The sequence below is a fragment of the Pseudomonas sp. Tri1 genome (assembly GCF_017968885.1).
Classification (GTDB): domain Bacteria; phylum Pseudomonadota; class Gammaproteobacteria; order Pseudomonadales; family Pseudomonadaceae; genus Aquipseudomonas.
The window spans coordinates 6521494-6636836 of the sequence record NZ_CP072913.1 but is presented as its reverse complement, the minus strand read 5'-3'; the positions used below and the strand labels follow the sequence as shown (position 1 = coordinate 6636836).

Below are 115343 nucleotides of genomic sequence, written 5' to 3'. Positions count from 1 at the left end.
GCACGGTCTGGCCGAGACTGAAGCCGGTTTCCGGGATATCGCTGCCGCCGAACAGGCTGCTGGTGCTTTGTTGCTGGCCGCCGCCGAATGGACGGCTGACGCTGTTGGACAGCCGGACCTCCTGAATCAGGCCCTTCGGTACTTCGCGTACGAAGCGCGACACCTTGTTGTAGGTCTCGCTGCCGTACAAACGTCGGGTTTCGGCATAGGTCAGCACCAGATTCTGCATGGCGCGGGTGATGCCGACGTAGGCCAAGCGGCGTTCCTCTTCCAGACGCCCGGGCTCTTCCAGGCTCATTTTGTGAGGAAACAGGCCTTCCTCCATGCCCACGAGGAACACGTAGGGGAATTCCAGGCCTTTGGCGCTGTGCAGGGTCATCAGCTGGATGCTGTCTTCATGCTCGTCGGCCTGGGTGTCGCCGGCCTCCAGAGAGGCATGGCCCAGGAAGGCCGATAGCGGTGACAGATCTGCGTCTTCTTCGGTGTTCTCGAAGTTGCGCGCGGCGCTGACCAGTTCCTCAAGGTTTTCTACCCGTGCCTGGCCTTTCTCGCCCTTTTCCGCTTCGTGGTAGGCGATCAGGCCGGATTGCTCGATGACTGTCTGGGTCATCAAGTGCAGCGGCATCTCCCCGCACTTGGCGGCCAGGTCTTCAATCAGGTCCATGAACGCCTTGAGTGCACCGGCGGCGCGACCGGTCACGCCTTTGTTGGCGACTAGCTGACGCATGCCTTCCCACATGGACACGTGGCTGTGGCGGGCGTGATCGCGAATGGCTTCGACGGTTTTCTCACCAATGCCCCGAGTGGGTACGTTGATCACTCGCTCCAGGGCCGCGTCGTTGCCGCGCCCTTCGAGCAGGCGCAGATAAGCCATGGCGTTCTTGATTTCGGCACGTTCGAAGAAGCGCTGGCCGCCATAGATGCGGTACGGGATCCGTTCGCGCAACAAGGCTTCTTCCAGCACCCGCGACTGGGCGTTGGAGCGATACAGAATGGCAATGTCGCTGCGGGCCAGGCCGGTTTTCAGCGCGCTTTCGATGGTTTCCACCACGTAGCGGGCTTCATCGTGCTCGTTGAAGGCGGCATAGAGGTTGATCGCTTCGCCTTCGCCGCCATCGGTCCACAATTCCTTGCCCAGGCGCCCGGTGTTGTTAGCGATCAAGGCGTTGGCGGCCTTGAGGATGCCGGCGGTGGAGCGGTAGTTCTGTTCCAGCCGGATGACTTCTGCGTCGGGGAAGTCCGCCGAATACTGGTGAATATTCTCGATCTTGGCGCCGCGCCAGCCGTAGATCGACTGGTCGTCGTCGCCCACCACCATCAGGCTGTCGCCGCCCTTGGCCAGCAGGCGCAACCAGGCGTATTGCACGGCGTTGGTGTCCTGGAATTCGTCCACCAATACATGCCGGAAGCGCTTCTGATAATGAGCCAGCAGGCCCGGGTGATCGCGCCACAGATCCAGCGCACGCAGCAGTAGCTCGGAAAAGTCGATGACGCCTGCGCGCTGGCACGCCGCCTCGTAGGCTTCGTAGATGCTACGCATGGTCGCCAGGAACAGATCGCCACTGGCTTGGATATGTTGTGGACGCAGTCCTTCGTCTTTCTGGCCATTGATGAACCACTGGGCCTGGCGGGCCGGCCAGCGCTGTTCGTCCAGGCCCAGCTCGCGGATCACCCGCTTGACCAACCGTTGCTGGTCGTCGCTGTCCAGAATCTGGAAGGTCTGGCTCAAGCCGGCTTCCTGCCAGTGCGCCCGCAGCAGGCGGTGCGCCAGGCCGTGGAAGGTACCGACCCACATCCCAGCCGGGTTGATGCCCATCAACTGCTCGATGCGATGACGCATCTCCGCAGCGGCCTTGTTGGTGAAGGTCACCGACAGGATCGAATGGGGCGAGGCGTTTTCGACCTGGATCAACCAGGCGATACGGTGCACCAGCACTCGGGTCTTACCGGAGCCGGCACCGGCCAGGACCAACTGACGACCCACGGAGGCGGCTACGGCCTGGCGTTGGGCATCGTTGAGAGAGTTCAGCAGAAGGGAGAGATCATCGCGCATCGGAGCATTCTAGGGTGCGGCGTCACCCCGGGCAAACCGAGCTTTGCCTCAGCCGATAAAAGACCGCTTGATGATGACCGGTTGGTCATTGGCTGCAGGCCCTGGCGGGGCTCGCTTGAAGGCCGCGCGGCCCAATAAAATAGCGACTTTTTCCGCACTTTTATGAGCTGGGGCAGTGTGGGATGGCGTTTGGCTTGTGTATGCTCGGTGCTCGTTTCGGGTTCTCCACGCTCTACTGAATAAGAACAAGAACAGTGCCTATGACCCTCAATTCCGATCTGGCGGGCCCCTGTGTGGAACCGCGGGTCATCTGCAAGCAGTACGCCATGGAAATGGCGGTCGAACGCACACGTCTGCTGTACCAGGGTTCATTGCTGCCCACGCTGTTCATGCTGGTCAACGGCCTGGTCTGCGCCGTCCTGTTATGGGAACCGGCTCGCTATTTCCTGGTCAGCGTCTGGCTGGTCTGGTTGCTGTCACTGGTGGCGTTGCGGGTGATTCAGGTGGCCGCCTTCGATTCGGCGATGCCCAGCCGTCAGGCACACCCTGTCTGGTTGCGTATGTTTTTGCTCGGCTCGGCGATGACCGGCCTGACGCTGGCCGGGGCTGGCATCGCCCTGGTTCCGGCCGACAGCTTCCAGCAGCAGGCCTGGGTGTTCGGCCTGATTGGCGCGGCCACCCTGTCGGCCAGCGTTGCCTATGCCGTGAGCCTTCCGGCGTTTCTGTCCTTTACCTTGCCGTGCCTGTTACCGGCCATCGGCTATCTCTTCTGGGGCGGTGATGAGCAGCAACACGGCTGGGGCTGGCTTGGGTTGGTAGTGCTGATCTCGCTGAGTGTGGTGGCCTGGCAAGTCAACCGCTTGATCCAAAATGGCCTATTGCGCCGGTTCCAGAACCAGGCATTGATCGAGCATTTGCAGCAGGCGCAAACCCGCAGCGCACAACTCAACGAGGCGTTGGCCCGAGAGGTCGATCAACGGCGCTGCGCCGAGGAGAAACTGCGGACGGCCCAGGTAGGCCTGGAGGCGCGGGTCGCGCAGCGCAGCCTCGAACTGGACGCGGCCAGCCAAGCCCTGAGCAAGAGCGAGGCGCGCCTGGCCCTGGCCCTCAAGGCCAGTGAGCTGGGTTTGTGGGACTGGAACCTGCAGACCGACGAAGTCCATCACACCCAACTCAAGGAATTGTTCGGCCTGGAGCCTGAGTACGTCACGGCCATGCTCAGCCATCTCACGCCGCGCCTGCATCCCCAGGACCTGCCGGCGCTCAAGCGTGCACTTGTCGAGCACCTCAAAGGCCGCAGCGAGGATTACCAGATCGAATATCGTGTGCGCCACGGCGACGGTCATTGGGTGTGGATCGAGGACCGTGGACGTGCGGTGGAACGCAGCGCGAGCGGTCGGGTATTGCGCATGGTCGGCACCCGGCGAGACATCAGCACCAGTAAAGAGCTCGAACAGCAACAACAGCTGGCGGCTACGGTATTCGAGGCCGCCAGCGAAGGCATTGTGATTTTCGATCCCGGCTTCGTGCTGCTCGCCGCTAATCAGGCGTTCACCCGGGTCACCGGTTTCAATATCGAGGACATGCTCGGGCACAACGTCGTGGACCTGCCCTGCAGTCGCGACGCGCGTCGGCACTACCCCGTCATCCGCCAAGCCCTCAAGCAACACGGCACCTGGCAGGGTGAGCTGGTGGAAGCGCGGGCCAATGGCGAACTTTATCCACAGTGGCTGCAACTGAATGTGGTGCGTGACAGCCGGGGAAATGTCAGCCACATAGTAGGCTTCTTCGCCGATCTGTCGGCGCGACGCGAATCCGAAGAACGGATGCGCTACCTCACCCATTACGACGAGTTGACCGGGTTGGCCAATCGCTCGCTGTTCCGCGAGCGCCTGCACGAGGCCCACCAGCGGGTGCGCCAGGGCGGACGGCGCAGCCTGGCGTTGCTGCATATCAACCTGGATCGCTTCAAATTGCTCAACGACAGCCTCGGCCATGACATTGCCGATCAGCTGTTGCAGAAAATGGCCCGGCGCCTGATCAATGCACTGCCCGAAGCCGACACCATCGCTCGATTGTCCGGCGATGAGTTCGCCGTGCTGTTCGACGCCTACGGCAACCTTTCCAGCCTGGCGCGGGTGACGACCCGTTTGTCCGCCAAGCTGCGCTTGCCGCTGACCATCGAAGGCCATGAACTGGTGGTCAGTGCCTCCATCGGTATCAGCATGCTGCCCGATAACGCGCGAGAAATTTCTACGTTGGTCAGCCAGGCAAACATGGCCATGCAACATGCCAAGCATCTGGGCGGCAACAATTTCCAGTTCTATACCGACAGCCTCCAGGCCAGCACGCTGGAGCGCCTGCAGCTGGAGAATCAACTGCGCAAGGCCCTTGAAGAGCATCAATTGAAGGTCTTCTACCAACCCAAGTTGTGCCTGGTAACGGGCCGCCTGAACGCCGCCGAGGCGTTGGTGCGCTGGGATCATCCGGTCATGGGCCAGGTTCCGCCGGTGGACTTCATCGGCCTGGCGGAAGAGACCGGGCTGATCGGGCCGATTGGCGAGTTCGTGTTGCGCCAAGCCTGCTGGCAGGCTTGCGAATGGCAGCGTCAGGGCCTTGCGCCGATCAGGGTGTCGGTCAACCTGTCGGTGCACCAGTTGCGCCAGGGCAAGTTGGTCAGCCTCGTGCGGCAAGTGCTGGAAGAAACCGGCCTGGAGCCCCGGTACTTGGAGTTGGAGCTGACCGAAAGCCAACTACTCGACAGCGTTGAACACATCATCGCGACGTTCCAGCAACTGCGCGACCTTGGGGTCAAGCTGGCGATCGACGATTTTGGCACCGGCTACTCGTCCCTGAGTTACCTCAAGCGCATCCCGGTGGATTACGTGAAGATCGACCAGGCGTTCATTCGTGGCTTGGAGGAGGGCGGAGAGGATGCGGCGATTACCCGGGCGATCATTGCAATGGCCCATGGGTTGTCGCTCAAGGTAGTGGCCGAAGGTGTCGAGCGCCAGGAGCAGCTTGAGTTTCTGAAGGCCGAACGCTGCGACGAGGTCCAGGGCTACCTCATCAGCCGGCCGGTTGAGGCCGAGGGGCTGGCCCAACTGCTGCGAGAGCAGCGCTTGGAATGAAGCTTCCCGCCGGAGTGTCACTCCCGGTGTCGCTCCGACGGGAAGATTATTATGTATTAATGCGTGATGATGATTTCATCAATATGATGAACGAGTTCATCTTCGAAGAAGATGCTGACGCCGGTTACGTTAGAATCACCGAGAACTTTATACTCGACATGTTTGTGCGTGATCACTTGTAGCGAAACTTCTTCACTTTGTTCGAGTACCAGATCCAGGCGCAGATCGAAGGATTTATCCTGTTTTTCACTCAGTACCAGTTTAGGTGTGATGCCGCCGTTCGATACCTCTACCGTTCCATAGGCGCGGAAGGAGGCTGCGCCGGGCATCCGGTCAATTTGTGCGGTCCAGTCTTTGGTGTTAATGGTCATATTAAGTAACTCCTGTAGTTGAGGTTGAATTGCGTCCTGCGTCGCTAATATAAGTATGCGCTGCCGCTTGGGAAAGAGGTAAGTGCTGAGAATTTGAAAGAGTATGTGTGCGCGACTTGTTGTAAGTGCACATGAAAGTGAGTGGCTGTGAAAAAGTATATAGAGCGAGTTCGTATTTGGTTTTTATACCGCGTGAACTAACTAACCTGACAGCCGCTTTCGGCAAGCAAGAGGGGCGAAGGAGTCCCAGGTCCAGGGATGAATGAAATTTTCTCCCTCATCACAGCCGGCCCGAATGGCTACATGGCGCGCTCTCCGCGAAAACAAGGGGTGGCAAGCTGATTCGGTTACGTATTGGGGCGGGCAAAGAGCCGATTCTTGTAGTATAACTACAAGCTTGCTACATCCCGGCAGCTGCCAATAACAAGAGTCCAGTCCCTTGAACCTGTTGCAACACATCGCCCAGTCACGCCACCTGCTGCGCAAGTCGGAGCTGAAAGTCGCCGATCACGTACTGCTTGATCCTGCGGCCGTGATGCACAGCTCCATGGCTGATCTTGCCCACAGCGTCGGCATCAGCGAACCGACCATCGTGCGTTTCTGCCGGGCCATCGGTTGCTCGGGTTTCCAGGACCTGAAGCTCAAGTTGGCGCAAAGCCTGGCAGCCGGGGCAAGCTTCGGCCAGTTTGCGATCCATGAGGACGACTCGGTCGCGGACTACAGCCTGAAAATCTTCGACACGACCCTGCACACGCTGATGGAAGTTCGCGAGAAGCTCGATCCGGTGGCGTTGCAAAAGGCCGTCACCGCCATGTCCCAGGCCCAGCGTGTCGAGTTCTATGGCTTTGGTGCTTCGGGCGCGGTAGCGGCCGATGCCCAGCACAAGTTTTTCCGGTTGCTGCTCACGGCGGCGGCCTATTCCGACCCGCATATGCAGGCGATGTCGGCGGTGACGTTGAAACCCACCGATGTGGCGATCTGCATTTCGCAGTCGGGGCGTTCCAAGGACCTGCTGATCACCGCCAACCTGGTTCGCGAAAGCGGTGCCTCGCTGATTACCTTGTGCCCAAGCCAGACCCCATTGGCCGAGCTCTCGACGGTGAACCTGGCCATCGACGTGCATGAAGACACTGAGATCTACACGCCGTTGACCTCGCGCATCGCCCACTTGGTGGTGATCGATGTATTGGCGATGGGCGTCGCCATGGCGCGCGGACCGAGCCTGGTCAACCATCTCAAGAGCGTGAAGCGCAGCCTGCGCAGCCTGCGGCTGTCGCCCAAGTCGGTAAAAGCGCTGGACGACTGATCGGTTGCTACGAATGGGACAGGGGATTATTGGCGGCGAGGGGGCATCTGAGAATTCATCGTTCTGTAACGCATGCGCCGCCAAACGGTCATCGCGCGCCTTCATCGTAAAGCTCCCGTATACGTCTTGGGAGACTCGACATGACCCAGTCCTACGAAGAACGCAGCGCCGTCAAAACCCGTCGTCAGCAAGAAGACCAGCGTCGCATGGCGTTCCGTCGTGCGATCGAAGACCGCTATGAGCAGCGCCAGCTCCTGGCAGAGATCAGCGAATTTCCCGATGCGACAGAATTCAATTATTGGCAGGCAACACCGGCGGCTTCCCGTCGAAACGCTCAACCAGGCCAGTGATCTGAGCGCGCTCGCCGCGAACGAACGCCAGGAAGGCGTGGGCCACGGGTGACAAGCGTTTCGCCCTGGCCTGTACCAGGCACCAACTGCGGTACAGCGGCAGTTCCTCCACCGGCAACTCGATGAGTGCGCCGGACGACAGCTCCCGGCTCACGGCGTGGCGCGTCAATAGCGCCACGCCCAGCCCGGCCACCACGCATTCGCGCTGGGCTTCTGCTGACGCCACCTCCAGTGTCTGGGTGAAGTGCACCCGTTTCTCCTTGAAATACTCCTCGCAAGCCAGCCGTGTGCCTGAGCCAGGCTCGCGCAGCAACAGCGTATACGGCTCCAGATCTTGCAGGCGCAGTGGGCCCATGTGGCACAGCGGATGGTCGGGCGGTGCCACGGCGACGATCGGATTGTTGAGAAACGGCAGGAACTCGAGCCCCATGTCCTGAGGCACCATGGACATGATGACCAAGTCATCCCGGTTGTCCGAAAGCCGTCGAATGACCTGCCCGCGATTGACCACCGTGAGGTTGAGGTTGACCTCCGGGTGCTGGCGCTTGAACGCAGCGAACAGGTGCGGCACGAAATACTTGGCGCTGGACTCCACTGCAAGCTTGAGCTGCCCTTGCAGCGAACCCTGCATGTCCGAGAGCTGCATGTCGAGGTTTTCCAGGCGCCCGAAGATATCCCGGCTGGCGCGTTGCAGCGCTTCGGCGGCTTCGGTCATATAGAGTTTTTTGCCGACATACTCGAACAGCGGTTGGCCAATCAGCTCTTCAAGGGATCGAATCTGTAGGCTAACGGCCGGTTGTGTGAGAGACATTTCGTCAGCTGCACGGCTGTAGGACCTCAGGTCACACACCTCGTTGAAAATCTGCAATTGACGCAATGTCATACGCATCAACGACTTACGCATTTTCTAAGCACTCGGGAGCGAAACGGATAGCGCAACTATAAGTCTTTACTTATGCGTGACCCAATAATTATTCATTTTTGTTAATCCCCAGCCAGGACTAGTGTGGAGCTGCGACCAATTGTTACATCTGGTCACGCGTCGGCCTGGACACCAGGTCGTGGTACCACCGGCTCAAGGGAACCTCCAATTGATAACAAAGATCCTGATCGCCAACCGTGGTGAGATTGCCGTTCGAATCGTGCGCGCGTGCGCCGAGATGGGCATTCGCTCGGTCGCGGTCTATTCCGACGCTGACCGCCATGCCCTGCATGTCAAGCGTGCGGACGAGGCCCACAGCATCGGCGCCGATCCGCTGGCCGGCTATCTCAACCCGCGAAAGCTGGTGAACCTGGCGGTGGAAACCGGCTGCGATGCATTGCACCCCGGTTACGGCTTCCTTTCGGAAAACGCCGAGCTGGCAGACATCTGTGCCGAACGCGGAATCAAATTCATTGGCCCGTCGGCAGAAGTCATTCGCCGCATGGGCGACAAGACCGAAGCACGCCGCAGCATGATCAAGGCCGGTGTGCCGGTCACGCCGGGCACCGAAGGCAACGTGTCGGGCATCGAAGAAGCCCTGACCGAAGGCGACCGCATCGGTTATCCGGTGATGCTCAAGGCCACCTCCGGCGGCGGTGGTCGTGGTATCCGTCGCTGCAACAGCCGTGAAGAACTCGAACAGGCCTTCCCGCGGGTCATCTCCGAAGCCACCAAGGCGTTCGGTTCGGCGGAAGTGTTCCTGGAAAAATGCATCGTCAATCCCAAGCACATTGAGGCGCAGATCCTCGGGGACAGCTTCGGCAACGTGGTGCATCTGTTCGAGCGTGACTGCTCGATCCAGCGGCGCAACCAGAAGCTGATCGAAATCGCCCCCAGCCCGCAACTGACACCCGAGCAACGCGCCTACATCGGCGATTTGTCGGTGCGCGCCGCCAAGGCGGTGGGCTACGAGAACGCCGGCACCGTGGAGTTCCTGCTCGCCGAGGGCGAGGTGTACTTCATGGAGATGAACACCCGGGTGCAGGTGGAGCACACCATCACCGAAGAAATCACCGGTATCGACATTGTTCGCGAACAGATCCGTATCGCCTCCGGGCTGCCGCTGTCGGTCAAGCAGGAAGACATTCTGCACCGTGGTTTTGCGTTGCAATTTCGGATCAACGCCGAGGACCCGAAAAACAACTTCCTGCCCAGCTTCGGCAAGATCACCCGCTACTACGCCCCTGGCGGCCCGGGCGTGCGCACCGATACGGCGATCTACACCGGCTACACCATTCCACCGTTCTACGATTCGATGTGCCTGAAACTGGTGGTCTGGGCGTTGACTTGGGAAGAAGCGATGGACCGTGGCTTGCGAGCCCTGGACGACATGCGCCTGCAGGGGGTCAAGACCACTGCCGCGTATTACCAGGAAATCCTGCGTAACCCGGAATTCCGCAGTGGCCAGTTCAATACCAGCTTCGTCGAAAGCCACCCTGAACTGACCAACTACTCGATCAAGCGCAAACCCGAAGAGCTGGCCCTGGCTATCGCCGCCGCCATTGCCGCCCACGCAGGCCTGTAAGGAACCATCACCATGTCCAAGAAGATCTTTGTTACCGACACAATCCTGCGCGACGCCCACCAATCGCTGCTTGCCACCCGCATGCGCACCGAAGACATGCTGCCGATCTGCGACAAGCTCGACAAAGTCGGTTATTGGTCGCTGGAAGTCTGGGGCGGCGCGACGTTCGATGCCTGCGTGCGCTTCTTGAAGGAAGACCCGTGGGAACGCCTGCGCCAACTGCGCGCGGCGCTGCCTAACACCCGTCTGCAAATGCTGCTGCGCGGCCAGAACCTGCTGGGTTATCGCCATTACAGCGATGACGTGGTCAGGGCGTTCGTGGCCAAGGCCGCGGTCAACGGCATCGATGTGTTCCGTATTTTCGATGCGATGAACGACGTGCGTAACCTGCGGGTCGCCATCGAGGCGGTGAAGGCCGCCGGCAAGCACGCCCAGGGCACCATCGCCTACACCACCAGCCCGGTGCACACCATTGAAGCCTTCGTGGCCCAGGCCAAACAGATGGAAGCCATGGGTTGCGACTCGGTGGCGATCAAGGACATGGCCGGCCTGCTGACCCCGTACGCCACTGGCGAGCTGGTGAAAGCGCTGAAGGCCGAGCAATCCTTGCCGGTGTTCATCCATTCCCACGACACCGCCGGCCTGGCCGCGATGTGCCAGCTCAAGGCGATCGAGAACGGTGCCGATCACATCGACACCGCGATCTCCAGTTTCGCCTGGGGCACTAGCCATCCGGGTACTGAGTCGATGGTCGCGGCCCTTAAAGGCAGTGAGTTCGACACGGGCCTGGACCTGGAGTTGTTGCAGGAAATCGGCCTGTACTTCTACGCCGTGCGCAAAAAATACCACCAGTTCGAAAGCGAGTTCACGGCGGTGGACACCCGAGTCCAAGTCAACCAGGTACCAGGCGGAATGATTTCCAACCTGGCCAACCAGTTGAAAGAGCAGGGCGCGCTGAACCGGATGAATGAAGTACTGGCGGAAATCCCACGAGTGCGCGAAGACCTCGGCTTCCCTCCGTTGGTGACCCCGACCTCGCAGATCGTCGGTACCCAGGCGTTTTTCAACGTGTTGGCCGGCGAGCGCTACAAGACCATCACCAACGAAGTGAAACTCTACTTGCAGGGCGGCTACGGCAAGGCGCCGGGTTTGGTCAATGAGAAGCTGCGTCGTCAGGCCATCGGCAGCGAAGACGTGATCGACGTGCGTCCGGCCGACCTGCTCAAGCCGGAAATGACCAAGCTGCGTGGCGAGATCGGCGCGCTGGCCAAATCCGAAGAAGACGTACTGACCTACGCCATGTTCCCGGACATCGGGCGCAAGTTCCTCGAAGAACGTGAAGCCGGCACCCTGACGCCAGAAGTGCTGTTGCCAATTCCTGAGGCGGGCAGTGTGAGCTCGGCGGGCGGCGAAGGTGTGCCGACCGAGTTCGTCATCGACGTTCACGGCGAAACCTACCGCGTCGATATCACCGGTGTGGGCGTCAAAGCCGAAGGCAAGCGTCACTTCTACCTGTCCATCGACGGCATGCCCGAAGAGGTCGTGTTCGAACCGCTCAATGAATTTGTCAGCGGCGGCAGCAGCAAGCGCAAACAGGCCACTGCGCCAGGCCACGTGAGCACCACCATGCCGGGCAACATCGTTGATGTGCTGGTCAAGGAGGGCGACGTGGTCAAGGCCGGCCAAGCGGTGCTGATCACCGAAGCCATGAAGATGGAAACCGAAGTGCAGGCGGCCATCGCCGGTAAGGTTACCGCTATTCATGTGGCCAAGGGCGACCGGGTCAATCCGGGCGAGATCCTGATCGAGATCGAAGGCTGAGTTAACAGCCTCGATACAACCTTTTAACCTCGGGGGGGCATGTGCTCCCCTTTTTTTTTGCCCGCGAAATGCTCAGAACATCATTCGCCATTGACCCATCAATGCACTGTTTCGGTTGTCCTGACCGGTTTCACCCTTATAGCTCACCCCCAACGTATGCCGAGACGAAACAGCCAGGTCCAGCGCTGCTTCAAAGAGCAGGCTGTCACGGTCCAGTTCGACGCCTTCGACGGTATACGTGTTGCCTGTGCTCGCCAGGCGCTGGCGGGAAGTGCCCCGGGTCTCGCCGTATAAGTGTTTCCAACCGAGATTCAAGCGGGGCGTCAGTTGCATACCTTGGTCAAGGGGGAAGGATCGGGCGAGGCGAAGGCCCGCGTTGCTGTTGTAATTGTCCTGGGTTTGGCCGTTGAATCGCAGCGCCGCGTCGCCACCTTTCTCTGTGTAGCGATCACGTTGATAGCGTTGATAGCCCAGTTGCAGATAAGGCTCGACCCCGAAATACCCGACGTCCAGGTTGTAGCCGACTTGCCCAAAGACCTGCTGCGTGTTGGCGTCGTACCGCCCCTTGAGGCGATCGCTGAAACCGTTGAAGGCCACGTGGCGCTTGGTACTGCCGTCATGATTGCCGTGAACGGCGCCCAGGCGCAGCGCCAGCGGTCCGTCCTGGCGCACGGCGTAGGCGCCCACATGCCAACTGTCGAGTCGGCCATCGAAGCGGTGACTGTCCAGCCGCGTCTGGGTCTTGCTGCCGATTATCCCCAGACGCCAATCAGGGCTGACAGCCCAATCGGTCCCCAGCATCAGACCTTTGGTCGAATGCTTCAGGGCATAGCTGCCCAATTGCTTCCCGATGCGCCCGCTGTTGCCGATGGCCTGCACCCAGACTTGGCCGTCAGTATGTTCGTTCTCCGGGTTTTTCTGGCCCATGGCTGAGAGCATGCCGGTGCCGATTGGCGTGACGCTGCTCAAGGTGGCATTGCCCAGGTCCGCCGTGTTGTAGCCGCTTAGTTGGTCGATGGCGTCGGCGGCGGTCGCCATGGTGGTGCCGAGCAGGGCGTTGATGGCTTTGTTAGGCTTCGCGGCTGGCTTGGTGGCTTGCAATTGGCCTACGGGTTTTGATGTGGCACTGGGGGTTTCTGGTGGCTCGGCGGGTTTGTGTGGGGTGTCTACGACCTTCGTTTTGCTGGCGTCGGCGGCGGTAGTCATATCGCTGCCGAGCAGGGCGTTGATGGCTTTGTTGGGTTTTGCTTCTGGCTTGGCGGCGTGCAAATGGCCTACGGGTTTTGAGGCAGCACTGGTGATTTCTGGCGGTTCAGCCGGCTTGTTTGTTGGGGCCTCGGTTTTTGGGTTGGCTGCGGGTGCCTGTGCGACGGTGGGGACGTCAATGGGTTCGGCTGGTTTGACCGGTTGCGACTCTTCGATACTGGCCGCAAATGCTCGCCCTTTATCGGAAGTGGCTGCTTCCTTGAGTGGGACATCGTTGCGGGCATAAGTCAGTCTGACTTGCGTATCGGTGGGGGTCAGCGTCGCCGTCATGAATGCCAGCTTACTGGAGACTGTGCCGAACGCTCCTTCGATCGTCCGCGCGCGGATGATGGTGTGCTCGCGCGACTCAATGTATTCGCCTGGCACGCCGGCAACTGTCAGCGTCGCGTTGTTCAGGAACGCGGTGCCTTCAACGTTGATCGTGGAGCTATCGCCATCTGAATTAACCCCGTAGATCAGCTCGGCAGTCTGCGCCAACGAGAAATCCTTGGTAATGGAGGGTGCGCCCATTTCGGGGCCGACTTCCAACTGGCCCGCGACACTCAAGAATTCCACTGTTCCATTGCCGATGAAGCTGGCTTTCTCACGCACTTCCACATGACCGGCCACTCCTGAGTTGATCATGTGGGCGCCTGGCTCGACAGTCACACGATTGGCCACCACTCCCTTGTTATCGAGCTTGCCAAGCACGCCCAGTTGTCCGTCGATTCGGCCAATGTTGATCAACGTGGTGTTCGGCTCGATCACTCCCCAGCCAGCGAAACTCCCGGTGTGCTGCCATTCGCCTTTGGCAACCTGCAAAGCCATGAAGTTGCGGGTTTCAGCCAATATTGGATGTTTGGCGGCATCAAGTCGCAGAACGTTTTTTCCACCGCCGCCATCAATGATTCCGGGGAACTTTCCATTTCCGCTGATGATGACCAAGTCATTTTTGCCAGTCCATTTCGCGTCGCCTTTGCGGGAGGTGTTGGCATTTTGCTGCTTGGTGTCCGCAGCGTCGGAGAAGGCCTTGAGGCGCTCTTGTTGCTCGGCGGTTGTGGAGATCTCGGCTGGTTGCTGAGCCATCGAAACATCGACGCAACCAAGCGCCAAGGCGACGGCCAGGGCAAGGTGTTGGGGTGGGTAAAAGTGTTGAATAGACATCGAATGCGGGCTCTCTTGAAAGGAGTCCGCACTTTAAAAATTCCACCCCTGGCCACGATGCCAGCTAACGCCACGCCTTGGGCAAGACACCACAGATGAAATCTGTAGGCTGGTCGTGTTGCGATCCAGGCATCGTCGCGTTGGCTTCCACGACCTGAAGCTTCGCCCTACAACTTCTTCGGATCTGTCCTGTCAGCTGCGCTTGAGATATGCCTTCCCATAATGCCGCTCCATCCGCGCCTGAATCAGCTCCAGCGCAATGGACATCAACCAGTAGATGATCGCCGCCGTAGTCAGCATCTCGATATAGCGATAGCTGGAACGACCGTAGGATTGCGCCAGGAACATCACTTCCCAGACGCCCATCACCGAGATCAGGGAGGAGTCCTTGAGCATGGAGATGAACTGGTTGGTGGTCGGCGGGATGATGGTGCGCATGGCCTGGGGCAGGGTGACGCGCCAGAAGATCACGGTTTCGCTCAGGCCCAGTGCAAGTGAGGCTTCGCGCTGGCCGTGGGGGACGCCGAGGATGCCGGCGCGGAAGATTTCGCTCAGGTAGGCGCCGTAGTTCAGCGACAGGGCGATTATCCCGGCGGCGATGGCGCCGGGGACCACGCCCAGTTGTGGCAGGCCCAGGTAGATCAGCAAAATCTGGATCAGCAATGGCGTGCCGCGAAAGAACGACGCGTAGAAACTGGCGATGCCGAACGCCACCGCGCTGCTGGACAGCCGCGCCAGGGCGGTGATGAAGCCTAGCAATGACGAAGCGACGATTGAACACAGGCACAGAAACAGCGTCAGCACCGCGCCTTGCACAAAGCCGTTGGGTGCCAGGTGCACGCCGAGCAGGTTCGGCAGTTTGTCGAGAATGATGGAGAACTTCAGGTCGAAGCTCAGGAAAAAACTCGCGAACAGCACCAGCATCGCCGCCCAGGTCAGGTACAGCCGGGTGCGAAAGCCGAAGATTTTTTGCAGGCGCGACTCGGCCACCGGTTGCGGTGGCCGAGAAGGGGACGGAAAAGAGGTCATTGGGTGATGTCGGCGCCGATCCATTTCTGCGAGAGTTTGCTCAAGGTGCCGTCCTGTTTCAACTGGGCAAAGACTTCACGCACCTTGCTGTCCCACTGGGCGTCGCCTTTCTCGATGGCCACCGAGTTCGGTTCGGAATAAAGCGGCTCCCCAGCCAGCTTGAAGCGTTTGTCTTCGGTCAGGCGCGGCTGCGCGGTCACCAGGTTGGTCAGCACCGCGTCCAGGCGTACGCCGGTGCCCAGGCCGAGGTCCTGGAACGCCACGTTGTCGGTGTCGTACGGAGCGATCTGCACGTTCTCGAAGGGGTAGCTCAAGCGGGTGTCTTCGGCGCCTTCGATCACCAGGTTCTTGTTCAGGTAGCTCTCGTAGCTGGACGCGCTGGTGAGGCCGACTTTCTTGCCGCTCAGGTCCTTGGCGCCATGGATGCTGTTGTCCTTGGCGTTGACCACGATCACCGCTGGCGAGGCGTAATACTGCACCGGGAAATCGAACACTTCGGCGCGTGCCTTGCTCGGCGTCATGGAGCAGATGCAGATGTCATAACGCCCACTCCAGTGCCCGGCCGCGATCACGTCCCAGGAAGGGGTTTCCAGGCGCAGCTTCACGCCCAGCTTTTGCGCCACGGCCTTGGCCACGTCGACGTCAAAACCGTCGAGCTGGTTCTGATCGTTCAGGAACGAGAAGGGCGGGTAGCTTTCCATCAACACACCGACCAGTTCTTTTTTCTGTTCGATGCGATCCAGGGTGGCGCCGGCGAAGGCTTGCGACGAGGCGGCCAGCAGAGTCAGGCCCAGGGCCAGCAATGGTTGTAGTTTCACGTGAAGTCCCTGGGTAGAAAAATAAGTTGTAGTTAACCGATTGCTGCGTATTAAATAGTTATAAGAACAACTCCGGTAGTGAGTATTTTTCATAAGCTTATGAGTGAATCGCATATGGGCTCAGCAACGACAGTCATTCTCGATGGCGGCATGGGCCGCGAACTGCAACGCCGTGGCGCGCCGTTCCGCCAACCCGAGTGGTCGGCCCTGGCCTTGAGCGAAGCGCCCCAGGCGGTAGAAGCGGTGCACGCGGCCTACATTGCCAGCGGCGCCAATGTCATCACCAGCAACAGCTACGCGGTAGTGCCGTTTCACATCGGTGAAGAGCGTTTTGCCGCCGAAGGCCAGGCCCTGGCCGCGCTGGCCGGGGAGTTGGCGCAGCGAGCAGTGCAAGCTTCAGGCAAAGCGGTACGGGTCGCCGGGTCGCTGCCACCGTTGTTCGGTTCCTATCGGCCCGATCTGTTCGACGCATCCCGCGCCAGTGAACTGCTGACGCCGTTGGTGACCGGCCTGGCGCCCCATATCGACCTGTGGCTGGCCGAGACCCAAAGCTCGACGGTCGAAGCGCGGGCGATTCACGCCGGGCTGCCCAAGGACGGCAAGCCGTTCTGGCTGTCGTTTACCCTGAAAGATGAAGACACCGATGAAGTGCCACGCCTGCGTTCCGGCGAACCGGTGGCGGACGCTGCGGCGGTCGCGGCCGAGCTGGGTGTCGAAGTGCTGCTGTTCAACTGCAGCCAGCCAGAAGTGATCGGCGCGGCCATCGATGCGGCGCGGGAAACTTTCGAGCGGCTGGGGGTGAAGATCCACATCGGTGCCTACGCCAACGCCTTCCCGCCGCAACCGAAGGAAGCGACGGCCAACGACGGCCTGGACCCACTGCGCGAAGACCTCGACCCACCGGGGTACCTGCAGTGGGCGGCGGATTGGCGCAAGCGCGGGGCCAGTCATCTGGGTGGCTGCTGCGGGATCGGGCCGGAGCATATTGCGGTGTTGGCGCAAAAGCTGATCTGAACCTGGCTCGCCGTAATTGATCGTTCCCACGCAGGAGCGTGGGAACGATCAACCAGGTTGCATATTTGCAGAACATATTGGCTTACGCTTTTCCCCGAGCCCTCTAGCCACCCCTATACATATGTATGTCATTTGAGCTCGAACGGCGCGATAGGGTCCCAGCCCTGATCACAACCGGGACACTTAAATGACTGTCTTCTCTGAACATGAACATGGCGCGCCTCCTGTCGCGCCCTTGAAACCCCTCACCCTGTTATCCAACGGTCTTCGATTTCAGCCGCATGCCTTTGCCGATCAATGGCTGGGCCAGTGGGGCCTCGTCGGCGACGCGCCAGTGATGGTCACTTATCAAGAGGTCGAAACCGAAGAGTCGGCCGCGATCAGTCAGCGCACATCGGTGCCGTTGCGTGACGCCGTGACACAAGGCTTTTTGATCGCCCACCAAAGCCGGGTCTATCCCTCCGGCCATTCGCCGCGTGAGGGCTGGATTTATCCACATCGAAGCCATATGTCCCTGGACTTCTCGTCGCTGCGGGTCAACGGTAAAGCCCTTTCGCCAGACATCTTGCAGCAGTTGCAAACGGGCATTGCCCCCGGCTACCAGGGCACGGGCCAGCCCGTTGTCACCGAGGTGGATGCCCAAGGCAATCTGCTCAGTGTCCGTGGCAAAGAACAAGTCCGGCAGTTGGCGCTGCTGGACAGCAATCAGGTGAAACTGGCGCGTTTGTTCGCCGGCCTGCCCACGTTCGACTCGGTGCTCAAGAGCCTGCTGATCGGCAGGATCAAGATAAAGATCCCCGAGACCCGATTTCGCCCGGCACTGCTGGAGAATATCGATCCGGATCATTGGTATGTGAACCACTTCAGCGTCGATTCCGTCGGCGGACGTTCATTGATCGCCTCGCAGAGTTTTACCGATGTTCTATTGAGCTGTCTGGCGACGGACACACCGCCCACTTACTCGGTCGATGGCGTGGGATTCTTCACTCGCCCGGATGCCTTGGAAGAGGCGGACAGCGTATTTGCCAACCCGGTGGACAGGAACATCCTGGCGGCCATGGAGGCGGTCTTCTATATCGCCCAACCCACAACCAATGACAGCCTGAAACGTCAGTTCCGTGACGATTTCAACGCCTTTCGCCGTAACAAGCAGTGGGGCGACTCGCTCGAGACCTCAACCCCGTCTACCGCTGAAGCGGCCCTCGCTCATTTGTTGTCCCGACGATTCCTGCACCTTTTCGACCTGTACAAGGCCGATCGGGATTCAGGCATTGCGTTGACCCAAAGTGAACGAAGCCAGCAGGGTGAAGAAGATCGCCTGTTGGACCTCATCACGACCCATCCGGGCATGGCGGACAGAAGCCGCTTGCTGCGAGCCCCCATCCCCCATGTCTACGCCGTCATGCTCGATATGGGCAGCACGACCGCGCAGAAATGGCCCGCTGCAATGGTGATCAAACGCACGGATCAACCTTCATTGTTTCTCTACTCCCTGGAAGGGGGCATACAGCGCTTCCATTCTTTCCAGGCGTTGGTCAATCAAGTAAGCCCTACCTACGACGGGCAGCAACGCACGATCCGGGATATTTCCTCTGAATTATCCGGGGATGTTTTTGAAGTGGCGGCAGATGATCTGCTGCAGATCCAAGACACCGCTCTGGAAACGTATCTGAATGCTCCGCAAAACGAGACGGTCGCTTTGGCGGCCTTTGCGCTGAATGTTGAAGATGCGCTGGATTTACCCATGTTGTCGCTTACCGGACCGCTGACTGTCCGTCAGGAAGTCCTGGTTGAAAACAACCGCCCGGACTTTTACAAGAGCGCAACAGGTTCGGAGCAATCGACCTATCGCAACTTGGAAAAACAGGTCCTGGAAGCGGCCTATGAACTGGGTGCCCGCGATATCCAGACGCTGTGGCAGTTCACCCGCCAGAAGGTCAAGCACTACCTTCAACAAACGGTGCACCCCGGCATCGATCCCGACCCGGACAAGTGCCTGGTCACGTTTTCTTTCGGGAAAAGTGCCAGCCCAAGGCAGTCCCGTATCTCCAGCTTGACTCAGTTGATGCTCGATAACCTGCGTCCGACTCAGTACCCCAATGCAATGCGCGAAGTGCAGGCGGTCTACGTCGCCGATCAGGATGGCCAACGTATCCGGCACCCGGCCAACGGTTATTTCGTCACGTTGACCGGGCGCGAACTGGCCCGGATGGTGACGAGCATCGATGCCGGAGCAAGCTACCAAACCCTGCTCAGCAAGGAGATGAACAAGCCGGACTACAAGAAGGCCTGGCAAGCGGCATATCTGGCCAATATGAAATTCAAAGGTCACGAAGCCGCGCTCAGGGGCAATGAAGTGTTCAAGAGCACCGTGCTCGATACGGCCTTCAACCCACCGAAGCCGTGCAAGCGCCTCGCGCTCTGGCTGGATGCGGTCCTGCGTTCGCCGACGGCACAGGCACGCCCCTTGGTCTTGGGGCGACGTGTGCACGTCCATGGTCTTCTGCTTGGGGGGAGCGTAGGCGCTGGAGGGCAGCAGGGAAGGATGAGCAATGCGCTCAGCATCGATGGCCCGCTGATCTTTTCCGATCAGGAAGGGCCGGACATCAAGGGAACGGTTGGCGTTTATTTTCCAGACAGCCCCGAGGGCGACGACTTCCATGAGTTTGCCGACCTGAGCGATGGCGTGGCAGGGTTATTGCCCCGAGAGGAATGGCAGGCGTATTTCCGTTCGCGCATTGCCACAAGCGATCCTGAAGAGATCAAACGTACCCTGGGGCAGCGAGGCGGCCGCCCGCTGATCCGTGGCACGTTGCTCAGCGGTGATCTGCTTGAGGCCCTTCATCGGGCGCACGTCAATTTCCACAGTGCGCATGCCGATCACCGCTCCAATAGCAACCTGGATGTCCATTATCAAACGCTCGGCAGGTTTGGACAGGTGGCGGTCGAGATTGCCCTGGAACTGGCGACGATGATCCTGGCCCCCGGTTTCCAGATGCTCAAGAGCATCATCAAGACCGGCCTGTTGATATCCAGGACCGGTTCTATCCCGCTGAACCTGAAAACCCTGGTATTCGTGCACACCGTGGCCAACCACGGAGGCTGGCGCCTGGTCCGAAACGTGACGCTTGCGCCACGAGGTCAATCCTCTTTCTGGAAGCTGACGGCTCGCCAAACCCAGGACGAGGCACTGACCGGGCTGCCGTTGGAGGCGGCGGTCTACCGATCCTATGCCGTTTCGGATACTTCGGTGATACAAGGGCTGACAGCGGACGCACGCGGCTTTTATCGCGCGACAGTCAGCGATATGGCCACCGGCAGGGTTATTGCTCGCCCGGTCTATGTGCGACAACCCGATGGCACCGTGTTCCGGGTGCATGACCATACGAGGTTGAACGCAACCGAAGCCACCTTGGTAGACCCTGTTTCAGGAGTGAACATCGTCTCCAGCGGGGTGATGAGAAGTACGGTGGCGCGGATGTCCAATGGCGAATGGCGCGCCGTAGGATTTGGCCGGGGCGGCGGCAAACGCCCGGCGGATACGCCTGCCCAACCGGGGCCTTCAAAGAAGCCTGCCCTATCGGTTTCCGCTGTTTCCAATTCGATACGCACGCCGGGCACTTGGAACAATCGGATCATGGACCTGGTGCCGTCAATCATGACGCGTCTGGCGATCTGGCCACAAAACCGCAGCTTGCTGATCATTGATGAAATATCCGCGGAACGTGCCTGGTCGGTGCGTTTTACCCCCGGGCAACATGAAACGATTTATCCGGTGGCCGAGCATCCGGATAGAGCTGACACAGATGTCGTTTTGAGACGAACCAGTCATGACCATTACAGTTTGGTCTTGGGTGAGCGCGTGGTGGAGATCAATGCCGATGGCGATTGCTTATTCAATGGCTTGGCGGCGGGGTTGAATGAAGGGCGGTCTCAGCAGACGTTCACGATGCAGGGGCTGCGCGATGCGGCAGCCGATCATATCGATCAGCATCCGGAGTTGAGTCAATATGTGGCGCCCCAAGTCTCCGACATCCAGCAAGCCCTCTTCGAGAGTGCGCCGTCGCTGGTCAATCTCCTGGACAATTCGGCGGTGTTCGATCTTACCCGGATCATTTACGGCACGCCCAACCCGCATCGCTTGTTCCAACCGACCTTGGATTACCTGGACCTGCAGGTAAAAAGGACTATTCGGACGGCAATCACTGAGGCGCCAGGGACTAAGTTACCCCCCGAGATCCTGCAGGAAGTTGGCCGCCTGGTGTCGCCCCGGTCCCCGGCCAATCTGATGGCGAACACCAGCGCCCCTTTTTCCGCGCAGGAAAAAGTCACCATGCAGCGACTGTTCGAGGACATCCTGCTGAGGCCTGTCGATGACCAGAACATTCTCCGGCTGCTCGACAACAAGTACCTGCTGGTTTCCAGAGACGTGGCCCATATCATGCTGGAGTATGGGGTCACCGCCCGGCAGTTGCTCGGTCATCACCCTCGCAATAGCCTGGGCTATGTCAGGCATGAGGAGGCGCTGCACGATCATCTGGACGCGGCTGAGCTTGAAGAGTTGCTGGACGGTGCTCATCTAGTGGATCGCAATGATCTGGATGACGTAAAAGAGTTGTTGATGCGTGATCGGGACAAGTTCGTCGATGACGATGCTGAGCTGTTCGAAGAGTTCATGTATGCCGACATGGTCGAGCGGACCGTTGATTTACTCAGAACGGCCCTTGGGCGCTTCCCTGTTCTGCGGCGGCGGGTCGACATTCTCCTGAGATCCCCCGTCATCATTCACAATCTCGGGGGCATGTTGCCCGTGAGTGAAGTCGCGAGGTTGATCCGTAATCCGGCGCTCACCGACAGGCGCTTTGAACTCATCGCCGCGTATGCAAACAGCCGTTATGGCGAACTGGAGCGTACGGGGCGCATCGACCTCGACTGGATGCAGGTGTTCGATGATCGGAACCTGCAAAGCATCATCACTCATCAAGATAATCTGACGGCGTTCATGCGGTTCCTGGGCGGGGCGCGGAAGAACATCGAGAGCATAGACGTGCCTGCCGTCGCAAAGCTGTTCAGCCCTCCAGGGCAGTTGCCTTCCAATGTCCGGGTGGCCCTCCTGTTCAACACCCCGGGTTTATTGGGGAACCTTATGCGTCTGTCCTCCGAGTACGCCATGCAGATCTGGCTTGACCTGATTGGGCCGCACTTTAGCGATGCGACTATTCGGCAGGCGCTTGGACGACCGGGGTCGCTGCGTACTGGACTGGATTTTGGATTGGCACTGAGGGACAGCCTGGGAGCGGAAGAAGCCCGTGCGAATCGGATTGTTCAAAACCTGCTTTCCATCAGCCAACGTCGGGCCCAGCTATACCTGTACAGCTTTGACTTCCCAACCAATCGTCTGGGGCATAGTCGTCTGGATTTTGCCGTGTACCTGGAAAGTCATCTGCAAATACCGGGCTGGGCCTGGCAGTACGCACGGCGGGGCGTGACCCCTGACTCGCTCAAGCAGTTTGGTGAGATGAAGCCGAAATTGGAGTGATTGGACAGTTGGCAGGCGACGAATGTGTCGCCTGCCCAATAGCCATCGCGAGCAAGCCCGGCCCCACAAGGGGTTGGCGGCGAACGCAGATCTTGCAGCCGCCCCTGGCCCCCTGTGGGAGCGAGCTTGCTCGCGATAGCGGACGACCAATCACCGATAACCTACGAGCGACACTCCACCAACCCAAGCACCTGCCCATCCGCGCTTTGGTTCTCTTCACTCAACCAGCGCTCGAAGCCCGCGGCGATCGCCGGCCATTCCGAATCCAGCATCGAGTACCACGCGGTGTCACGATTCTGCCCCTTGACCACCATGTGCTGGCGAAACACCCCTTCAAACGTGAAGCCCAGCCGTTCGGCGGCGTATTTGGAGCGGGCATTGGCGTTGTTGCATTTCCACTCCAGACGGCGATAACCCAGGGCGAAAGATTCCTTGGCCAGCAGATAAATTGCCTCGGTGCTTTTCGGCGAGCGCTGCATCGGTGCGCCGAAGGTCACGTGGCCGATCTCGATGCGGCCCTGGGCCGGCACGATGGACATCAGGCTGAGGATGCCCTGCACCTGGCCGTTGGCGCGATCAATCACGCTAAAGAAATACGGGTCGACATTGGCTGCATGATTCTCCAGCCAGGCATCGAAAGCGCCGCGATCCTTGAAGGGCCCGTAGGGCAAGTAATCCCAGAGTTTCGGGTCGGCCCCGGGACCTTCCAGCGCTTGCCACAGACCGTCGGCGTGACGCGCCGGATCGAGTTTTTCCAGGCGTATGAAACGCCCTTCGATCAACTGCGTAGACGGTGCCGGGACACCTTTCCAATCGGCGAGTGAAGTCGACATGCTGCGCTCCTTACAGGGCTTTGCGAAATTGAATGTAACCCGGGCGTTCGGCGATGCGCTCGTAGAGCTGGATCGCGGTCGCGTTGGTTTCGTGGGTCAACCAGTGCACTTTGCAGCAACCGTCGGCTTTGGCAGTGCGGTAGACGAATTCGATAAGTTGGCGACCGACGCCAGTGCCGCGGCATTGCTCCGTTACCAGCAGGTCTTGCAGGTAGCAGGAGTTTTCAATGCTCCAGTTCGATCGGTGATAAATGAAATGCACCAGGCCCACCGCCGTGTCGCCGTGCCAGGCGAGGGCAGCATGGGTCGGCTCGCGGTCGTCGAGCAAGCGTTGCCAGGTGCTTTGGCTGACCGCGTCCGGCAGTTCGGTGTTGTAGAAGCGCAGGTAGGCTTGCCACAACGGCAGCCAGGCGGCGTGATCGTCTGCGCTGACGAGGCGGATCTCAGGTTGGCTCATGTTCACTCCTTCGACGATTGTTCAGGCATCAGGCACGCAAGCGCCTGGTCTTGCGGATCAGGGCTGGCGGCGAGCCCGTTGCGTACCCCGGCGGCATCCACCAGGCTGCGGTTCTGGCTGAGCTTGCGTTTGCCTTCCAAGCGCTGGATGGGCAGGGCGAAGCCAACGATGGCCCTGAGCATGCTGTCGATGTACTCGGCCGGAGCATCGTCGATGCTCCAGGGCAAGGCGCGGCCGCTTTCGTGGCGGTCGGTGAGGGCGCCGACCAGGTTGCGCAGGCGCTCAGGATCGCTGAACACCTCGGCGGTGCCGTAGGCGTGTACGGCCTGGTAGTTCCAGGTCGGTACGACTTTGCCGTGTTCGGCCTTGCTAGGGTAGAAACTTGGGCTGACGTAGGCGTCGGCCCCGGCGAAGATCACCAAGGCTTCGGCGCCGGCTTCCAGGTCGCGCCACTGGGGATTGGCCCGAGCCATGTGCCCGTAAAGGCTGCCGTTGGGGCCCTGTTGCGTGTCCAGCAACAGCGGCAAGTGACTGGCTTGCAAGCCGTGTTCACCATGAGTGATCAATACGGCCAGGCGGCAGTCACCCATCATCTGTTGCAGTTGGGGCAGGTCTTCGACGGCAAAGGCTTTAGGGTTGTACATGACGATTTTCCTTGGCGAATGCGAGCATCCTAGGCAGGCTATTGGTCTGTTGTAAGAGCCACTTATGACCAATTTGATAGGTCCATTTTCAAGGTGCCGTCATGATCAACACTGTACCGCCACTGTCATTCAACCCCGCCGGCATCGAACTGGACCGGCGCCAGGGGCTCAGTCGTCAGCTGTACCAAGCGTTGCGTGCCCGGGTGCTGGACGGGCGGTTGGCCAGCGGCACGCGCCTGCCGGCCAGTCGCGATCTGGCGGCGGCCTTGTCGATTTCCCGCAACAGCGTGGTACGGGCCTACGATCAGCTCTACGCCGAAGGCTTCATTGAGGGGCGGGTCGGTGACGGTACTTATGTGGCAAAGCTGTCTGCGACGGCGTTACCGCTCAAAAACATATCCACAAAAGTGTCCACAGGGTTTTCAACAGGCTTACCCACAGCCTTATCCACAGATTGGCTGGATTTACCTGTGGTTTCATCCAGCCAAGTTATCCACAGCGACGCCTTGGAGCGGGTTGAAAAGCATCATTTGGTCCAGCCGCCCAGCGGCCCGCCGAGGGCGTTTCGAGTCGGTATTCCTGCCTTCGATCTGTTTCCTTTTGACGTGTGGGCCAAGCTGAATGCGGCTTTCTGGCGCAAGCCGGATCTGCAACAGCTGTGTTATGGCGATTCCCAAGGTGATGCACGCTTGCGCGGCCTGATCGCGGCGTACCTGCGCAGCTCCCGAGGCCTGCACTGCACCGCTGAACAAATTGTGATCACCAGCGGCGCCCAGCAGGGCATCAGCCTTTGTGCACAGCTGTTGGTGGACCCGGGCGACGTCGTCGCTGTGGAAAACCCCGGCTATCGCGCCGCCGGGCATGCGTTTGCCGTGGCCGGTGCCGAGGTGAGAGGCGTATCGGTTGATAGCGATGGCCTCGATTGCACGGCATTGGGTACGTTGAGCCACTGTCGGCTGGCCTATGTCACGCCGTCCCATCAGTATCCGACCGGGGTGGTCATGAGCCTGGCACGGCGCTTGGAACTGCTCGCCTGGGCCGAGCGCAACGACGGCTGGATCGTCGAGGACGACTACGACGGCGAATACCGCTACAGCGGCGCGCCGTTGGCGCCCTTGGCCGCGCTGGATCGCCAGGGCCGTGTGCTTTACGTTGGCACCTTTGGCAAAGTGGCTTTCCCGGCCCTGCGCCTGGGTTATCTGGTTTTGCCGCCTGGCCTGGTGAGCGCCTTCGCCCGCCGCCGCGCCGTGGATGTGCGCCACTCTGAAGTCAGTACTCAAGCGGTGATGGCCGAATTCATGGCCGCGGGGCATTTTCAGCGGCACATCAGGCGCATGCGCCGGGCCGCCCTGGCCCGGCGTGACGCGCTGCTGGCCGGCTGGCCGGAGGCGGTTGCCGGTGTCGGCACCATGCCCACGGTGGTGGCCGGGCTGCATGTCACCGTGCCGGTGGACAGCGTCGAGCGTGAGCAGCAGTTGATCGCGCAAGCAACTCAGGCCGGGATCGAAATCAATGGCTTGAGTGGCTATTGGTTGCCCACCACGACGACGCCAGTGCGAGCCGGGCTGGTACTGGGGTTTGCAGCCGTGCCGCCAGCGGCGATTGGCACCGCGCTGGCGAGCCTGGCAAAGGCCTGGAGAACAGGAGGCTGAGCGCCTGGCACAAGCCCTGTGGGAGCGAGCCTGCTCGCGAAGACGTGGGCGCATCCAACATGGCGGCTGGCTGATTCACCGCTTTCGCGAGCACGCCCGCTCCCACAGGTTCAGCTCCTGACCGTTATGAGGGCTGCTTTGGAAAGAACACTTCCTTGGCCTGATCCACCGCGATTTCGCTGCGGTAAAGATCGATCAGTTGACGCTGGGTGAGGTCCTGGGTGGCGTCGGCGCGTGCTCCCTTGTTGACTTGTTCCGGTGTTTTCAAGCGACCGGAAAGGTAGGCGTGGGCGGGGACCCAGTCGGTGGAGTAACGGAAATCCGCAAACCAAAGCGTTTTGTTTTCCTTCACGTCCCTGATCTCGTACCGGTCGAGATAGCCGTGAAGTGGGCCTTTGTTTTTTTGTCGGTTCTTTAGTTTGGTGATGGAAATGCGATTGCGGCTTTTAAGCCATATGACGCCATCCATGGTCGGGGGACGATGTTTGATGACATTCAGTACGGCATCGAAGGCTTCCTCATAAAGGGCCTTCGCTTGTGTCTTGAGTTCCATGCGCAGGGCTTCGGCCGTACGCTTTTGTTTTACTGACACTTCAACGGTTTCGTTCGAGGCACTGTCCACGGCCTTTTTGATTGCAATGCCGACTTTTTCCATCCTGTTTGCATGAGCGTTCAGAATCATCCCGATACCGGTGGGTGATCGGCCTGGCGCATTCATGTGCTCCTCGACCTGCGCTCGGAACGCCTCCAGTCCATCGATCAGGGCCTGGCCCTTTGCGAGGCTGGTTGCCAGTGGCGGAACGATCTGCGGCGTATCGGTGAGCGCATGGGGCACCCACTCACCCGTTCCCTTGCGGTGGAAGGTGGCGATGATCTTGTCTGTGACCGGGTTCTTCACATCGACCCAATCGGTTTCTTCGTGCATTTTCGTCAACCGAGGTTCGCCGCTGACCAGGCCCCAGAAACGTGCCCTGATGAACTTCTTCCTGAACCTGGGGCGTGGCTCATAAGGGTTGCCCATGCTGCGCCGGTTGCTCCTCTCATCGAGGGCCTGGGCCAAATGTTGCAATGCCCGTTTTTTCAGGCTGCTGATCTGCTTGCTCAGCCGATTGAGTTCGGCCGGGCGGGCGCTCTCCTTGTACTCGGTGCCCACGTATTCGAGTTGTTCTTCAAGGGCGGTGAACTGCTCCGTAAGGCTGCCGAATGCATCGATTTGCTCGTCCAGTCGGATCACGCTGCGTTCCTCGATGGCATCGTGCAGGCTTTGAAAGGCAATCGTGGCGCTATCAACCAGTTGGTTAATGACTGCCCAACCTTCGGGCATGGTATTGACGCTATCGAGCGTCAGGCAGAGGTGCCGATACATGTCCAACTGGATAAGACGAATACCGTCGCTCTTGTAGGTCGGCATTCTTCCACGGTGCTGCCGGATAAATTCAAAACCTTCACGCCCCAGTACCTTGAGCCTGGAAAAGCGTGTCTCCATGTAATCCAGGCGCTCGTTCATGTCCTCGCCGACCCGGATCATGCTCTCGGCTGCATCGACGTGCTGCTGCTCCACGACCGCGACGCCGGTGGTGGCCATGTCCATGGCTGTTCTCAGGGCCGGGGTAAACCGCTCTTTCAGCGCGTCTATCTCTTCGAACGTGAAGTTGATTTGTGCGTTCAGGTAGCCCAGCCTGGCTTTGGGCGCGTCGGGCCTTGATTGGAAGACGGGCCATTGCGTCAGGATGTTCAACGCTTCTTCATAGCTTTCGCGCTGGGTTTTCAAGGTACTCAAGTAAACGTTGCGCTTGGTCTCCTTGGTGGAGCCCGAGGCGTTGTTCAGCTCTTGCGCGTTCATTGTCAGCAGCGCCTGATGCTCCGGTTTTTTTTCTTCGAAGCGGTTCAGTTCGGCCAGTAGTTGAACGCTGCGACGGTGAGTGTCGGCGATGACTTTTTCCATGGCACCCTTTGATCCCCTGCCGCGCAGGCGCAGGCGAATGTCGATATGCCAATTGCCGTGTATATCCAGCCTCAAGGGAGGGCCCAGGCGCGAGGGATTTTTTTCGTCGACGACGCAGACCTTATCGCCCAGCATCATCACGTTGAACCATTTTTCTCCCACCTTGGCGTACCACTGTCCTTGTCGTTGATAGAGCCCTTTGGACGTGCCATCGGTATGGGCCTGCCCGGGTGTTTCGGGTGCTTTGACGCTGAACGTATCGAGGAGCTTGGCGCTCTCTCCCGATTTGTCTGTCAAGGCACCGCTGGAATGGATGGACTCATAGTGCTCGGGGTGCGGTTCCTTAGCGGTGGAAGGCGCGAGTTTTTCGATGATGAGCTTGGGTTTGACCAGCTTGACCGGCTCCTCTATCACCTCCGGTGCCGCTGCCCTGCGACTGCGTGTGCCTTCTCTGGCATGATCGATAGCGTGCGTGGTGATCGCCATGGCCAGGTTCAGCAGCAGGTCGACGAATGCCTCCCATGTGGCCTGGTCGTTGGCGTGTTCGCTGTCCTGCATCAGCGTTTCAATGTCATCCAGAATTTGCCAGAGCCAGACGGCGGTGCCCACGGCAGCGCCCAGGTAAGGCAGGGCCAGGTTGAAAATCAGCCAGCCGGCCTGCTTGAACGTACTCCAGCGGGTTTCGCTGTTGGAGACCGATTGCCGATCTGCAAGCTCGACCAGGGCATTGGCATTGGTCTTGAACAACAGTGGCAGGAAATCGGGGCCCAGGTTTTTTTCGCTCAAACCGACGGGGGCGCTATCGAGCCATGAGGTAAAAGGGTCCGTCGCAAACTCAACGATGACCCAGGGTGAGGGCAGGGGGCCCGAGAAAATGTATCGGCTGTAATTGCTGCGCACCTCATCGGGCAGCCAGGCCAGGACCGATTGGCGCAATTCAGGGATTTGCCTGATCGCATACAACAGGTTGCTGGAGGAGGGGTACTGGCACAACTGCGGCTCGAGCAGCGGCCGATAAAGCAGGCAGGGACCGGCGCCTGGATTCTTCGGACCGATCACGAACATATTGGTCACGATGTCCTCCGAGGGGATCAGTTTCTGTTCGGATATGAAGGCCAGCCTGCGCAGAACGATGGGTTGTCCGTCGACCTTGCGATCGGCTTCCTCAGGCTCCATCAGTGCGGCGACATAACGGTAGCCCCGTTCGTCGATGTTCCCACGCCCTCGGATCTTCCCCTCCAGCGCAAGCATGGGTAGTTGAATGCGCAACTGGGAGGTGTACAACTCTTCGCGGCGGGCCGATTCGGTTGGATCGTCGAGCAGTTTGCTCTTCACCAGATCGGGATAGACGCGACCGATGTCGATTTTGGTGATGAGGCTTTCGATGTAGTCAGTCGTCATCCAGGTGGGCAACACCTTGCCGTTGAGGGACCTGACGGTCTTGTTGCCCAGGGGCAGTGCAATCAGGTTTTGCAAGGCCAGCTCAACGAGATTGAACCGGGTGGTCTCGAATTTGCCCGGAACGATAAAAGAACCCCAGGCCACGAGGCTGCGAATCTGGATCTCGATTTTTTCCGGATCGAGTGTCGCAGCGTCGGCATGGTCCGCTTGCATCTGTTTCTTGAGGGCGTTCAACGCAAACTCTTTGATAGGAGCAATAGCGTCCAGGTAGGTCTTGCCGGCATGGGAACTGCTCAGCGCCGAAAGGTTTTTCATGTGCTGGGCGAACAGAATCTGATCGGATATCGACGCTGCCAGCAGCCAGTCGGGTATCTTTTTATCGAACCAGGTCGCGCCAATACCTTTTTCTGCGTCCAGCCCGCTGGTCACGGGCTGGTCGTCCTCGATGGATGAAACTTTTTTCAGGAAGCTGGGGGAACCGAGGATCTTGACCTGCATGGCGATCAGCCCGCAGGCCTTGTGATCGAAGATATTGCCGGTGGGCTCATACAGCCGCCACTGGATTTTCTTGCGGTACGTGGTGTCCAGTTGCGTCGGGAGAAATTGCCCCAGCGCTTGCTGTGAATCGAATTTTTTATAGCTGTCGCGCAGCGAGTACGTAAGGATGACCTCTTTGCTGGCGATGGTTCCGATCAGTACCACCAGCGAGTTTTCGTTCAGGCGACTGACGTTGGTCCCGTCAACTTCATCGATGTCGATCAGGTACGCGTGAGTGTCATAGCGATCATGTTGCTTGCGGTCCTCCAGGTTGGGGTAAAGGAACAATTGCCTGGCCATGTCGCATTCAGTCGCGGTCCAGCCATTGACCTCTTGCACGTCCCAGATCTTGCGCAGGGTTCTGGAGAGTTCATGCCAGCGTGGGCCGGATGTGCCCACTGGAGCGTTCCAGTACGCCAGTTGTTGTTCCTGGCAAGCGGACAACATGACGGGCTCCAGTTCGTTGATCAGGGCTCCGATCTGCTCGATACGCACCGGCAGATGCACCTCAGGGGTGCTGATCGGCAGCTGGGTCAGAAAGTGCACGCCTTCGATCAGCATGGTCGAATCGCTCGCGCCTACTCGTTCGGCCACCATATCGCTGAGGGTTTCGTAACGGGTGGGCAGTTCCAGGATTTCGCTGTCGACAATGTCCCAGCGAGGCTCGCCAACGACTGTGTTGAGCGGATCGAGGTCCAGTGTCGGATACATTTTCTTGAGGGCCCTGCGCAGGAGCACGGCGGCAACTTCCGGGGAGGTGGGGCCTGCGAGTAGCTGGTTGAGCACAGCATTCTTGAGGCTGGCTTCTGGTGTAGTGTTCGTGGTCGTAGAGGTTTTTTTCATCTGACGCTCCCTGTCTTGCGATAGGTGGAATCCCCGCCGCTGAATGCTTCGGGGATTCCATGCTAGGGAGGTACAAGACAGGGAAGGTGGTAACTATGTATATGCCAAGTAAACCTTGTGGCGAGGGGATTTAACGAAACGTCGCACCGCCCCGCTGGGGCTGCGAAGCAGCCCTGATAACGTTCTCCTCGCTACAGGCTACTGCCCGGATTTGATCCGGGTCCAGGCCCGTGTCCGCGCTCGCTCGGCATCCCGGGGCAAGGGCTGCAGGGTATACAGCGTGGCCATCGCCGCCTCGGTCGGGTACAGGTTGGGATTGTTGCGAATCGCCGGGTCGACCATGTCCGTGGCGTCCTTGTTCGGGTTTGGATAGCCGACAAAATCGCTGACCGGTGCGATCACCTTCGGTTGCAACAAGTAGTTGATGAAGGTGTAGGCGTCGTCCGGGTTCTTCGCGCCTTTGGGGATGGCGAGCATGTCGAACCAGATCGGCGCGCCTTCCTTGGGCAGGCGCATGTCCACGGTCACGCCGTTCTTGGCTTCCTTGGCACGGTTGGCCGCCTGGGAGAAGCTGCCGGAGTAACCGACGGCCACGCAGATGTCGCCGTTGGCGATGTCGGCCATGTACTTGGATGAGTGGAAGTAAGTGATGTGTGGGCGGATCTTCATCAACAATGCTTCGGCCTTGGCGTAGTCCGCCGGCTTCTTGCTGTTAGGGTCCAGGCCCAGGTGCTGCAAGGCCAGGGGCAGGATTTCCGACGGTGAGTCGAGCAGTGCCACACCGCATTGCTTGAGTTTGCTGATGTTCTCTTCCTTGAAAATCAGGTCCCAGCTGTCCACCGGTGCGTTGTCACCCAGGGCGGCCTTGACCTTGTCCGGGTTGAAGCCGATCAGGATGGTGCCGTACATGTAGGGCACGGCGAATTTGTTGCCCGGGTCGTTGGCTTCGATCAGCTTCATCAGCTTGGGATCGAGGTGGTTCCAATTCGGCAGTTTGCTGCGGTCCAGGGGCTGGAACACACCGGCCTCGATCTGCTTGGCCAGGAACACGTTGGATGGCACCACCACATCGTAGCCGGAATTACCGGTCAGCAACTTGGCCTCCAGGGCCTCGTTGGTGTCGAAGATGTCGTAGACCAGTTTGACCTGGCTGTTCTGCGCCTTGAAATCGTCCAGGGCCTTGGGCGTGATGTAGTCGAACCAGTTGTAGACACGCAGGGTGCGCTCTTCGGCCTGGGCAGCGCCGCACAGCAGCGCGGCGCACAGGCTGGGAACCATCAAACGCTTGAGTCTGTTCATACTGTTATTTCCTCATTGGGCGCTTTGAAAACCTTCGAGAACGTTCACGGCATTGATGCCGATTTCTGCTACCGCATAGCCGCCTTCCATCACGAACAGGGTCGGTTTGCCGAGCGCGGCGATGCGCTTGCCCATCGCCAGGTAATCCGGGCTGTCGAGCTTGAACTGCGAGATCGGGTCGTCCTTGAAGGTGTCCACACCCAGGGACACGACGATGACATCGGCGTCGTAGCCTTGGATTTCGCCGCAAGCCTGCTCCAGCGCGGCGCTCCAGGTGTCCCAGCCTGAGCCGGCCGGCAGAGGATAGTTGAAGTTGAAGCCCTCACCGGCACCTTCCCCGTACTCGTCGGCGTAGCCGAGGAAGAACGGAAACTCGGCTTCCGGGTGGCCGTGGATCGAAGCGAACAGCACGTCGTTGCGTTCGTAGAAAATCGACTGGGTGCCGTTACCGTGGTGGTAATCGACATCGAGGATCGCGACCTTCTTATGCCCTTGGTCGAGAAAGGCCTGGGCGGCGATGGCGGCGTTGTTGAGGTAGCAATAGCCGCCCATCAAATCACTGGCTGCGTGGTGTCCCGGCGGGCGGCACAGGGCGAAGGCACTGCGAGCGCCGCGCTGGATCTCGGCCTGGGCGGTGAGGGCGACCTGGGCGGCGCTGTAGGCTGCCTGCCAAGTGCCCGCGGTAATCGGCGCGCCGCCGTCGAAGCTGTAATAGCCGAGCTGGCCGTGCAGGCTTGTCGGAATGACCGTGCGCAAGGTCCGCGCCGGCCAGGTGAAAGGCAGCAAATCGCCGTCGCGCTCGAACTCAGCCCAGCGATCCCAGGCACCTTTGAAAAATTCCAGGTACTCCGGGCTGTGAATGCGCTGGATCGGCCCCAGGCCGAAATCATGGGGCGCTTCGACCGGGCCCAGCGCCTGGGTCTTGACCCGCTCCAGCACATGATCGGCCCGGGAGGGCATTTCGAAGCAGGGCATCAATTGCCCGTCCATCAACTCGCAACGTCCGTGGTGCAGGTGGTGATCGTCTGAGTAGATCGTCAGCATTTTTGTTCTCCGCAAGGCTGATCCGGTTGCTCACAGTCTTGCGGCGCGCGGGGGTTTGGAGAACGGCAGGAGAGGCCAAAAGGGGATCAAAATGGCCAAAAGGTTTGACCGTAAATCGCCCCTTGTTGGCGCAGGTGTGCGCGGGGGTGGGGCATGGAGGTTTGTGTGGGCTTGGAGGACTTTCGAATGAAGTGCAGCGAGAATCTAGCAATATCCAGCTGCATGTATATAGGCGATATCCGGACTGACGAATCTCTCCACCCGCTGCGAACGGATCCGCATTCTCGATGCCTCAACTCACCGGCTTTCGCCTGAGGCGCTGACACATGGAGTCATGCTGCGCCAGTATCCGATCGATGCCCCATTGCACACGCATCTTCAAGAACAGTTCAGCATTGGTAGACTAATTAAAAACATGCTTTATATCTTAAAGCGCTATTTATTATTCGAGAATCATATAAAAAACTGTCATTTCTGTCAGTGCTCAAGGTTAAAAATTTTATCTAGCATGTCCGGCAATGGTCATCAGGCAACATGAGCGGAGCCAGGATGAAAAGGAAAAGCATACCCAATGCCGATAAAACACTTGAACAGACAAAAGGAGCTCCTGGGCCTTCCCTCATAATCACGCCAGGAATCTATAGAATATATTCATTTTTAAGCAACTACAAAATAGTTGACATGGCCTTAAGCGAAGATAGCCTAGGCAGGCACAATGTTAAATTATATGACGACAATGATGCGCCAGAATCCACATGGCACATTAAGTATACTGGCAACGGAGATCATACGATTTCCAATGGACTATACCAAGCAAGGTTAGTCCAGCCCTACAATGGAAATGTAGTTGCCGCCCCCTCGGGGGGCATGGGCCAGGAAGTTTATTGGGTATTCAAGGATGCGGGATCCGGAGGTTTTTTCTATATCCAAAACAAACGCTACGGCACAGTAATGGATGTAAGGGGGGGCAAACAGGGAATAATACCACTATTATCGACTACGCTTATGGTGGAACGGAAAATCAAAGATTTAGATTGTGGAGAATAGGGGATAATCCTGGCTGAAACCATACACCTGAAACAGGTATGTAGATCTGCTAGGCACTGTACGAAAACCTTCGAAACCCATTCCAGCTGTGTGAATGCCAGGATCCAGTAAAGTTCGCGACCCATCAAAGGGAGGCGTTTCCGATGGCAAAACGATACAAACTCTCTGATGAGTCCCGTTGGTGGAAAAAATTGGAATAGAAAAAGGCATATCGAATTGATATGCCTTTTTCTTTGCCCTGATTGCTAGCGCGGATCGACGTTATCCAGCACTCGGTTCGCCAGCATTGAACTCAGTTCGATCAGTTGCTGGACGCCATCGCGAGCAAGCTCCCACAGGGGTCAGGTGTTGTGCGTGAAAGCGGCGATTACCGAAGGTTCAGGGCCTGAACTGACTCGGCGCCACCCCACTCCAGCGCACGAAGGCATGCCGAAAACTGGCGGTTTCGCTGAAGCCGAGTATTTCGGCGATCCGATAGATCGGCAGCTGGTCTTCGCAGAGCATTTGCTTGGCCCGCTCGAAGCGCAGTTCGTCCAGCAATTCTTGATAGCTGCAACCCAGATCCTTGAGGTGTCGGCGCAAGGTGCGCGCCGAGCAGTTCATTTGCGCGGCCAGGCCTTCCAGGCCGGGGGCGGCGTCCAGTTGTGCGCTGAGCAATTGGCGAATCCGCCCCAGCCAGGCCTGGCGTCCGGTGAACTCGGTGTTCTGTCGGCGGCAGCGTTCGGCCATGGCGTGATGGGTGATGGGGTCGGCCAGGGGCAGGGGCTGTTCGAGCCAGTGGCGGTCGAAGGCGAACGCGTTATCGAGGCTGTCGAAGCGCACCGGGCAATCGAACAGCGCTGCGTAGCGCGCCTGGTAATCGGGCGCCGGATGTTCGAAGCGCGCCGCGCGCAATGGCAGCGCATGGCCGAGCAGGTCATTGCAGATGACTTTCAGCGAGACCATGCAGAACTCGGCGTTGAACACTGCCAGGGTCGGGTTCTCCCGATAATCGCTGGCGCTGAGCCAGACCGTCTCCTGGTCTTCTTCCAGATTCAGCTCGAAGAGTGTTCCCAATAGCGCCGGATAGCGCAGCGCCAGGCGCAAAGCGTCACCTAAGGTGGCACTGGTGAGCAGGGCATAACCGAGCATGCCGTAGGACGAAACGTGCATGCGCAGACCCAGTTCCAGGCCGATGTCGCGCTTGAGGGCCACGGCGTTGGCGCAGACCTGCATCTCCTGGTTGGTGGTGATGCGCGTGTCGGCCCGGCTCAGATCCGCCGCGCTGATGCCGCTGCCGGCCAGCAACGCGTCGCTGGGCAGCCCTTCATGCTTGAAGGTGCTGAGCACCAGGGAGACGGCGTTGAGGGTGGTGAGGTGGGAATGAAGCATGTTCGTTTCCAGCCTTGGGAGGCTGGAGATGGAGCAAGTTGTATGCCGAACGAAGATTGTCAGGCTTGAGCGAACCCCTGTGGGAGCGAGCTTGCTCGCGATAGCGGTGGAACATTCAATATTGATGCTGAATGAAAGTCAGCCATCGCGAGCAAGCTCGCTCCCACAGGTTTTGCCGGGTGTCAGCTCAACTCGCCACACAGATCCAGCTCAACCAGCCGCCGAACCTCATCCACCGGCAGCCCCGCGCCAATCAACGCCTGCAACTTGCCGAATGCCGCCTCACGGGTCATGCCGCCACCGGACAGCACGCCGACGCCACGCAAGCGACTGCCTGCCTCGTACACATCCAGCTCCACGCCACCTTCATGACATTGGGTCACTGCCACCACGACCACGCCGCTGTCCCGCGCCCGCTCGAGGCTAGCGAGGAACGACGGGTTGTCGCTCGGCCCGGTGCCGCTGCCGTAGCACTCCAGCACCAGGCCCTGGATCCCGCTGCAGAGCAGGCCGTCGAGGATCTCGGCGCTGATGCCGGGAAACAGCGGCAGCACCGCGATATTCGCCAATTGCTTGGGCTGGTTGTAATGCAACGGTGCCGGCAGCGAAGCGGCTTTGGTACCGCCACCCTGACGCTCCAGACGCTTGAATGGATGACGCCCGCAACTGCGCACCTTGGCGCAACGGGTGGGTTCCAGCAGCTCACCGTGGAAATACAGATGCACCCCCGGCGCCAGACCCTGGCCGAGGGCGACCAGCGCACCGCTGAGGTTTTCCCAGGCGTCGCTGTCGGTCACGCCGGCGGGCAGCATGGAACCGGTGAAGCAGACCCGGGCATGCATACCGAGCAATTGAAAGCTCATCGCGGCCGCACTGTAGGCCAGCGTGTCGGTGCCGTGCAGGATCAGTACGCTGTCGCAGCCCTGCACATCCACGGCATCGACCACCGCTTCGCGCAGTTGTTGCCAATAGGCCGGGGTCATGTTGGCGCTGTCGATCAGCGGAGACATTTCCCGGAAGCGCCATTGCGGGATGACGAGTTCGGGTTGGCTGTGCAGGTAATCGCGCATCCGCGCTTCGAAACCGGATGCCGGGGCCAGGCCATGGGCGCTGGCCTGCATGCCGATAGTGCCGCCGGTGTAGAGCACCATGACGTGCTGGGCGGCAGGGTAGGTCGAGGAATTCATGAGGGTTCTCCGAGGGCGAAAGCGGCAGCGTCATTTAGTCGCTGCCACAACATAAGGTCGAGCATGACGCCGACCTTAGGCTGTGTCACGCCGGGCGCAGGGGATGCGCCCGGTTTTTTCCAAACAGCTTATTACCGATCAGCGTTGCGCTGCGGTCGTGCCAGCAACAGCTGCGTCAGGTTTGGCAACCGGCGCCGATGGGTTGGCAGGCCAAGCCTTGCGGTCCAGATCCAGGTCCAGGAACTTGCTGGAGTCGAAGACTGGGGTCTTGATACCGGCCGAACGCTGGTCGTCGTAGTCGCGCAGGATGCGCATGCCGACCTTGAACAGCAGGAACAGCGCGATCAGGTTCACGAACGCCAGCAGGGTCATGGTGATGTCGGCGAAGGCGAACACGGTGCTGAGGTTTTCGATGGCGCCCCAGAAAATCAGGACCAGGACCAGCGCGCGGTAGGCGATCAGCGCCTTGCGGTTTTCCCCGAGCATAAAGCGCAGGTTGTTCTCACCCAGATAGTAGTTGTAGAGGATCGAGGTGAAGACGAACAACGCCAGGGCTACGGAAATGAACATGCGGCCCCAGTCACCGACCACGGCTGCCAGGGAGTTCTGGGTCAGGGCAATGCCGTCGCCTTCGAAACCCGGGGTGTAGAAGCCCGACAGCAGGATCAGCAGTGCGGTGCAGGTGCAGATCACGAAGGTGTCGAGGAACACGCTGAACGCCTGTACCACGCCCTGGGCCACCGGGTGCTCGACCGACGCGACAGCGGCCACGTTAGGCGCACTGCCCAGGCCGGCTTCGTTGGCGAATACGCCACGCTTGACGCCCATGACGATGGCGCTGCCGATCAGGCCGCCAAAGGCCTGATCCAGACCGAAGGCGCTCTTGACGATGGTCGCCAGCATGGCCGGTACGTGGTCGAACTGCAGCACGATCACATAGATGGTCACGGCGATGTACGCCAGGGTCTTGACCGGTACCAGCAGGTCGGCCACCTTGGCGATGCGCTTGATCCCGCCGATGAACACCAGGCCCAGCAGCACCGCCAGGCCCAGACCGGTGTAGGTGGTGTCGAAGCCGAAGGCGTTGTTCAGGGAGTGGGTGACGGCGTGGGCTTGCAGGCCGTTGAAGGCGAAGCCGAAGGTGACCAGCAGCAGGAATGCCATGATCATGCCCAGCCAGCGTTTCTGCAGGCCGTGCTGGATGTAGTAGGACGGGCCGCCACGGTATTGGCCTTCGGAGTCGCAGCGCTTGTAGAGCTGGCCGAGGGAGCACTCGAAGAAGCTGCTGGACATGCCGACCAGCGCGGTCACCCACATCCAGAACACTGCGCCAGGACCACCGAGGGTCACGGCGATGCCGACACCGGCGATGTTGCCTGCGCCGACACGACCGGCCAGGCTGAGCATCAGGGCCTGGAAGGAGCTGAGCTGGTCAGTGCTGCTTTTCAGGCTGTCACGGAACACCGCGAACATATGAAAGAAATGGCGGAACTGGACGAAACGCGAGCGGATCGTGAAATAGCTCCCGAGCCCGACAATGAGCACGATCAGCACTTTCCCTGAAAGGAAGTCGTTGATGACTTCAAGCATGAGTATTCCTCGCTGTTTTTTGTTTAAGCAAATGCTGGCCATTTGGAAATATCGCGTTACATCGGTCGGCGCGCGGCCCAACAGGTGAGGCGATGTTTCGTCCCGGTCCATTTTCGCGGGTTTGTTATTAGTTCGGTTTTCGCATGTTTTAGGGTCTCTCTACTGACGACCGCTCACGCGAAGAGGGGCGGCACTATACCTATCAGTGCGGTGCCCGTCTGCACGATTGTGGTGCGTCCGACGAAGCGGACCCTTCATTTCACCTGGCCATCCGGTCAGGTTTTTGTGGAGGCGAGCCCGCTCGCAATGGCTGGTGACGCGGTTTACAACGGCAGCGCGTCATCGTTTATCGCGAGAAGATTCGTTCCTACAGTTCGGTCATCCTTGTCGCTGTCAAATTAAAAAAAGGGCTTGGGGAAAAATCCCCAAGCCCTCAAAAGGTGAGAGGTGTCTAGTCCCTCGACCTGGTGAGCGTTAGCAGCGGTGATCACGCTTTGAGCGGAACCAGACGCGGTGCAATCATGTTTTCCGGGCGCAGGATGTCGTCGAGCATGGCGTCGTCGAGCAAGCCTTCTTCGCGCACCAGTTCCAGCACGCCGCGGCCGCTTTCCAGGGCAACGCGGGCGATGCGGGTGGCGTTTTCATAGCCGATGTACGGGTTCAGGGCGGTGACCAGGCCGATCGAGTGCTCGACCAGTTCACGGCAGCGCGCTTCGTTGGCGGTAATGCCGACGATGCAGTGTTCGCGCAGCATGTCCATGGCGCGTTGCAGCAGGCGGATCGAGTCGAAGATCTTGAAGGCGATCAGCGGCTCCATCACGTTCAGTTGCAGTTGACCGCCTTCGGCCGCGATGGTCAGGGCCAGGTCGTTGCCGATGATCTGGAACGCTACCTGGTTGACCGCTTCGGGGATAACCGGGTTGACCTTGCCGGGCATGATCGAACTGCCTGGCTGGCGGGCCGGCAGGTTGATTTCGTTGATGCCAGTGCGTGGGCCGCTGGACAGCAGGCGCAGGTCGTTGCAGATCTTCGACAGCTTGACTGCGGTGCGCTTGAGCATGCCGGAGAACAGTACGAAGGCGCCCATGTCGGAGGTGGCTTCGATCAGGTCGGCGGCCGGAACCAGCGGCTGGCCGCTGATGGTTGCCAGGCGCTGCACGGCCAGGGCCTGGTAGCGCGGGTCAGCGTTGATACCGGTGCCGATGGCGGTGCCGCCCAGGTTCACTTCGGTGAGCAGTTCGGGCGCCAGGGTTTTCAGGCGCGCCAGGTCTTCGCTCAGGGTGGTGGCGAAGGCACGGAATTCCTGGCCGAGGGTCATCGGCACAGCGTCTTGCAGCTGGGTGCGACCCATTTTCAGGACGTGGCTGAATTCTTCACCTTTGGCCGCGAACGCCTGGATCAGGCTGTCGAGGCTGGCCAGCAACGCATCGTGGCCCAGCAGCAGACCCAGGCGGATCGCGGTCGGGTAGGCGTCGTTGGTGGACTGCGCCATGTTCACGTCGTTGTTCGGGTGCAGGTACTGGTATTCGCCTTTCTGGTGGCCCATGGCCTCCAGAGCGATGTTGGCGATCACTTCGTTGGCATTCATGTTGGTCGACGTGCCGGCGCCGCCCTGGATCATGTCCACCACGAACTCTTCGTGGAAGTCGCCGCGGATCAATCGTGCACAGGCTTCGCTGATGGCGGCGTGCTTGGCTTCGCTGAGCTGTCCCAGTTCGCGGTTGGCGTCAGCGGCGGCCTGTTTGACCATTGCCAGACCGACCACCAGCTTTGGGTAGTGCGAGATCGGAACACCGGAGAGACGGAAGTTGTTTACCGCTCGTAGGGTCTGGATGCCGTAATACGCTTGCGCCGGTACTTCAAGTACACCAAGCAGGTCTTTTTCTGTGCGGAATGATGCAGCGGAGGACATGATTGAAATCATCTCGATAAGGACCCGGGCTAAGCCGGAACGCTGTGGATCCTAGGCTCTCGAAAAAAATAGGGCCAATGCTGTTAAACACTGGCCTATGCATATTCGGCATAATGCGGGTGTGACGTCGGCTGTGCGGCGAACGTGTGACCTGTTTTGGTGCGTGTAACGGGAGGACATGATGAATCTTGAAAGCAAATGGCTCGAGGACTTCAGTGCCCTGGCCGCTACCCGCAGTTTCTCCCAGGCCGCTGAACGACGCTTCGTGACACAGCCGGCCTTCAGCCGGCGAATCCGCAGCCTCGAGGCGGCGCTCGGGCTGACCCTGGTCAACCGCTCTCGTACGCCGGTCGAACTGACGGCGGCGGGACAACTCTTCTTGGTGACGGCCCGTACGGTGGTCGAGCAGTTGGGTGAAGTGCTGCGTCATCTGCATCATCTGGAAGGCGGGCAGGGCGAAGTCATCCAGGTGGCGGCCGCCCACTCCCTGGCGCTGGGCTTCTTCCCGCGCTGGATCGCCCAGTTGCGTAACGAAGGGATGAACATCGCCACGCGGCTAGTGGCGACCAACGTCGGCGATGCGGTCCATGCATTGCGTGAAGGCGGTTGCGACCTGATGCTGGCCTTCTACGATCCGGATTCGGCGATGCAGATGGACCCGGAGATCTTTCCGTCGCTGCACTTGGGCCAGACCGAAATGCTCCCGGTGTGTGCCGCCGATGCCGGTGGTAAGCCCTTGTTCGATCTCGAAGGCGAAGCCAGCGTGCCGCTGTTGGCCTACAGCGCCGGAGCGTTTCTCGGCCGCTCGGTTAACCAGTTGTTGCGCCAGCGGGCGCTGCGTTTCACCACGGTCTACGAGACGGCCATGGCCGACAGTCTGAAAAGCATGGCCCTGGAAGGCCTGGGCATTGCCTGGGTGCCGCACCTGAGCGTACGTGCCGAACTGGCCCGGGGCGAACTGGTGGTCTGCGGCGGCACGCAGTGGCACGTACCTCTCGAGATTCGCCTGTACCGCTGCGCCTTGGTGCGCAAGGCCAATGTGCGCTTGTTGTGGCGCAAGCTTGAGGGCGGCGCAGCGCAGGGCGCCGCGGGATCTTGATAGCACTCAAAACCCTATGGGAGCGAGTTGCTCGCGACAGCGGACTGACCTTCAACATCGGAGTTGACTGACACATCGCCATCGCGAGCAAGCTCGCTCCCACAGGGGGATTTGTGTTGTTATTTCGCTGACCCGAGAGTCAATAAAGTCGCCACTTCCCCTCAAACGACAGACGGTCGGCGAAAGTGCGTTTAACGCACCATTTTCGGTATACTGCCCGGCCTTCGGTCGGCTTGCCCGGCCATAATTCGTACAACAAGCCACGCCGGTTTCCTGCGTGGCTTGTTGTTTTTTGACGCGCCTGCGGGCGCCCAGAGAGAAGAGGCACGACGATGAGTGCACTGGTTGGCGTGATCATGGGCTCCAAGTCCGATTGGTCCACCCTTAGCCACACCGCCGATATGCTGGAAAAGCTCGGCATCCCTTATGAGGTGAAAGTGGTCTCCGCCCACCGTACCCCGGACCTGCTATTCCAGTACGCCGAAGAGGCTGAGTCCCGTGGCATCGAGGTGATCATCGCCGGTGCCGGGGGCGCGGCCCATCTGCCAGGCATGTGTGCGGCCAAGACCCACCTGCCGGTACTGGGCGTGCCGGTACAGTCGTCGATGCTGTCGGGCGTCGATTCGCTGCTGTCGATCGTGCAGATGCCGGCTGGCATCCCGGTTGCGACCCTGGCCATCGGCAAGGCCGGTGCGATCAACGCGGCCCTGCTCTCGGCGAGCATCCTGGGTGCCAAGCATCCACAATTTCATACCGTGCTGAAAAAATTCCGCGCTGAACAGACAGACAGCGTCCTGGACAATCCAGACCCACGCATTGCCTGAGGTTGTTGACGAATGAAGATCGGTGTAATCGGTGGCGGCCAGTTGGGTCGCATGTTGGCCCTGGCGGGTACGCCGCTGGGGATGAGCTTCGCTTTCCTGGACCCGGCGCCGGACGCCTGCGCCGCGGCGCTGGGTGAACACCTGCGGGCCGACTACGGCGACCAGGACCACCTGCGCCAATTGGCCGATGAAGTCGATCTGGTGACCTTCGAGTTCGAAAGCGTCCCGGCTGAAACCGTTGCCTTCCTGTCCCAGTTCGTCCCGGTCTACCCGAGTGCCGAAGCCTTGCGCATCGCCCGTGACCGTTGGTTCGAAAAGAACATGTTCAAGGACCTGGGCATCCCCACGCCAGCCTTCGCCGACATCCAGTCCCAGGCCGACCTGGACGCCGCCGTTGCGTCCATCGGCCTGCCGGCCGTGCTCAAGACCCGTACCCTGGGTTACGACGGCAAGGGCCAGAAAGTCTTGCGCAAGCCTGAAGACGTGGTTGGCACGTTTGCCGAGCTCGGCAGCGTGGCCTGCCTGCTGGAAGGTTTCGTGCCGTTCACCGGCGAAGTCTCGCTGATCGCCGTACGGGCCCGCGATGGTGAAATCCGTTTCTACCCGCTGGTGCACAACACCCACAAGGACGGCATTCTCAAACTGTCCGTCGCCAGCACCGATCATCCGTTGCAGGCCCTGGCCGAGGACTATTCCAGCCGGGTGCTCAAGCAGCTCGACTATGTCGGCGTGATGGCGTTCGAGTTCTTCGAAGTGGACGGCGGCCTCAAGGCCAACGAAATCGCGCCTCGGGTGCACAACTCCGGGCACTGGACCACCGAAGGCGCCGAGTGCAGCCAGTTCGAAAACCACCTGCGGGCGGTGGCCGGGCTGCCGCTGGGGTCGACCGCCAAGGTCGGTGAAAGCGCGATGCTCAACTTCATCGGCAGGGTCCCGGACAGCGAGAAAGTCCTGGCGATTGCCGACTGCCATTTGCATCACTATGGCAAGGCGTTCAAGGCCGGGCGCAAGGTCGGTCACGCCAACCTGCGTTGCGCTGACCGGGCCACGCTGGCCCAGCAGATCATCAAGGTCGAGACGTTGATCGCCGAGTAATAGTCTGGAATATCGGTGGAACCATTCGTCGGCCAACTTCTCTGATTAGCTAGGCGCCAAATCCGACTGGATTTGGCCCTAGTTATTCAACCAGAGGGAAATGCCATGGGAATCATTGGAACCATCTTTATCGGCCTGATCGTCGGCCTGCTGGCGCGCTTCCTGAAACCGGGCGATGACAGCATGGGCTGGATCATGACCATCCTGCTCGGTATCGGCGGTTCGTTGGCAGCCACTTACGGCGGCCAGGCCCTGGGCATCTACCAGGCTGGCCAAGGCGCTGGCTTCATCGGTGCACTGGTGGGTGCGGTGGTGTTGCTGGTGATCTACGGCCTGATCAAAAGAAACTGATTCAAATGCGACAAAGCCCCCTCTGCGTGGCGCGCAGAGGGGGCTAGAATGCCCGGCGTTGCACTTCCTACTCATTGCCGAGCCCTTTCATGCGCCGTCTAATGTTGACCCTTCTTTTGCTGGGCAGTGGCCTGGCCCACGCCGCCGAGCTGCCGGAAACCGACTGGCTCGAACTGATGCCCAAGTCGGACCAGAAAGCCCTCGAGGCCATGCCCGAGATCGACCACAATTCCCCCGAAGCCAATGGCACCTTCACCGAGAAAGGCGGCCTGAAGCAAAGCAAGGGTTTGCCTGCGGTGATGTATTCGACCAAGACCGTGGCGTCGATGAACGACAAGCACATTCGCATCGGCGGTTACCCCGTGCCCCTTGAAAGCGATGCCAAGGGCCGTAGCACGCTGTTCTTCCTGGTGCCTTACCCTGGCGCCTGCATCCACGTCCCGCCACCGCCACCGAATCAACTGGTGCTGGTGCGCTATCCCAAAGGCCTGAAGCTGGACGACATCTACACACCGCTTTGGGTGACTGGCACGCTGAAGATCGAAAAGGTCGACAACGACCTGGCCAGCGCGGCATATGCGCTGGAGGCGGAGAAAGTGAGGGTGGTGCAGGAGGCGGATTTGTAATAGGCCGGTTGGCTTGACACAAATCCCAATGTGGGGGCGAGCTTGCTCGCGATGGCGGTGTATCAGTCGAAGCTGATGTTGACGGTCAGTCCGCTATCGCGAGCAAGCTCGCTCCCACATGGATTGTGCAGTGTTAGAGCGGCTTGCTGCCGATGCTCACACCCAAGGTATGACTGGCCTGCGGCAGCAGCGTCACCACATCGTCCATCACATTCGCTGTCTCGATGCACAGCATGCGCTGCCAGCCATCGTCGGCCATGTCGCTGAAGGCCTTGGCACGCTCGGTCCAGGGGTTCCAGATCACCGCCGAGCGCGAGCCGCTGCTGGTCAGTTCGATCCGTCGTTCCCACTGCGGGTCGACGATGCTCAGTCGCGGCGGGGTATTGAGATAGATGCGGTCGGTTTCGCCGGTAAAGTGCAGGTCGCCGGCCTGGGTGACGGTTTTCCAGTCGTCCAGGGTCTCGACGTAGCTCAAGCCATCCACCCCTTCGACATGCACATTGCGCACATCGCTGACGGCGAAATAGCTGTGCAGCGCCTGGCTGAGGCTGACGCTTTCGCTGCCGCGGTTATGGCTGGTGAGGCTGATGTGCAACTGCGCGTCCATGACGATGGTCAGCGTCAGGTCCACCTGATGGGGCCAGCCCGAGAGGCCGTTTTCAGGATAGGGCAGCACGAACTCCACCTTGAGGCTTTCGCCTTCGGCTTCGATGCCCTTCAACTCCCAATCCATCGCTCGAACCAACCCGTGGGCCGTGGCCGGGTCGTTGGTCACGCGCATGGCTTGTACGCTGTCGGGGTTGCGCGTCAGATTGCCGAACCACGGCCAGCACACCGGCACGCCGGCGCGGATGCTCTTGCCGGCCTTGAATGTGGCCTGGTCGTTGAGCCAGATCAGCGGCGGCTGGCCGTCCACTTGATAGCTGAGGATGTGCGCGCCTTGCTGGGCCACCAGCAACTCGGCCTGACCGTGGCGGATGCGCCAGGCGTTCAGTTCATCCAGTTTGACGGCTTCGACGTTGGGCGTAGGCATCTTGCAAATCTCGCTCGGGAACAGGGACTGCAATGGACCGCAAAACGGCCGGCGTGTTTAACGAGCGCGCGGCGGAACCGAGCGGGTGCGACCGCTGCCGTCGATGGCGACGAAGACAAATACCGCCTCGGTCACTTTGCGCCACTCACTGGACAGCGGGTCGTCGCTCCAGACCTCGACCATCATCTGGATCGAGCTGCGGCCGATTTCCAGCGCCTGGGTATAAAAGGACAACTGCGCACCCACCGCCACCGGTACCAGGAACGCCATGCGATCGATCGCCACGGTGGCCACGCGTCCGCCGGCCACTTTGCTGGCCATTGCGGTGCCAGCCAGGTCCATCTGGGACACCAGCCAGCCGCCGAAAATATCGCCAAAGCCATTGGTTTCGCGAGGGAGCGCGGTGATTTGCAGGGCCAGGTCGCCTTGCGGGATTGGATCTTCTTGTTCGAGCTCTATCATGCCGGGGGTGCCTCTGACCCGTAACGCTGTCTGGTGCTTCAGGTGAATAGCCGTCTTTGTAAAAAACGATTCAGCCCGAACATGCTACGTTCGTCACGTTTTTCGTAAAGGCGTGCCAAAGGGAAACTCTGCGAAACCGGCTGGTTCTGGTACTACGCCACCAACGACGTTTTCGCACAGCAACCCCCTACAGAGTGTTGCAAAGTTGCGAGTATATCGGGCGATAGACGTCGAGACGACCACTCGGTTCTGATTTCGACGGTCAATTACGCGCCTCTATGTGTTTTTTCGAACAATTTGCTATCGTGCCGGACTCGCCACACAGGCCGCAGGCCCCAACCCGCGCTGTCGGGTTGCGCAGAACTGACCAATAAGAGAAGCCCTTGCCATGACCACTGCGCCTTCGAGCACAGCGACGCCTGCACAACCGGCCCGTCCGCTGACCCGCAACGATTACAAGACCTTGTCACTGTCTGCGCTGGGCGGTGCGCTGGAATTCTACGATTTCATCATTTTTGTGTTCTTTGCCACTGTGGTCGGCAAATTATTCTTCCCTGCCGAGATGCCCGAATGGCTGCGCTTGATGCAGACGTTCGGTATTTTTGCCGCCGGTTACCTGGCCCGGCCACTGGGCGGGATCATCATGGCCCACTTCGGCGACCTGTTGGGGCGTAAGAAAATGTTCACTTTGAGCATTTTCATGATGGCCGTGCCGACCCTGATCATGGGCCTGCTGCCGACCTATGCACAGATCGGCATGTGGGCGCCGATCCTGCTGTTGCTGATGCGGGTGATCCAGGGTGCGGCCATTGGCGGTGAAGTGCCGGGGGCCTGGGTATTCGTTTCCGAACATGTTCCGGCGCGCCACATCGGCTACGCCTGCGGCACCCTTACCTGTGGCCTGACGGCAGGGATCCTGTTGGGCTCACTGGTAGCGACCGCGATCAACAGCATTTATACACCGGTGGAAGTAGCGGATTACGCCTGGCGGATTCCGTTCCTGCTGGGCGGTGTGTTCGGGCTGTTCTCGGTGTACCTGCGCCGCTGGCTGCACGAAACCCCGGTGTTCGCCGAGTTGCAACTGCGCAAGGCCCTGGCTGAAGAAGTGCCACTGCGGGCCGTGCTGCGTGATCATCGCGGCGCCATCGCCATTTCGATGCTGCTGACCTGGTTGCTGTCGGCCGGCATCATCGTGATCATCCTGATGACCCCGACGGTGCTGCAGACGGTGTATCACTTCAGCCCGACCACGGCATTACAGGCCAACAGCCTGGCGATCGTGTTCCTGAGCTTTGGCTGCATCGGCTCCGGCGTACTGGCGGACCGTTTCGGTGCCGGGCGGGTCTTCGTGTTTGGCAGCACCTTGCTGCTGATCACCTCCTGGACGTTCTACCACAGCCTGTTCGACCACCCCGAATGGCTGTTCCCGCTCTATGCCCTGAGTGGGCTGCTGGTGGGCACCATCGGCGCGGTGCCTTATGTCATGGTCAAGGCATTCCCGGCAGTGGTGCGCTTCAGCGGCCTGTCATTCTCCTACAACCTGGCGTATGCGATCTTCGGCGGCCTGACCCCGATGATCGTCACTCTGCTGCTCAAGGAAAGCCCACTGGGGCCGGCATATTACGTGGCAGTGATCTGCGGCATCGGGATTGCGGTGGGTGGTTATCTCTGGAAGCAGGGGCGCTAGGTCCGAATCTTTTACTGACTGCACTGGCTTCATCGCGAGCAGGCACGCTCCCACATGGATGTTGCGTTCACCGCGAATCCCCTGTGGGAGCGAGCTTGCTCGCGATTGGGTCCGCATGAATCATCTTGCAAAACTCAATGCTGGCCTTTCATCCAATTGTCATATTTCAGCAATAGAGTGTTCACACGGCTTACCGATACTTGGCCGACTTAACACACCCTATCTGCTAGGAGTAAGGCATGAAACTGAAGCGTTTGATGGCGGCAATGACTTTTGTCGCTGCTGGCGTTGCGACTGCCAACGCGGTTGCCGCTGTTGACCCTGCGATCCCGAGCTACACCAAGACCACTGGTGTTTCGGGCAACCTCTCCAGCGTCGGCTCCGATACCCTGGCCAACCTGATGACCTTGTGGGCCGAGAACTACAAGAAAGAATACCCGAACGTAAACATCCAGATTCAGGCTGCCGGTTCTTCCACCGCGCCACCTGCGCTCACCGAAGGTACCTCCAACCTGGGCCCGATGAGCCGCAAGATGAAGGACAACGAGCTGCAAGCCTTCGAACAGAAGTATGGCTACAAGCCAACGGCTATCCCGGTGGCCGTGGACGCCCTGGCGGTATTCGTGCACAAGGACAACCCGATCCAGCACCTGACCATGGAACAGGTCGATGCAATCTTCTCGTCGACTCGTCTGTGCGGCGCTAAAGCCGATGTGAAAACCTGGGGCGATCTGGGTGTGACCGGCGACCTGGCCAACAAGCCGGTTCAACTGTTCGGTCGTAACTCGGTATCCGGCACCTACGGCTACTTCAAGGAAGAAGCCCTGTGCAAAGGCGACTACAAGCCAAACGTCAACGAACAACCAGGCTCGGCTTCGGTCGTGCAGTCGATCAGCTCTTCGCTGAACGGTATCGGTTATTCGGGCATCGGCTACAAGACCGCCAGCGTGAAGACCGTGGCCCTGGCCAAGAAAGGCAGCACTGAGTTCATCGAAGACACCGAAGAAAACGCCCTGAACGGCAAGTACCCGCTGTCGCGCTTCCTCTACGTTTATGTCAACAAGGCGCCGAACAAGCCTCTGGCCCCGCTGGAAGCTGAGTTCGTGAAACTGGTCCTGTCCAAGCAAGGCCAGGAAGTTGTAGTCAAGGACGGTTACATCCCACTGCCAGCCAAGGTGGCCGCCAAGGCACTGGCTGACCTGGGTCTGCAAGAAGGCGCCAGCGTCGTCAAGAAGTAATACCTGAGCCCGGGCCGAAGTCCGGACTCCTGTGGAGCGGGCTTGCTCGCGAAGAGGTCAGTGCATTCAACAGGGTTGTTGACTGACTTCGCGAGTAAGCCGTCCCACAGTCCAAAATTCCTGTCCGCTGCCGGTTCCCTCCGGCGGCGGATTTGTTGCGTCACTGCATTGTCATCTTTCTGTCATACAGGATCGCTAGGGTGTGCGCATGAATGATCTGGCCAACTCCACAATGACTACGACTTCCCCTCCCAAGCGCATTGACTTCAATACGCCTGAGCTTCAACGCAAGCGCCGTATTCGTGCGCTCAAGGATCGCCTGACCCGTTGGTACGTCTTGATCGGCGGTCTGGCCGTCCTGGCCGCCATTACGTTGATTTTCTTCTTCCTGGCTTATGTGGTGCTACCGCTGTTCCAAGGCGCGGACTTGACCGCCAAGGACCCGATCAGCCCGGCCTGGATGCAAGACGCCGGCAAGCCGCTGATGATTGCCATCGAAGAGCAGAACCAGGTTGCCATGCGGGTTTCCGACAAGGGGCAGGCGCTGTTTTTCGACATCACCAGTGGTGCCGAACTGCGCCGAGTCGACCTGCCGATTCCAGCCGGCGCCAGTGTGACCGCCATTGGCGAAGATCAGCCCGGCAGCCCGCTGGTGGCGATCGGTCTGTCCAATGGCCAGGCCCTGATATTCCGTCATACCTATAAAGTCAGCTACCCGGATGGCAAGAAAACCATCTCGCCTGCCGTCGAATATCCTTATGGCGAAGCGCCGATCGCGTTGAACGAGCAAGGCGCCGCCTTGGAGCATGTCAGCCTCAACGCCACCGATTCAACCCTGCTGCTGGCCGGTTCCAGCGGTGCGCAGTTGCAAGTACTGTCGCTCACCAGCGAAGAAAACATGATGACCGGTGAAGTCACCAGCGAGCAGACGCGCATCGAGCTGCCGCAGATGACCGAGCCGGTGAAAAACATCTTCGTCGACCCGCGCCAGCAATGGCTGTACGTGGTCAACGGACGTGCCCAGGCCGACGTGTTCAGCCTGCGGGACAAGAGCCTCAACGGTCGTTACAAATTGCTGGAAAACGCCGAAGCCCAAGTCACCGCCGCCACCCAGTTGGTGGGCGGGATCTCGCTGATCATCGGCGACTCCAAGGGCGGTCTGGCCCAGTGGTTCATGGCCCGCGATCCGGACGGCGAGCTGCGCTTCAAACAGATTCGTACTTTCCAGATGGGCACCACGCCAATCGTTGAGATCACTGCCGAAGAACGTCGCAAAGGTTTCGTTGCCCTCGATGCCGCCGGCAAGCTCGGCGTGTTCCACAGCACTGCGCACCGCACCTTGTTGGTGGATCAAGTGGTCGATGGCCAGGGCCTGTTCGGCATGTCGCCCCGGGCCAACCGCCTGATCGTGGAGCAGGGCGGCAAGCTGCAACCGCTGACGCTGGACAACCCGCACCCGGAAGTCTCGTGGAGCGCGTTGTGGAGCAAGGTCTGGTACGAAAACTACGACGAGCCTAAATACGTCTGGCAATCGACCGCCGCCAACACCGACTTCGAACCCAAGCTGAGCCTTTCGCCGCTGACCTTCGGTACCTTGAAAGCGGCGTTCTACGCAATGCTGCTGGCTGCACCGCTGGCGGTTGCCGCAGCGATCTACACCGCCTACTTCATGGCCCCGGGCATGCGCCGCAAGGTCAAGCCAGTGATCGAGCTGATGGAGGCGATGCCGACGGTGATCCTCGGTTTCTTCGCCGGCCTGTTCCTGGCGCCCTATGTCGAAGGGCACTTGCCGGGCATCTTCAGCCTGTTGATGTTGCTGCCGATTGGCATCCTGGTAGCCGGTTTCGTCTTCAGCCGCCTGCCTGAATCCATCCGCCTCAAGGTGCCGGAAGGTTGGGAAAGCGCGATGCTGATCCCGGTGATCCTGTTCGTCGGCTGGCTCTCGCTGTACATGAGCCCGTACATGGAAGCCTGGTTCTTCGGCGGTGACATGCGCATGTGGATCTCCCATGACCTGGGCATCACCTATGACCAGCGCAACGCCCTGGTGGTCGGCCTGGCGATGGGCTTCGCGGTCATCCCGAACATCTACTCCATTGCCGAAGACGCCGTGTTCAGCGTGCCACGCGGCCTGACCCTGGGTTCTCTGGCCCTCGGTGCCACGCCATGGCAGACCATGACCCGCGTGGTGATCCTTACCGCCAGTCCGGGCATCTTCTCGGCGCTGATGATCGGCATGGGCCGTGCGGTGGGCGAGACTATGATCGTGCTGATGGCCACCGGTAACACGCCGGTCATGGAAATGAACCTGTTCGAAGGCCTGCGCACCCTGGCGGCCAACGTGGCGGTGGAAATGCCCGAATCGGAAGTCGGCGGCAGCCATTACCGCGTGCTGTTCCTGTCGGCGCTGGTGCTGCTGTTGTTCACCTTCGTCATGAACACCCTCGCCGAGCTGATCCGTCAGCGTCTGCGCAAGAAATATTCGGCGCTTTAAGAAAGGTAGAAGTCTGTGAAACAGAACTCCCTGAAAGGATGGTTCAAGAGCGGCGCCCCCGGCGTCTGGATCAGCGGTGGCGCAGTGTCCATCGCGGTCATCATGACCATTGGCCTGCTGGCAGTGATTGCCGTGCGCGGCCTGGGCCACTTCTGGCCGGCGGACCTGATCCACGCCAGCTACAACGTGCCAGGCATGCCTGCGCACCTGGTGGTCGGCGAAGTGGTGCAGAAAGAAGAAGTGCCTCGCGAGCGCCTGAAAAGTGCCGGCCTGCCGGTGCCGGATGAAGGTCCGGAGTTCATGACCCGCGAGCTGGTCAAGGTTGGCAACCGGGACTTGAACGGGACTGACTTCACCTGGATCGTCGGCGACTGGCTGACCAATCAGACCACGCCGCCGGAACTGATGGCCATCGAGCGTCGTGAGTGGGGCAACTTCTACGGCTACCTGGTCAACGTCAAGGAAGACGGCAAGGTCATCGCCGAGGGCGAGGCCGCCTGGCCGCAACTGCAGGCTCGCGTACAGCGCGTCAACCAGTTGGCCGCCGAGCTCAAGACTCTGGAAAAAGTCGACATCGGCGCCATCAACGCCGGCTTGGAGCGCATTCGCCTGCACGGTCGCAAGCTGGAGCTGGACGGCAAGCTCGATGCCGCCGCCCAAGCCGACCTGGAAAGCGAACGCGCCGAACTCAATGCCCGTTACAAAGACATCGAAGCGCGCCTGTCTGACTTGCACGCGCAGTTCAACCGCGACAGCCTGACCGCTCGCGATGCCAACGGCAAGGAAGTGGAAATCGGCATCGGCAAAGTGGTGCACGCCTTCCAGCCGAACAGCATGGGCACCTTTACCAAGCTCGGTTTCTATTTCAGCAAGGTCTGGGAATTTCTCAGCGACGATCCCCGTGAAGCCAACACCGAAGGCGGGATCTTCCCGGCAATTTTCGGTACGGTGATGATGACCCTGATCATGGCGATGATCGTGACGCCATTCGGCGTGCTGGCGGCGGTGTACCTGCGTGAGTACGCCCGCCAAGGGCCGATGACCCGCCTGATCCGCATTGCGGTGAACAACCTGGCAGGCGTACCGGCCATTGTTTACGGCGTGTTCGGCCTGGGCTTCTTCGTCTATGTGCTGGGTGGTTCGGTGGATCGCCTGTTCTTCCCCGAAGCCCTGCCGGCGCCGACCTTCGGTACCCCGGGCCTGCTCTGGGCCTCCCTGACCTTGGCGCTGCTGGCGGTGCCGGTGGTGATCGTGGCCACCGAAGAAGGCCTGGCGCGGATCCCGCGGACCGTGCGTGAAGGCTCCCTGGCCTTGGGCGCGACCAAGGCCGAGACGTTGTGGAAAATCGTGCTGCCCATGGCGAGCCCGGCGATGATGACCGGCATGATCCTCGCCGTGGCCCGCGCTGCGGGTGAAGTGGCGCCGCTGATGCTGGTGGGCGTGGTGAAACTGGCCCCGTCGCTGCCGCTGGACGGCAACTACCCGTACCTGCACCTGGACCAGAAGATCATGCACTTGGGCTTCCACATCTATGACGTGGGCTTCCAGAGCCCGAACGTCGAAGCGGCGCGACCGCTGGTGTATGCCACGGCGCTGCTGCTGGTGCTGGTGATCGCTACGCTGAACCTGTCGGCGGTGTGGATTCGCAACCACCTGCGCGAGAAGTACAAGGCACTGGATAGCTGATGGTCCGGATCCTGTGGGAGCGAGCTTGCTCGCGAAGCTTTTTGGCGGCCTTGATGCCCCCTTCGCGAGCACGCTCGCTCCCACACTGATCGATGTTCACTGGAATTTTATGGAGCAGCCACAAAGGCGTTCCGAACCGAATTTGTTAGCACAGGGAGCCTCCCATGCAACACGAAGTACAAGCACGCGGCATCAATATGTCGGCCCTGGGCCGCGACAAGCAGAGCCTGGATCTGGCCCAGGAAACTGTCGCCATCGAAGTGCCTGGCCTGAGCCTGTTCTATGGCCAGAAGCAGGCGCTGTATGACGTCAGCCTGAACATCCCGAAGCAGCGCGTTACCGCATTCATCGGCCCGTCGGGTTGCGGCAAGTCGACCTTGCTGCGCACGTTCAACCGCATGAACGACTTGGTGGACGGCTGCCGCGTCGAGGGTGAAATCAACCTCTACGGCAACAACATCTACCGCAAGGGCGAAGACGTGGCCGAGCTGCGTCGTCGCGTGGGCATGGTGTTCCAGAAGCCCAACCCGTTCCCGAAAACCATTTACGAGAACGTGGTCTACGGCCTGCGCATCCAGGGCATCAACAAGAAGCGCATCCTCGACGAAGCGGTGGAGTGGGCCCTCAAGGGCGCGGCGCTGTGGGACGAAGTCAAGGATCGCCTGCATGAATCGGCACTGGGCTTGTCCGGTGGTCAGCAGCAGCGTCTGGTGATCGCCCGCACCATCGCCGTGGAGCCGGAAGTATTGCTGCTCGACGAACCTTGCTCGGCTCTGGACCCGATCTCGACGCTGAAAGTCGAAGAGCTGATCTACGAGCTCAAGTCCAAGTTCACCATCGTCATCGTGACCCACAACATGCAACAGGCGGCGCGGGTTTCGGACTACACCGCGTTCATGTACATGGGCAAACTGGTGGAGTTCGGCGACACCGATACCCTGTTCACCAATCCGGCCAAGAAACAGACCGAGGACTACATCACCGGTCGCTACGGCTAGTCGAGGTCGCTGCAAGCCGCAAGACAGAGGCGGTGCGATCCGGATCAACATTTAACTGCTTGAAGCTTGCAGCTTGAAGCTTGCAACTTTCGCGGAGCGAACAAGATGATTTCGAAGGAAGGCCTTACTCACCACATTTCCGCCCAGTTCAACGCCGAGCTGGAGGAGGTGCGTAGTCACCTGCTGGCCATGGGCGGGCTGGTGGAAAAGCAGGTCAACGATGCGGTGACCGCGCTGATCGAGGCCGATTCTGGCCTGGCGCAGCAAGTGCGCGAGATCGACGACCAGATCAACCAGATGGAGCGCAACATCGACGAGGAATGCCTGCGCATCCTGGCCCGTCGTCAGCCGGCCGCCTCCGACCTGCGCCTGATCATCAGCATCTCCAAGTCGGTGATCGACCTGGAGCGGATCGGCGACGAAGCCACCAAAATCGCCCGCCGGGCCATCCAGTTGTGCGAAGAGGGTGAAGCGCCGCGCGGTTACGTCGAAGTTCGCCACATTGGCGACCAGGTGCGCAACATGGTGCGCGATGCGCTGGACGCCTTTGCTCGTTTCGACGCCGACCTGGCGTTGTCGGTGGCCCAGTACGACAAGATCATCGACCGCGAATACAAGACCGCCCTGCGCGAGCTTGCGACCTACATGATGGAAGACCCGCGGTCTATTTCCCGGGTACTGAGCATCATCTGGGTGCTGCGTTCCCTGGAGCGTATCGGCGATCATGCGCGCAACATCTCGGAACTTGTGATCTATCTGGTGCGCGGCACCGATGTGCGGCACCTGGGGCTCAAGCGCATGAAGGAAGAAGTTGAGGGCACCCTGTCCGAAACTGCTAATGTTCCGGGCGAAACTGACGATAAGTAAGATTGCCAAGAAAAGCGCCCGGCCTTCTGGTCGGGCTTTTTTTTGGATTTTTTTTAATCGACAGCAGCACCCCGCGAACGAAAAGTACCGGCGTGACTGAAGGTTTTTGGCAATATGCCATCAGCAAAAGCGGTATGCTTGCCGGGATTTTTTAGAGGTGTATCTGGATGAGTAAGGTCAGTGTGTTGGTCGTGGACGATGCTTCGTTCATTCGTGACCTGGTGAAGAAGTGCCTGCGCAACTACTTCCCGGGCATCCGCATCGAAGATGCCGTGAATGGCAAGAAAGCCCAGTCCATACTGGCCCGTGAAGCTTTCGACCTGGTGCTGTGCGATTGGGAAATGCCGGAAATGTCTGGCCTGGAACTGCTGACCTGGTGCCGCCAGCAAGACTCCCTCAAGGGCATGCCGTTCGTGATGGTCACCAGCCGCGGCGACAAGGAAAACGTTGTCCAGGCGATTCAGGCCGGCGTTTCCGGCTATGTCAGCAAACCGTTCACCAACGAACAGTTGCTGGGCAAGGTCAAGCAGGCGCTGCACAAGGTTGGCAAGCTCGACACCTTGATGAACAGTGCCCCGACCAAAATGAATTCGGCGTTCGGCAATGATTCCCTCAGCGCCTTGACCGGTGGTAAGGCGGCTCCGGTTGCCGCTGTCGCTTCGGCACCTGCGGCGAACCCCTTCGCCAAGCCGGCCGCTGCCGCAGCGCCTGCACCCGCCGCTGCGGCCCCGGCCCGTGGCTTGCTCAACAGCCCGCCCGTCAAGGCTCCGGCTGCCTCCGCACCAGCCGCCAACCGTGGCCAGGGCCAATTGCGCCTGTCCAGCGGCACCCAGCAATGCGTGATCAAGGCCCTGAGCCTCAAGGAAGCGCTGCTGGTGGTCAAGCGCACCGATACCTTGCCACAAGTGCTCGAAGGCGCAGTGCTGGACATGGAGCAGGGCGACAACGCCGAAACCGCCCGTCTCAATGGCTACCTGCACGCCATCGTCGCCCACGAGCAGACGCCCGACAGCGAATGGCTGCAATTGACGTTCCGCTTCGTCGACAAAGACCCGCAGAAACTCGACTACATCTCCCGCCTGATTGCCCGCGGTACGGCGCAGAAACACTTCGTACCGGGTGCCTGATACGGCGGCACCTGTGTCAGTCCGCTATCGCGAGCAAGCTCGCTCCCACAGGGGATCTGAGTCGAACCTGAATTCAGGGTCCACTCCGATCAAATGTGGGAGCTAGCTGGCTCGCGATGGGGCCAGCAGCCCCAGCAAAGCACCATCTGCCCACCCATTTTGAAACATCCGTCGACTACGCTGGTCCATCCCAGCTGCTAGGCTGCTGTGCAGGCCTTCACTTTTCGACAGAACCTTTGCCCATGCTCGCGCCCCTGCTGTTCGCCTGCGGTCTGGTCCTGGCCTCCACTTCGGCCATGGCCATGACGATCTACAAATCCACCGACGCCAATGGCGTGGTGTCCTACAGTGACCGTCCCAGTCGGGGCGCCCAGGTGTTCGTGTTCCGCGACCGCATGGTCGAGCGCCTGGAGCGGCAGGTCTTTCTCGATATCAAGAAGCAAAAGGGCGCGGACGCGGTGTTCGTGCGCAACGACCTGTACGCGCCGGTGGAGATCGAGTTGAGTTTTGCCGGGCTGCGTAATGTGAGCGGCGCGCCAAGCCGGCCGATTCGTCGGGTACTGCCGGCGCGCAGCAATCTGCGCCTGGCGCTGCTCACGGCCACGCAGCCCGGCAGGCCGCTGGTATACACCCCGAGGTTCGAATACTCCCTGGGCGACCCTGCAGGCTCGGCACAGGCCTATCGTTACCCGCTGCCATGGCAAGGAGGGCCGTTCCGCCTGAGCCAGGGTGCCAACGGCCAGTACAGCCACTACGGGCCGAAAAACCGCTACGCCATGGACATCGCCATGCCCGAAGGCACGCCGATCATCGCGGCGCGCGGCGGCGTGGTGATCAAGACCGAAAATGCGCAGACCGGCCGTGGGGATGACCCCTCGGGCAACTTCGTGCGGGTGCTGCACGATGACGGGACCATGGGCGTCTACCTGCACTTGCAGAAAGGCTCGGTGAGTGTGCGCGAAGGACAAAGGGTAGTGGTGGGCACGCCGCTGGCGTTGTCGGGCAATACCGGCAACAGTTCCGGCCCGCACCTGCATTTTGTGGTGCAGCGCAATACCGGGTTGGGGCTGGTGTCGATTCCCTACCAGTTCAATCAACCGGTGGGGGAGTTGCCCAACTTTGCGTTGGGCAAGCAGTAAAGTGTTGTTTGGGCTGACGCCATCGCGAGCAAGCTCGCCCCACATTGATTTGCGCCGAAGCACATAACGAGTGTGGTCGACGTACCACGCTTGTGGGAGCGAGCTTGCTCGCGATGGGAGCGACGCTGATCTGGAATCAACGCCTCAATCGAGCATCAACACCTTCGCCAGAATAATCTTCGGCCCTTTCATCTTCTTGATGATGATCCGCAGGCCTTCGACTTCCAGCACTTCTTCCTCTTCCGGCACCCGCTTGAGGGTTTCATAGACCAGCCCGGCGAGGGTCTCGGCTTCGACATGGTCCAGGTCGATACCCAGCAGGCGCTCGACCTTGAACAGCGGCGTGTCGCCGCGTACCAGCAGCTTGCCCGGTTGGTAGGCCAGGATGCCGCGCTCGGCCTTGCGGTGTTCGTCCTGGATGTCGCCCACCAGCACTTCCAGCACGTCTTCCATGGTCAGGTAACCGATGATGTTGCCGTCGGCTTCCTCGACGAGGGCGAAGTGCGAACCGCCCTTGCGGAACTGCTCCAGCAACTGCGACAGCGGCATGTGCCGCGACACGCGCTCCAGCGGCCGGGTCAGTTCGGCCAGGTTGAACGACTCGGGAATGTGATCCAGGGCCGCCAGCTCCAGCAGCAGGTCCTTGATGTGCAACAGGCCGACGAACTCCTGGCGCTCGCTGTCATACACCGGATAACGGCTGAACTTGTGGCGACGGAACATCGCCAGGATCTCCTTGAGCGGCGCATTGAACTCCAGCGTCACCAGGTCTTCCCGGGAATTGGCCCAGTCCACCACTTCCAGCTCGCCCATCTCCACGGCCGAGGCCAGCACGCGCATGCCTTGGTCGCTGGGGTCCTGGCCACGGCTGGAGTGCAGGATCAGCTTCAGTTCTTCACGGCTGTAATGATGCTCGTGATGCGGGCCGGGCTCGCCCTGGCCGGCGATGCGCAGGATGGCGTTGGCGCTGGCGTTGAGCAGGTAGATCGCCGGGTACATGGCCCAGTAGAACAGATACAGCGGCACGGCGGTCCACAGCGACAGCAGCTCGGGTTTGCGGATTGCCCAGGATTTGGGCGCCAGCTCACCGACCACGATGTGCAGGTACGAAATGATGAAGAACGCGGTGAAGAACGACACGCCCTTGATCACTTCCGGCGATTGGACGCCGACTGCGCCCAACAGCGGTTCGAGGATGTGGGCGAACGCCGGTTCACCGACCCAGCCCAGGCCCAGGGAGGCGAGCGTGATACCCAGCTGGCAGGCCGACAGGTAAGCATCGAGCTGGCTGTGAACGGTGCGCAGGATGTGCCCGCGCCAGCCGTTTTTCTCAGCGATGGCCTCGACCCGGGTCGAGCGCAGCTTGACCATGGCGAATTCGGCCGCAACGAAAAAACCGTTGAGCAAAACCAGGATCAGAGCAAAAAGAATCATGCCGAATTCGGCGAAGAGTGTAACGAGGGACAAGCCAGGGGAAGGGTCCATGATGGAGTTTTGCGGGTTCCGTATATTCGTAAAGGTTAGAAATGAGTACCTGAAAAGGCAGGCACAAGTCAGCCAATGTAGCGGCTGACTCGGCGGTTGCCTAGGGGGGAGTGCCAGCCGGTATCAATCGGCGGGGCTGGCCAGGTGTGCGCGAACCACCTGCGCCGGGGCGAAATGGCAGGTAAACGTGCTGCCGTGGCCAGGCACGCTGCTGATTTCCATGCGTCCGCGGTGACGTAACAAAACGTGCTTCACGATCGCCAGGCCCAAACCGGTACCGCCGGTGTTGGAGTTGCGGCTGGAGTCGACGCGGTAGAAGCGTTCGGTCAGGCGCGGCAGGTGTTTGCTGTCGATGCCGATGCCTGAATCCTGCACGCTCAAATGCGCGCCTTGCTCATCGCCCCACCAGCGAACGCGGATCTGGCCTTTCTCCGGCGTGTACTTGACCGCGTTGAACACCAGGTTGGAAAACGCACTGCGCAGTTCCGCCTCGCTGCCTTTGAGCTGCACGGATGGGTCGGCTTCCAGCGTGATGGTCTGTTGCTTGGGGCCGGACAGTTCCTGGGCATCTTCGGTGATGGTTTGCAGCAGATCGTCGATGGGCACCGGTTGGTTGTCCGACGGGTAATCGGTGGCTTCCAGCTTCGCCAGTAGCAGCAAGTCGTTGAGCAAGGTCTGCATGCGCCCGCTTTGCTGGTGCATTTGCTGCAAGGCCCGGGTCCAGCGCGGGTTCACCTCCTCGACGTTGTCGAGCAGGGTTTCCAGGTAACCGCAGATCACCGTCAATGGCGTGCGCAGTTCGTGGGAAACGTTGGCGATGAAGTCCTTGCGCATCTGTTCCAGTTGATGGATGCGCGTCACGTCCCGCACCAGCATCAAGTGTTCATTGTTGCCATAGCGCGTGATGTACAGCTGGATGCGCAGCCGATCATTGGTCGGGGAGGGAATCTCCAGCGGCTCGGCGTAATTACCCTGTTCGAAATATTCCTTGAAGCGCGGATGGCGCACCAGGTTCGTCACCGGCTGGCCGCTGTCCTGTGGCGTCTTGAGGCCCAGCAGGGTCTCGGCGGCGCGGTTCCACCATTCCAGGTTGCCATCGCTGTCGAGCATGATCACGGCGTCTTTCAGCGCAGCCGTGGATTCCTGGACCCGGTCGATCACCGCTTGCAGGCGCCCGCGAACGCGCTGGTCGCGTCGTTGCAGGTGGTAGATGCTGTCGAACACCTCACCCCACAGGCCATAGCCGTCGGGCGGCGCTTCATCGGGTTGGTGCAGGCGTAGCCATTCGTGCAGGCGCAGCAATTGCTTGAGGGTCCAGGCCAGGTAAAGCCCCAGCCCTGCGGCCAGGCTCCAGCCGTAATAGCCGCTGATCAAGCCGATCACCAGACAGCCGGTCACCAGCAGCAACATGTGGCGAATCAGGGTGCCATGCCAGTTTTGATTCAATTGAACACGCGTCCTTGTCAGCTTGTCGGGCGGTAAGGGCTCGGGTCAGGCCTTGGTGGAGAAACGATAGCCGGTGCCGCGCACGGTTTGTACCAGATTCTCGTAGGCATCGCCGAGGGCCTTGCGCAGGCGGCGGATGTGCACATCCACGGTACGCTCCTCGACATAGACGTTGCCGCCCCAGACCTGATCCAGCAGTTGCCCGCGAGTGTAGGCGCGCTCCTGGTGGGTCATGAAAAATTGCAGCAGGCGGTATTCGGTCGGGCCCATCTCGGCGGGTTTGCCGTCGATGGTCACGCGGTGGCTGATGGGGTCCAGCAGCAGGCCACCGACTTCAATCGGCGCTTCGCCATCGGTTGGCCCGGCGCGGCGCAGCACGGCCTTCAGGCGCGCAACCAGCTCGCGGGGAGAAAACGGCTTGGTGATGTAGTCATCCGCGCCCACTTCCAGGCCCTGGATCTTGTTGTCCTCTTCGCCCTTGGCGGTGAGCATGATGATCGGAATATCCCCGGTCAGCTCATCGCGCTTGAGGCGTCGCGCCAGTTCGATGCCCGAGGTGCCAGGCAGCATCCAGTCCAGCAGAATCAGGTCGGGCTTGCGGTCGACAATGATGGCGTGGGCCTGTTGAGAGTTCTCTGCTTCCATGCAGTCATAGCCGGCCATCTCCAACGCGACGGCAATCATCTCGCGGATGGGCGCCTCGTCGTCGACGATCAGAATGCTCCTGCCAACCATGGGGTAATCCTCTTGTCATTTAACTGTCTTGCGCCGCATTAGATAACGGAATTATTGCAGTCGTGTGACAGTTATTTCATCGCCCGGCAGTGAAGGGGATCCTAGGCTACGCTTTTTAGTCCGAATCCTGACAACCACAAAAGAAGGTTTCCATGAATTACTTCACCCAATCCATCAAGGTTCTGGGAATTGCCGTTGCCTTGGCGCTACCGGCGTCGGCATTCGCTGCTGAGCCTGCAATGGTAAAAGACGGTATGTTCACCGATCACAAAGGCATGACGCTGTATACGTTTGGCAAAGACTCGGGCGGCAAGTCGATGTGCAACGACAAATGCGCAGCCAACTGGCCACCGTTCAAGGCTGAAAGCGGCGACAAGCCGATGGACGAATGGACGGTGATCAACCGTGACGACGGTACGATGCAGTGGGCTTACGATGGCAAGCCGCTATACACCTTTGTGAAGGACACAAAAGCCGGAGAAAAGAACGGTGACGGCTTGATGGACGGCGCCTGGAAGGTCGCCAAGCCTGATTAACAGGTTTTCACCACGTTAAGCGACAGATCCTTTGTGGCGAGAGGATAAATCCCCTCGCCACAAAGTAGCGGCTTGGAGACCGATGGGCCTCAGCGCAACGCGTAATCCAGCACAATCCCCACAAAAATCGCCAAACCGGCCCAATGGTTGTGCAAAAACGCCTGGAAGCAGCGCATCCGGTCGCGGCCACGGGTGTACCAGAACTCCCAGGCGAAGCACGCGGCAGCGGCCACCAGCCCCAGGTGGAACCAGCCGCCCAGGTGGAATTTCGACCCGGCCAATAGCAGGCAAGCCAGGGCCAGGCCTTGCAGCGTCAGGATGATCACCCGGTCGGCATCGCCAAACAGGATCGCCGTGGACTTCACCCCGATCCGCAAGTCATCGTCCCGGTCGGTCATCGCGTAATAAGTGTCGTAGCCTACCGTCCACAGCAGGTTGGCGATGTACAGCAGCCACGCGGCCGCCGGCAAATGGCCGGTCTCGGCGGTGAACGCCATCGGCATCCCCCAGGAAAACGCCGCCCCCAGCACCACTTGCGGGTAGTAGGTGTAGCGCTTCATGAACGGGTAACTGAACGCCAGCGCCAGCCCGCCGAGAGACAGCAGGATGGTCGGCGCGTTGGTGCACAGCACCAACAGGAAACTCACGCTCATCAGCACGGCGAAGAACACCAGTGCCTCTTTCGAACTGATCTTGCCGCTTACCAGCGGGCGCTGTTCGGTGCGTTTGACGTGGCCATCCACCTTGCGATCGGCCCAGTCGTTGATCACACAACCGCCAGCGCGAGTCAGCACCACGCCGAGGACGAAAATCACCACGTTGGCGACAGACGGCGAACCTTCACCGGCAATCCACAAGGCCCACAGGGTCGGCCACAGCAGCAGGTAAATGCCGATGGGCTTATCCATGCGAGTCAGTTGCACGAAGTCCCAGGCCCGCGGGTTCAGGCGGTTCAAGGATTTGAGCAGTTGCACGTACATCAGCAATTCTCCGAATAGGCGCGGGCGACGGACCACAGACGGGGTAGGAAAACTTCCGCCACCAGCACGCTCAACGCACCGCGATCGAAGCGCGAACGGCGACCCCACAGCTCACGGGCGCGTACGTCTGCCGGCAGCCATGCCTCGGGGTAATGGCAAACCTCGATAGCCCGGCGCTGGAACGCCCGGTCGCAAAACAGCAACTCCCCCAGGGAGCGGCTGCCCAATTCATCCATCTGCAAGCCATCGCCTTGCAACGCACTGCGCGCCGCCACACTGCGGGCGAATACCCAAGGCTGGCCGTGGCCGCGCAAATACACTTCGCGTACCCAGCCCTCGCTGCCCTCGGCCAGGTCCAGCGCGGTGCATTCGTCGGCGCGCAACGGCTGCCAGCCTTCGAACAACGGCGTCACGCTGAAGTGATCGTTCGACAGGCGCGTCAGGCGCCGAGTCAACGAACCTTCGTCGAACAGCCAGTCGAGCGCACAGGCATCGGGGCGGGGCGACAGCAGGGGCTGAGGCAGCCATTGGAGTGTAGGAAATATCGAATTTGTATGCGGCACAGAGGTCTTGATTGGCAGCAAATGAGGCCGCGAGCTTACCATGTCGGTCGTCGATTTTAACGGCCCTGGCCGCTGGCACGCGCGATCATGCTTGCATCTGCGACGACCGATCAGTACAAAACGCCCTGAGCCGGAAAAGCGCCTTGAGCGAGCCGAGCATACCGGCAAATGCCTGACCCCTGAGGAAGTACCTGAATGAAGAAGTGGCAATGTATCGTCTGCGGGCTGATCTACAACGAAGCCGATGGTTGGCCGGATGATGGCATCGCACCTGGCACCCGCTGGGAAGACGTACCGGCAGACTGGCTGTGCCCGGACTGCGGCGTCGGCAAAATGGATTTCGAAATGATCGAAATCAACTGATCGTTTCCTACCTGCATGGAGAGCACCCTATGGAGAGCAGCATGAGCGCACCTGTCGTCATCGTCGGGACCGGGCTGGCCGGTTACAACCTGGCCCGGGAGTTTCGCAAACTCGACAGCGAAACCCCGTTGCTGCTGATCAGCGCCGATGATGGCCGCTCATACTCCAAACCCATGCTCTCCACAGGCTTTGGCAAAAACAAGGACGCCGACGGCCTGAGCATGGCCGAGCCCGGGGCCATGGCCGAGCAACTGAAGGCCGAAGTGCGCACCCACACCCGCATCAGCGGCATCGACCCGGGCCACAAGCGCTTGTGGATCGGCGAAGAAACGGTGAACTACCGCGACCTGATCCTGGCCTGGGGCGCTGAAACCGTGCGCGTGCCGGTGCAGGGCGATGCCTCGGACCTGGTTTTCCCCATCAACGACCTGGAAGACTACGCACGCTTTCGCGCAGCGGCCGCCGGTAAGCGCCGGGTGTTGCTGCTCGGTGCCGGCCTGATTGGCTGCGAATTCGCCAACGACCTGATCCTGGGCGGCTACGAAGTGCAACTGGTAGCGCCATGCGAGCAAGTCATGCCGACGCTGTTGCACCCGGCGGCGGCCGCTGCCGTGCAGGCCGGGCTGGAAAGCCTCGGCGCGCGCTTCCACCTGGGGCCGGTGCTCAACCGCCTGCAACGGGTGGCCGACGGGTTGGAGGCGCACCTGTCCGACGGCCAAGTGATCGCTTGCGACCTGGTGGTCTCGGCCATCGGCCTGCGCCCGCGCATTGATCTGGCCGCTGCTGCCGGCCTGGTGGTCAATCGCGGTGTGGTAGTCGACCGCCAGCTGAAAACCTCCCATGCCAATATCTACGCCTTGGGCGATTGCGCCGAGGTCGACGGCTTGAACCTGCTCTACGTCATGCCCCTGATGAGCTGCGCCCGCGCCCTGGCGCAAACCCTGGCCGGCAACCCGACCACCGTGAGCTATGGCGCCATGCCGATCACCGTGAAAACCCCGGTGTGCCCACTGGTGGTCTCGCCACCGCCACGCGGCCGCGAAGGCGTGTGGAGCGTCGAAGGGCAGGGCGCCGACATCAAGGCGCTGTGTCGCGACGCCCAAGGCAACCTGCTGGGCTACGCCCTGACCGGTGCAGCGGTGATGGAAAAACTGGCGCTGAACAAAGAGCTTCCGGCCCTGCTGGCATAAATACTGGTCGTTCTGTCGCAAAAACCCTACTTTTGGTGCCTCAAAGGTCGCCCGGACACTGGCGCCGCTTGCGGCCCCGTGCCATCCTCACTCCCGTCTGCCGCAGAGTAGAGCCTGCGGCGCCTTAGGGGCTGTTCCGAAGAGAACAGCCCAGACATAACAACAAAAAAACCGTCAAAAGGGGCTTCATTCATGCGTAAACCAGACCTCGCCGCCGCCATCGCGGAAAAAGCAGACCTCACCAAAGAACAAGCCAACCGCGTCCTCAACGCCGTTCTCGAAGAAATCACCGGCGCCCTGCACCGCAAGGACAGCGTCACCCTGGTCGGCTTCGGCACCTTCCTGCAGCGCCACCGCGGCGCCCGCACCGGCAAAAACCCACAAACCGGTGAGCCTGTGAAAATCAAGGCCAGCAACACCGTTGCCTTCAAACCGGGCAAGTCGTTGAAGGACAGCGTTAATCCGTAATTGCTGCGAGTCCCTCGGTTGGGGGGAGAAGCGGTAACAAGAAAGGGCACGCCGATGGAGTCGGGTGCCCTTTTTTATGGGTTTTTTTCAGCATCAGGGCTGGGCTCAGTGCCCAAGCCTCGCAGTTTGTGGCGAGAGAGCTTGCTCCCGCCTGGCGGCGCAACCGTCGTAAACAGCTGATGTGACTCTACTGTACAGAGTGCGTTTACCGTTTTGGGGCTTCGCCACCCATGAGAGTTCGCCATCCGTGGGGCCAGTTAGCACCTAGGTTAGATGATCGAATCTAAGTATGGCGGGTAAGGGGGCAGAAAACGGCCAAAAGCCGTCACTGAGTGTCTACGAAAGCCGGGGCGATTCACTCGGCTTTGTAACGAATATTTTGGCGGCGAAAATCGCGGTACTCGCTCAGGAGATTGGCGATAGGCAAGTAACTCCACGCGATGGGAAGAACGGCGTTTTGGATGCGCAGTTATCTGCACTGGATACGGCAACTGTTGACGGCGTGCCGCTTAATAGCAGAAAACGTAGTATGGGCTAAACCCACAGGGCGAGCGCCGTTCCCGCCAATGTCAATCTTTTAGGGGCCTGCCCGCTCCTCCGCCAAGGACTGCCCACCGTAATGACTAAGACCAGAGATAATCACTTCGTAGCACAATGGCATCAGAAGGGCTTTATCGACGCTGGAGAGAAACTTTGCTACTTAACCCGCAGGGATATTGTTCGAAACGGGCAGAACGAAACGATATATTCGAAGAAGTGGCGCACCCCAGCTCAACAATTTTATAGGAAAGATCTTTACTCTACATTTTTTGGTGGCGAGGTTAACGACGACATAGAGCAAAAGTTGTTTGGCCCAATTGACGACAGCGGCTCCAAGGCCATTCGGGCATTTTCAACAAACGATCAGTCTCAGTGGCATTATAACTTTGAAAGTTTTTTTACGTATCTGGATGCTCAAAAACTGCGAACGCCGAAAGGTCTGGATTGGATTCAAAGCAAATACCCTGAACTAAGCCAACTCTCTCTCATGACAGAGATGCAATCGCTACGATCCATACATTGCACCCTGTGGGCGGAAGGGGTCCGCGAGTTGGTGTCCGCGGAAAACTCTGACGTTAAATTTATTGTTTCAGATCATCCGGTCACCATTTATAACTACGCTTGCCCGCCCGATTCACTAATGTGCGAGTACCCTAGCGACCCAGATATAGCGCTGAAAGGATCTCAGACAATATTCCCCCTAAATAAGAATCGCTGTTTAATTCTCACAAACTTAGAATTTGCTAAGAACCCTAATGCGGTCGACCCACTCGAGCCACGCACAAACGCTAATCGTATTCGTCAAAGCCTCGTAAATACAATTGAGTTCATCAACTCCCGAAATCTAACCTCAGAGGAAGTTACAAAAATAAATTATATTATCAAGAGTAGAGCCGAGTCTGTGGCTGCAGGGAAAGAAGAGTGGCTTTATCCAGAACTAGAAATAACTGCTGACTGGGCGGAGTTAAAAAGTTTATTACTGCCGCCAAACGATATGATTCACAGGTTTGGTGGAGAAATGTACGCCTCTTTTACTGATGGCTCCGTTCACTACCAAGATGCATTCGGGCGGACCGAGCCCCACAATGAGTTTCTAAACAAGAATATTGTCGAGGAGTCTATTAGCCGGAACGGAAATTGTGGCTGTGGTAGCGGCCGAAAGTATAAAAACTGTTGCCGGAACACTCCGATCGAGCTTCGAACGACGTGGAGTGTCGCCAGCGTTCGAGAGCGAAACCTAGCATTCTGCAACTGCATACGAGACGTTCTAGGACTCAGCAATGGTAAGTGTTGGCAAGACGTGCGTCGAGAGCTGACCAACGAACAAATTTCAGAAATTTATAAATTTTACGGGATTCTTTGGCCTCGCAGCACCGACATTTATGCGATGCTGCCGAAGCCGGACGGTAAATTTCGGGCGCTTTATAGCGGAATATTGGACGTTCGCGTCATTAGCGAGAACGCATTACCAGCGGCATCTTTTTTTGACGAGTTCCTTATACAAACGCCTGTTACCAATCCTAATAATATTCGCCCAGAATTCAGTCCAATCCAATCGCCCGCTAAGTACAAGTATCAAGCATTAAAAGAATTTCTTTTCATGCTTGATATAGAACCACTCATTGCGCATGGATTAGTAAACCTTATTCCCGACCCCTCTGATTTCGACAGTGCTCTAATGAGCGCAATGTTAGAAATGGCGCGAGGCCGGTCTAAAAACCGCACCAAAGACGCTATGAGCGTAGAAGACTTAAAGGTAGGCTATAAACTGCAACTGAACGATCTACTTAATTCGACCGCCATGATGCCGAGCGAGGCGAGAGTTCAGTTTTTGGTTCATGATTTCGGGCTGACGCCCGAGGATGCGGAAACAGCTGTGTCTGAACTAGAGCTACTAGCAGAATCTTCTCCGCTAATGTTGTTACAAAAGCTGGACTATCCTGAGGGAGGACAGTTCATGCAATTTCGAATGGGGCCGAACTACGAAATGGCATTATTCTTAGCTCAAGTAACCGGCTCGATTTTGGTAACGGATAGTAGTTCAAGATGGCGTGAATTAATTACGGCGCAACACCGCGACCAAGGAATTGTTAATTACCCATGGAACAGCGTGCTAGGCCAGTTTTGTTCACTTCCAGTTGATTATGAATTTTTACTAAATCTTCGTAAAAGCAGTGGCTTATTCTCGGACTGTAGAGATTTTTTGAAAAGCGCGAATCATTTAGTCGTGAATGATGATCGCGACAGCTCAAAAATATCAAGACTGACTAATCAAGCTGCTACGCTGCAGCAGAGAATTCTTCAAGCTCATGAACATGACAGGATTGTAAGTTTAGAAATACTTTCCCCTAGCGGTGGACTGTATGACGCAAGCGTGCAGCGATTGTTAGTTAGATCAAGCTGTATGCGGTACGAAAATAAAGTTAGATCGGTGTATGGCATTGCGCTTTCAAATACAAATACTGAATCGCCCCTAGTTTAATAGTCACTTTCTGATGGCCGCTTCTGGCCGTTTGCTGCCTGTCGCGAATAATTGATTTCTCCAAAAAAGGGCGTTCACTCTGGGGCGATGACTGCAACCTTGGTTATGACGATAGGAAATATCGGGAATTTGGAGAGCGCTTATCGGCGTCTCATCGCGGGTGTTGCATCAAAGCCAAGGTGCCCTCCTACGTTGATTAGAAAGTACGCGGTCGAGATTCAGATCAGATCCTGATGGAACGCCCCGGTGATGTGACGAGGCTTGCTCGTTAGGGGAGGCAATAGGGATAGGAAATAAATCAAACCCGACGCAAAGCGTCGGGTTTGATTTTGGGTGGGTAGCTTCTACCGCGCATCGACGTTATCTAACACCCGGTTTGCCAGTAATGAACTCAGTTCGATCAGTTGCTGGATACCTAGGGCGACGTGGCGGCGTGAGCCTTCCAGTTCGAAGGCCAGGTCGTTGACCATCGCATCGGCTGAAGCCAGGGTTTCAGTGAGGTTGGCCAAGAGGCTTTCGTTGTCGATGTCTTTTACGATGGTGAATATCTGGCCTGGTTGGGGCGTGTCTTCAGGCTTCTTTGGTGAGAGGTAGAAATCGAGAGCGCGATTGGCGGCTTCGTCGAGCTTTTTGGTTTTGGATTTGGCGCGTGGGGGAGCTTGGTCTGTTTCTGGAGGATTTGGAGTTACTTTGAACATCGTTGCGTTACCTCTGATTAGTAGGCCGCAACCATCTCGCTACTAAACGAAAGGAGGCGGCTGTGCGCAAGTTAGTAGACCGGTAGAGGCAACGGAACCCGGCGCGCCCGAAGGCGCCATGCGCACAGCCACCATCGAGTGCAGGCAATGCCTGACTGATGATACTCATGCAACCGTTGCTATTACCGGGCTACTAAACCCGACCACTGATGGGCAGTGGCAGGAAAACGATAGAACCCGGGGGCAGGGCGCACAAGCGGGCGGATTCTGGCGTAGTTGTAGGCAATGGCGCAAGGATGTGTGGGTTGGGGGAAGGGTGGCGGTGGGGGAATAAACAGAGTCTTGTGTTGCGCTGGGATTCGGGGCTAGAGGGCTTGCTTTTGCTGGGCGGGAACGGGGTTGTAAGCGTCTGATTTGGTTTTGTCTGTAGGAATGATTGGGGCTGCTCCGCAGCCCAACGGGATAAATCCCCTCGCCACAGGGGAAGGCCGGCTATCGAGATCGACGTATAACCAGCCCAAGCATAGTGAGCAACGTTTGAGTTTTAGTCCCGCATTCCTGATGGGAATGCAGCACATAAAATTAATGAATTTTTCTTATCGCAAGGGGTGGCGTAGCTTGATTTGAGGACATGGAGAACCGCCTTGAAATCATCCCCGCTCACCTCAGCTGAAAAATTCGACACATCACGGGCCAATGAATACGCACGCCAAAGCCGCATCGCCCTGGCCGGCTATGACGCCTGCCAGGATCTGGCGGCGTGCATGCTGGCGGCGAGCCTCGGCCCTGCACGCTCGGCGAAAATACTGGTGGTGGGCGCCGGCGGTACGGCGCAGGAGATTATTGCGATGGCGTCGCTGGAGCCAGGTTGGCGCTTCACCGCTGTTGATCCCTCCGAGCCGATGCTGGAGGCGGCGAAGCAGCAGTTGGAGGCGCACCATTTGCTCGAACGCACCCGCCTGCACCTTGGGCGTGTCGAGGATTTGGCAGCCGATGAGTCATACGACGCCGCGACGTTGATCGGTGTGTTCCATCATCTCGATGGCGATGATGCCAAGCGCCAGATCTTTCAAGCCATCCGGGCTCATCTCAAGCCGGGTGCGCCGCTGATCGTCGCGGGGAATCAATACGCTTACGCCAGCCAGCCGTTGTTGCTGGCGGCCTGGGGCCAACGCTGGCGGCAGCATGGTGCGAGCCCGGATGAAGTGAAGGTCAAACTGGGGAAAATTCTCCAAGGCGCCGACCCTCCGCATTCCGAGGCGGCGGTTCAGCAACTGTTGCATGAGGCCGGGTTCGGCGACGCCACCCGCTTTTTCAGCAGCCTGTTCTGGAGTGCTTGGTTGACGTGCAAAACGGGCTGAGGCGATAGGTTTGTGAGCTAAAACAAACCCGACGCAAGGCACCGGGTTTCTTGTGGCGTTCGCTGATTATTCCTCGTTCAAATCTTCCCCATCGATCAGCCCTTGAACGAAGCGGAGGACATTCGAGCAAATAGGTTTCTCGGATTCGGCCTGATTCTCTTCTGGACTAAGGTCACTATCAAAAGTGTCAGTCGTGAAATAACTGATGGCTCCCGAATCAAGGTTCAAGCAAAAGAAATTGCCGCCCAGGTCGTCCGCGAAAGGAAGGAGATGTGCAGGAAGAACTTGTTTCTTCAGCATCAGTTGATAGGTGGACAGCAGCGTGGGCTCACCGTACGCAATGGGCCTGAAAGAGGCGACTTCGATGGGGTCGAAAAAATCTTCGCTGACCCAATAAGCCCGTTCCGGCATGCCGCCGTTGTACTTGAGGTAATGGTTCCGAAAGGGAGCCGGTAGCTTCTTGCCGATGACGGATTCCAGATGGTCCAGATCTGCTGGGGTAATGGCCTTTTCGTAATCTGAGAATTTGTTTTCAAGCATCGAAATCCCCAATCATGAGCATCGCCAGGCGGGGAGGGCGGCTGAGGAACGTGTGTTCAAGCAATGTGATGCCCTCCATTGCATCTGTGTCCTTGTGGGTTACGGCATGCTCATGAATGCCATTTCTGGCGTTTGATCCGCGTCGGTTTGTTCAGGCAACCGGCAGGACATCTTACCCAGGGCTGGTACTTTTCGTTCCATCCCCTCCCCCCATTTTCAACTTCCCAACCACTGCCAATCTGCCTTGTGGGAGCGGTGATGCCCTCAGCATCCCGGTCACCGCCGATCCTCTGTGGGAGCGAGCTTGCTCGCGATGGCGGCGCCACATTCAACATCGCCGCAAGCTGACCCACCGCTATCGCGAGCAAGCTCGCTCCCACAGGGTTGGGGTGTCAGGCTGGGATGTCGAACACCAGCGAACCCTTGATCGTCGCCCAATGCGCCGCTTCGGCATCACCCAGTTTCTCGGCTTTCACGTAGCTCAAGGCAAGCATCTTGCGAGTGCCGGGCAGCACCAGGGCCAGCTGGAACTGGAAGACCTTTTCATTGCCTTTGTTGAACTGGCTGCGCAGTTCGATGGCCTCGACTTCCTGGTTGGCGCCCACGCGTAGGGTGGCGCCCGGTTGGCAGCGCAGGTCCTGGACTTGTTTTTCCAGGCGCTTGAGTTGGTCGTCGAGGTTGCTTTGCAGGGTTTCGCCCTCGGCCAGCATGCTGCGGCTGATGATCAGGGACGTGCCCAGTTCGGGGAACTTGAGGATGTTGATGGTCGCGTCCAGCAACTCGCTTGGCGGCAACTGGAGCTGGAATTCATTGAGGCGGTAAGTCATGGCGCATAAATCTCGAAGTTAGCCCTTGGGGAACGCGGCGCTGATGTTGGCGTCGATGCTGCCCTTGACGCCTTGGCCGTCCGGCGTGGCACCAGGGCCGCCACCGTTGTTCAGGTGCAGCACGCCGCCGGTGTTGAACTCGGCATCGCCGCTGGCGTAGAAGCTGATTTGCACGCCGCTCAGGTTGATCTGGCCGCTGGCGTTGAGCTCCAGGATGCTTTCACCGCACACCAGGCGCAGGTTTTCGCCCACTTCAATCACGTAGCTCTGGCTGATGCTGTCAGTCTTGCGCTGGCCAACGGAGAGGATGTCCTCCTGCTTGACGATGCGCAGGCGATTGTTGCCGATGGTCACCGTTTCGTTATGGCCGATGGTCTTGTTGCGGTCGTGGCCCACCGAATGGCTTTCATCCACCTCGACCACGATGTCCTGGTTGCGCTCGGCGTGGATGTACAACTGCTCGGCGCCTTTTTTGTCTTCCATGCGGATTTCGTTGAAGTTCGCCGGCGTGCCGCCCTTGCTCGAACGGCTTTTCATGCCGCTTTGGGTGGCATTGGCGGGCAAGTCATAGGGCACGGTCTGCTCGGCGTTGTAGACGCGACCGGTAATGATTGGCCGGTCCGGGTCGCCTTCGAGAAAGCTGACGATCACTTCCTGACCAATGCGCGGGATCTGCATCGAGCCCCAATTCTTGCCGGCCCATGCCTGCGACACGCGGATCCAGCACGAGCTGTTTTCGTTGGACTGGTCGTGCCGGTCCCAATAGAAATGCACCTTCACCCGGCCGAATTGGTCGGTCCAGATTTCCTCGCCCTTGGGGCCCACCACCAATGCAGTTTGCGGGCCTTTGACGATAGGCCGGTGGGTGGTCGCCAGCGGGCGATAGCTTTGCTGGGCGTCGATGCAGGTCAGGCTGCTTTCGAACTGGGCCGTCGGCGCGCCGCCGCCGGTTTCACCGCTTTCCTGGGAGAGGTAGTAGCGGGCGCCAACGATCAGGTATTCGCGGTTCTGGTCCTGGCGGCTGAAGCCGGTGAGGCTGAACAGGTGCCCCGAACCCAAGCCCCGGGCGTTGCCGGCCAACTCGATCTGTTCGTGCTGGGTCTGCAAGGCTTCGATGCGGGTGCGGGCGTAGTGTTCGCCATCCTGGCTCTGCACGTAGGTGCCCGGGTAGTCGTACAGCGGATAGTCGCCGGCGGTATGTGGGCGCGGCATGGCCGAGCGTACGTCGATGCGTGCGCTGGGGCGCTGGAAGTCGTAGTCGTTGAGCTCCAGCGAGCCGGGCTGGACTTCCTGGGCCAGGTGCCAGTCATGGATGTGGTCACGTTCGCGCTGCTGCTCGTTCTTCGGGTAGTAGGGCACCGAGCCGTAGCCGGGGGCCGTGGTGTGGGCGCCATAGGCGTCGGCCAGCACCAGCACATGCCGACCCTGCTCATGGCGGAAGAAGTAGTAGATGCCTTCCTGCTCCATCAGGCGGCTGACGAAATCGAAGCTGGTCTCGCGATACTGCACGCAGTATTCCCACTCGCGATAGGAGTGGCTCAAGGCGTCTTCGAAATCGGAGAAGCCGAGGTCGCGGAACACCTGCTTGATGATCTGCGGGATGGTCAGGTTCTGGAAAATCCGGCAATCGGAGGTGCGGGTCAGCAGCCACAGCCACGGGCGCAGGGTGGCCTGGTAACTGGCGAACTGGCCCTGGTCGACGTTCTGGCTGAAACGGGCGACGATGCCATGGAAATAACGCTCGCCACCGCCATCGAGTTGCAGGCTCACGCACATGGGTTTGCCGAGCACCTGGTTGAGGTCGATGGCGTTGTCCAGCGAATGCAGCTGCAACTCGTAGTTGAACAGCCTTCCTAATTCTTCGCCGCCGCCCATGTCCTTGAGCAACAGAACCTCGGGGCCGAGGGGGCTGGTGATCTTGGCCAGGCGTGAGGCTTGGTTGAATAGCATCGGTTGTCCTTATTACTGCCGCAGTCCATTTGACGCTGCGCAAGATTGCCGGCTTTTGACGTTGAAGATCAAGCAATCGCGACCTTTGAGCGCTCGTGCACCGGCATGAAATCGCCAGAGTAGTGACGCTGATCGCATAATGTAGTTCGTTACTTGGGGCAGAGGAACCCGGTTCTTGATTGTTCCCAGGCATTACTTGAATATCTGCTCCTTCGCGCGTCACCTCACGTCCATGGAAAGCGATTACTGTGACCTCTTACCGCATTCAAGAAGCCGATCTCGAGATCCCCGATACCTGGCAGGATCAGAGCATCAATATTTTCAAGCTGCCAGCAGTTGGTCCCGCTAAAGAAGCCAGTTTCGTGATCAGTCGCGATGCGACCCAGGGCGACGCTCCCTTTGCCGAGTACGTGGACCGCCAACTCAAAAGCGCGGAGCAGCAACTGCCGGGCTTCAAGCTGGTTCAGCGCTGGGACACCGTACTGCAAGGGCACACCACCACGTTGCTGGATTACACCTGGCAACGCGAGGGGCGTGAACTGATGCTGCGCCAGGTGTTCATCGAGCGTAAGCCCGCTGTGCTGATCACCACCTTGACCACCACACCGAATGATTTCGCCTACCACGAGCCGGCCTGGAAGCTGGCGATGCATTCGTTCAAGCCACAGCCGCCAATCGTCTGAGCATCGATAAGTCCCACTGAGCAGTCATACACATCAGTAAGGTAGATGCGCGCGATGGATGCACAGGCCGCAGCACGTCTGGGTGACGAAATAGCCCACGGGTTCGGGTTGGCCGCGATGGTCGCCGGTGCCGTGGCCGGTGCCTTGATCGGTGCTGCGGTGGTTGCCGCGACCGTCGCCACGGGGGGCGTGGCGCTGGCCATCATGGCGGGCTCGATTGCGGCCGGCGGCTTGTCGATGTTCCAGATCGTCAAGGGCCTTTCCACCATTTTCAATCTGCCCGAGCCCACCACGGGTGCGTTGATAATGGGCAGCTTCAATGTCTACATCAACGACCGCAATGCCATGAGGGCGGGCGAAGACGTTTCGTCTTCCTGCACCGGGCTGCCGATGAACCATCCGATCTGGCCCTTTCCGGTGCTGATCGCCGAAGGCAGCGCCACGGTCTTCATCAACGGCAAACCGGCGGCGCGCCTGCACAGCAAAATGGTGTGCGGCGCTCACATCAAGAGCGGCAGCCCCAATACGTTTATCGGTGGGCCGACGGTTTCGGTGGCGTTTGTGCTCGACCTTGAAGGCTGGTTGCATACCGGCCTGGAAGCACTGGGAATCGTGGCTGCGGCTGCTGCGCTGGTATTGGCCGCCATGGCCGGCGCCGCCGCCCTTGCTGCAGCCGTCGCCATTGGCGGTGCCGCGATGGCAGGCATGGCCCTGCTGGGGGACCTGGGCGACCGCCTGGGGCCGGGTTACCGGGATTTATTGCAGGGTGTGGCGGGCATGGCCTTGCTGGGCATGGGGCCGAAGTTGGCGAAACTGGGCAAGCCAGCCAGCACCCCCAAGGCTCCCAAGACCTTCGAAGAGGTCTACGCAAAAGCCCCGGCCGCCAAAGCGGAAATCGATACCGTCGCCGATGAAATCGCCGCCCAGTATGGGGGCAAGGTTGCCAAGGCGCCGATCAAGTCCGAGGCGCGTGCCCGAGAGAAAATCGACAACGACTACGGTGGGGATGCGACCCGGATCAAGGACCTGGCCAGGAATACGATCATCGTCGAATCCGACCAGATCAGTTCTGTTGCAGCAGAGCTCGGCAAGCGCGGCGCGAACGTGAAAGTGATTGACGGTGCCGCTAACGAAATGGGCTATAGCGGCGTCAATTCCACGATGCAGACCCGTGCAGGAATACCGGGAGAAATACAGGTCAACTCACCGGAAATGATTTACGCCAAGGAGCCAGAGTCGCTGGCTCGGGTGTTGCTGGGGGACGACACCTATAATGCCGTCGCCGCAAAAACCCAGGTCCCTGGCGGGCTGGGCCACAAGTATTACGAAGACTTCCGGGTCTTGGACAAGGCCAGTCCGCAGGCGCAAGCTATCGCGGACAAGAGCAAGGCCTATTACGACGCAGTCAGGGGGAACGGTGGGAATTGAATTGAGTGCCTTCGCCAGTCGGGATGTGTTCCTGGACTACGACTACGAAGAGGTCACCTTCCGTTGGGACCATCGCACCGGGACCGTATTCAGGAAATTTTACGGTGCTGCCGAAAGCGAACAATCGGTTCCCGCGGACAATAGGCTGTACAACGACGCCGTCTTGTATGGTCGCGAGATTTCCAAAGAACAATACGAGAAGGGCTTTGATCGCCAATGAGCATTCTGGACGCTGCAATCGCCCTGGCTTCAAGGGTCCACGCGGGCCAGGTGGATAAGGCCGGCAAGCCCTACATCCTCCACCCGTTGCGCCTGATGATGAAGTTCGACGGGCTTGAAGAGCAACTGGTCAGCCTGTTGCATGATGTGGTCGAAGACGGCGATGTCACGCTGGATGAGCTGCGCGGGCTTGGTATTCCCGAGGTTGCGGTAACGGCTATCGACTGCCTGACCAAGCGCCAGGGCGAGTCCTATGAACAATTCATCGCCCGGATTCGTCCCAATCCACTGGCGACCAAAGTGAAAATAGCGGACATCCACGACAATCTTGACCTCACTCGGCTGCCCGTCGTGCGAGACAAGGACCTGGAGCGCGCCGCGAAATATCATCGGGCATTGCGTTACCTGCAAGAGCAATGAATCATGTCGCCGCCGTCTGATCGTTGAAGGACAACGCGGCAAGACCGGCGCTGCGTTCGCTCTGACCGCATCGATAACGCCCCTGTGCAGTCATACACACCAGTAAGTTGGATTTTTCGCAATGGATGCACAGGCAGCAGCACGTCTGGGTGACGAAATAGCCCATGGGTTCGGGTTGGCCGCGATGGTCGCCGGTGCCGTGGCCGGCGCCTTGATCGGCGCAGCGGTCGTTGCCGCCACCGTTGCCACGGGCGGCGTGGCGCTGGCCATCATGGCGGGCTCGATTGCGGCGGGCGGCTTGTCGATGTTCCAGATCGTCAAGGGCCTTTCCACCATTTTCAATCTGCCCGAGCCCACCACGGGGGCGTTGATAATGGGCAGCTTCAACGTCTACATCAACAACCTCAATGCCATGAGGGCGGGCGAAGACACTGCGTCTTCCTGCACCGGGCTGCCGATGAACCATCCGATCTGGCCCTTTCCGGTGCTGATCGCCGAAGGCAGCGCCACGGTCTTCATCAACGGCAAACCGGCGGCGCGCCTGCACAGCAAAATGGTGTGCGGCGCTCACATCAAGAGTGGCAGCCCCAATACGTTTATCGGTGGGCCAACGGTGTCGGTGGCGTTTGTCCTGGATCTCGAAGGCTGGATGCACACTGGGTTGGAGGCGTTGGGATTATTGGCCATGGGAGGCGCAGCGATTCTTGCGGCCATGGCCGGCGTGGCCGCTTTAGTCGGTTTTGTGGTGATCGGCGGCGCGATGATGGCTGGCATGGCGTTGCTGGGGGATTTGGGGGATCGCTTGGGCCCGGGCTACCGGGACCTGCTCCAGGGCGTGGCGGGGATGGCGCTTTTGGGCCTGGGCCCGAAAATGGCGAAAATCGGTACGGCGCCCAAGCCCCGTTCGGTGGTCTTCAAACCGGGCCATACGTCGGACGATATCGCTTCGATGCCCAAGTTCAGCCGCCCGAAGGATCCTGCCGATTACCTTGAGGCGTCCTATATCGACAAGCATCTCAAAGTCTTCCAGGATGAAGGCGGCGCGTTTCTATTTACGCCTGATGATATCGCCAACCCCATGTACCAGACCTTTAGTCCTAATAAATACGTCATGGCAAAGTCAGATTTGCATGGTGTGGTGGCTGAATTCAACAAGACCGGCGACGTTTCACTGTTGGAGTCAGCCCTGGGCTATGACCCGGGCAGCCTGGCCGGCAAGGAGATCTACATGATGGACTTGAGTAACCCCAAGGTGGTCATGCCAACCGGCAACGAATATGGGGCGAACCCGCTATGGCGTCCTGGCGGCTTGACCCACCCCGGTGGTATGCGCGAAGCGGTCATGGACAATGTGGGCATCCCACACAATAACGACATCAATTTCCTGCTCGCAAACCCGGATGTAGTGAGAGTCCAATGAGTGCCAACCTAGACAACGTATTGCTGCTGGCCCTGGCCAATGATGAGCTGGATAAATTCCTAGTCGGCGAGCCGTTCTACTTCCAAGAAGCCAAGAACGATAACGAAGAGCCGCAGAACATCGTCGCGGCTTTCGATTTGTTGGTGTTGCGTTATTGGCAACAGACGCGTGACCCTCAGTTTCCTGGGCGCTTTGTGGCGGCTTTGCTCAAGATTCTCGCAACCTACCCTGATCGTAATCGGGCAATTTATGTCGCAGCGGTGTGGGTCTGGTACTACCGGTTTTGCCTGAGCAAAAAGCACGCACAACCCGAGGGGCTTTATGCCGACCTGTTCGAGATCGATATGGGGGCCGTGGCGCTGGCCCTTCAGCGGCAGCTTGAGCTCAACAAGGCTGAGCTTGTTCAGGATACGCGGTGGGCGGGCGGCACCTGGAACAGCCAGAACGGCTTGTGGGGGCCACTGATGCGCACCGCCCTGTTTGTCCGGGATAAGCTGGGCGGCCCTGACTTCGTGCCGGCCAATCTCTGAGTGATGAATGATAGGCTGAAGGCCTACGTGGAAAGAGCCGACGGTGAATCGATTCGTGTTCGAATCATGGATAACGCGCTGGATTCTTCCCTGCGTGCCATCGGGTTTTCGAATGCGACAGAACAAGATATCTACCTTTTGCGCGTCGCGGACAACAAGCAGAAGGCTGGGGTATTCGATGAGCTCCGTTCATTGGGCGTGGCCTTTTCGGCGGGCAAGGAATGTTGCCCCTCCGAAGTTTTCGAATATCTTCGTGACGAGCAACTGCTGAGGGGCAAGTATTTGCGAGTCGCGTGGACGCAGCCCGGTCAATACCGGCTTACAAACGAGTGAAATTTCAAGATGCCTTGGTCCACCGCGACCAAAGGTTCTGCGTGGGGACCGAACAGGACTCGGGTCGATGCTACGTCTCCATACCGGTTAGCAACGGCATGGTCGATTATGAGGAATACTATGCAATCGACCGTGCAACCTTTGAGCTGTTCAGGCGTGACCCGGATGCCGCGCTGCCGTTTGTGGCCCGTTGCAGAAGGCGCGAGCTGGACGAGCTGTTGATTGTCCCGCCGGGAGCGAATCGCGGTACGGCCATCTGATTGTCGAAAGGTCTGGTAACGATGAACCCGTGGCGAGGGAGCAAGCTCCTTCGCCACGGATGTTCCGGCCGTGAGCCTCAGCGTTTGGCCTTAGCCGGGAACAACGCCTTTACCGCCGCATCGATCACACCCTTGATGCCCTTGCCCTTGGCATCCACTTCGCTGGCGCCTCCGGAGTTGAGGTCCAAACGGCCGCCGGTGTCGATGTTGCCATTGCCGCTGGCGTAGATGTTGAACGCGGTGCCCGAGATGTTGATCTCGCCACTGGCATTGAACTCCAGCACGCTTTTGCCACAGACCAGTCGAATCTGCGAACCCGCCTCCACGAGGTATTGGGTGCTGATGCTGTCGCTCTTGGCTCCGCCGACGAGCAACGCATCGTTGCGCTGCACGGCGCGCAGGCGGTCTTCGCCAATCCGTACGATTTCGTTGCGGTCGATGTTCTTGCGTCGGTCGCGGCCCACCCAGTGGCTTTCATCCACTTCCACGGCGATGTCCTGGTTGCGCTCGGCGTGGATGTACAGCTGCTCGGCGCCTTTTTTATCTTCCATGCGGATTTCATTGAAATTCGCTGGCGTACCGCCCTTGCTGGAGCGGCTTTTGGTGCCGCTTTGAGTGGCATTGGCAGGTAATGCATACGGTACGGTCTGTTCCGCGTTATAGACACGACCGGTGACGATAGGCCTATCGGGATCCCCCTCAAGGAAGCTGACGATCACCTCCTGGCCAATGCGCGGGATCTGCACCGAACCCCAATTCTTGCCGGCCCAAGCCTGCGACACCCGAATCCAACACGAGCTGTTTTCGTTGGATTGATCGTGCCGGTCCCAGTAGAAATGCACCTTCACCCGGCCGAACTGATCAGTCCAGATTTCCTCGCCCTTGGGGCCGACCACCAATGCAGTTTGCGGGCCTTTGACGATAGGCCGGTGGGTGGTCGCCAGCGGGCGATAGCTTTGCTGGGCGTCGATGCAGGTCAGGCTGCTTTCGAACTGGGCCGACGGCGCGCCACCGCTGGTTTCGCCGCTTTCCTGGGAAATGTAATAGCGGGCGCCGACGATCAGGTATTCGCGGTTCTGGTCCTGGCGGCTGAAACCGGTGAGGCTGAACAAATGCCCCGAGCCCAGGCCCCGGGCGTTGCCGGCCAGTTCCACTTGTTCGTGCAGGGTCTGCAAGGCCTCGATGCGAGTGCGAGCGTAGTGTTCACCGTCCTGGCTCTGCACGTAGGTGCCGGGGTAGTCATACAGCGGGTAGTCGCCGGCGGTGTGCGGACGGGGCATGGCCGAGCGTACGTCGATGCGTGCGCTGGGGCGCTGGAAATCATAGTCGTTGAGCTCCAGCGAACCGGGCTGGACTTCCTGGGCTAGGTGCCAGTCGTGAATGTGGTCACGTTCGCGCTGTTGTTCATTCTTGGGGTAGTAGGGCACTGACCCGTAGCCCGGAGCGCGGGTGTGGGCACCATAGGCGTCGGCCAGCACCAGCACATGACGGCCCTGCTCATGGCGGAAGAAGTAATAGATGCCTTCCTGTTCCATCAAGCGGCTGACGAAATCGAAACTGGTCTCGCGATACTGCACGCAGTATTCCCACTCGCGATAAGGCCGGCTCAGGGCGTCTTCGAAATCGGAAAAACCCAGGTCGCGGAACACCTGCTTGATGATCTGCGGAATGGTCAGGTTCTGGAAAATCCGGCAATCGGAGGTGCGGGTCAGCAGCCACAACCACGGGCGCAGGGTGGCCTGATAGCTGGCGAACTGGCCCTGGTCGACGTTCTGGCTGCAGCGGGCAACGATGCCATGGAAATAGCGCTCGCCACCGCCGTCCAGTTGCAGGCTCACGCACATGGGCTTGCCGAGCAGTTGGTTGAGGTCGATGGCGTTGTCCAGCGAATGCAGCTGCAACTCGTAGTTGAACAGCCGCCCCAGCTCTTCACCGCCGCCCATGTCCTTGAGCAACAGGACCTCAGGTCCCAGGGGGCTGGTGATCTTGGCCAGGCGCGAGGCTTGGTTGAATAACATCGGTTATCTCATTGTGATAATGGCTGTGCCGCTGATTGCCTGAAGACACCGGAACAACTGTGGGAGCGAGCTTGCTCGCGATAGCTGTGTGTCAGTCAACATGGATGTTGAATGTGACTGCGCTATCGCAAGCAAGCTCGCTCCCACAGGGTTTTACAGTGTTCCTTAGCGTCAAGCCGCGTCGCTGAAGTCGTACTGCAATTCGTTATCCACCGCGCTGATCCGCACACCGGCCAGGGCCTTGCCTTCGAGCATGCGGGTCAGGAACTCGCGGCTCATGTCCGGCAGCAGGCTGTTGGTCAGGATGGTGTCGATCATGCGTCCGCCGCTTTCGGTTTCGGTGCAACGCGAGACGATCAGGTCGATCACCGCGTCGTCGTAGTCGAAGGCCACTTTGTGGGTGCTTTCCACGCGCTTCTTGATGCGGTTGAGTTGCAGGCGGGTGATGGCCTTGAGCATCTCGTCGCTGAGCGGGTAGTACGGAATCGTCACCAGGCGGCCGAGCAGGGCCGGCGGGAAAATCTCCAGCAGCGGCTGGCGCAGGGCTTTGGCGATGTCTTCCGGCTCGGGCACGTTCTGCGGGTCTTTGCAGACGTCGGCAATCAACTCGGTGCCGGCGTTGGTGGTCAGCAGGATCAAGGTGTTCTTGAAGTCGATCACCCGGCCTTCGCCGTCTTCCATCACGCCTTTGTCGAACACCTGGAAGAAGATCTCATGCACGTCCGGGTGGGCTTTTTCCACCTCGTCCAGCAGCACCACGCTGTACGGTTTGCGCCGCACGGCTTCGGTCAACACGCCGCCTTCGCCGTAGCCGATGTAGCCCGGTGGCGCGCCCTTGAGGGTGGACACGGTGTGGGCTTCCTGGAACTCGCTCATGTTGATGGTGATGACGTTCTGCTCGCCGCCGTACATGGCTTCGGCCAGGGCCAGGGCGGTTTCGGTCTTGCCCACGCCGGAGGTGCCGGCGAGCATGAACACGCCAATCGGCTTGCTTGGGTTGTCCAGGCCAGCGCGGGAGGTCTGGATGCGCTTGGCGATCATCTGCAGGGCGTGGTCCTGGCCGATGATGCGTTTTTTCAGGTGCTGGTCGAGGTTGAGCACGGTTTCCAGTTCGTTGCGGGCCATGCGGCCCACCGGGATACCGGTCCAGTCGGCGACCACCGAGGCCACGGCCTGGTAATCCACGGTCGGCAGGATCAGCGGGTTTTCACCTTGCAGGGCGGTCAGGCGCTGTTGCAGGTCCACCAGCTTCTCGCGCAGTTCGTGGCTGGTCTCGCTGCCATCCTCGCTGTCCACCACGCCGACGCGCTCGCGCAGGGTGGCGCGGGTGGCGAGCAGTTCGTCCACCAGGGTTTTCTCTTCGGCCCAGCGGCTTTCCAGCTCGGCCAGGCGTTCGCGCTCGGCGCTCAGCAGGTTCTCGCTGTGGGTCTGGCGAGTGCCGATGACCACGCCAATCGCGTGCTCACGGGCGATGATTTGCAGCTCGGTTTCCAGCGCTTCGATGCGCCGACGGCTGTCGTCCACTTCGGCCGGCACGGCGTGCAGGCTGATGGCGACGCGGGCGCACGCGGTGTCCAGCAGGCTCACGGATTTGTCCGGCAGTTGGCGCGCAGGAATGTAGCGATGGGACAACTTGACCGAGGCCTCCAGAGCTTCGTCGAGGATCTGCACCTGATGGTGTTTTTCCATGGTCGAGGCCACGCCGCGCATCATCAGCAGTGCCTTGTCTTCCGACGGTTCGGCCACTTGCACCACTTGGAAACGACGGGTCAGGGCCGGGTCTTTTTCGATGTGCTTCTTGTACTCGGCCCAGGTGGTGGCGGCCACGGTGCGCAAGGTGCCGCGAGCCAGGGCTGGTTTGAGCAGGTTGGCCGCGTCACCGGTACCGGCGGCGCCACCGGCACCGACCAGGGTGTGGGCTTCGTCGATGAACAGGATGATCGGTTTGGGCGAGGCCTGGACGTCTTCGATGACCTGGCGCAGGCGTTGTTCGAACTCGCCTTTCATGCTCGCGCCGGCCTGCAACAGGCCAACGTCGAGGCTGCGCAGTTCCACGTCCTTGAGGGCCGGTGGTACGTCACCGGCAACGATGCGCAGGGCAAAGCCTTCGACCACGGCGGTCTTGCCCACACCGGCTTCACCGGTGAGGATCGGGTTGTTCTGCCGGCGACGCATGAGGATGTCCACCAGTTGGCGGATCTCTTCGTCGCGGCCGACGATCGGGTCGAGCTTGCCGCTGCGGGCTTGTTCGGTGAGGTCGACGGTGAAGCGCTTGAGGGCTTCCTGCTTGCCCATGGCGCTAGGGGCCATGGCACCGCTGGCTTCGCCAGGCACGGCACCAGCATTGAAGCCGTCGCTGGCGGTCAGGGCGTTTTCCGGCGAGTCGCCGACGTATTCGTCAAAGCGCTCGCTCAGGGCTTCGACCTTGACCTTGTCGAACTCCGACGACAGGCCCAGCAGCGCATGGCGCAGGCTCGGGGTCTTGAGAATGCCCAGCACCAGGTAACCGGTGCGCACCTGGCTTTCGCCGAACATCAGGCTACCGTAGACCCAGCCGCGTTCCACGGCTTCTTCCACGTGGGACGACAAATCGGTGATGGAGGTCGAACCCCGAGGCAAACGGTCCAGCGCTTCGGTCAGGTCACGGGCCAGGCGTGCCGGCTCGATGTTGAACTGGCGGATGATGCGGTGCAGGTCCGAGTCCTGCAGTTGCAGTAACTGGTGAAACCAGTGGGCCAGTTCCACGTAAGGGTTACCGCGCAACTTGCAGAAGACGGTGGCGGCTTCGATGGCTTTGTAGGCCACGCTGTTGAGTTTGCCGAACAACGCGGCGCGACTGATTTCACCCATGCTCATGGCTCCTTGAGGTCTGTGAGGTGTTGGCCTGTTCGGCGTAATGCCGGGCCAGTATTAGATCGTTGGCATCTGTTTCGGGACGTCCCAGCCAGGTGTTGAAACCCAGGCGGAAACGACCGTTGAGTTGTAGTGCCGGGACTTCGGGCTGCTCCAGGACCAGGTTCAGGTCCCAGTCCAGTTCATGGCCCAGGTATTCGGCGACCCACGCCACCAGCTCGTTGAACGGTTGGCTGCCGGGCAGCATGCCCATGTAGTCAACGAGCTTGAGCGGGCCCAGGCGAATGCGGAATTTGTGCTGGCGATCCCACACGTAGCGACCCAGGCAGAAGTCCGTGCCCAACTGATGGGCGCTGACACCGACGCGGCTGCGCTCCGGCAGTTCCAGCCATTGGCCGACATACTCTTCGATTTCCACCGGCAGGCCGAAGTACTCGCTGAGAATCGCCTTCAAGCCGTCCGGGTAGCGGGTTTGCGCCGCCAGGTGGCCGCTGTAATGCAGCTTTGCCGTGTCGGGGATCAGCCCCTGATTGAGCAGGCTCGGCATGCCGCGGCCACTGAGGGCGGCCAGGCGCGCCGACCAGTAGTCATCGTCCGGGCGGTCGTGGCTGACCGTCGGCCGCGCTTCGGCCCAGGCCCGGTAGAACAGGCTGAGCAGGCGATGGTGGAAGACATCGAAAAAGCGTTTGCTGGTGCTGTCGGCGTTGTTGCGCTGGCGTTCGCGCACATACTCGGTGATGTGCAGCGGCATCGGGCCGTTGGGGCCGCCGAGGCCGAAGAAGAATTGCTCCAGGCGTGCCGGCGCGCCGTCGAGGCCCGGTTGCACCGAGGCCAGGGTGGCCGGGGCAAAGGTGCATTCGGCCTGTTGCCCCAGACGCAGCGGGTCATCGGCCAGGCGCAGGGAATGGCCCAGGCGCGGCAACTCGGGGGATTCGCACTCGATGCGCCGCAACGCCTGGAAGAAGTCGTATTCCCAGGGTTCCTGGTGCATCGCGTCCAGGGTACTCACAGGGTCGGACGACGTCCGGGCTTGGCTTTCCATCGCATGATCTCGCCGCGTTCGGTGGTACGGATCACCGTCTCGGTAAAACTGTTGATCGACACGTAGCGTGCCAGGAAGCGCTCGAACACGGCGCCGAGCAGGAACACTCCGGTGCCGCGAAACGCGTTTTCATCGAATTCCAGGGTGATCTCCAGGCCACGCCCGAACACAATCGGGCCGGGCATCGGCAAGCGTCGGGTGCAGGCTTTGCTGCTGACGTCCCGCAGGCCTTCGATCTGCAATTGCAACGCTGCGTCGTTGCTGTCGCCGTACAGGCGCAGCAGTTCACGCAGGGCGGCGGCGCCTTGGCCTTGCTCGCTGAGGGACAAATAGTTCAGCGACAGCTGGCTGATCAGCCGCCAGGCCTTGGCGTCGTGGGCATGGCTGGCGCGAGGGCGGCTCGGGCCGGCGACGCAGCGCACCGCGCCGACTGGCGCACTGTCGGCCAGGGTGAAGTCGGTCTTGCCGCTGCCTACGCTCATGAACAGCGGCAGGTCGCGGTTGGTGCACAAGGCCGTCACGCCCAGTTGGCGCAGGTCGTGGCGATAGGGCGCTTGCTGGCTGTCCACCAGGCTGACGAAAGTTTCGCTGCCGATGTAGGTCGAGCGCGGACCGTTGCGACGCTGGTCGCTGGACAACACGCGCGGCTCACGGCGCACCGTGTAGTAGGCCTGGTCGCGCCCGTAGCGGGACGGATCGCGTACGGCATAGAACGGCAGGAACGGTTGTTCCGGCCCGGTGCCGTGGCCGGTGAGGCCGGTCAGCGAATGCACTTCGAAATCCATCGGCCGGGTGCGGTCGGCGATCACGTGGTGTTCGTTGACCCGTTCCGACAGGTGGATGCGATCCAGGCGCTTGGGGAACAGGTTAATGGCCGGGGTGCAGAACGGCAGGAACTGCGAAGCACCGACGCTGCCTTCCAGGCTTGGGTCGTGGCGGTCGAACAGCACGATCAACTCCAGCTCCTGGCCGTCGCAACGCTTGACCGCGCGGCTCAGTTGGGTGAAGTCGACAAACAGGAAGCGGTGGGGCAGGGCGAAGTATTCCTGCAACAGGCGATAGCCTTGGAAGGCGCGCGGCACTACGGGCAGCGCGGCGTCGGCATCATCGAAGCCACGTGAGCGCAGCGCGTCTTGCGGCAGGCGTTCGACCCAATTGCCACCGGGCTTGCGGGCAAATACCGCGCAGGCGTTGCCCAGCAGTTGCTCGTAGAGGCGAAAGGGCTGCTCGTCGGCCCCGCTGAGGTACAGCGGCAGGTTGTCCAGGGACAGGCTGTTGAACGGCAGCTCGGCGCCGGTGCGCAGTGTGATGCGCAGCCCAGCCTTGGCTTTCGGTTCGCTGGCGGCCAGGCGCCCGAGCACGGCGGATGGGTTGCCGAAGTACTCGGCCTGGCTGACCTGCAACGGCCACAACGTCACCGCGTGGGCGGTGCGGTACTCGCAGCAGGTCTGGGTTTCACGCCCCAGGGCGGCGCGCAGGACCGTGTCCCGGGGCAGCGGGAAGCCGCTGCTCAGCGAGCCTTCGTCCGGGTCGGCCTGCAGTTGCACCACGGTCATCGACGGCGTGGGCGCCAGGTAATGGGGGTAGGCGATTTCCAGCAGGTTGTGGGTGAACGTCGGGTATTCGGCGTCGAGCTTGAGTTGCACCCGCGCCGTCAGGTAGGCGAAGCCTTCCAGCAAGCGCTCGACGTACGGGTCGGCGCAGTCCATGCCGGACAATGACAGCCGGCTGGCGATCTTGGGGTATTCCTTGGCGAACTCCGCCGCGCTTTCGCGCACGTGGTGCAGTTCCTGGTTGTACAGCTCCAGCAGGCGCGGGTTCATGGGCGCCTCCGCTGGTCGGCGTTAACCACCCGCACGTGCCCGGTTTCCAGGTCCAGGTCGGTTTGCAGCATCAGGCGCAGCGGCACGGGCTGGGCCCAGAGATCGCCTTCGATCTCGAAACTCAAGGCGTTGTGGTTCATCTCGGCGGTTGCCCCAGCGCGCACACGCAGGGTGTGGCGCAGGATGCGCGGTTCGAACGTGGCGATGGCCTGGTGGATCAAGGTTTCCAGGGCCGAGACATCGACGTTCGAGGCGCTGTTACCGGCCAGGGCCGGCAGCCCGAAATTCACCACCGAGGTGCCCGCCGGGGTATGCAGCGTGGCATCGGCGCTGAGCAATGACGTGGTGTTGAGCAGCCACGCCAGGTCACGCAGCACCGAGGCTTTCAATTGGGTCAGGGAGAGCACGCGCTTGTCGGCGCTTTCCTTCGGGTTGGTCGGATCGTCGTCGGTCAGCCGGTCCAGCAGGGACGGTTGCAGGCGATCGCGGGTGGCGATTTCGGTTACCAAGTGAATAGGCCCGTGTAATTCTTCTGGTCACCTGTGCCGCGCATGCAGCTGGCATTGCGAGCGATTATCGAAGGTTCGAGTTGTCCATTGATCTGGCGTATGGCGCGGTACTCGGAGCGACATTCCTGATTGTTTTGAGGGCCACCGGCCACGTGGACAACGATGACAATGGGCACGTTGCCGAAGGTCTCGACATGGGGTTTGCCTTGTCGATCGACCGTGAACTGGCAGGGCCACGCCAGGTCGAGTGGCATCAGGGTCTGGTCGGGCTTGCGCAGCGCGCAGCGCGCCTGGTCGTTCTCCAGCACCAGGGTTTGCCCGCCCATCGAGACGACATGTTCCACCGCTGCGGTGGACGCTGCCGACGGGGATTGCTGCTGGGCACAGGCGGTGAGGCTGGTTAGCAGGCAGCCGACCCATATCGCGCAGTGAGCCTTGGTCATAGGAGCTCCCAGAACCAGATCGCTCGAGATCGATAGGCCGGATCGTCATACCCGAGGGTCAGGCCTCGGTTCCAGAGGTCGATATGATCGCCGGTGCGACTTTCCGAGGACTCTCCCACTTGCGGGAAACAATCCTTGAAGAAAATCAGGCCGGTCTTGTCTTGCAGCTTGCGTCGGTCCGCGGCAGTTCCGCCGAGGATCAACGGGCGCCCCAGGTGATGTTTCCACAGCCAGTTCGCCAGCGATTCGGCGCCCCTGGCGTGCTCATGGGCACACTTGGGTTCGGTGTAGGTGGACTTGTTGACCTTGATGGTCAGCTCGGTATTGAGCGTGATGCTCATGCGAATCGCACATTGGTTTGCCCAGGGACCGTCGCAAGGTTTTGCATCAGGATGGGCCACCAGCAGATCGGAATACGCTTTCCACAAATTGACAAACGAAGGCTTGGCCATGACTCAGATACCGGGTGGAAAAGAATTGGATTCGAGCAAGCACCAAACACCCCCGGCGCGTGGCGCCGGGGGCGCGTTCGATCAAACCTTGACGTTCTGACGGATGTTCCAGCCGAACTTGACCGGACCGCCTTCCTTGGTGCCGTCGGCTTTCTGTGGCTGGTAGTCCACCAGCACCTTGGCGAAGTTCAGGGTGACGTTTTCGGTCAGGCGATCATCGCCGCCCGAGCCGCCAGTGCTCAGGGAAGTGACCAGCACTTCTTCCAGGTTGATGATCATGTACTCGACCTGGCTTTCACCGCCGGCCTTGCGCACGGTCAGCTTGACCTTGTCGATGTGCTTGCCGCTTGCGCAGTGCATCATCAGGTTTGGCGACGCCTTGTCGACGTACTTGGTCAGCGACAGGTCCTGGACGTTGACCTTGCCGGCACCACCGCCACTGCCCACGTGCATGTTGCCAGACTGGGACATGCCCCAGCTCCAGTTCAGGACATCGATCTCGTCCTTGTGGGCTTTGTCCATGGACTCGCCCTTGATGTCGCCGATCTTGATGAAAATATCAACAGCCATGTTTTCTCCCTGTGTGGTTTCTAACCACATTGTTTGGTTGACGCTGACCTTGCGAAATTACGTGTGCCGAACGGCCCCGATGATCTCCGACTCACTGAAGATTCCCTGTGGGAGCGAGCTTGCTCGCGATAGCGGAGTGTCAGACAGACACATGACAACTGATCCACCGCCATCGCGAGCAAGCTCGCTCCCACATGGGCCTTGCACCGTTCTGTAAACCGTTACGCGCCCTTGGCCGACGGCAGTTTCGATACCAGGCGCAGCGACACGGTCAGCCCTTCGAGCTGATAGTGCGGGCGCAGGTAGAACTTGGAGTTGTAGTACCCCGGGTTGCCTTCGACTTCTTCAACGATCACTTCGGCCGCTGCCAGTGGGTGCTGGGCCTTGGTGGTTTCGGTGGAGTGCGCCGGGTCACCGTCGACGTAGTTGAGGATCCAGTCCTGCAACCAGCGCTGCATCTCGTCCTTCTCTTTGAAGGAACCGATCTTGTCGCGCACGATGCACTTGAGGTAATGGGCGAACCGGCAGGTGGCGAACAGGTACGGCAGGCGCGCGGCCAGGTTGGCGTTGGCGGTGGCGTCCGGGTCGTCGTATTCGGCCGGTTTCTGCAACGACTGGGCGCCGATGAAGGCGGCGAAGTCGGTGTTTTTCTTGTGCAGCAGCGGCATGAAACCGTTCTTTGCCAGTTCCGCTTCACGGCGGTCCGAAATGGCGATTTCGGTCGGGCACTTCATGTCCACGCCACCGTCGTCGGTAGGGAACGTGTGGGCCGGCAGGTTTTCCACTTCGCCGCCAGACTCAACGCCGCGAATGCGCGAGCACCAGCCGAAGTGTTTGAATGAACGGTTGATGTTCACCGCCATCGCGTAGGCGGCGTTGGCCCAAGTGTACTTGGAGCTGTCGGCGCCGTCGGTGTTTTCTTCGAAGGCGAAGGCTTCCACCGGGTCGGTCTTGGCGCCATATGGCAGGCGCGCCAGGAAGCGCGGCATGGTCAGGCCGATGTAGCGCGAGTCTTCCGATTCACGCAGCGAGCGCCAGCCGGCATATTCCGGGGTGGTGAAGATTTTGGTCAGGTCGCGTGGGTTCGACAGTTCCTGCCACGAGCCCATGCCCATCACAGTCGGCGATGCCGCCGCGATGAACGGCGAGTGCATGGCCGCGCAAACTTTCGACAGTTCGCCCAGCAGTTCCACATCCGGTGGCGACTGGTCGAAGTAGTAGTCGCCTACCAGGCAGCCGTAAGGCTCGCCGCCGAACTGGCCGTATTCTTCTTCGTACATCTTCTTGAAGATCGGGCTCTGGTCCCACGCAGTGCCCTTGAATTTCTTCAGGGTCTTGTGCAGGTCGGTCTTGGAGATGTTGAGCACGCGGATCTTGAGCTGCTCATCGGTCTCGGTGTTGTTGACCAGGTAGTGCAGGCCACGCCAGGCGCTTTCCAGCTGCTGGAAGTCGGGGTGGTGGATGACCTGGTTGACCTGGGCGGTGAGCTTGGCGTCGATGGCGGCAATGATCGATTCGATCGACTTGATGGCGTCGTTGGACACCAGGTCAGTCTGCGCCAGGGCCTGCTCGGCCAGGGTCCGCACGGCGGTCTCGACGGCTTCGCGGGCGCGCTCGGTCTTGGGCTTGAATTCTTGCAGCAGCAGGGACGCGAACTCGCTGGTTTCTTGGGTGGCACCCAGGTTCTGAGCGCCTTCGCGGGCGGTATTGTCAGTCATGTCATTGATCCTGTGCTGGCTTCGGCGCGCTCGCCAGGGCCTGCAACAGCGCTGGGTCCTTGATCGCCTTCATGATGATTTCTTCGGCGCCGGTCTTGCCGTCCATATAGGTCAGCAGGTTGGCCAACTGGGTGCGCGCTTCGAGCAATTTGTTCAGCGAATCGACCTTGCGGGCCACGGCCGCCGGGCTGAAGTCGTCCATGCTTTCGAAGGTCAGGTCCAGGCTCAGGTTGCCTTCGCCGGTCAGTTCGTTGGGCACATGGAACGCCACGCGCGGCTGCATGGCCTTGAGGCGCGAGTCGAAATTGTCGACGTCGATCTCGAGGAACTTGCGATCGGCTACCGGTGCCAGAGGCTCGGCGGGCTTGCCGGCGAGGTCGGCCATTACCCCCATGACGAAGGGCAACTGGACCTTTTTCTCGGCGCCGTAGAGCTCGACGTCGTACTCGATCTGCACTCGAGGCGCGCGGTTGCGCGCGATGAACTTCTGAGAACTTTGCTTCGCCACGTTGCTGCTCCTGGTCGCTTGAGCGACGGTGTTGGCGTCATCGGGGGTACCGATGACGTGACTGCGTGATCAGCTCGCTTTTTATTCGCTGTCTGGGCCGCGCAGGTTTTCAAATTGACTCATGCCGTCGGGAATCAGGTTGCGCACGATGGCCGCAAAGTCGGCGTGCACCAGATTCTTGGCCCGGTTCAACAGCACCGGCAGGGGGCTGGAGGGCTCGTGACGGGTGTAGTAAGCGAGAATCCGGTCCAGGCTGCGCAGCACGTCATCACGGTTGTTGATTTCACCGCTGACGGTACTGGTGCCGGTGTTGCGCGGTGTGCTTGGCGCGCTGGCATATTCCGTTGTCGTTGCGCTGTCGTCGCTCACGGGATCGGATACGGCGCTGTCGCCACTCTGCGGGGCGAACTGACCGAGAATCTGCAACGCCATCTTGAGCGGTTGCTTCAGCGGGCCAAGGTCCACGCCCTGGGCGGAACCGACCTGGTCGCTGACTTGCTGCTCGATGGCTTCGGCGGCGCTGCGGGCTTCCAGCAGCGCGGCACGGGTGATTTCCAACTGCTCGGGATCGCTGTCGAGCAAGGCTCCGGCGAGTTGTTCGGCACCGAGGTTTTCATCCGGGAAACTTTGCAGGCCGCTGGCGTTGGCGGCGGCGCGCAGGCTGACGGCACCGAAGGTCCGCGAACGGGCCAGGAGGCTTTCGCGCAGCAGGCGAATAGTGACATCGGACGTCAGGCCGGCGAGGGCATTGATACGCACGGTGGGGTCGTTGTCGTCGTCGGCGTCCAGGCGCGGGTGCAGCTCGGCCCAGTATTGCTTGAGCAATTCGCTGATCAACGTCAGCGAGCGGGCGAGGCCCGGGATGCCTTCCAGGGCCAGGGAGCTTTGCAGCAGGTAATGGGTGATGCGCAGGTCTTTGCTGCGTTGCAGCAGGTCCAGGCTTTGCTGCTGGATGCTGCGCCACTCAGGGGGTTCGGCAGGCAGAATCGAGTCGCCCATGCTGCGCTCGGGCTGGCCTCGGGAATCGCGTTCCAGGCGCAAGAAATCCGCGTCATATTCCAAATCTTCACCGCACGGCGAAGTCGCGGAAACGGCGGCGAGCAGCAAAGGCACATCCACTTGGATCGATCTCCCTATCACCCGCTTGAAGAAGTCGGGCAGTTCACACACAAGTTTCGGATGAAACTTCGCATGTCCCTCGAAGCTAATGGCCCTTTAGATGCTCAATGATCTTAAAGTGCCATCATGTATATTCAAGAAGTTGTGCATTTTTGGTGTAGTACTTATCGCTTGTCAAGGTAAGCTATTTCGGCTTTGTTACAGTTGTGAGGTGCTTAACAGCCCGCGCGACCCGTAAGTCGAAGCCGGTACCAATGCAGGTTTTTTGTCACGCAAGCCGGTTAAGATTAGCAATCATGCTGGCAAATAGCCGTTTTAGCGGTGCTGGCAGGGTTTTGATAGCGAGTCGTCGGAGCGTGGGCTTGTCCACCACCTGCGTGCGGCGACACGACAAGTATTTCAGCAAGGAGGCGAGATGCCGCTGTGTTTGACTATCACTAGTTATCACAAGATTACCCCGGGTCAGTGTTCTGAAAAGTCCATGGATCAGGGAGTGATGGCAATTGGCCGTAATTCCGATAATGACTGGGTATTGCCGGATCCTGAGCGCCTGGTTTCGGGCAAACATTGCGTTATCCAATACAAAGACGGGCGCTATTACTTAACCGATAACAGTACTAATGGTGTGGAATTGGTTAAGGCTGGCATTCGCCTGCGCAAAGGCAACAGCGAGCCGCTGCAGGATGGCGAAGTTATCCGCATCGGTGATTATGAAATCCAGGCGCGCGTCGATTTCAACCTGCCGGTCACCGACAGCAACCCGTTCGCCGAAGCACCCAGCAGCTTCGAAGCGTTGATGGGGCGCCAGGGCGCCGCGGTGAATACGCCATCGTCGATACCGGCGGCCCCGCCGGCGCATTTCCAGGGTGGGTCGGCCATGGACACCCTGCCGGATCTGTTCGATTTCCTGGCCCCGACCAGCGTTCCGCCGGCCACCCAGCCGGACCATGTTCCAGCTGAGCAGCACAATTTTCGTCCGCCGACGCCGATCCCTCGGCCAAGTCCGCCGCCCGTGATTGAGCCCGTGGCAATGGCGTCTGCCTCGGTGATCCCGGACGACTGGGACCCGTTCAGTGACAAACCTGCATCGGTGCCCGTCACCCCGGTTTCCGTTGCGCCGCCACCGGTAATACCACCCCCGGTAATTGAGCCGGTGCCGGTTCCCGTGCCCCCGATTCCGGTCGCTGAGGTCAGTGTGCCGAAGGAGCCCGCGCCATTGCGTGAGGCGCCAGTCACCCGTGCTGACCCCCCGGCCACTGCGGTCGACACCGCGCAGCCCGACCTGCTGCAGGCCTTCCTGCGCGGCGCCGGGCTCGATCAGTTGCGCCTGGACAAGGCCCAGGCCGAAGCGCAGATGGAAAGCATCGGGCGCAGTTATCGGTTGATGGTCGAAGGCTTGATCGATGTCTTGCGCGCGCGCAGCAGCCTCAAGGGTGAGTTCCGCATCCAGCAGACGATGATCCAGCCGGTGGAAAACAACCCACTGAAATTCGCGCCTAATGTCGACGAAGCGTTGCTGTTGCTGCTGCGTCACGGCAATCAGGCGTTCATGGCGCCGGACGCGGCGGTGCGTGACAGCTTCGATGACCTGCGCGCTCACCAACTGGCGGTGATGGCTGGCGTGGAAGCGGCGATCAAGCATTTGCTGACGCGCTTCGAGCCGGCACAACTGGAAGAGCGCATGGGCAAGCCCGGTGGGTTGTCGGGGATTTTCAGCGGCTCGCGACAGGCCCAGTACTGGCAGCAGTTCACCGAGCTCTACAGCAATATTTCCCGGGAGGCCCAGGAGGATTTCCAAGACTTGTTCGGGCGTGAATTCAGTCGCGCCTACGAAGAACACAGCACACGACAGCGACGCCGTTGAGCGGCGCTGTCCTATAACAATACTGATAAGCCAACAACGGATAGCTCAAACGTCATTGAGGACGCAGGATGATTCCCAGGTTTTTACTCGCAGTCGCCACCGCGCTTCTGCTGACGGCGTGCGCCAAGGATGCGGCCAAACCCCAGCCCGAAGAAGCTGAGGCCGACACCGCTGCCGTCGAGCTGCATTTCCATGCCATTGCCGGGCTCAACCCCGGTGCCACCGGCCAGCCGGCCCCAGTCCGGGTGCGCATTTTCGAATTGAAAAATGCTGCCACCTTCGGCCGTTCCGATTATTTCGCCCTGGCCGAACGCGCCCAGGCAACGCTGGGCGCCGACCTGATCGATCAGGACGAGGTGCTGATCCAGCCCGGCCAGCAATTGAGCCTGCAACGCGACCTCGACCCGGCCACGCGGCACATCGGCATATTGGTGGGCTATCGCGAGCTGGACCAGTCGCTGTGGCGCACGGTGATGAACGTCCCGGCGCGCGAATACACCGAATACCAGATCAGCCTCGATGTGCGCGCCGTGCGCAGCGCCGTCGTCGTCCCCCCATCCAGCCCTGCCCAATAAGCAATCGGAGCCCCCATGTCCTGGAACAATCGCGTGGTCTGGTCGGAAGGCATGTTCATTGGAACGCAGCACTTCCAACAGCACGACCGTTATCTGGAAAACCTCATCGACGCTCGCAGCCGCCCATTGTCGGCCGGCGCCTGGGGTTTTTCCGAATTGCTGATCGACCAGGGCCTGCTGGCCCAGGGCAAGCTGGCGATCATCTCGGCGCGCGGCCTGTTGCCGGACGGCACGCCGTTCAACATTCCCCAGGATGACCTGGCGCCCACGCCGCTGAACGTCGATGACAACCTGCGCGATGGCCTGGTGTACCTGGCCTTGCCGCTCAAGCGTGCCGGCGCCCGTGACACCGTGGATGAAGGCGAAGACCTTGGCGCTGCACGCTATGTGAGCCAGGTGTGCGAAGTGCGCGACGACAACTCGCCCTTCGAAAACCGCGCGCCGGTGGCCCTGGGTTCCCGGGCGCTGCGCCTGTTGACCGCACAGGATGGCATCGGTGACTACGCCGCTGTCGGTGTGGTGCGCATCAAGGAAAAACGTGCCGACCGCGCCCTGGTGCTCGACGACAGCTACATCCCACCGCTGCTGGATGTGGCCGCCTCCAAACCGCTGGCTGCGTTTCGCAGCGAACTGCTGGGCCTGCTTCATCAGCGCGGCGAAGCCCTGGCCGGGCGAGTGGTGGCTTCCGGTGCCGGTGGCGCTTCGGAGATCGCCGATTTCATGCTGCTGCAACTGGTCAACCGTGCCCAGCCGCTGATCCAGCACCTGAGCCAGTTGAGCCCCTTGCACCCAGAGCGTCTCTATAGCGAGTTGGTGAGCCTGGCCGGCGAGTTCTCCACGTTCACCGCTTCCGGGCGGCGACCGCAGGAATACCCGCAATACCAGCATGATGACCTGGCGCTCAGCTACGCGCCGGTGATGCAGGCCCTGCGTGAAGCCCTGTCGATGCTGATCGACAGCAAGGCCACGCCGATCCCGATTGTCGAGAAAGCCTACGGCATCCACGTGGCGATGCTGGCCGACAAAACCCTGCTCGACAGCGCCAGTTTCATCCTGGTGGTGCGCGCCGATGTGCCGGCCGAAACCCTGCGCGGGCGCTTCGGCCAGCAGAGCAAGGTCGGTTCGGTGGAACACATCCGCGACCTGGTCAACCTGCAGCTGCCGGGCATCGGCCTGCTGCCGTTGCCGGTGGCGCCACGGCAACTGCCGTACCACGCCGGTTCGACTTACTACGAACTCGATCGGGGCAGCGACCACTGGCAACAACTGAGCAACTCCGGCGGCTTTGCGTTTCACATCGCCGGCCAGTTCCCGGGGCTGAACCTGGCTTTCTGGGCGATCCGAGGATAAACCGCGATGAGTAACGACGATCGTACCCAGTTCATGCCAACGCCCGGTGGCCGTGGTGGAGATCCCTTCCGCCCGGACGCTGGTCGTCCACAGCCGACACCTGCGCCGGCACCACTGTCGATGCCGGCCGCGCCGGTGCTGACGGGCAAAGCCCAAGGCCTCAACCCCTTGGAAAGCGCCGCCGGCCCGTTGTTGGCCCTGCTGACGCGCCTGCGCAGCACCATTGCTCACCCGGCGCCAGCCAGCTTGCGCGCGCAACTGCTGGCCTACCTGCGCCAGTTCGAAGAGCGCGCCGAGGCCGCCGGCGTGGTGCGCAACGAGGTGTTGCTGGCTCGCTACGCCTTGTGCACCGCCCTCGATGAGGCGGTGTTGAGCACGCCGTGGGGCGGCACCAGCGACTGGGGCAAGCAGAGCCTGTTGATCACCGTGCACAACGAAGCCTGGGGCGGTGAGAAGGTCTTCCAGCTGCTGGAGCATTGCCTGCAAAGCCCGCGTGAGCGCTTGTATCTGCTGGAGCTGTTGTACCTGTGCATGTGCCTGGGTTTCGAGGGGCGCTACCGGGTGATGAACGACGGTCGCAGCCAATTGGAAGCCTTGCGTGAGCGCACCGCGGGCGTGATCCGCAGCGCCCGTGGCGACTACGAGCGTGAGCTGTCGCCGCACTGGCGCGGTGTCACCGTGGCCCGCGATCGACTGGCCCAATTCATGCCGCCGTGGATCGCCGTGGCCATCGGCGCGGCGCTGCTGCTGGCGCTGCTGTTCGGCCTGCGCATGAAGCTGGCTTCCGATGCCGAGCCGGTGTTCAAGAACATTCATTTCCTGGGTGAAATCCCGGTGCAGACCATCGACCGTCCCGTGGCGCAGCCGAAAGTGATCGAACGACCACGCCTGGCCGGTTTCCTCGCCGATGAGATCAGGGCCGGCCGGATTGCGGTGGAAGACGCCGTTGACCGCTCGGTGGTGACCATCCGTGGCGATGAGCTGTTTGCCTCTGGCAGCGCCAGCATCAAGGACGATTTCCAGCCGTTGATGCTGCGCATCGCCGATGCGGTGCGCAAGGTCAAGGGCCAGGTCCTGGTGACCGGCCACAGCGACAATCGGCCGATTGCCACCCTCCGGTTCCCCTCCAACTGGGCCTTGTCCGAGGCGCGGGCCAGGTCGGTGCTGGAGCTTCTCTCGGCCAAGACCGGCCAGCCCGAGCGCTTCAGCGCTGAAGGTCGCAGCGACACCGAGCCGCTGGCGTCCAACGCCACCACCGAGGGGCGTGCACGCAATCGTCGGGTTGAAATCACAGTATTGGCGGAGGGGGTCGAGTGAAGGCGTTTTTCAGTTTTATGACCCGCTGGGTCATTCCGTTGCTGGGGCTGATTGCCCTGAGCCTGATCATCTGGTTCGTCGGCCCGCTGCTGGAGTGGCTGGTGCCCGAAGGCCGGCGCTGGGCGTTGATCATCCTGGTGTTCGCGGTGTGGATCGCCTACCGGGTATTCCGCATCATCCAGGCCCGCCGTCAGGCCGCCGAAGTGATGCGCAGCCTGGCCGCGCAAACCCCGCCCGACCCCAGCAGCATCGCCACTGCCGAAGAGCTCGAAACCCTGCGCCAGCGCATGGACGAAGCCCTGGCGCTGCTCAAGAAAGCCAAGCTGGGCGGTGACGAGCGCCGCAACCTCTACGAGTTGCCGTGGTACGTGATCATCGGCCCGCCGGGTTCGGGCAAGACCACTGCGCTGGTGAATTCCGGGCTGCATTTCCCACTGGCCGCGCAACTGGGCGCCGGTGCGGTACGTGGCGTGGGGGGCACGCGCAATTGCGATTGGTGGTTCACCGACCAGGCTGTCCTGCTCGACACCGCTGGCCGCTACACCACCCAGGACAGTGACGCGACCGTCGACAAGGCTGCGTGGCTGGGCTTCCTTGGCCTGCTGAAAAAACAACGGGCCCGGCGTCCGATTGACGGCGCCTTCATCGCCATCAGCCTGTCCGACCTGCTGCTGGGCAGCGACGCCGAGCGCGCCGCCCATGCCGCGGCGATCCGCCTGCGGATCCAGGAGCTGTACACCCAATTGGGCGTGCGCTTCCCGATCTACCTGATGCTCACCAAGCTCGACCTGGTGCCCGGGTTCATGGAGTATTTCGATACCCTGAGCAAGGAAGAGCGCGCCCAGGTCTGGGGCATGACCTTCGCCTTGGACGATGGCAAGGGCAACGACAGCCCGCTGGCGCACCTGCAAAGCGAATTCACCGGCCTTGAGCAACGCCTCAACGACCGCTTGGTCGAGCGCTTGCAGCAAGAGCGCGACCCGGCGCGGCGCGATCTGATCTATGGCTTCCCGCAGCAGTTCGGCGCTTTGAAAGATTGCCTGCAAAGCTTTCTCGAAGGCGTGTTCAAACCCAACGCCTTCGAAGAGCGCGTGTTGCTGCGCGGGGTGTATTTCACCAGCGGCACCCAGGAAGGCAGCCCGATCGATCGCCTGATCGGTTCCATGGCCCAGAGCATGAACCTGGACCGTCAGCACCTGGCGCGCCAGACCGGCACCGGGCGCAGTTACTTCATCGAAAAACTCTTCACCGCCGTGGCTTTCGCCGAGCGCGGGCTGGTGGGCGTCGATCCGAAGGTCGAGCGTCGGCGCAAATGGATCGCCCGCGGCGTACTGGCCTCCACCGTGGTGCTGGTGTTGGTGGTCAGCACGTTGTGGTGGGTCAGCTACCGCGCCAACCAGGCCTACATCACTCAGGTCGACCAGAAGGTCGCGCCGTTGGGCCAGACCGTGCAAAACCTCAGCCCGGCCCAGCGCGACGTACTGGCGGTGTTGCCATTGCTCAACGCCGTGAAACACCTTGCCGACGATGCGCCCGATTGGGCCGAAGGCCTGGGCCTGTACCAGGGCGACATGCTCGAAGCCGAGTCCGGCAGCGTCTATCGCAAGTTGTTGATTGCGGTGTTCGCCCCGCGGCTGCTGACGCGCATCGAAGAGCAACTGCACAGTGGCGGTAATTCGGATTTCCTCTACGAAGGCTTGAAGGCCTACCTGATGCTCGCTGACACCGAGCATTACGATGCCGACTTCATCAAGGCCTGGATCGCCCTGGATTGGGACCGCAGCCTGCCGCGAGACTTGCCGGCCGAGCAGCGCCAGGCCCTGACCGCGCATTTGCAGGCGCTGTTCGAGCGGCGTCCGCCGCTGGCGCGTCTCGACCCGCGCCTGGTCGAAGACCTGCGCCGGCAGTTGCAGCAATTGCCCGTGGCCCAGCGCGTCTACGACCGGATCAAGCGCCAGAAGCTGCCCGAAGGCATCCCGGACTTCCGCATCAACGAAGCCGCCGGGCGTGACGCGGCACTGGTGTTCAGCCGCAAGAGCGGCAAGCCGTTGGGCGAGCCATTGAGCGGCTTCTTCACCGTCAAGGGCTACCGTCAGGGCTTCCTGCTCACCAGTCTGAGCCAGACCGGCACCCTGGCCGAAGAGCAGTGGGTACTGGGTCACGAACAGGCCGATCAGCAGAACGTCGCCAGCCTGGCCGCCGATGTACGTCGCCTGTACTTCCAGGACTATCAGCGCCAATGGGACGCCTTGCTGGCGGATATCGACTTCGTGCCGATCACCAGCGTGGCCCAGGCCGCCGATGTGCTGCGGGTGCTTTCCGGCCCCAGCTCGCCGTTGAAGAAGCTGCTGGTGGCCGTGGCGAAGGAAACCGACCTGCAGCAGGATGAACGCCTGCTGGCCGCCCAAGGCGCGCCGGTGGAGGGTGGCGTGGACAAGCTCAAGGAGCGCCTGGGCAGTTTGCTCGGCCAGGAGCAGGCGAGCTCAAACGCACCGGCGACCAGCGATGATCCGATCACCGCGCACTTCGCCGAGCTCAACAGCATCGTCAGTAAGCAAGAAGGCGAACCGGCGGCCATCGACGGCCTGCTGGCCGACATGAACGCCTTGTACGTGCAGGTCAGTGCCATGGTCGGTGCCAGCGGCGATGCCTTGCTCGGTGAAGCCAAGAACCAGGCAGCGGCCGCGGCCACCCGCGTCAGCCTCAACGCTGAACGTCAACCGCCGCTGGTGCAGGGCCTGGTCAAGTCGGTGGTCAACTCCACCACCAACAGCATGATGGGTGGGGTACGCAACCAACTGAACGCCGCCTGGACCAGCGAAGTGGTGAACATCTACCGCCAGTCCCTGGCTGGGCGTTACCCGATGTCGCCGGGCAGTGCGCGGGACGCGACCCTGGATGACTTCGGTCAGTTCTTCGGGGTTGGCGGGGTCATGGACAATTACTTCCGCAAGTACCTGCAACCCTACGTCGACACCTCGACTCCGACCTGGCGCTGGCAGCCGGGCGCGGCGCAGAAGCTTGGCATCGCCCCTGGCGTGCTGCAGACCTTCCAGCGGGCGGCGACCATCCGCGATGCGTTCTTCCGTTCCGGCGGCACCCAGCCGATGGTGCGTTTCGAGCTCAAACCGGTGGCGATGGACTCGACCATCACCCAATTTCTGCTCGACCTCGACGGCCAGCAGTTGAGCTACGACCACGGCCCGAGCCGTCCGACCGCCATGCAATGGCCTAACCCGGGCAGTATTGGCGTGGTGCGGATCTCGATCATGCCGCCTTCCTCCAGCGGTCGTTCCGGCATCACCCTGGACGGGCCATGGGCCTGGTTCCGACTGCTGGAGCAATCGGACCTGACCGCCGGCAACTCGCCGGATCGCTTCAACCTGCGGCTGCGGGTCGATGGCGCCAGCGCCTCTTACGAGTTGCGCGCCAACAGCGCCTTCAACCCGTTCAAGAGCCGGGTGCTCAGCGGCTTCAGCCTGCCGGAGCGGCTATGAGTACGCCGGGCTTCTACGGAAAGCTGGCCAGCCGCGGCGACTTCGTCAGCCGTGGTTTGCCGCAGAGCTTTATCAGCCCGTGGGACTCGTGGCTGGCGGCGGGTCTGCTCGCCAGCCAGGCCAGTCTCGGCGAGCGTTGGCTGGATGCCTACCTGGTCAGCCCGCTGTGGCGCTTCATGGTGGCGCCCGGGGTGTGTGGGCCGGACGCCGCCGTCGGCGTGGTGATGCCAAGTATCGACCGGGTCGGCCGCTATTTTCCGCTGACCGTCGCGGTGCTGCTGGAGCCCGACGCGGATCCGGCGTCGGTGGTGGGCGGTGCGGACGACTGGTTCGAACGGGTGGAGAACCTGTTGCTGAGCACGTTGAACGTGGAGGGCAGTTTCGAAGCCTTCGGCGCAGAACTGGAAAACCTGGGGAGCCCGATGTACCTGCCGCGCACCCCCAGCAGCCGGTTTGCCAGCCTGCACCGCTTCGATGCCACTGACCCGCAGCGGCGAATGAGTGCCCTGGCTGAGTCGGCTTGCGAAGGCGTCAGCCTGTGGTGGGGCCAGGGTTCGGAGCGCATCGCGCCCGGTTTGATGCGGTGCCACGGCCTACCGGCCGCCGCCGATTTTGCGCAATTTTTGCTCGGCCAAGAGGGTGTTGTGTAGATGCGTCCAAGTGCCGGAAAAGCATTCAAGTCTGCAAGCAAGAGCCACGTCGGCATGGTCCGCCAGGTCAACGAAGACGCCTGCCTGGACCTGCCGGAAAACGGCTTGTGGGTGGTCGCCGATGGCATGGGCGGGCACGCGGCGGGCGACTATGTCAGCAGCCTGATCGTCGACAGCCTGCGCAACATTGCCGTGGGCCGCTCGCTGGACGAATACGTCGCGGCGCTGCAAAGCGACCTGTTGCGGGTCAACGCCGCTGTGCGTGAGGAAACCGCCAACCGTGGCGTGACCATGATGGGCAGCACCGTGGTGGTACTGGCTACCCGCGACCTGCGTGGCATGTGCCTGTGGGCCGGCGACAGTCGCTTGTATCGCCTGCGCGATGGCGTGCTCGAAGGCGTCTCTCGCGATCACAGCTACGTCCAGGACCTGCAAGACAGTGGCCTGCTCAGCGAAGCCGAGGCGCGGGTGCACCCACGGGCCAACATCGTCACCCGGGCCATTGGCGTCGAGGCGCAACTGAACCTGGCGATGGCCGAGTTGTTGTTGGTCCCCGGCGACAGCTACTTGCTGTGCAGCGACGGGCTGACCAAGACCGTCGAGGACGATGAAATCCGCGAAGTGTTGAGCCACGACGAGCCCGGCGAAATCGCCAGCAGCCTGGTGTCCCTGGGCCTGATGCGCGGAGCCCCAGACAACATCACCGTGGTTGTCGTGAAGGTGCCGTCATGAGCTTGACCCTGAACATTGTCATCCCCGGCTACGACATCGAAGGGCCGATCGGTGAAGGTGCGATGGCCAGTGTGTACCTGGCGACCCAGCGCTCGCTGGAACGCAAGGTCGCGTTGAAAGTCATGGCCGCTGCGCTGGCGGCCGACCCGACGTTCTGCGAGCGCTTCCTGCGCGAAGGCAAGACCCTGGCGCGCCTGTCGCACCCGCACACCGTGACCATCCATGACATCGGCAACGTCGGTGAGCTGTATTACATGGCGATGGAGTACCTGCCCAACGGCACGCTCAAGGAACGCATCGCGGCGGGCCTGACGCCAGAGCAGGGCCTGACCTACATCCGCCAGATCGCCTCGGCCCTGGGTTATGCCCACGGTCTGGGCCTGGTCCACCGTGACGTCAAGCCGGCGAACATTCTGTTCCGTGCCGACGGCACGGCGGTGCTCTCGGACTTTGGCATCGCCAAGTCCCTGGACGACCGCACCCAATTCACCCAGGCCGGTTTCGCCGTCGGCACGCCCAGCTACATGAGCCCGGAACAGGCCCGCGGGCAGGACATCGATGGCCGCGCCGACCTGTATGCCCTGGGCGTGGTGCTCTATGAAATCCTCGTCGGCAAACTGCCGTATACCGGTAACGATGCGCTGTCCACGGCCCTGGCGCACCTGACTGAACCGTTGCCGGAATTGCCGGTGCACCATGGCCGTTACCAGGATGTGCTGCGCAAGCTGTTGGCCAAGGATCCGGCGGAGCGTTTCCCGGATGCGGCGGCGTTGCTGCGGGCGCTGGATAACCTGCCTCAGGAATCGGAAGCGACGCTGATCCGGCCGCTGTCGTTGCAACTGCCGGAAACGCCCAAGCCGGTTGATGACTTGGCGGGTTTGACGCCCATGTCCATCGACATTCCCAGCGGCCCGGCTTACTCACAACCGCAGCCACAATCGCAGCCCAAGCCCGTTCCGCCGCCCGTAAAACCGACGCCTCAGTCCTCAGTGTCGGAACAGCGCAAGGGGCCGGTGTTCGCCCTCGCCGCTGTCGCGGTTGCCGTGGCGCTGGCCTTAGGTGGTGCCGGTTATTGGTGGTTGTCCGGTGACGATGGCAAAGCGGTGAAAACGCCGGTTGCCACGACGACGTCGGCCAAGCCTCCCGAGGTGTCCCCGCCGAAGGCCCCCGAAGTGCCAGCGGTCAAGCCTCCTGTTGCCCCTCCCGCTCAGCCACCCGTGGCGACCGAAGCTGACGGCGGCCAGCGTCCGCTGTTGATGGCCGGCAAGAAAACCCTGTTCCAGCGCGTGCTCAGCAAACCGGGGGCGAAGCTCGCCGATGCACCGGGTGCCGCGCCGGGCAAGGCGCTGCCGGCGTTTTCCGTGCTGTACGTGTATCAGCGCAAGGACGTCGACGGCAGCGCGTGGGTGCGCGTCGGCGCCGCCACCGATGGGCGCAGCGACGGCTGGCTGCCCGCCGCCCAGGTCAGCGACTGGAAGCAAAGCCTGGTGCTCAAGTTCACCGAACGTTCCGGCCGGGCGCCTGTGATGTTCCTGCGTCAGCCCGGCGAAGTGGAAAAGCTGCTGGCTAACCCTTCGGCGGCCAAGAACGTGCTGCTCAAGGCCCAGCAGAGCCCGCAAGAAGACCAGCAAGTGCTGGCCCTGGAACCGGCTGCCAGCGCCGTGCCGCAGAGCCAGTTCTACCTGTTGCCGATCTTCGATTCCCGCGAGAGCCTGGATGAGAACGGCCAGCCGGTGCAGTTGCTGAACGTGGCGTCCATCGACCCGGGCAACACGCCCAGGGCGACGCCCAATACGCCCATCACCACTGCCAACGCCGACGCATTCCGTACCGCCGTGGTGCTGGTGGTGGACACCACCGTGTCGATGCAGCCCTACATCGACCAGGTCCGCGACGTGGTCCACGAACTGCAAACCCGCATCGCCGAGCGTGGCGAGCTGGACAGCGTCAGCTTCGGCATGGTGGGTTTTCGCAGCAGCATCAAGAAAACCCCGGGCCTGGAATACGTCGCCAAGACCTTGATCACCCTGGAACAGGGCCGCGACCCGCAACGCTTCATGGAGTTGGCGCGGCAGGTCAAGGCGTCCACGGTGTCGAGCCATTCGTTCAACGAAGATGCGTTTGCCGGGGTCATGGAAGCTGTCGAAGGCATGGACTGGTCCGGTTACGGCGGGCGCTTGATCCTGTTGGTCACCGACGCCGGTGCCCTGCGCAAGAACGACCCGTTTGCCGCCACGCAAATGAACGAGGCCGAAGTGCGCCAGGCGGCGCTGGGCAAGCAGATCAAGATCTACGCTCTGCACTTGCTCAGCGACGCCGGCAAGAAAACCCACGCCGGCGCCCAGAGCCAGTACCGCACCCTGACCGCCGACGCCAACCCACAGATTGGTGACCTGTACATTCCGGTGCCGGGCGCCGATGTACGCAAGTTCGGCGAGCGGGTGGACGAGATCGGCTCGGTGTTCGCCGACCTGGTGCATCAGGTGCGCAGCAACAAGCCGCAAGCCGTGCCGCTGCTGAGCGCCGCGCCGAGCCTGGCCGACAAATCGGCGGCAGTCGGCTACGCGATGCACATGGACTTTTTGGGGCGCAAATCCGCCAGCCAGGCCCCGCAACTGGTCAGTGCCTGGACTGCCGACCGCGACCTGACCAACCCGGCGCTGCCGGCGTTCCAGGTCTGTGTGATGCTGACCAAGCTGCAACTCAACGACTTGCAGCAATCGCTCAAGCTGATCGTCGACGCGGCCCGCAAGACCCAGAGTTCGCCCAAGGATTTCTTCCAGGAAATCGCCAGTGCCAGCGCCTACATGAGCCGCGACCCATCGGCCTTGCGCAAGGGCGGCAACCTGGCCGATGGCGGGATCCTCGGCGAGTACCTCGAAGGGCTGCCGTACCGCAGCAAGTCGTTGAACATGACCCAGGATTTATGGCTGTCCTTGAGCGTGGCCGAGCAGGAAGACTTCATCGATGAGCTGGATTCGAAAATCCGCCTCTACGAGACCTTCCACAACGACTTGGCGAACTGGGTGCGTTTCGGCGATGCCGAGCCGGGTGACGCCTTGTACCGCGTGCCGTTGTCGACGCTGCCGTGATGCTGGACATGAGCGCAGTGCACAAAAGCCGGGGCGCCGGCAGCCAGCGCTACAGCCTGGTGATTCCACGGCTGCAATTGCGCGGCGGTGAACAACTGGCAGTGGTCGGGCCCAGTGGTTGTGGCAAGAGCACCTTGCTGGATCTGCTGGCGCTGGTGCTGGCGCCGGATCAGGCCGGACGGTTCGACTTCAGCCCTGCCAACGCGCCGCTGGACATCGCCAAATTGTGGCGTGCGTCGCAACAGGGCACCTTGGCCGAGCTGCGCAGTCGCCACCTGGGCTATGTTCTGCAAACCGGCGGCCTGTTGGGCTTCCTGGACGTGCGCGGCAACATCGAGTTGTCGCGAAAACTGTTGGGTTTGAAGGATGACGGCAGCGTGATGCGCCTGGCTAGGCAATTGGATATTGCCGATCAACTGGACAAGAGACCGGCGGATTTATCCGTCGGCCAACGCCAGCGGGTCAGCTGTGCCCGGGCGCTGGCCCATGCTCCGCGGCTGTTGCTGGCCGATGAGCCGACGGCTGCCCTCGACCCGCTGAACGCCGAGCGCGTCATGCAGTTGCTGGTGGCCCAGGCCCGCGAACACGGTGTGTGCTGTGTGGTCGCCACCCATGACGAGGCGCTGGCCCGCGCCAGCGGTTTGCAGGTGCGCCGGATCGGTTGCCGCCGCGATGTCGATGGCGGCGTCACCGCCACCCTCGGGGAGGCTTGCTGATGCGCGGCGCGCTGGTGGCTTCCCTGGCCTGGCAGGATTACCGCAACGATGCCTGGCTGTCGGCCTGTTCGGTGCTGGCCCTGGTTGCCGTGGTGGCGCCATTGCTGGTGTTGTTTGGCCTGAAATTCGGCCTGGTCAGCAGCCTCACCGAACGCCTGCAGAACGACCCAGCCACCCGGGAAATCATCCCCTTGGGCGGCGGTCGCTTCAGTGCCGAGTTCATCGAGCAATTGAGCCAGCGCGGCGACGTTGCTTTTGCCTTGCCGCGCACCCGACAGATCGCCGCCACGGCGGAACTGAGCAGCGATGCGTCGCTCGTCACGGTCGAGATGATTCCCACCGCGGCCAACGATCCGTTGTTCGATCACCTGCCGGTGCCTCGGGGTTTGGATCAAGTGGTGCTCAGCCAGACTGCCGCTGAAAAGCTCGGCGCCAAGCCCGGTGATTGGTTGCAGGCCAGTTTTGGTCGGCAGGTGGCCGGGCGCAGCGAGGCGCAGCGCACGCGGGTGCAGGTGTTGCACGTGCTGCCGTTGGAAGCCTTTGCCCGCGATGGTTTATTCGCGCCGCTGGCGTTGCTGGAGGCGGCCGAGGATTACCGCGACGGACGTGCCGTGCCCGCGTTCGGCTGGCCGGGTGACGCGGTGGGCGTGAGCGGGCAGCGGGTGTATCCGGCGTTTCGCCTGTACGCACGCCGCCTCGCCGACGTCGAGCCGCTGCGCCAGTATTTCGCTGGGCAGAACCTGTTGGTATCGACTCAGGCCCAGACCATCGCCCAAGTGCAATCGTTGAGCCGCAACCTGTCGATCGTCTTCTGGATCATCGCCGGGTTGGCGTTGGCCGGGGCCTTCGCAGCGATTTTTGCCGGTGCCCTGGCGGCGGTCGAGCGTAAGCGCCGGGAGCTGTCGGTGTTGCGCCTGCTGGGGGTTTCCACCGCGGCGCTTCTGTTGTTCGTTGTGTTGCAGGCGCTCTACAGCGCCACCTTTGCGGCTCTGCTGAGTGTCGGGCTGTATGGCCTGGCGCAGTCGGGCCTGAACCATTTATTTGCGCAGATGCCGGGCGAGTACGCCAGCCATCTGCTGGTGCGTCATTACACCTTGGCCCTGCTGGCCGTGCTCGGCGTCAGCGCCGTGGCGGCGGCGTGTGGCGGCTGGCGGGTGGCGCGCATCCAGGCGTGTGAAGGAATTCGCGATGTATAAGTTATTGGGCGCCGCCGTGGCGCTGAGCCTGGCCAGCCTGACATGGGCTGATGAAGGCACGGACAAGCTGGACAATCCCAAGCCGTTACCCGACGACGTCAGCCTGCCGCTGCCATGCGAAGGGCAGATGGTGTTCCGCTACGTCTACATCCTCGCCCAGGGCACCCTGGACGACCGTGAGATCAGCCTCGGTTATCCGTTCAGCGAAGGCGAGGCCGGTTACCAGCAATCGTTCATTTCCGGCTACCGGCGTGACTTCATCAACGGCCAGTTCACCCTCAAGGACCTGCCCAAGGACTGGAACAAAACCATCACGCCGTTGATGCCCAAGACCGACGCCAAGACGCCGCTCAAGCCGATGCTGTACTTCATCGGCAAGTACGAAGTCACCGCGCGCCAATACGCCCAAGTCATGGCCCAGGCGCAATCGCTGGCCAGCGGCGAAGCGGCGCCGGCCTGTGAAGCCCTGCAAGCCGATTTGCCCCAAGGCGTGGCCGGGCGTTTGCCCAAAGTGAAACTGTCGAAGTTCGAGGCCGAGCGTTTCTCGGCGGTGTACAGTGCCTGGCTGATGAAGTACCACAAGGACCTGCTGCCGGTGAGCGGTCGCGGCACCTCTGCTGAAGACGGCGGGCTTGGTTTTGTACGCTTGCCGACGGAAGTGGAGTGGGAGTTCGCCGCCCGAGGCGGGCAGGCCGTGAGCCGTCAGGATCTGGAAGGGCGCCTGTTTCCCCGGCGCCTGGAAGGCAGTGAAAGCGACGGACCGCTGGCCGATTGGGCGGTGTTCAACCAAGTTGCCGGCGGCACCGGCCAGGCGGCGCGGCTGATGCCCATCGGCACCAAATTGCCGAACCCTATCGGCCTGTTCGACGTGGTCGGCAACGCCGCCGAGATGGTCCAGGAGTCCTTCCAATTGGTGCACGCCGGCCGCCGCCAGGGCGCTTATGGCGGTTTCGTGGTCAAGGGCGGCAACTACCTGGAAGGCGAGGGCACGTTGTTCACCGGCATGCGCCGCGAATACCCGTTGTTCGCCGCCGATGGCACTGAGCAAAGCAACGAAACCACCGGTTTTCGCGTGGCCGTCGGGGCGTTGTCGGCACCGCGTTCGCGCTACAAGGAATTGTTTGCCCAGTGGCAGAAAGAAGGCCGGCTGGCGTCGCTGACCGATGCCATCGACGATGCCGAAGACCCGACCAAACGCCTGGACAGCATCATCGCCGCCAGCGTCGACCCGCGCCTGCAAGCCGAACTGGGGCTGGTCAACGAAGAGCTCAAGCGCAACGTCTCGCTCATCGCCCAGCAGCGCGAGGAAGCGGCGGGCAACCTGATTCAATCGTCGGCCCTGGTGGCTGAGACCGTCAACAACTACAACATTCGCCTGACCAATCTGCAGAACAGTCGGCAAGTCGCCCTGGACGCCAAGGACGAGGCCAGCGCGCAACTGTTCGCCACGGCCATCGACAACGGTCGCAGTGCGCTGGATGGCGCGGTGGCGATCTACATCGACAACCTGGCCACCGGCACGCGCTACACCGATGCCGTGATCCAGGCGCAGTTTCAACGCATCAAGGAAGAGTTGGAGCGCAAGCCGGTACTGGGCAAGAGCCTGGTGGCGCGCGCAACGTTATTCGTTCGTCACGTCGGGGACTATCGTCAGCAAAAACGCGCCGACCCGGCGGCGATATTGAAGGAATTGCTCGCATCGAACGCTCAGCGGTCTTGAGTGTTCGTTGTCAGCGAGCTTGGAAGGGACTCAGGCGGCAATGGGGCTGCGCTGAGCTGGTCAAAACTTAAAACGAGAACACAACTATGCTTTTCTCCCGTAAACCTTTTGCTTCGGGTTCCAAGCGTCATTTGCTGATGGTCGCTGTCGGCTTCAGCACCGTACTGACCGGCTGCGCCACGTCGCCGACCTCCAAGGTCGCCTCGAGCACCAAGGTCGAGTACTACCCTAACTGCTACGAGCCGGTGCAGCACCTGCGCTCCACCGAGGGCAACATGACCAAGTCCGTAGTCACCGGCGCGGCCGTCGGCGCGGTGGGCGGTGCGTTGCTGGGCGTCCTGACCGCCGACAAGGAAGACCGTGGTCGCAACGCTGCCATCGGTGCTGCTGGCGGTGCCCTGGCCGGTGGTGCAGCCGGTTACTACACCGAGCGCCAGAAGCAGATCGCCGATGACAACCAGCGCATTGCGTCCTACGCTGCCGACGTCAACAAAAGCGTCTCTGACATCGACCGCAGCACCGCCTACGCCCGGACTTCGCAGCAGTGCTACCAGAACGCGTTCAGCAAACTGGTTGCCGACCGCAAGGCCAAGACTGTCAACGACACTGAAGGTCGCAAGCGCCTGGCGGAAATCGTCGCTGGCCTGAAAGAGTCGAATGACCTGATCGTTGCGGTCAACGGTAAGGCTTCCGAAGACTTGAACAATTACACCCAGGCTTATGAGAAAGACCTGCAGCAAGTGGGTGTGCAGCGTACTGACGTGGTGACTGTGGCTACCGCTGATACCACGCCGGTCGTAGCGCCAACCACCAAGACCAAGAAAGCAGTGAAACCGGCGAAAAAACCGGTGTTGCCAACCGTGCCGAAAGAAGCGGTGACCACTGAGAAAACCCTGCAGGCCGCCAAGGCCAAGCAGGATGAAAGCAAGCAGGTTGCCAGCGCTGGTACCACTCAGGTCAACAGCATGTGCAAGAACCCGGACCTGGGTGATTGGGCGCCGGTTCCTTGCCCGAATGTTTGATTGAGTGATGGCGGCTGATCATTGATCAGCAGCCAAAACCCAAAACCTTGTGGGAGCGAGCTTGCTCGCGATAGCGCTGGTTCAGTTGGCATTAATGTCGACTGATACACCGCCTTCGCGAGTGAGCTCGCTCCCACAGTTGTTTCTGGGTACATATCCGTTGCTGCGGTAACGGCGGCTTATGGTTCCGCTCTTACAGCGGCTCACTTTTGAGAAGCGCAAAAGTAAGCAAAACGCTTTATGCCCCACCACTCGGTGCCTCGCCTAGGCTCGGCATGCCCGAACGAAGGCATTGCTCCGTGGGCCCGCCGCGAAGGGCCATCCATGGCCCAGCGCGGCTATCCCGGCATCCATGCCGGGATGCCCACTCCACAATGCCTGCGTTCGGCCATCGTGGTTAACGGGGCGCCGAAATCAACGTCCACCGCGAGGCGGCCTGACAGCCGGCCTGGCTCTTGGTGGGATCGCGTTTCCCCTGTGGGAGCGAGCTTGCTCGCGATGGGGCCGTATCAGCTGGCATCGATAGTGCCTGATACACCGCTATCGCGAGCAAGCTCGCTCCCACAGTTGTTTTGTGTCGACTGCTATATCAGCGACAACCGGCTTCCCCTGTGGGAGCGAGCTTGCTCGCGATGGCGTCGGCTCAGCCTGCATCAATGCAAGCGCTACCCCTTGGCCCCAGGCGCCGCCATCTCCTTTGTCTCCAAATGATCCAACGCCCGCTCAACCAACAACTGCACCCCATCGGCCATGCGGCTGATTGCCAGGGCGACGCAGCGGCGTGAGTCATCCACGTCGTCGGCCAGGTCGGCGGCGATGGTGCTGATCGATTGCAGGTCTTCGGAGGCGTTGGCCAGCAGGGTTTCGGTGTCGATGTGAGGGGAAACGATGAAGAGCTGGTTTTTATCGGGTTCGGGCGGGGAGGCTTGGGGGTTGAGATAGTAGTCGAGCGCGCGGGTGGCGGCTTCGTCGAGCTTTTTAGCTTCGAGGTTTTCGACGCGGGATTTGTGGCCGTTTTGCGGCGGATTAGGTGATGGCTTGACCATAGTTGTACTCCGAGATTTTCAGGAGCCAACACCGCTTCGCTTGCACAGTCGAGAGAGGTGGCAGCTATGCATAGGTGTGCAAGACCGGTCGGAGTACCCGGCAGACCCGAAGATCTCCCATACACAGCTGCCATAACGATTCGCGAGCATAAAAAAATGCCCGATGAATAGCCATCGACAATTGTGTCCTCCGCCGGACTTGCACGTCCGTGTCACCGTTTTTTGCGATGACGAACAAAGGTTAGCGACGCTCGAAAGCACTGCCTAGTTCATGAACAGCCCGGCGTGTTGAAGGAAATGTCCGAGGGTTTGGCGGGGGAAAAGACGAAAAGATCGCAGCCTTCGGCAGCTCCTACGGAAATGGGTGTAGGAGCTGCCGAAGGCTGCGCTCTTTTGATCCTGGTTTTGTGACTTGGCAGTCATCTTTCGCGAAAACAAGCTTATCTTCCGCTAAAGCGATCCGATGATGGCGTTGCGCCGAAGAATCGCTAAACTGCCTGCCATTGATCTTTTCTCACGAGGCGGTGCCCATGAAATTTCGTTTTCTGCTGTGGATGCTGGGGTTGTTGATGGGCAAGGCCAGTCGGAGCAATCCGGCGTTCCAGCAGCAGTTGGGCGATAAGGAACTGGTGTTTCAACTGCAAACCCTGGACGGCAAGGTCGCCCGGCATTTCACCGTGAAAAACCAGCGCATCACCAGCCGGTCCGGCACTTACCCGGAGCCTGCCTTCGCCATCGCCTTCAAGGACGCCGCCTATGGTTTTGCCACGATGCAGGCCAAGAACAAGCAACTGGCATTCATGACGGGGATTCAGGACAAGTCGATCCAGATCAAGGGCAACCCGGCGCTGGTGATCTGGTTCCAGGGGCTGACCAAGTATTTGAAGCCGAGGAAGCCTAAGAAGGTTTGAGTCAAGCGGATCACTGTTCGATCATTCCCACGCTCTGCGTGGGAATGTCGCCAGGGACGCTCCGCGTTCCGCTTCCGGGATGTGACGCAGAGCGTCACGGGATGCATTCCCACGCAGAGCGTGGGAACGATCAATGACCGGGCGAGCCTGTTCAGCCGTGGCTGAACTGCGAAGCCAGTTCCCGCAGCAGCACTTCCGCCTCAAGCACTTTGCTGACTACGTCGTTGACCTTGTCCCGAGACAGGCCTACGCGTTCGAGCAGTGCATCGGGGATTTCCTCGTCTGGGCCGGAGCCGATACCCCGCGAGCGCAGCAGGCGTACGGCCAGGCAGACCAGGTTCGGGTAGGCGGCGTACTCGCCGTCGTAGTGCGGGTCGTGCTGGAAGCGCAGGGCGGTGGCCAGTTCGTCGGGCATGTCCCAGTAGCGCATCAGCCAGGCGCCGATCTGTTCGCGGCTGATGCCCAGCAGGTGCTGTTCCACGTAGCTGTGGCACAGGTGCGGGTTGACCTCCAGGTGCCGGCAGATCAATGAGAAGTGCGGCGGGAACACGTGGGCCAGCAACAGGTAGCCGAAGTTGTGCAGCAGGCCGGACAGGTAGGTCAGGCCACCTTCCGGGCGCTGGGCGCGCGGCATGGCGCGGGTCAGGCCTTCGATGACGGCGGCGGTGTAGATCGATTGGTGCCAGTACGGCGTGGTGTGTTGCGGGTGGTCCTTGGGCAGGCTCAAGGTCTTGCCCAGGGCCAGGCCCAGCGCCAGGTTGATCACCAGGTCGAAGCCCAGGACGCGGACGATGGCATCTTCCACTGAACGAATCTTGCCTGGCGAGGCGTAGTACGGCGATGCGGCCCAGCTCACTACTTGCGCGGCCAGGGCCGGGTCGGTTTCCACGACGCCGGTGATGTCGTCGATGGTCGCGTCAGGGTCGACCCGCAGCTTGATGATTTTTTGCGCGGTTTCGGCCAGCGGTGGGATCTCGATGGTTTCTTCCAGGCGTTGCTGGATACGCCGCGCGGTAAACGCCTGGACGGCCTGGGTGATTTCCGCGCGGTCGTCGTGCGGGCGGTCCAGGTTGGGGGTGATGTTGCTCACGGCTTCGCCGAATGTCGCGGCGCTGGCCTTGGTGAGCATGGTCTTGAACGCTTCGCTGGTGACTTCCAGCAGCAGGCCCGGCTCCCCCGAATTGATCAACAGCTTCGGTTCGCGCAGCAGGCTTTCTTCGTACAGGCAGGGGGAACTGGTCAGCGCTGGCAGGCCGGGCAGCAAGCTCAGGCTGTGTTTGCCGAGCATGCGTTCCAGGCGTTCGGTCGGCACCGCCGTGAGCTTGCGACCGGTGAGTTCGGCCAGGCGGTTGAGGTCCAGCAATTGGCTTTGTGGAAACAGCACCATGAGTGCGCCGACGGCATCGTGCAACAGAACGGCCTGCACTTTGCGGGCAGGGTTCAGGCCCGGTCGCTCGACGACTTCGTCAAAGGCGATACCCAGCTTTTCAAGCAGCAGCCGAATAACAGACGGAGCATGCGGAGGTTCTGGGACGAGGGCAGCTTCAGTCATGGTTTGTATCCGTTTTCCTACAAGTTGAGCAGTATAACCAGCTTGCCGGGCAGGTGCGTCCAGAAACTGAGAGCGTGCTCACACTTGGCCATATTGCTGCCCATGACGCAACCAACGATCCAGCAGCGGGCTGACGTGGTCGGGCCAGCGTTCCAGCAGAGCCTGGGCAGCGTCGCGTACCGCGGGGAGCAGATCGGCGTCGCGCATCAGGTCGGCTACCTTGAATTGAAGCAGACCGGTCTGGCGCGTGCCGAGCATTTCGCCGGGGCCGCGCAGTTCGAGGTCTTTTTCGGCGATGACAAAGCCGTCGTTGGTTTCGCGCATGATGCCCAGGCGCTGCCGACCGATCTGCGACAGCGGCGGGTGATACAGCAGCACGCAATGGCTGGCCGCACTGCCCCGGCCGACACGGCCGCGCAACTGGTGCAACTGCGCCAGGCCCAGGCGCTCGGGGTTCTCGATGATCATCAGGCTGGCGTTGGGCACGTCCACACCAACCTCGATCACTGTGGTGGCGACCAGCAGTTGCAGGGCGCCGGCCTTGAATTCAGCCATGACGGCGGCTTTCTCGGCGGGTTTCATGCGGCCATGGATCAGCCCGACCTTCAGCTCGCCGAGGGCGGCGGTGAGGTCTTCATAGGTGGTTTCAGCGGCCTGGCAGGTCAGCTCTTCCGATTCCTCGATCAGCGTGCACACCCAGTAGGCCTGGCGCCCTTCGGCACAGGCGCTGCGCACGCGCTCGATCACTTCGACCCGCCGGGTATCGGTGACCAGCACGGTATTGACCGGCGTACGGCCCGGCGGCAGTTCGTCGAGGATCGAGGTGTCGAGGTCGGCGTAGGCGCTCATGGCCAGGGTCCGCGGGATCGGGGTCGCGGTCATGATCAACTGATGCGGACACATCCGCCCGCCCACGCCTTTCTGCCGCAGGGCCAGGCGTTGCTGTACACCGAAGCGGTGCTGTTCGTCGATGATCACCAACGCCAGGTTCTTGAACTGCACTTCGTCCTGGAACAAGGCATGGGTGCCCACCACCATCGGTGCGCCTTCGGCGATCTGTGCCAGGGCGGCTGCGCGATTCTTGCCCTTGAGCTTGCCGGCCAGCCAGGCGACTTCGATGCCCAAGGGTTCGAGCCAGCGCTGGAAGGTGATGAAATGTTGTTCGGCGAGAATCTCGGTGGGCGCCATCAACGCCACTTGATAACCCGCTTCCAGAGCTTGGAGTGCGGCAAGGGCGGCAACCACGGTCTTGCCGGCACCCACGTCGCCCTGGATCAGCCGCAGCATCGGTTCAGGCTGGCTCAGGTCGTAGGCGATTTCATTGCCGACCCGCTGCTGGGCGCCCGTGGGGGTGAAACCGAGGTTGGCCAGGTAGCGGGCCGGTAGATCCCGGGCCTTGGGCATGGCAGGGGCGCGTAGGGAGCGCAGGCTTTCGCGCAGGCGTTGCTGCGACAGCTGGTGGGTCAGCAGTTCTTCGAAAGCCAGGCGGTGCTGTGCCCAGTGATGGCCGAGGGCGAGTTCGTCGACATCGGCATCGGCGGGTGGGTGGTGCAGGTAGCGGATTGCATCGGCCAACGGCGCCAGTTGATAGTCCCGGGCCAGTTCCGTGGGCAGCCAATCGGGCAGGCTGCTGGGGCCGAGCAGAGTCAGGGTTTGCTGGCAGAGCTGGCGCAGGCGTTGTTGGGTCAGACCTTCGGTGAGCGGATAGACCGGGGTCAGGGTTTCATCCACGGGCGGCGGCTCGTCGCCGGTGATGGCGCGGTATTCCGGATGATAGATTTCCAGTCCCGAGGCACCGGGACGGGCCTCGCCGTAGCAGCGCACGCGGGTGCCACGCTTGAGGCCTTCCTTTTGAGCGTTGCTGAAGTGATAGAAGCGCAAGCTGAGCCCGCCAGTGCCGTCCTGCAGGCGCACCACCAGGCTGCGGCGCCGGCCCATGACCACGTCGGCGCCGCTGACGGTGCCTTCGATCACGGCGTCCTGCCCGGGGCGCAAATGGCCAATGGGCACCACACGGGTGCGGTCCTGGTAACGCAGCGGCAGGTGGAACAGCACGTCCTGGAGGTTTTCCAGGCCGACCTTGGCCAGTTTCTCGGCCATGGCTTCACCGACACCCTTGAGTGCCGTGACCGGCACTTTCGACAGCTCAGTCATGGCGACGGCTTACTTGGTTGTGGGCGGCTTGGCCACGGAACACAGGCGGATCGAGTCAGCGAGGATCTCGATGGCCTTGGGCCGCGGGAAGCTGGCGCGCCAGGCGATGGCGACGGTGCGAAACGGTACGGGTGCTGTCAGCGGGCGGACTTCGATCACGCCGGGAGCGTAGTGATGGCTGTCCACCGCCGACAGCGGCAGGATCGAAATGCCCAGGCCCGAGGCGACCATGTGGCGGATGGTTTCCAGGGAGCTGGATTCCACCGTGGTGTGCTTGGCGCCTTCGCCACCTTTGGTCAGGGTCGGGCAGGCTTCGAGCACCTGGTCGCGGAAGCAATGGCCTTCACCGAGCAGCAGCAGGCTCTTGTCGTTGAGCAGAGCGGCGTCGATGGTTTTTTTCTGGGTCCAGGGGTGCTGGGCCGGCATCAGGACGTAGAACGGCTCGTCATAGAGCGGCAGGGTCAGGACGTCGGCTTCGTTGAACGGCAGGGCGATGATGATCGCGTCCAGTTCGCCGTTGCGCAGTTTGTCACGCAGCACATGGGTGAAGTTTTCTTCGATGTACAACGGCATCTGCGGGGCAACCCGGTGCAGTTGCGGA

Annotated in this window: 93 protein-coding genes (2 of these 93 only partly in view); 51 read left to right on the top strand and 42 right to left on the bottom strand. The window is 60.7% G+C overall.

The features are described 5' to 3' along the window. Positions 1 to 2053 carry the 5' portion of a DNA helicase II gene (uvrD, locus tag J9870_RS29055; protein ID WP_210642101.1) on the bottom strand. Its footprint begins 131 nt before the window's first position, so only the first 2053 of its 2184 coding nucleotides appear in the window; its start codon is at positions 2051 to 2053; its stop codon lies beyond the left edge, outside the window. Between the two features lie 260 nt (positions 2054 to 2313). On the opposite strand from uvrD, the gene J9870_RS29050 reads away from it, so the two are divergent. Next, complete coding sequence (locus J9870_RS29050; RefSeq protein ID WP_210642100.1) at positions 2314 to 5184, top strand: EAL domain-containing protein; 2871 nt, start codon at positions 2314 to 2316, stop codon at positions 5182 to 5184. Between the two features lie 56 nt (positions 5185 to 5240). Here J9870_RS29050 and J9870_RS29045 read toward each other — a convergent pair whose 3' ends face one another. Further along, the gene (locus J9870_RS29045) at positions 5241 to 5555 is read right to left on the bottom strand and encodes a hypothetical protein (RefSeq protein WP_210642099.1); all 315 of its coding nucleotides are present in this window, start codon (positions 5553 to 5555) and stop codon (positions 5241 to 5243) included. Positions 5556 to 5994: 439 nt separating this feature from the next. Between J9870_RS29045 and hexR the strand changes: the two genes are divergently transcribed. Together hexR and J9870_RS29035 are read left to right on the top strand one after the other, a co-directional pair. Next, complete coding sequence (hexR, locus tag J9870_RS29040; protein ID WP_003187110.1) at positions 5995 to 6861, top strand: transcriptional regulator HexR; 867 nt, start codon at positions 5995 to 5997, stop codon at positions 6859 to 6861. A gap of 140 nt (positions 6862 to 7001) precedes the next feature. Continuing rightward, positions 7002 to 7211: a hypothetical protein gene (locus tag J9870_RS29035; RefSeq protein WP_109752921.1), complete on the top strand. Its 210-nt coding sequence runs from the start codon at positions 7002 to 7004 to the stop codon at positions 7209 to 7211. Here the strand turns inward: J9870_RS29035 and J9870_RS29030 are convergent. Continuing rightward, entirely contained in the window at positions 7153 to 8115 is a 963-nt protein-coding gene (locus J9870_RS29030; protein ID WP_246883063.1) for a LysR family transcriptional regulator, read from the bottom strand. The two genes, J9870_RS29035 and J9870_RS29030, sit on opposite strands and share 59 nt — an antisense overlap. A gap of 187 nt (positions 8116 to 8302) precedes the next feature. Here J9870_RS29030 and J9870_RS29025 point away from each other — a divergent pair, with 187 nt between their 5' ends. After that, positions 8303 to 9718 (top strand): acetyl-CoA carboxylase biotin carboxylase subunit, encoded by a 1416-nt coding sequence (locus J9870_RS29025; protein ID WP_025216234.1) that lies wholly within the window; start codon positions 8303 to 8305, stop codon positions 9716 to 9718. A gap of 12 nt (positions 9719 to 9730) precedes the next feature. Further along, positions 9731 to 11539 carry a sodium-extruding oxaloacetate decarboxylase subunit alpha gene (gene oadA, locus J9870_RS29020; RefSeq protein WP_210642098.1) on the top strand — a complete coding sequence of 603 codons (1809 nt, stop codon included), beginning with the start codon at positions 9731 to 9733 and terminating at the stop codon, positions 11537 to 11539. A gap of 72 nt (positions 11540 to 11611) precedes the next feature. Here the strand turns inward: oadA and J9870_RS29645 are convergent, their stop codons facing one another. Then, positions 11612 to 13429 (bottom strand): autotransporter outer membrane beta-barrel domain-containing protein, encoded by a 1818-nt coding sequence (locus J9870_RS29645; protein WP_246883062.1) that lies wholly within the window; start codon positions 13427 to 13429, stop codon positions 11612 to 11614. Between J9870_RS29645 and J9870_RS29010 the strand changes: the two genes are divergently transcribed. Continuing rightward, positions 13430 to 14047: a hypothetical protein gene (locus tag J9870_RS29010; RefSeq protein ID WP_210642097.1), complete on the top strand. Its 618-nt coding sequence runs from the start codon at positions 13430 to 13432 to the stop codon at positions 14045 to 14047. Between the two features lie 93 nt (positions 14048 to 14140). Here the strand turns inward: J9870_RS29010 and J9870_RS29005 are convergent, their stop codons facing one another. Continuing rightward, positions 14141 to 14977 carry an amino acid ABC transporter permease gene (locus J9870_RS29005; protein WP_210642096.1) on the bottom strand — a complete coding sequence of 279 codons (837 nt, stop codon included), beginning with the start codon at positions 14975 to 14977 and terminating at the stop codon, positions 14141 to 14143. Next, complete coding sequence (locus J9870_RS29000) at positions 14974 to 15795, bottom strand: ABC transporter substrate-binding protein (RefSeq protein ID WP_210642095.1); 822 nt, start codon at positions 15793 to 15795, stop codon at positions 14974 to 14976. The genes J9870_RS29005 and J9870_RS29000 overlap by 4 nt, the downstream gene beginning before the upstream one ends. A 114-nt stretch (positions 15796 to 15909) precedes the next feature. On the opposite strand from J9870_RS29000, the gene J9870_RS28995 reads away from it, so the two are divergent. Together J9870_RS28995 and J9870_RS28990 are read left to right on the top strand one after the other, a co-directional pair. Next, positions 15910 to 16809 (top strand): homocysteine S-methyltransferase family protein, encoded by a 900-nt coding sequence (locus tag J9870_RS28995; protein ID WP_210642094.1) that lies wholly within the window; start codon positions 15910 to 15912, stop codon positions 16807 to 16809. A 187-nt stretch (positions 16810 to 16996) separates the two neighbouring features. Next, on the top strand, positions 16997 to 22348 hold the full coding sequence (locus J9870_RS28990; protein WP_210642093.1) for a DUF6543 domain-containing protein: 5352 nt from the start codon (positions 16997 to 16999) through the stop codon (positions 22346 to 22348). 161 nt (positions 22349 to 22509) lie between these two features. On the opposite strand, the gene J9870_RS28985 is transcribed toward J9870_RS28990, so the two are convergent. From J9870_RS28985 to J9870_RS28975, 3 genes are read right to left on the bottom strand one after another with little or no spacing between them, the layout of a single operon-like run. Next, a complete protein-coding gene (locus J9870_RS28985) occupies positions 22510 to 23181 on the bottom strand; it encodes a GNAT family protein (RefSeq protein WP_135847869.1) in 672 nt (223 codons plus the stop codon). Between the two features lie 10 nt (positions 23182 to 23191). Continuing rightward, positions 23192 to 23638 carry a GNAT family N-acetyltransferase gene (locus tag J9870_RS28980; RefSeq protein ID WP_210642092.1) on the bottom strand — a complete coding sequence of 149 codons (447 nt, stop codon included), beginning with the start codon at positions 23636 to 23638 and terminating at the stop codon, positions 23192 to 23194. 2 nt (positions 23639 to 23640) lie between these two features. Beyond that, complete coding sequence (locus tag J9870_RS28975; protein WP_210642091.1) at positions 23641 to 24282, bottom strand: FMN-binding negative transcriptional regulator; 642 nt, start codon at positions 24280 to 24282, stop codon at positions 23641 to 23643. A 101-nt stretch (positions 24283 to 24383) separates the two neighbouring features. Between J9870_RS28975 and J9870_RS28970 the strand changes: the two genes are divergently transcribed. Further along, positions 24384 to 25934, top strand: coding sequence for a PLP-dependent aminotransferase family protein (locus tag J9870_RS28970; protein ID WP_210642090.1), 1551 nt, complete (start codon positions 24384 to 24386; stop codon positions 25932 to 25934). A gap of 124 nt (positions 25935 to 26058) precedes the next feature. Here J9870_RS28970 and J9870_RS28965 read toward each other — a convergent pair whose 3' ends face one another. From J9870_RS28965 to J9870_RS28955, 3 genes are all read right to left on the bottom strand, one after another. Continuing rightward, on the bottom strand, positions 26059 to 30660 hold the full coding sequence (locus J9870_RS28965; protein ID WP_210642089.1) for a DUF6543 domain-containing protein: 4602 nt from the start codon (positions 30658 to 30660) through the stop codon (positions 26059 to 26061). Positions 30661 to 30858: 198 nt separating this feature from the next. Further along, complete coding sequence (locus J9870_RS28960) at positions 30859 to 31959, bottom strand: polyamine ABC transporter substrate-binding protein (RefSeq protein WP_210642088.1); 1101 nt, start codon at positions 31957 to 31959, stop codon at positions 30859 to 30861. A 12-nt stretch (positions 31960 to 31971) separates the two neighbouring features. Next, a complete protein-coding gene (locus J9870_RS28955; RefSeq protein WP_210642087.1) occupies positions 31972 to 33003 on the bottom strand; it encodes a histone deacetylase family protein in 1032 nt (343 codons plus the stop codon). A gap of 549 nt (positions 33004 to 33552) precedes the next feature. Here J9870_RS28955 and J9870_RS28950 point away from each other — a divergent pair. Continuing rightward, positions 33553 to 34050: an RICIN domain-containing protein gene (locus J9870_RS28950; RefSeq protein WP_210642086.1), complete on the top strand. Its 498-nt coding sequence runs from the start codon at positions 33553 to 33555 to the stop codon at positions 34048 to 34050. A gap of 378 nt (positions 34051 to 34428) precedes the next feature. Here the strand turns inward: J9870_RS28950 and J9870_RS28945 are convergent, their stop codons facing one another. The 4 genes from J9870_RS28945 to aspA form a co-directional block, all read right to left on the bottom strand. Beyond that, complete coding sequence (locus J9870_RS28945) at positions 34429 to 35421, bottom strand: AraC family transcriptional regulator (RefSeq protein ID WP_210642085.1); 993 nt, start codon at positions 35419 to 35421, stop codon at positions 34429 to 34431. Between the two features lie 182 nt (positions 35422 to 35603). After that, positions 35604 to 36608 (bottom strand): asparaginase, encoded by a 1005-nt coding sequence (locus J9870_RS28940; RefSeq protein WP_210642084.1) that lies wholly within the window; start codon positions 36606 to 36608, stop codon positions 35604 to 35606. 138 nt (positions 36609 to 36746) lie between these two features. Then, a complete protein-coding gene (locus tag J9870_RS28935) occupies positions 36747 to 38198 on the bottom strand; it encodes an alanine/glycine:cation symporter family protein (RefSeq protein ID WP_210642083.1) in 1452 nt (483 codons plus the stop codon). A 487-nt stretch (positions 38199 to 38685) separates the two neighbouring features. Next, positions 38686 to 40110, bottom strand: coding sequence for an aspartate ammonia-lyase (gene aspA / locus J9870_RS28930; RefSeq protein ID WP_003196363.1), 1425 nt, complete (start codon positions 40108 to 40110; stop codon positions 38686 to 38688). Positions 40111 to 40291: 181 nt separating this feature from the next. Here aspA and J9870_RS28925 point away from each other — a divergent pair, with 181 nt between their 5' ends. The 5 genes from J9870_RS28925 to J9870_RS28905 all read left to right on the top strand — a co-directional run bounded on the left by J9870_RS28925 (position 40292) and on the right by J9870_RS28905 (position 44105). Then, entirely contained in the window at positions 40292 to 41209 is a 918-nt protein-coding gene (locus tag J9870_RS28925) for a LysR substrate-binding domain-containing protein (RefSeq protein WP_210642082.1), read from the top strand. Between the two features lie 332 nt (positions 41210 to 41541). Beyond that, entirely contained in the window at positions 41542 to 42033 is a 492-nt protein-coding gene (gene purE, locus J9870_RS28920) for a 5-(carboxyamino)imidazole ribonucleotide mutase (RefSeq protein ID WP_003187060.1), read from the top strand. 12 nt (positions 42034 to 42045) lie between these two features. Then, a complete protein-coding gene (locus J9870_RS28915) occupies positions 42046 to 43128 on the top strand; it encodes a 5-(carboxyamino)imidazole ribonucleotide synthase (protein WP_210642081.1) in 1083 nt (360 codons plus the stop codon). Positions 43129 to 43233: 105 nt separating this feature from the next. Beyond that, positions 43234 to 43479 carry a GlsB/YeaQ/YmgE family stress response membrane protein gene (locus J9870_RS28910; RefSeq protein ID WP_003196372.1) on the top strand — a complete coding sequence of 82 codons (246 nt, stop codon included), beginning with the start codon at positions 43234 to 43236 and terminating at the stop codon, positions 43477 to 43479. A gap of 89 nt (positions 43480 to 43568) precedes the next feature. Beyond that, positions 43569 to 44105, top strand: coding sequence for a DUF3299 domain-containing protein (locus J9870_RS28905; protein WP_210642080.1), 537 nt, complete (start codon positions 43569 to 43571; stop codon positions 44103 to 44105). 133 nt (positions 44106 to 44238) lie between these two features. On the opposite strand, the gene J9870_RS28900 is transcribed toward J9870_RS28905, so the two are convergent. Then, positions 44239 to 45138 (bottom strand): D-hexose-6-phosphate mutarotase, encoded by a 900-nt coding sequence (locus tag J9870_RS28900; protein WP_210642079.1) that lies wholly within the window; start codon positions 45136 to 45138, stop codon positions 44239 to 44241. Between the two features lie 57 nt (positions 45139 to 45195). Beyond that, the gene (locus tag J9870_RS28895; RefSeq protein WP_003177184.1) at positions 45196 to 45600 is read right to left on the bottom strand and encodes an acyl-CoA thioesterase; all 405 of its coding nucleotides are present in this window, start codon (positions 45598 to 45600) and stop codon (positions 45196 to 45198) included. Positions 45601 to 45988: 388 nt separating this feature from the next. Here J9870_RS28895 and J9870_RS28890 point away from each other — a divergent pair, with 388 nt between their 5' ends. The 8 genes from J9870_RS28890 to J9870_RS28855 all read left to right on the top strand — a co-directional run bounded on the left by J9870_RS28890 (position 45989) and on the right by J9870_RS28855 (position 56836). Continuing rightward, a complete protein-coding gene (locus J9870_RS28890; RefSeq protein ID WP_210642078.1) occupies positions 45989 to 47287 on the top strand; it encodes an MFS transporter in 1299 nt (432 codons plus the stop codon). A 239-nt stretch (positions 47288 to 47526) separates the two neighbouring features. After that, the gene (locus J9870_RS28885) at positions 47527 to 48525 is read left to right on the top strand and encodes a phosphate ABC transporter substrate-binding protein PstS (RefSeq protein ID WP_210642077.1); all 999 of its coding nucleotides are present in this window, start codon (positions 47527 to 47529) and stop codon (positions 48523 to 48525) included. A gap of 208 nt (positions 48526 to 48733) precedes the next feature. After that, on the top strand, positions 48734 to 51019 hold the full coding sequence (locus J9870_RS28880; protein WP_210642076.1) for an ABC transporter permease subunit: 2286 nt from the start codon (positions 48734 to 48736) through the stop codon (positions 51017 to 51019). Positions 51020 to 51034: 15 nt separating this feature from the next. Further along, a complete protein-coding gene (pstA, locus tag J9870_RS28875; protein ID WP_210642075.1) occupies positions 51035 to 52705 on the top strand; it encodes a phosphate ABC transporter permease PstA in 1671 nt (556 codons plus the stop codon). 164 nt (positions 52706 to 52869) lie between these two features. Then, a complete protein-coding gene (gene pstB, locus J9870_RS28870; RefSeq protein ID WP_003177189.1) occupies positions 52870 to 53703 on the top strand; it encodes a phosphate ABC transporter ATP-binding protein PstB in 834 nt (277 codons plus the stop codon). Between the two features lie 105 nt (positions 53704 to 53808). Continuing rightward, the gene (gene phoU, locus J9870_RS28865; protein WP_025216204.1) at positions 53809 to 54570 is read left to right on the top strand and encodes a phosphate signaling complex protein PhoU; all 762 of its coding nucleotides are present in this window, start codon (positions 53809 to 53811) and stop codon (positions 54568 to 54570) included. Between the two features lie 167 nt (positions 54571 to 54737). Beyond that, positions 54738 to 55697, top strand: coding sequence for a response regulator (locus tag J9870_RS28860; protein WP_210642074.1), 960 nt, complete (start codon positions 54738 to 54740; stop codon positions 55695 to 55697). Between the two features lie 242 nt (positions 55698 to 55939). Further along, a complete protein-coding gene (locus tag J9870_RS28855; RefSeq protein ID WP_210642073.1) occupies positions 55940 to 56836 on the top strand; it encodes a M23 family metallopeptidase in 897 nt (298 codons plus the stop codon). Positions 56837 to 56980: 144 nt separating this feature from the next. Here J9870_RS28855 and J9870_RS28850 read toward each other — a convergent pair whose 3' ends face one another. From J9870_RS28850 to phoB, 3 genes are all read right to left on the bottom strand, one after another. After that, entirely contained in the window at positions 56981 to 58321 is a 1341-nt protein-coding gene (locus J9870_RS28850) for a hemolysin family protein (protein WP_210642072.1), read from the bottom strand. A 123-nt stretch (positions 58322 to 58444) separates the two neighbouring features. Then, a complete protein-coding gene (phoR, locus tag J9870_RS28845) occupies positions 58445 to 59731 on the bottom strand; it encodes a phosphate regulon sensor histidine kinase PhoR (RefSeq protein ID WP_246883165.1) in 1287 nt (428 codons plus the stop codon). 81 nt (positions 59732 to 59812) lie between these two features. Next, complete coding sequence (phoB, locus tag J9870_RS28840; RefSeq protein WP_003177195.1) at positions 59813 to 60502, bottom strand: phosphate regulon transcriptional regulator PhoB; 690 nt, start codon at positions 60500 to 60502, stop codon at positions 59813 to 59815. Between the two features lie 152 nt (positions 60503 to 60654). Between phoB and J9870_RS28835 the strand changes: the two genes are divergently transcribed. After that, entirely contained in the window at positions 60655 to 61038 is a 384-nt protein-coding gene (locus J9870_RS28835; protein WP_210642070.1) for a hypothetical protein, read from the top strand. An 89-nt stretch (positions 61039 to 61127) separates the two neighbouring features. On the opposite strand, the gene ubiA is transcribed toward J9870_RS28835, so the two are convergent. Together ubiA and J9870_RS28825 are read right to left on the bottom strand one after the other, a co-directional pair. Further along, positions 61128 to 62018, bottom strand: coding sequence for a 4-hydroxybenzoate octaprenyltransferase (ubiA, locus tag J9870_RS28830; RefSeq protein ID WP_210642069.1), 891 nt, complete (start codon positions 62016 to 62018; stop codon positions 61128 to 61130). Further along, a complete protein-coding gene (locus J9870_RS28825) occupies positions 62018 to 62581 on the bottom strand; it encodes a chorismate lyase (RefSeq protein ID WP_210642068.1) in 564 nt (187 codons plus the stop codon). Before J9870_RS28825 ends, ubiA begins: the two co-directional genes overlap by 1 nt. A 195-nt stretch (positions 62582 to 62776) precedes the next feature. Here J9870_RS28825 and J9870_RS28820 point away from each other — a divergent pair, with 195 nt between their 5' ends. From J9870_RS28820 to J9870_RS28800, 5 genes are all read left to right on the top strand, one after another. After that, the gene (locus J9870_RS28820; protein WP_003177199.1) at positions 62777 to 62944 is read left to right on the top strand and encodes a rubredoxin; all 168 of its coding nucleotides are present in this window, start codon (positions 62777 to 62779) and stop codon (positions 62942 to 62944) included. Between the two features lie 41 nt (positions 62945 to 62985). Continuing rightward, complete coding sequence (locus tag J9870_RS28815) at positions 62986 to 64134, top strand: FAD-dependent oxidoreductase (RefSeq protein ID WP_210642067.1); 1149 nt, start codon at positions 62986 to 62988, stop codon at positions 64132 to 64134. Positions 64135 to 64326: 192 nt separating this feature from the next. Beyond that, positions 64327 to 64602, top strand: a complete 276-nt coding sequence (locus J9870_RS28810; protein ID WP_003195589.1) for an HU family DNA-binding protein — start codon at positions 64327 to 64329, stop codon at positions 64600 to 64602. Positions 64603 to 64891: 289 nt separating this feature from the next. After that, the gene (locus J9870_RS28805; RefSeq protein WP_210642066.1) at positions 64892 to 65140 is read left to right on the top strand and encodes a hypothetical protein; all 249 of its coding nucleotides are present in this window, start codon (positions 64892 to 64894) and stop codon (positions 65138 to 65140) included. An 81-nt stretch (positions 65141 to 65221) separates the two neighbouring features. Beyond that, a complete protein-coding gene (locus tag J9870_RS28800; RefSeq protein WP_210642065.1) occupies positions 65222 to 67624 on the top strand; it encodes a DUF4238 domain-containing protein in 2403 nt (800 codons plus the stop codon). 344 nt (positions 67625 to 67968) lie between these two features. Here J9870_RS28800 and J9870_RS28795 read toward each other — a convergent pair whose 3' ends face one another. Next, a complete protein-coding gene (locus J9870_RS28795; RefSeq protein ID WP_210642064.1) occupies positions 67969 to 68322 on the bottom strand; it encodes a DUF6124 family protein in 354 nt (117 codons plus the stop codon). 644 nt (positions 68323 to 68966) lie between these two features. Between J9870_RS28795 and J9870_RS28790 the strand changes: the two genes are divergently transcribed. Beyond that, a complete protein-coding gene (locus tag J9870_RS28790; protein ID WP_210642063.1) occupies positions 68967 to 69683 on the top strand; it encodes a class I SAM-dependent methyltransferase in 717 nt (238 codons plus the stop codon). Between the two features lie 66 nt (positions 69684 to 69749). Here the strand turns inward: J9870_RS28790 and J9870_RS28785 are convergent, their stop codons facing one another. From J9870_RS28785 to J9870_RS28775, 3 genes are all read right to left on the bottom strand, one after another. After that, on the bottom strand, positions 69750 to 70223 hold the full coding sequence (locus J9870_RS28785) for an SMI1/KNR4 family protein (protein ID WP_210642062.1): 474 nt from the start codon (positions 70221 to 70223) through the stop codon (positions 69750 to 69752). Positions 70224 to 70615: 392 nt separating this feature from the next. Then, the gene (locus tag J9870_RS28780) at positions 70616 to 71050 is read right to left on the bottom strand and encodes a DcrB-related protein (RefSeq protein ID WP_210642061.1); all 435 of its coding nucleotides are present in this window, start codon (positions 71048 to 71050) and stop codon (positions 70616 to 70618) included. 18 nt (positions 71051 to 71068) lie between these two features. Beyond that, a complete protein-coding gene (locus J9870_RS28775) occupies positions 71069 to 73000 on the bottom strand; it encodes a type VI secretion system Vgr family protein (protein WP_210642060.1) in 1932 nt (643 codons plus the stop codon). 248 nt (positions 73001 to 73248) lie between these two features. Here J9870_RS28775 and J9870_RS28770 point away from each other — a divergent pair, with 248 nt between their 5' ends. From J9870_RS28770 to J9870_RS28735, 8 genes are all read left to right on the top strand, one after another. After that, positions 73249 to 73683, top strand: a complete 435-nt coding sequence (locus J9870_RS28770; RefSeq protein ID WP_135847818.1) for a DcrB-related protein — start codon at positions 73249 to 73251, stop codon at positions 73681 to 73683. A gap of 54 nt (positions 73684 to 73737) precedes the next feature. Then, complete coding sequence (locus J9870_RS28765; protein WP_210642059.1) at positions 73738 to 75111, top strand: PAAR domain-containing protein; 1374 nt, start codon at positions 73738 to 73740, stop codon at positions 75109 to 75111. Position 75112: 1 nt separating this feature from the next. Beyond that, on the top strand, positions 75113 to 75331 hold the full coding sequence (locus J9870_RS28760) for a hypothetical protein (protein WP_246883061.1): 219 nt from the start codon (positions 75113 to 75115) through the stop codon (positions 75329 to 75331). Further along, on the top strand, positions 75328 to 75750 hold the full coding sequence (locus J9870_RS28755; RefSeq protein WP_210642057.1) for a GTP pyrophosphokinase: 423 nt from the start codon (positions 75328 to 75330) through the stop codon (positions 75748 to 75750). Before J9870_RS28760 ends, J9870_RS28755 begins: the two co-directional genes overlap by 4 nt. Positions 75751 to 75871: 121 nt before the next feature. After that, the gene (locus J9870_RS28750) at positions 75872 to 77170 is read left to right on the top strand and encodes a PAAR domain-containing protein (protein WP_210642056.1); all 1299 of its coding nucleotides are present in this window, start codon (positions 75872 to 75874) and stop codon (positions 77168 to 77170) included. Beyond that, a complete protein-coding gene (locus J9870_RS28745) occupies positions 77167 to 77700 on the top strand; it encodes a hypothetical protein (RefSeq protein ID WP_210642055.1) in 534 nt (177 codons plus the stop codon). The genes J9870_RS28750 and J9870_RS28745 overlap by 4 nt, the downstream gene beginning before the upstream one ends. A gap of 66 nt (positions 77701 to 77766) precedes the next feature. Then, on the top strand, positions 77767 to 78033 hold the full coding sequence (locus J9870_RS28740) for a hypothetical protein (RefSeq protein ID WP_246883060.1): 267 nt from the start codon (positions 77767 to 77769) through the stop codon (positions 78031 to 78033). After that, on the top strand, positions 78030 to 78293 hold the full coding sequence (locus J9870_RS28735) for a hypothetical protein (protein ID WP_210642053.1): 264 nt from the start codon (positions 78030 to 78032) through the stop codon (positions 78291 to 78293). The genes J9870_RS28740 and J9870_RS28735 overlap by 4 nt, the downstream gene beginning before the upstream one ends. A gap of 77 nt (positions 78294 to 78370) precedes the next feature. Here J9870_RS28735 and J9870_RS28730 read toward each other — a convergent pair whose 3' ends face one another. The 11 genes from J9870_RS28730 to tssA all read right to left on the bottom strand — a co-directional run bounded on the left by J9870_RS28730 (position 78371) and on the right by tssA (position 91348). Then, positions 78371 to 80311 carry a type VI secretion system tip protein VgrG gene (locus tag J9870_RS28730; RefSeq protein ID WP_210642052.1) on the bottom strand — a complete coding sequence of 647 codons (1941 nt, stop codon included), beginning with the start codon at positions 80309 to 80311 and terminating at the stop codon, positions 78371 to 78373. 171 nt (positions 80312 to 80482) lie between these two features. Then, positions 80483 to 83161, bottom strand: coding sequence for a type VI secretion system ATPase TssH (gene tssH, locus J9870_RS28725; protein ID WP_210642051.1), 2679 nt, complete (start codon positions 83159 to 83161; stop codon positions 80483 to 80485). Further along, positions 83154 to 84206: a type VI secretion system baseplate subunit TssG gene (tssG, locus tag J9870_RS28720; protein WP_210642050.1), complete on the bottom strand. Its 1053-nt coding sequence runs from the start codon at positions 84204 to 84206 to the stop codon at positions 83154 to 83156. Before tssG ends, tssH begins: the two co-directional genes overlap by 8 nt. Further along, entirely contained in the window at positions 84170 to 86029 is a 1860-nt protein-coding gene (tssF, locus tag J9870_RS28715; RefSeq protein ID WP_210642049.1) for a type VI secretion system baseplate subunit TssF, read from the bottom strand. The genes tssG and tssF overlap by 37 nt, the downstream gene beginning before the upstream one ends. Further along, entirely contained in the window at positions 86026 to 86538 is a 513-nt protein-coding gene (tssE, locus tag J9870_RS28710) for a type VI secretion system baseplate subunit TssE (RefSeq protein WP_210642048.1), read from the bottom strand. Before tssE ends, tssF begins: the two co-directional genes overlap by 4 nt. Next, positions 86532 to 86981, bottom strand: a complete 450-nt coding sequence (locus J9870_RS28705; protein WP_210642047.1) for a hypothetical protein — start codon at positions 86979 to 86981, stop codon at positions 86532 to 86534. Before J9870_RS28705 ends, tssE begins: the two co-directional genes overlap by 7 nt. Next, entirely contained in the window at positions 86978 to 87433 is a 456-nt protein-coding gene (locus tag J9870_RS28700) for a T6SS effector amidase Tae4 family protein (RefSeq protein WP_134926465.1), read from the bottom strand. The genes J9870_RS28705 and J9870_RS28700 overlap by 4 nt, the downstream gene beginning before the upstream one ends. A gap of 81 nt (positions 87434 to 87514) precedes the next feature. Next, on the bottom strand, positions 87515 to 88003 hold the full coding sequence (locus J9870_RS28695) for a type VI secretion system tube protein Hcp (RefSeq protein ID WP_003206927.1): 489 nt from the start codon (positions 88001 to 88003) through the stop codon (positions 87515 to 87517). A 221-nt stretch (positions 88004 to 88224) separates the two neighbouring features. Next, entirely contained in the window at positions 88225 to 89721 is a 1497-nt protein-coding gene (tssC, locus tag J9870_RS28690) for a type VI secretion system contractile sheath large subunit (protein WP_072407496.1), read from the bottom strand. Between the two features lies 1 nt (position 89722). Continuing rightward, positions 89723 to 90229, bottom strand: coding sequence for a type VI secretion system contractile sheath small subunit (gene tssB, locus J9870_RS28685; protein WP_003177230.1), 507 nt, complete (start codon positions 90227 to 90229; stop codon positions 89723 to 89725). 81 nt (positions 90230 to 90310) lie between these two features. After that, positions 90311 to 91348, bottom strand: a complete 1038-nt coding sequence (tssA, locus tag J9870_RS28680) for a type VI secretion system protein TssA (RefSeq protein ID WP_210642046.1) — start codon at positions 91346 to 91348, stop codon at positions 90311 to 90313. Positions 91349 to 91763: 415 nt separating this feature from the next. Between tssA and tagH the strand changes: the two genes are divergently transcribed. The 12 genes from tagH (at position 91764) to tagQ (ending at position 109079) form a co-directional block, all read left to right on the top strand. Then, entirely contained in the window at positions 91764 to 93212 is a 1449-nt protein-coding gene (gene tagH, locus J9870_RS28675) for a type VI secretion system-associated FHA domain protein TagH (protein ID WP_210642045.1), read from the top strand. Between the two features lie 68 nt (positions 93213 to 93280). After that, entirely contained in the window at positions 93281 to 93787 is a 507-nt protein-coding gene (tssJ, locus tag J9870_RS28670; protein WP_210642044.1) for a type VI secretion system lipoprotein TssJ, read from the top strand. A 15-nt stretch (positions 93788 to 93802) separates the two neighbouring features. Beyond that, positions 93803 to 95137: a type VI secretion system baseplate subunit TssK gene (gene tssK / locus J9870_RS28665; protein ID WP_210642043.1), complete on the top strand. Its 1335-nt coding sequence runs from the start codon at positions 93803 to 93805 to the stop codon at positions 95135 to 95137. Positions 95138 to 95143: 6 nt separating this feature from the next. Then, positions 95144 to 96454, top strand: a complete 1311-nt coding sequence (locus tag J9870_RS28660) for a DotU family type VI secretion system protein (RefSeq protein ID WP_210642042.1) — start codon at positions 95144 to 95146, stop codon at positions 96452 to 96454. Continuing rightward, positions 96451 to 99951, top strand: coding sequence for a type VI secretion system membrane subunit TssM (gene tssM / locus J9870_RS28655; RefSeq protein ID WP_210642041.1), 3501 nt, complete (start codon positions 96451 to 96453; stop codon positions 99949 to 99951). The genes J9870_RS28660 and tssM overlap by 4 nt, the downstream gene beginning before the upstream one ends. Beyond that, the gene (gene tagF, locus J9870_RS28650; protein ID WP_210642040.1) at positions 99948 to 100601 is read left to right on the top strand and encodes a type VI secretion system-associated protein TagF; all 654 of its coding nucleotides are present in this window, start codon (positions 99948 to 99950) and stop codon (positions 100599 to 100601) included. The genes tssM and tagF overlap by 4 nt, the downstream gene beginning before the upstream one ends. Next, positions 100602 to 101333 carry a protein phosphatase 2C domain-containing protein gene (locus J9870_RS28645; protein WP_210642039.1) on the top strand — a complete coding sequence of 244 codons (732 nt, stop codon included), beginning with the start codon at positions 100602 to 100604 and terminating at the stop codon, positions 101331 to 101333. It begins immediately after the preceding gene. Further along, positions 101330 to 104425, top strand: coding sequence for a serine/threonine-protein kinase (locus J9870_RS28640; protein WP_281728933.1), 3096 nt, complete (start codon positions 101330 to 101332; stop codon positions 104423 to 104425). Before J9870_RS28645 ends, J9870_RS28640 begins: the two co-directional genes overlap by 4 nt. Then, positions 104425 to 105141, top strand: a complete 717-nt coding sequence (locus tag J9870_RS28635; protein ID WP_210642038.1) for an ABC transporter ATP-binding protein — start codon at positions 104425 to 104427, stop codon at positions 105139 to 105141. The genes J9870_RS28640 and J9870_RS28635 overlap by 1 nt, the downstream gene beginning before the upstream one ends. Further along, positions 105141 to 106337 (top strand): FtsX-like permease family protein, encoded by a 1197-nt coding sequence (locus J9870_RS28630; protein ID WP_210642037.1) that lies wholly within the window; start codon positions 105141 to 105143, stop codon positions 106335 to 106337. Before J9870_RS28635 ends, J9870_RS28630 begins: the two co-directional genes overlap by 1 nt. Next, positions 106315 to 108057 carry an SUMF1/EgtB/PvdO family nonheme iron enzyme gene (locus J9870_RS28625; RefSeq protein WP_210642036.1) on the top strand — a complete coding sequence of 581 codons (1743 nt, stop codon included), beginning with the start codon at positions 106315 to 106317 and terminating at the stop codon, positions 108055 to 108057. The genes J9870_RS28630 and J9870_RS28625 overlap by 23 nt, the downstream gene beginning before the upstream one ends. 86 nt (positions 108058 to 108143) lie before the next feature. Then, positions 108144 to 109079 carry a type VI secretion system-associated lipoprotein TagQ gene (tagQ, locus tag J9870_RS28620; protein ID WP_210642035.1) on the top strand — a complete coding sequence of 312 codons (936 nt, stop codon included), beginning with the start codon at positions 108144 to 108146 and terminating at the stop codon, positions 109077 to 109079. A 665-nt stretch (positions 109080 to 109744) separates the two neighbouring features. On the opposite strand, the gene J9870_RS28615 is transcribed toward tagQ, so the two are convergent. Next, positions 109745 to 110125, bottom strand: a complete 381-nt coding sequence (locus J9870_RS28615) for a DUF6124 family protein (protein WP_210642034.1) — start codon at positions 110123 to 110125, stop codon at positions 109745 to 109747. 530 nt (positions 110126 to 110655) lie between these two features. Here J9870_RS28615 and J9870_RS28610 point away from each other — a divergent pair. Next, complete coding sequence (locus J9870_RS28610; RefSeq protein ID WP_210642033.1) at positions 110656 to 111036, top strand: helicase; 381 nt, start codon at positions 110656 to 110658, stop codon at positions 111034 to 111036. 151 nt (positions 111037 to 111187) lie between these two features. Here J9870_RS28610 and J9870_RS28605 read toward each other — a convergent pair whose 3' ends face one another. The 3 genes from J9870_RS28605 to J9870_RS28595 all read right to left on the bottom strand — a co-directional run. Continuing rightward, complete coding sequence (locus J9870_RS28605; protein WP_210642032.1) at positions 111188 to 112588, bottom strand: aminoacyl-tRNA deacylase and HDOD domain-containing protein; 1401 nt, start codon at positions 112586 to 112588, stop codon at positions 111188 to 111190. A gap of 78 nt (positions 112589 to 112666) precedes the next feature. Then, positions 112667 to 114742 (bottom strand): ATP-dependent DNA helicase RecG, encoded by a 2076-nt coding sequence (recG, locus tag J9870_RS28600; protein WP_210642031.1) that lies wholly within the window; start codon positions 114740 to 114742, stop codon positions 112667 to 112669. Positions 114743 to 114751: 9 nt separating this feature from the next. After that, positions 114752 to 115343 carry the 3' portion of a hydrogen peroxide-inducible genes activator gene (locus J9870_RS28595; RefSeq protein WP_210642030.1) on the bottom strand. The gene runs 329 nt beyond the window's last position, so the window shows 592 of its 921 coding nt (coding positions 330-921); the start codon falls outside the window, past its right edge — the gene reads right to left on this strand; the stop codon is at positions 114752 to 114754.

Bases quoted from the DNA above. Each gene is read 5' to 3' on its own strand.
- J9870_RS28960 (WP_210642088.1), bottom strand. From the start codon at position 31,959: ATGAACAGACTCAAGCGTTTGATGGTTCCCAGCCTGTGCGCCGCGCTG.
- J9870_RS28880 (WP_210642076.1), top strand. From the start codon at position 48,734: ATGAATGATCTGGCCAACTCCACAATGACTACGACTTCCCCTCCCAAG.
- phoR (WP_246883165.1), bottom strand. From the start codon at position 59,731: ATGTTGCTGCTGGTGACCGGCTGTCTGGTGATCGGCTTGATCAGCGGC.
- tssG (WP_210642050.1), bottom strand. From the start codon at position 84,206: ATGGAAAGCCAAGCCCGGACGTCGTCCGACCCTGTGAGTACCCTGGAC.
- J9870_RS28910 (WP_003196372.1), top strand. From the start codon at position 43,234: ATGGGAATCATTGGAACCATCTTTATCGGCCTGATCGTCGGCCTGCTG.
- J9870_RS28965 (WP_210642089.1), bottom strand. From the start codon at position 30,660: ATGAAAAAAACCTCTACGACCACGAACACTACACCAGAAGCCAGCCTC.
- tagQ (WP_210642035.1), top strand. From the start codon at position 108,144: ATGCTTTTCTCCCGTAAACCTTTTGCTTCGGGTTCCAAGCGTCATTTG.
- J9870_RS28855 (WP_210642073.1), top strand. From the start codon at position 55,940: ATGCTCGCGCCCCTGCTGTTCGCCTGCGGTCTGGTCCTGGCCTCCACT.
- J9870_RS28915 (WP_210642081.1), top strand. From the start codon at position 42,046: ATGAAGATCGGTGTAATCGGTGGCGGCCAGTTGGGTCGCATGTTGGCC.
- J9870_RS28995 (WP_210642094.1), top strand. From the start codon at position 15,910: ATGGGCTCAGCAACGACAGTCATTCTCGATGGCGGCATGGGCCGCGAA.
- J9870_RS29030 (WP_246883063.1), bottom strand. From the start codon at position 8,115: ATGCGTAAGTCGTTGATGCGTATGACATTGCGTCAATTGCAGATTTTC.
- J9870_RS28815 (WP_210642067.1), top strand. From the start codon at position 62,986: ATGAGCGCACCTGTCGTCATCGTCGGGACCGGGCTGGCCGGTTACAAC.
- J9870_RS29005 (WP_210642096.1), bottom strand. From the start codon at position 14,977: ATGACCTCTTTTCCGTCCCCTTCTCGGCCACCGCAACCGGTGGCCGAG.
- J9870_RS28705 (WP_210642047.1), bottom strand. From the start codon at position 86,981: ATGACCAAGGCTCACTGCGCGATATGGGTCGGCTGCCTGCTAACCAGC.
- J9870_RS28775 (WP_210642060.1), bottom strand. From the start codon at position 73,000: ATGCTATTCAACCAAGCCTCACGCCTGGCCAAGATCACCAGCCCCCTC.
- J9870_RS28745 (WP_210642055.1), top strand. From the start codon at position 77,167: ATGAGTGCCAACCTAGACAACGTATTGCTGCTGGCCCTGGCCAATGAT.
- tssK (WP_210642043.1), top strand. From the start codon at position 93,803: ATGTCCTGGAACAATCGCGTGGTCTGGTCGGAAGGCATGTTCATTGGA.
- J9870_RS29050 (WP_210642100.1), top strand. From the start codon at position 2,314: ATGACCCTCAATTCCGATCTGGCGGGCCCCTGTGTGGAACCGCGGGTC.
- tagH (WP_210642045.1), top strand. From the start codon at position 91,764: ATGCCGCTGTGTTTGACTATCACTAGTTATCACAAGATTACCCCGGGT.
- J9870_RS28780 (WP_210642061.1), bottom strand. From the start codon at position 71,050: ATGACTTACCGCCTCAATGAATTCCAGCTCCAGTTGCCGCCAAGCGAG.
- J9870_RS28810 (WP_003195589.1), top strand. From the start codon at position 64,327: ATGCGTAAACCAGACCTCGCCGCCGCCATCGCGGAAAAAGCAGACCTC.
- J9870_RS28740 (WP_246883060.1), top strand. From the start codon at position 77,767: ATGGATAACGCGCTGGATTCTTCCCTGCGTGCCATCGGGTTTTCGAAT.
- phoB (WP_003177195.1), bottom strand. From the start codon at position 60,502: ATGGTTGGCAGGAGCATTCTGATCGTCGACGACGAGGCGCCCATCCGC.
- phoU (WP_025216204.1), top strand. From the start codon at position 53,809: ATGATTTCGAAGGAAGGCCTTACTCACCACATTTCCGCCCAGTTCAAC.
- J9870_RS28605 (WP_210642032.1), bottom strand. From the start codon at position 112,588: ATGACTGAAGCTGCCCTCGTCCCAGAACCTCCGCATGCTCCGTCTGTT.
- ubiA (WP_210642069.1), bottom strand. From the start codon at position 62,018: ATGTACGTGCAACTGCTCAAATCCTTGAACCGCCTGAACCCGCGGGCC.
- J9870_RS28755 (WP_210642057.1), top strand. From the start codon at position 75,328: ATGAGCATTCTGGACGCTGCAATCGCCCTGGCTTCAAGGGTCCACGCG.
- J9870_RS28835 (WP_210642070.1), top strand. From the start codon at position 60,655: ATGAATTACTTCACCCAATCCATCAAGGTTCTGGGAATTGCCGTTGCC.
- J9870_RS28765 (WP_210642059.1), top strand. From the start codon at position 73,738: ATGGATGCACAGGCCGCAGCACGTCTGGGTGACGAAATAGCCCACGGG.
- recG (WP_210642031.1), bottom strand. From the start codon at position 114,742: ATGACTGAGCTGTCGAAAGTGCCGGTCACGGCACTCAAGGGTGTCGGT.
- J9870_RS28695 (WP_003206927.1), bottom strand. From the start codon at position 88,003: ATGGCTGTTGATATTTTCATCAAGATCGGCGACATCAAGGGCGAGTCC.
- J9870_RS28935 (WP_210642083.1), bottom strand. From the start codon at position 38,198: ATGCTTGAAGTCATCAACGACTTCCTTTCAGGGAAAGTGCTGATCGTG.
- tagF (WP_210642040.1), top strand. From the start codon at position 99,948: ATGAGTACGCCGGGCTTCTACGGAAAGCTGGCCAGCCGCGGCGACTTC.
- J9870_RS28610 (WP_210642033.1), top strand. From the start codon at position 110,656: ATGAAATTTCGTTTTCTGCTGTGGATGCTGGGGTTGTTGATGGGCAAG.
- J9870_RS28850 (WP_210642072.1), bottom strand. From the start codon at position 58,321: ATGGACCCTTCCCCTGGCTTGTCCCTCGTTACACTCTTCGCCGAATTC.
- J9870_RS28730 (WP_210642052.1), bottom strand. From the start codon at position 80,311: ATGTTATTCAACCAAGCCTCGCGCCTGGCCAAGATCACCAGCCCCCTG.
- J9870_RS28905 (WP_210642080.1), top strand. From the start codon at position 43,569: ATGCGCCGTCTAATGTTGACCCTTCTTTTGCTGGGCAGTGGCCTGGCC.
- J9870_RS28700 (WP_134926465.1), bottom strand. From the start codon at position 87,433: ATGGCCAAGCCTTCGTTTGTCAATTTGTGGAAAGCGTATTCCGATCTG.
- oadA (WP_210642098.1), top strand. From the start codon at position 9,731: ATGTCCAAGAAGATCTTTGTTACCGACACAATCCTGCGCGACGCCCAC.
- J9870_RS28980 (WP_210642092.1), bottom strand. From the start codon at position 23,638: ATGAGCCAACCTGAGATCCGCCTCGTCAGCGCAGACGATCACGCCGCC.
- J9870_RS28860 (WP_210642074.1), top strand. From the start codon at position 54,738: ATGAGTAAGGTCAGTGTGTTGGTCGTGGACGATGCTTCGTTCATTCGT.
- J9870_RS28925 (WP_210642082.1), top strand. From the start codon at position 40,292: ATGAATCTTGAAAGCAAATGGCTCGAGGACTTCAGTGCCCTGGCCGCT.
- J9870_RS28970 (WP_210642090.1), top strand. From the start codon at position 24,384: ATGATCAACACTGTACCGCCACTGTCATTCAACCCCGCCGGCATCGAA.
- J9870_RS28660 (WP_210642042.1), top strand. From the start codon at position 95,144: ATGAGTAACGACGATCGTACCCAGTTCATGCCAACGCCCGGTGGCCGT.
- J9870_RS28630 (WP_210642037.1), top strand. From the start codon at position 105,141: ATGCGCGGCGCGCTGGTGGCTTCCCTGGCCTGGCAGGATTACCGCAAC.
- J9870_RS28940 (WP_210642084.1), bottom strand. From the start codon at position 36,608: ATGAATTCCTCGACCTACCCTGCCGCCCAGCACGTCATGGTGCTCTAC.
- J9870_RS28945 (WP_210642085.1), bottom strand. From the start codon at position 35,421: ATGCTTCATTCCCACCTCACCACCCTCAACGCCGTCTCCCTGGTGCTC.
- J9870_RS28955 (WP_210642087.1), bottom strand. From the start codon at position 33,003: ATGCTGACGATCTACTCAGACGATCACCACCTGCACCACGGACGTTGC.
- J9870_RS28635 (WP_210642038.1), top strand. From the start codon at position 104,425: ATGCTGGACATGAGCGCAGTGCACAAAAGCCGGGGCGCCGGCAGCCAG.
- J9870_RS28805 (WP_210642066.1), top strand. From the start codon at position 64,892: ATGGCGGGTAAGGGGGCAGAAAACGGCCAAAAGCCGTCACTGAGTGTC.
- J9870_RS28750 (WP_210642056.1), top strand. From the start codon at position 75,872: ATGGATGCACAGGCAGCAGCACGTCTGGGTGACGAAATAGCCCATGGG.
- purE (WP_003187060.1), top strand. From the start codon at position 41,542: ATGAGTGCACTGGTTGGCGTGATCATGGGCTCCAAGTCCGATTGGTCC.
- J9870_RS28900 (WP_210642079.1), bottom strand. From the start codon at position 45,138: ATGCCTACGCCCAACGTCGAAGCCGTCAAACTGGATGAACTGAACGCC.
- tssF (WP_210642049.1), bottom strand. From the start codon at position 86,029: ATGAACCCGCGCCTGCTGGAGCTGTACAACCAGGAACTGCACCACGTG.
- J9870_RS28820 (WP_003177199.1), top strand. From the start codon at position 62,777: ATGAAGAAGTGGCAATGTATCGTCTGCGGGCTGATCTACAACGAAGCC.
- J9870_RS29035 (WP_109752921.1), top strand. From the start codon at position 7,002: ATGACCCAGTCCTACGAAGAACGCAGCGCCGTCAAAACCCGTCGTCAG.
- J9870_RS28885 (WP_210642077.1), top strand. From the start codon at position 47,527: ATGAAACTGAAGCGTTTGATGGCGGCAATGACTTTTGTCGCTGCTGGC.
- J9870_RS28985 (WP_135847869.1), bottom strand. From the start codon at position 23,181: ATGTCGACTTCACTCGCCGATTGGAAAGGTGTCCCGGCACCGTCTACG.
- J9870_RS29645 (WP_246883062.1), bottom strand. From the start codon at position 13,429: ATGATCAACTCAGGAGTGGCCGGTCATGTGGAAGTGCGTGAGAAAGCC.
- J9870_RS28645 (WP_210642039.1), top strand. From the start codon at position 100,602: ATGCGTCCAAGTGCCGGAAAAGCATTCAAGTCTGCAAGCAAGAGCCAC.
- J9870_RS29045 (WP_210642099.1), bottom strand. From the start codon at position 5,555: ATGACCATTAACACCAAAGACTGGACCGCACAAATTGACCGGATGCCC.
- J9870_RS28890 (WP_210642078.1), top strand. From the start codon at position 45,989: ATGACCACTGCGCCTTCGAGCACAGCGACGCCTGCACAACCGGCCCGT.
- J9870_RS28795 (WP_210642064.1), bottom strand. From the start codon at position 68,322: ATGTTCAAAGTAACTCCAAATCCTCCAGAAACAGACCAAGCTCCCCCA.
- J9870_RS28615 (WP_210642034.1), bottom strand. From the start codon at position 110,125: ATGGTCAAGCCATCACCTAATCCGCCGCAAAACGGCCACAAATCCCGC.
- J9870_RS28800 (WP_210642065.1), top strand. From the start codon at position 65,222: ATGACTAAGACCAGAGATAATCACTTCGTAGCACAATGGCATCAGAAG.
- J9870_RS28975 (WP_210642091.1), bottom strand. From the start codon at position 24,282: ATGTACAACCCTAAAGCCTTTGCCGTCGAAGACCTGCCCCAACTGCAA.
- J9870_RS28895 (WP_003177184.1), bottom strand. From the start codon at position 45,600: ATGATAGAGCTCGAACAAGAAGATCCAATCCCGCAAGGCGACCTGGCC.
- tssJ (WP_210642044.1), top strand. From the start codon at position 93,281: ATGATTCCCAGGTTTTTACTCGCAGTCGCCACCGCGCTTCTGCTGACG.
- aspA (WP_003196363.1), bottom strand. From the start codon at position 40,110: ATGTCCTCCGCTGCATCATTCCGCACAGAAAAAGACCTGCTTGGTGTA.
- J9870_RS28785 (WP_210642062.1), bottom strand. From the start codon at position 70,223: ATGCTTGAAAACAAATTCTCAGATTACGAAAAGGCCATTACCCCAGCA.
- J9870_RS28950 (WP_210642086.1), top strand. From the start codon at position 33,553: ATGAAAAGGAAAAGCATACCCAATGCCGATAAAACACTTGAACAGACA.
- J9870_RS28640 (WP_281728933.1), top strand. From the start codon at position 101,330: ATGAGCTTGACCCTGAACATTGTCATCCCCGGCTACGACATCGAAGGG.
- tssH (WP_210642051.1), bottom strand. From the start codon at position 83,161: ATGGGTGAAATCAGTCGCGCCGCGTTGTTCGGCAAACTCAACAGCGTG.
- pstB (WP_003177189.1), top strand. From the start codon at position 52,870: ATGCAACACGAAGTACAAGCACGCGGCATCAATATGTCGGCCCTGGGC.
- tssC (WP_072407496.1), bottom strand. From the start codon at position 89,721: ATGACTGACAATACCGCCCGCGAAGGCGCTCAGAACCTGGGTGCCACC.
- J9870_RS28990 (WP_210642093.1), top strand. From the start codon at position 16,997: ATGACTGTCTTCTCTGAACATGAACATGGCGCGCCTCCTGTCGCGCCC.